The organism is Corynebacterium lactis RW2-5, from assembly GCF_001274895.1.
Lineage (GTDB): Bacteria > Actinomycetota > Actinomycetes > Mycobacteriales > Mycobacteriaceae > Corynebacterium > Corynebacterium lactis.
Genome location: NZ_CP006841.1, coordinates 57,672 through 173,014 on the forward strand (window position 1 = coordinate 57,672; position 115,343 = coordinate 173,014).

The following is a 115,343-nucleotide window of genomic DNA, read 5'->3' on the forward strand; positions in this document are numbered from 1 at the left end:
CCTCACCGGCTCGGTCGGTTTGCTTTCCGACGCAGCGGAATCGCTCGTCAACCTTGTCGCTGCCATTGTGGCGGTTATTGTCCTCAAGGTTATCGCGCGGCCCGCGGACCGCGACCACGAGTTTGGCCACTCCAAGGCGGAGTACTTCTCGGCGGGGCTCGAGGGCGCCATGATTTTCGTTGCGGCGGCCTACATTATTTACGTCTCCGTGGTGCGACTATTCAATCCGCAACCGATTGAGGAAATCGGCCTCGGTCTGCTGATTACCGTAGTCGCCTCCGCAATTAACGGGCTGGTGGCGCTGGTGCTCATCCGCGCCGGGCGGAAGCATAAATCGCTAGCGCTGGTCGCGGACGGCAAGCATCTGATGACGGATGTGTGGACTTCCGCGGGCGTGCTTGCGGGCGTGGCGCTGGTCGGGGTAACCGGATTGTGGTGGCTCGACCCGATCATCGCGCTGGCCGTGGCCGTGAACATTCTGATTACCGGACGACGCCTGGTGCTGGATGCCGGTGGTGGGCTGATGGACAAGGCCATGGAGGGCGAGGATCGCGACGAGGTCGACCGCATCTTGGACTCGCACAAGCAGCCCGGGCGCGTCGACGTTCACGAGGTCCGGACACGAGTGTCGGGGCATCGCCAGTTCATTGAGTTTCACGTGCTGGTGCCGGGGGAATGGACCGTCGAATACGGCCACGATGTGCTCAGTGCGATGGAGGACGACCTGCGTGAGCGCTTCCCCGGAGTGCACATTCACTCGCACCTGGAGCCGATTGAGGACGAGCGCGCCTACGGCGACGTTCACTTGTAGGTCGGCGGCGGCTCGTGCTGTGCTGGAGCGGCGGCAGTTCGCTTGGCACTTTAGCGCTGGCTAGTGACTGTAGCGCTCGCTCTCGGCTGTTCTACAGTCACGAACGAGCGCTAAAGTGCGGGAACGGCGCCAAGGGGCGGCGCCAATGTGAGCCGAATTCGCCAAAACGCCTGAAAGTGACGGCGATTACATTTTAAGATGTGCATATAAATTTACGCGCAGTCTGCACGGCCCGAGTCGGGGCACAGGCGAGACGCAGCGATGGAAGCGTCGAAAACACGTAAGGACCTGCACAGATGATTTCCGAAGTCTCCCCCAAAGCCAATAACACCCGCTTCTCCTCCAAGAGCCCGAAGCTCCCCGAGCCGAGCCCGCGCCAAGACGTGATTATCCCGGCCAACGACCGAGTCCTCCTGCGCGGCACCCTGTTCCGCCCGAAGGAAAACCCGGTGCAGACGCCGAAGGGAATCATTACCGTCCACAGCGGCACCGGCGTCCCCCAGGGCTTCTACCACCGTTTCGCGGAGACGGTCGCCGACAAGGGCTACGCCGTCATTACCTACGACTACCGCGGCATCGGCCAGTCCGGCATGAAGTCCGACAAGGATAACGAGGACATCCGCATGTCCGACTGGATCACCAAGGACATCCCGGGCGTCATCGAATGGGCAAAGGAGACCTTCCCGGAGGGCCCGCACTTCGCAGTCGGCCACGCCGTCGGTGGCCACGGCATCGCCTACGCCGGATCCGAGGGAACCTACGACGCCGCAGCGCTGATTAACTGCCGCGGTATGCGCATCACTAAGGTGCCGTCGCTGGTCGGTAAGCTCCGCGCGTTTTCCATCTTCAACATCATTGGCCCGGTCTGCGGTTTCCTGACCGGCCACATCCCGGCGTCGGCCTGGAAGCTGGCGACCGAGCCGCCGATCGGTGTCATGCGCCAGTGGGCACGCTGGGCTCGCAAGGACGGCTACTTCTTCGATGACTCGGAGTTCGACTTCCAGAATCGCTTCTCGCACGCGACTCAGCCGTTTTTGTCCATCCGCATTCCGGACGATTACTGGACCGAGGAGTCCTCTGCCGACCTGATCACTAACGTGCTGACGGCCGCTTCGGTCGTCGAAAAGCGACAGGCACAGCCAGCCCGCGGGAAGGGTGTCGGCTACGGCGGGTACTTCCGCGCGGGCCACGAGAAGGAGTGGGGCGAGTTGCTAGAGTGGTTCCACCAGCACCACGCCTAAAAATTGGAGGCCCGAATGGCGACAGCGCAGGTAGAGACGCCTTTCGGGACTCTCGGGGTCGCCGCCTCCGCGCGTGGGGTGGTGGAGGTCAGCCTCACCGGGGCCGTGCTTGACGACGACACCCCCGGCGCCGATTCCCCCGAAGCCGCCGCGATTGCACAGGAAGCGACCGCCCAGTTTGCGGAGTATTTCGCGGGGCAGCGCCGCGAGTTCGACCTCCCGCTGGATTGCCCGCTTTTCGGGGAGGACACGTTCCGCGCCCGGGCGCTGATGGCTCTGCGCGAGGTCGGCTACGGTCAGGCTGTGACGTACGGGGAGCTGGCCGCGATGGCCGGGTCGCCGCGGGCGGCGCGGGCCGCGGGAACGGCCTGTTCGACAAATCCTCTGGCCATCATCATTCCCTGCCACCGCGTTCTGCCGGCTGGCGGCGGCGTGGGATCGTTCGGTGCCTCGCTGGGCTCTTATGCCGGAGGGTGCGAGATGAAGCGCTGGCTGCTGTCGATTGAGGGCCGGCAGGACTAGGGCCAGCCAGCGCGGCCCGAACTAGCGCGACGCCTGGCGCATTGCCCAGTAGTAGGCACCGCCGTTGTAGTCAAAGCATTCCGAGGTTCCCGATGGCCAAGAATCCGCATTCTGGGTGCAGGTCCAGGTGGACTGGAATGGGCCCTTGAGGAACCATTCGTAGCCAGCGCCCGCTGCGTAAGGAGGGCTCGGCGGGCCCGAGGGCTGTTCGTTCTGGGGCGGAGTCTGGGTCCTTGTCGTTGGGATATCGGCTCCGGTGCTAGGTGCAGGTTGGATTGCTGTCTGAGTTCTGGTGATAGTTGAGGGTTCTACTGTGGTCGACGATGTGGGCCTGGAGCTTTCGGTGTTATCCGCGGCGTAGGAACTGTCGCTTGAGTTACGCTGGCCATTTGCTTCATTAGAGCTATTGCGGCCGAGCATGACACCTCCGAGCACTGCTAATGCCAGCAATGCGATGCCGAGAATGATGAGCGCGATGATGAGGGGCGTATTCCTCCGTGGCTGAGGCGGATATGGGGCGCCGTACCCGCCGTATCCGTTGCCATAGGGGCTCTGATTGTAGGAATTCTGATTCATCTCTCGGGTGTCCTCGCTTGAAAGCCAGGGGCAGCGGTCGAAGATGCGCGCTGTGCTGTCATGCTGTCACGCATGTCTTCATGCTGCCTTTATAATCCTGCATTCTTTGAATAGCATTTTGCCTGATAGTTTAGTGAATATCACATATTTTTTCGCTATGGTCGGGTAAATGACATCATTTACCGCCACAGAAAACTGTAGCGACTTCGCAGCCACCTTCGAGGCCGTACTGCGCTCCCGCCGCGCCACCCGAGTCTTCGACCCCACCCCGCTTGCCGACGCCGATGTGCGCCGCCTCCTGGAGCTTTCATTGGAGGCCCCGAGCGCATTCAACCTGCAGTCCAGGGCGATAGTGCGTATCGAAGATCCGGATGTGCGCAGCCAAGTATTTAAGGCATCCGGCGGCCAGACTCAGGTCGCCGAAGCCCCGCTGCTATTGGCATTCGTTGGGGAGCCGACGGGGTGGCGGCATAACATCGGACGCCTGGCGGATTTTAACCGCGCCAGTGGGCTGTGGGATGAGAAGATGGCCGCCGAGCGCGTGCAGAAGATGACGGATTTCCAGGAAAAACGTGCGGAATCGGGGCTGTCGCGGGAGTTCGCGATTCGCGACGCGATGATTGCGGCGTCGTTCGCAATGGTCGCGGCCAGTGCCTTCGGCTGGGCCTCCTCGCCGATGACGGGTTTCGATGAAGAAGCCGTCAAGGAGGCAATCGGCGCCGGAGGCACGGATGTCGTGGTGGCGCTGCTCCTGGCCGTCGGCAAGCCGGGGGAAAACCCGCCGCACCCGGGGCGGTTCCCGGTGGAGCAGCGGGTCTATACGGATCGCTACGAGGGGTAGCTACAGGGAGAGCGCGACCTCGACGGCCTGGCGGATGGCGCGCTTGGCGTCGAGCTCGGCGGCGACGTCGGCGCCACCGATGACGGTGACGTTGCGGTCCTTCGCCGACTCGCGGGCGGCATCGGGGTCCGGGTAGGATGCGCCGAAGCAGTCGAGGTTGGACTCCTGGCCGGTGCAGACGATCACGTTGTCTACGTCGATGACCTGCGGTTTGTCGTCGATGGTGATGTGTAGGCCGGCGTCGTCGATGCGCTCGTAGGTCACGCCGGTGTACTGCTTGACGCCGGCCTTGACCAGCTCGGCGCGGTGCACCCAGCCGGTGGTCTTGCCCAGGCCCTTGCCGATTCGGGAGGTCTTACGCTGCAGGAGGTGGACCTCGCGGTCGATCTCGAAGGCGGCGGCAGCACCGGAAGCATTGGTGTCGACCAGGCCCGCGCGGGCCTCGGCCGGGTCGCCGACGCCCCAGGCGTCGTTCCACGCCTCAATCGTCTGGTTCGGCTTGCGGGTCAAGTACTCGCACACGTCCACGCCGATGCCGCCCGCGCCGATGACGGCGACCTTGTCGCCCGCAATCTTCGTGCCGGAGAGCAGCTCATCGTAGCGGATGACCTTGTCGTGGTCGATGCCCTCGATCGTCGGGATGCGCGGCGTGACACCGGAGGCGACGACCACGTGGTCGAACTTGCCGGCCAGGTCGTCGACATCGGCCCGAGTGCCCAGGTGGATCGGGACCTCAAACACCTCCAGTCGGCGACCGAAGTACTTGAGAGTCTCCGCGTAGTCCTCCTTGCCAGGAATCTGCGCGGCCAGGTTGAACTGCCCGCCGATCTGGTCGGCGGCCTCGAAAATCTCCGGCTTATGCCCGCGCTCGGCGGCGGCCTCTGCGAATGCCAGGCCCGCCACGCCCGCTCCGATGACGGCAACGCGCTTGGCCGCACCGGCATCGACCGGGTGGGAGACCAGCTCAGTCTCGTAGACGGCCTTCGGGTTGACCAGGCACGTCGAGCGCTTGCCCGCAAAGGTGTGATCCAGGCACGCCTGGTTGCAGGCAATGCACGTGTTGATCTGGTCGGCACGCCCGTCGGACGCCTTGACCACAAAGTCGGGGTCGGCCAGAAGAGGCCTCGCCATGGAAATGAGGTCCGCGTTGCCCTCGGCCAGAATCTGCTCTGCGACCTCCGGGCGGTTGATGCGGTTCGAGGCCGTGACAGGGATGTCGACAAGCGAGCGGAGACGTCCGGTGAGCCCTGCGAAGGCGGCGCGCGGAACGGAGGTGACGATCGTCGGAATGCGGGCCTCGTGCCAGCCGATGCCGGTATTGAAGACGTTGACTCCGGCGTCGACCAGGCCGAGTGCGAGTTCGGACGTCTCGGACCAGGTCTGGCCGCCCTCGACGAGGTCGAGCAGGGAGATGCGGTACTGCAACAGGAAGTCGTCGCCGACCTCGGCGCGGATGCGGCGGACAATCTCCAGCGGCAGGCGCATGCGGGCGGCAGCGCTTCCGCCCCAATGGTCGGAGCGGTGGTTGGTACGCTCGGCGAGGAACTGGTTGAGCAGGTAGCCCTCGGAACCCATGATCTCGATGCCGTCGTAACCGGCACGCTTGGCCAGCTTCGCAGCGCGGACGTAGGCGGCAATCGTGCGCTTGACGTCCAGGCCGGTGAGGCGGTGCGCCTTAAACGGGCTGATGGGGGATTGCCCAGTGTCGGCTGAGCGCGCCAGGGGGCTGTAGCCGTAGCGCCCGGCGTGCAGCAGCTGCAGCACGATGTGGCTGCCGTGGGAGTGCACGGTGTCGGTGACACGGCGATGATTGTCGGCCATCCGCTTCGACACCATCATCGACCCGGCGGGCGTCAGCCAGCCCTCTACGTTCGGCGCGTATCCGCCGGTGACGATCAGGCCGACTCCGCCTTCGGCGCGGCGGCCCAGGTAGGCGGCTAGCTTCGGGATGTCGCGGGTGCGGTCCTCCAGGCCGGAGTGCATGGAGCCCATCACCACGCGGTTGCGCAGCGTAACCGGGCCAACGTCGAGCGACGAGAGCAGGTGCGGGAAATTCTTCTCCGGGGCGGGGTGAGACATGCTCCTTAGTATGTCTTTTCGCGGCCTGCGAAATGGGTGAATTCGCTAAAAAAGTGGCCCCCGATACCCCGTAGCGCTCACGGTAGTGCTAGCTCTACCGTGGCTGTATGCGTCGAGATAGTTTCCCGCTTTTACCACGTCAGATAGCAAAATCGCGTTCCCACGATGGCTTGCAAACAGGTAGCATGAACAGCGATTAGCCCCTATGAAACGCACCGCATTTTCCGGAAATGAGTTGATAAATGAAAACGGGCACCCGACATGAGGAATTGAAGATTCGCAGCTGGCTGAAGGGAGGCAGCCCGGCAGATCGGGCGCGGCACACTTTCATAGGCCTGTTTGGGTGGGCACTGAGCATCTACGCGGTGGTCTGTCTTATCTTCTCAGTCCTTCCGCCGGTGAGGCATCTGCTGGCTAAGGTTCGCTTTATTTTGGACTTCTTGCTCTATCCGATGCCGGAAACCTCCATCGCCTGGGCCGTGTTGCTCTTCCTCATCGCCGGTGGTGTATTTTCTCGCAAACGCCTGGCCTGGTGGATGGTCATGGCGCTATCGGCGCTGACCCTTACCAGCAACCTGCTCGCTCTACCTTCGAGTCTTGAGACAGCAAGGAACCTGCGTGATCTCAATCCGGATCAGATTTTGAATCCAGTTGACAAAGCCTATGCAGAGCTCTTCCACCTGGGGTGGGTGGTACCTCTGATAGTTGCGGGTATCATCATCCAGTTCATCGTCATCGGCATGATGTTTTGGGCCGGCCCGCTGTTTATCGCCAGGGTTCGCAAGAGTGCCGGGTGGCGCGCTGCAGGTGTTTATGCCATTGGCGCGAGCATCGCCACCTCCGCCGGCTGGACAATTGTCAGTATGTTCCCCGGAACGCTTCGCGGTGGTTCTCTGGAGGGGATGGACCGACTGTGGTGGACTATGAACGCAGTGGTGGGATTCTCCGTTCTGCCCTCGACGGGGTTTTCCGGCCGTCCGCCGGGGTGGGTCGCTACTCTCTTGGGGCTCTTCGGCGCTCTGGCCGTTATCGCCGCTGCTATCGCGCTGTTCAAGTCCGCATCGGACCGTAACTCGCTAACCGGCGACGACGAGACCGCCATCCGCGCTATGCTGGCCCGCTGGGGCGATGATGATTCCCTCGGCTACTTCGCCACCCGCCGTGACAAGTCCGTCGTCTACGCTCCCAGCGGCCGTGCCGCAATTACCTACCGCGTCCACGTCGGCGTGATGCTGGCCTCCGGTGACCCCGTCGGAGACCCAGAGCACTGGTCTGGTGCCATCGAGGAGTTCCTCCGCCGCGCCTACGAGTTCGGCTGGGCCCCGGGCGTGATGGGCGCATCCCAGCGCGGCGCCCGAGCCTATCGACGCCACGGCCTGACCGAGTTCCACCTTGGCGACGAGGCCGTGCTGGACACTTCCACTTATCGGATTTCGGGTCCGGACCGTAAGTCGATTCGTCAGGCGGTGCACCGTGCCCGCAAGGCAGGCGTCAAGGTGCGAATCCGGCGCCACAATGAGGTCGGCGAAGACGAGTTCAAGGCAATCGTTCGCGACGTGGACCGCTGGCGCGACACCACTGACGAGCGTGGCTTTTCCATGGCACTAGGTCGCCTCGGAGACCCGGCGGATAGCAATAACCTCCTGGTCGAGGCACTGGTAGGGCAGCAGCGCGTGGCCGTGCTCAGCTTCTCGCCGTGGGGGAAGACCGGCTACTCCCTGGATCTCATGCGCCGTGGCCCGAAGGCCCCCAACGGCACGGTCGAACTGATGGTCACCGAGGTGTGCCAGTCCGGCGAGGACCTGGGCATCGCCCGGATTTCGCTTAACTTCGCGATGTTCCGCACGGTCTTCGCCTCCGAGGATAAGCTCGGTGTCGGCCCGCTGCAGCGCAATTGGCGTCTGCTGCTGGTATTCCTGTCGAAGTTCTGGCAGATGGAGGCTCTCTACCGTACTAACGACCGCTACGGCCCCACGTGGGTCCCGCGCTACGCCTGCTTTGCGACGCCGCGCACGCTTCCCCGCATCGCCTTCGCCTCCGGTATCGCTGAAGGCTTCGTGAACGTGCCGAGGTTCCTCGGCGGCGATAGTCGCCGGCGCATTACCGGTATGGCTGACACCTCCAAGGGGGCGCTTGCGGCTTACGCCGCGGTGCCGGAAATTCTGGCCGGTATCAACCAGCGCCCGACCCGCCGTGTGCCCGAACAGACTGCCGTGCGCATCGCGTCCGCCACCGCAATGAAGGAGTCTGGACGCGACCCGTGGCCCGTCGGCATGCAGCCGAGTGTACGCTGCGCTGACATCGCGAAGCTGGCTGGGACATCGGCGGCGTCGGCAAGCGGAGCGGGCACAGGCGTGTCCGTGGCGGGCCGAGTGATGGCGAAGCGCGACTTCGGTGGCGTGGTATTCCTGCAGGTCCGCGACTTTAGCGGCGAGTGCCAAGTACTCGTGGAGCGCGAGCGCACGACCGAGTTTGACCGCATCAGCGACCTTGACCTAGCGGACCTGATTTACGTCGAGGGCGCGCCGGGCCACTCCAAGCGTGGGGAGCCATCGCTGCTGGCCACGTCCTGGCAGATCACGGCGAAGAGCCTGCACCCGCTGCCGGACAAGGTCGCAGGCCTGCGTGACCCGGAGACCCGCTCCCGCAACCGCCACGTGGACCTGGCAGTGGGCGAGGATTCCCGGAGGATTCTGCGGGCGCGCTCGGCAATCCTGCACTCGCTGCGCTCCAGTTTGGTGGGCGAGGGCTTCCTCGAGGTAGAGACCCCAATTCTGCAGCAAATCCACGGCGGTGCGAACGCGCGCCCGTTCACAACGCACATCAACGCCTACGACACGGACCTCTACCTGCGCATCGCGCCGGAGCTGTATCTGAAGCGTCTGATGTGTGGTGGCGTAGACCGGGTCTTCGAGCTGGGGCGAACCTTCCGCAACGAGGGCGTCGACGCCACTCACAACCCGGAGTTCACCATCTTGGAGGCCTACGCCGCCTACGGCGACTACACCTCCATGCGCAAGATGTGTCAGAAGATGATCCAGGACGCAGCAATCGCCGCCAACGGCGTGTGCGCGGTTCCGGGGCCGGACGGCGAGATGGTGGACATCTCCGGGGATTGGCCGGTCAAAACGCTGCACCAGGCCGTCACCGAAGCGATCCGCGCTAAGGACATGGACATCGAGGATCTGACCGGTTCCACCGACGTCGAGAGGCTCACTGAGCTGTGCGACGCGTTGGAAATCCCCTACCGCGCCGACTGGGATGCGGGCCAGGTGTCGCTAGAGATGTACGAGCATCTGGTTGAGGACCACACCAAGGAGCCGACCTTCTACACCGACTTCCCGCTGTCGGTGTCCCCGCTGACGCGCACCCACCGCACCGACGGCACCGTCACCGAGCGCTGGGATCTGGTCGCCTGGGGCGTCGAGCTGGGCACCGCCTACACTGAGCTGACCGACCCGCTCGACCAGCGTGCCCGCCTGGAGGAGCAGTCTTTCCTCGCAGCCGGCGGCGACCCGGAGGCAATGGAGGTCGACGAGGAATTTCTGAAGGCCCTCGAGTTCGGCATGCCGCCCACCGGCGGCCTGGGAATGGGTGTCGACCGCGTGGTCATGCTGATTACTGGCGCCACGATCCGCGAGTCTCTGCCCTTCCCGTTCGTTAAGGTGGGGCGGTAGAGGACAGATAGGAGTCGCGAGGATACGCATGGGTAAGAGACTGCACACATCGCCGACCGTTGTCTTCAGCGGTGGTGTCGGCGTACCCGGCCAGGCCTGGGACCGCGTGCGCGGAATGCTCGCGGAGTCCGGCATTGAGAGCACCGTCGCCGATCGCCCCGGCCTGTCCCACATCGACGACTGGAGCCTCGGTGACATGCCGACTCTCGCCTCTGAGACCGAGCGCATCGCCGGAGTTCTGCGGGGTGCGCGCGGGGCGGGATCTCTCGTGCTGGTCGTCCACTCCGCCGCAGGTTTCTTCGCCGAAGCGCTCGCCCTCACCGAGCCTTCGCTTGCCGACGCCGTCGTACTCGTCGACATCTCCACCACCGGCGATGCCCTCCCGGCGATCCCGGGGCTCGTCCTTCCCTCGCAGGTCCTGGGCCGGCTGACGCGCCCGGTCGCCGACAAAATTATTGCGCCGCGCGCGAGCTCGGGGAGGCCGAAGCACCCGCGCTGGGAGGCCCTGCTGACCGAGAACGCAGCTTTTCGCTACTGGGCCCACGACCTGGAGAAGCTCCGCGAGGAAGCGAGTGCCGGCACCGGTGCTGGTGCCAGTGCTGATGCCGGGCCCTCCGAGGCTGTGCCCGCTATTTCCAGCAGTGTTGTCACAGCGATCCCCAGCTTCCCGGCATGGTGGCCGGGGAAGCGGCGAGCGTCGGCACGCATGCGGCGGGCGGGGGAGCGGATCTTCCACCGGTGGGAGGAGTTCGGCCCCAGTCGGCACGTGGTGCTGGAGGAATGCGGGCACATGGTGATGAAGGAAAAGCCGGGGACCGTGTACGAAGAAATCCTGAGACTGGCCGAGACGAAGAGCGCAGGCAGCGCAGACAGTTCGGGAGGGGCTGGCGCATGAGCAAGTGGCGGGCCGCGGCCATGGTGACGGTCGGCGTGCTGTGCCTCGGCGGGCTGCTCGGGGCCGGAGGGTGCGCGACACTGAATGGGCCGTTTACCTCCGAGCACGCGAAGGAGCGAGCGGAGGGAAACCGCGACGCGTCGAACCCGCACCGCATCGAATATGGCACGGAAAGCCCACGGCAATACGGAGATCTTTTTCTTCCCAAGGTTGAGGCGAGGAAGGGCTCACTACCGCTTGTGGTATTCATCCACGGTGGCGGCTGGCTCCAGCATTCCACGGCGCTGTCCACCACGAAAATGGCCCGGGACCTCGCTGCGCAGGGAGTTGCCGTATGGAATATCGAGTATCGCGGATCTGATATCCACGCCAAGGACAAGGACGGCATCGGCGGATGGCCGATTACCTACGAGGACATCGCCAAGGCAATCGATTTCATTCCCGAACTCGCCGATAAGGTGCCCGCGAAACTAGACCTCGGGCGCGTATCCGTCGCAGGCGTCAGCGCTGGCGGCAACCTCGCCGCGTGGGCGTGCAGCCGACCCGAGTTCCCCGACGGCGCGCCGGGCGCCAACCCCGTCTTCACCGTGGACAAGTGCGTCGGCATCGCCGGAGTGTATGACATGACTCTCGCGTACGAACAGCACGACAAGTTTGTCGTGGGTCTGCTCGGTGGGTCTCCGAAGGAAGTGCCCGAACATTATTTCATGGCTTCGCCGGGACTAAATGTCGCCCCACGGGCGCAAATGACCATCTTGCATGGCAAGAACGACCGCACCGTAAGCATTGACGAGGCCACCTTTTACGCCCACACTGCCGAATCCCTAGGACAGCAGGTCCGCCTCATTCAACTTGACGACGCCAACCACGGGTCCTGGGGAAAAATTGAGGGGCCGCAGTGGAAGCGTGCGCGTTCGGCGATTTTGGAACAATTGAGCGTGAAACGGCATCGTTAGGTCGCTACAGTCGTGGGTATCTAACGGTCTACTCCCCAAGAGGAAGGTTTCCCCATGAACGCGCAGCAGCCAGCAGGTGAAAACAAGAAGGTCGCAGTTGTCACGGGGGCGTCCTCCGGCATCGGTGCCGCGACCGCAACCGCGCTGGCTGCGGCCGGGTTCCATGTCGTCCTGGGCGCTCGCCGCGTCGACAAGCTCGAGGCCGTGGCGGAGGAAATTCGAGGGGCGGGTGGCCAGGCGAGCGTCGTGAAGCTAGACGTCACCTCTGATGAGGATGTGGCGGCGCTGGCCGGTGCCTACCCGCGCGTGGATGTGCTGGTGAATAACGCCGGCGGCGCCAAAGGAATGGAATCGATTGAGGCCGCGGTTGAGGAGAAGTGGCGCTGGATGTACGAGGTCAACGTGCTGGGCACCCTCCGCGTGACCCGCGCGCTACTGCCCGCGCTGAAGGCCTCCGAGGGCATCGTGCTGACTGTCGGCTCGATTGCGGGCCGCCAGGTCTACACCGGCGGTGCCGGTTACAACGCGGCCAAGCACGCAGAGCGCGCCCTGGTGGAGGTCCTGCGCCAGGAAGTCGCAGCGGAGGGGGTCCGCGTCACCGAGATTGATCCGGGTCGTGTCCACACCGACTTCTCGCTCGTGCGTTTCGACGGCGACAAGGCCAAGGCCGCGTCCGTCTACGAGGGCGTGGAGTCACTGACCGCGGGCGACATCGCGGACATTATCGTCTTCGCGGCGACCCTGCCACACCGAGTCAACATCGACTTCCTGCAGGTCACGCCGATTGACCAGGTCGGCGGGGCTAAGCCAAAGAAGTAAGCGAAAAAGCAAGCAGGAGAGCAGACAATGGCGAATAAAAACCCCGACGCGCGAAAGAAGTTCGCACTTGTCACCGGAGGTAGCCGCGGCATCGGCCTGGCGGTGGCGAAGGACCTGGCCCGCGACCACCACGTCTTCGTGGGTGCAACCACGCCGGAGGCGGCTAGGGCCGCGGTCGAGCAATTGCCGTCGGCAAGCGCTTTTGTGGCGGACCTATCGGATGAGCGCGCGGTAGAGGCGGCGGTTGCAGGGCTACTCGCGGAACTTGACGAGCGAGGGGCGAGCGGTCTGGACGTGCTGGTGCACTCGGCGGGCGTGTACGTCGACGGGCGCGTGGAGGATGTTGCGCGACAAGACTGGTCGAGGATTCTCGAGGTCAACGTCGTGGCGGTGGCGGACCTCACGCGACGGCTGCTACCTGCGCTGCGGTCGGCGGGAGGCCGAGGAGACCGGGACGGTGCTGAGGGGCAGCCGGGAATGGGTGGCACCGTGGTATCGATTAACTCCGGCTCTGGCTTCAGATCCTCGCCTGGGACCTCGCCGTACGCGGCCTCGAAGTTCGCGCTGCGGGCATTTACCGATGCCCTGCGCGAGGAGGAACGCGGTACGGTTCGCGTCAGTTCCGTACACCCGGGGCGCGTCGACACCGACATGCAGGTGCAGTTGCAGAGCAATTGGCACTCGGGCGACGCGGACTGGACCTACGATGGCTCGAAGTTCGTCCGCGCGGGGTCCATCGCGGCGGCCGTGCGGCTGGTCGTCGACGCCGGGCCCGATGCCAGTGTCGACGAGGTCCAGGTCAGGCCTCGAATCTAGCTCTGCTGGGCGTCGAGGTTCAGGCGCTCGTGCATGGCCTTGACCTCGCGCGGGACGACCTTGCCGATCGCGTTGCGCGGCAGGGAGTTGACGAAGAATACGCGGTCCGGCACGGAGTGTTCAGCCAAGTTGTCGCGGACGTACTCCTGCAGCATCTTCTCGTTGAGGCCGGCGCCCTGCTTGGAATTCTCGCGGACAACGTAGAGGTAGAGGTCTGCGAAGATCTCGTCGTTCTCGTTGGAGCCGTGGCAGAAGACGTCGGCGATGCCCGGCACCGGACCGAGAATCTCCTCGACCTCGCGCGGGAAGATGTTCTCACCACCCTTGATCACCATGTCATCGGAGCGACCACAAATGTAGAGGTAGCCGTCCTGGTCGATACGACCCAGGTCACCGATCTGGAAGAGGCCGTCGACGGTGGTGAACTTGTCGGTTTCGCTGAGGTAGCCGATGAAGGACAACTCCTGGGCCGTGTGAATCAGGCCGACCTCGCCAGCGGGTAGTTCCTTGCCGTCCTCGCCAAGGATGCGCACCTTGGCGCCGATTGCTGGGCGGCCGGCGGAATCCGGGCGGGTGGCCAGGTCCGGGCCCGAGGCGATGGAGCACAAGCCAGCCTCGGTGGAGCCGTAGAAGTTACAGATGACCGGGCCGAAGCGGTGCGTCAGGGCGGAGACCAGCCAGCCAGGGATGGCGTTGCCGGAGGAAACGATGAAGCGGAACGGGCCAATCTTGCGGCTCGGCTGGTCATCCAGCACGTCCTTGATCTGGCGGAGGAAGAACGCCGCCGAAATCATGCCATTGACGCCGTACTTCTCGCACTGGTCGACGGCCTTCTGCGCGTCGAAGACTCTCATAGTAACCAGCGTTGCGCCGGTCACCAGCGCAATGATTACGTTTGCCCAGCCCCACGCGTGGAACATCGATGCCGACTGATGGATGACCATGTTCTTGCGCCACGGGATGCGGTCGGTGATGGCGCCCAGGGTGGCCGGGGTCTTCGGCTCGTTGCGCAGAACGCCTTTCGGGATGCCGGTGGTGCCGGAGGACATGATGATGATGCGACCCTGCTCGGGCTTCTTCTCAAACTCGGAGGAGGAGCTGCGTCCTTCCTTGATCAGGTCATCCATGAACAGGAAGTCCGCCGGGACCTTCGAGCGAGTATCCGGCTTGGTCACTGAGGTAATAACAATTTGGACGCCGGTCAGGTCCTCTGGCAGGCGATCGAGGAACTCGTCATCGACGAAGAGGAACTTGGCATCGTTCTGCTTGACGACGCCCTGAATCTGGCTCGGGCCGGAGCCGATGTTCATGAGCATGATTTCTGCGCCGATAAATGCCTTGATGGCCATCGGGAGGATAATGCCACGGCCGTTACGCGCGATTACGCCGAAGCTGCTCTTAGCGTTCATGCCGCGGTCCATCATGGCGCGGGCCAGGGACTGGGAATGCTCCAGCAGCTGGGTGTAAGTCAGCTCGCCTTCGTCATCGACGAGAGCCAGGCGATCTGGGTAGCGCATTGCGCCGAGCTTAATGAGTGCGGCGGCGGAGAACTTCAGGCGCAGAATCTGGTTAACGAACGGCAGAACCTGCTTTGGGGTCATGGACAGCGCGCCGGAGCGCAGTAGCGGAGGGACGGACTGGACGAGAGCCTTGAGCTGGAACGGCAGCGGCACACGAGGAGCCTTCATCTCTGCGGCCATAGGTGGTAATTCCTCCTGGGTTCGTTCGTGGTGAGCGATACTGGTGCGAAAAATGCAACTGCTGGCGTCCGTGCTTTCGTCCTGTCGCTTTAAGCCTTACGAACACCGGACTTTTGTAACATCTGTAACACCAGTAACGCTAGTGCGTTCTTGTAACGGTTGAACTCTAGCAAATCTTGATCCGGTTAGATATTTATGACCAAAAGTAATTGTCGCCGTGTGGTCAAGTGTGCGTTCTGGCCGCCCTGTTGGTGATCGCCATGCACTAATTCCTGTGGCATCTGGCATGTCAGACATTGGAGTTAGCCGTGTTTGGGGAATTTGGTAACGAAATAATAACACAATGGTTGTGTTTTGATTGCGAAAAATGGCGTGGTGAAGGGCTATTCCTTTTGTGAAGTTGCATTTTGATTGTGTCACTAGTCCGGGCGTGCAGCTTGGTGATTGCCCGTGGCAACGCTCGACACTGCCCCGAAAACCGGGGGATTCTGAGGTCGATTGGAAGCAGGAGGTGATCGCGTCGCAGGGATTAGGAATCCTCTGTGGGGCCTCTTGAAGGGCGTTGCGACAGCCCTGCTGTGACGAGCTGGGAAGGCCGATTTGGGTAGGGGGCGGGCACCTAAATCGGGGGTGTTGGCGCGAGCTGAAGGTTTTCGAGGCCTGCCTCGTCCTCGGGCGTGCAGGTGTTGAGCCAGCGCGCAATCGCGTCGCGCTCGGCGGGTGTTACCCAGAGGCTGTATTTCTTCTTCACTGAAACCTGCCGAGCGACGTACTGACAGCGAAAAGCCGAATTAGGAGGAATCCAAGTGGCGGCATCTCCGTCTCTTTTCTGTTGGTTAGCCGGACCATCGACCGCGAGAAGGTTAAGCGGGTCATTCGCGAACTCCTGGCGTTGCTCTGGTGTTAGCTGCTGGGCGCCTTTTTGCCAGGCATCGCTCAGTGCTACAACGTGGTCAATCTGGACCGCCGAAGAGGTTCTCTGTCCGCGCCTGAACTCTATGAGTGTGCCTGTGTACGGATCGCTCAACTGACCAGCGAGAACTACGCAATCTCGCGTATTCGGTTTGTATTCCTTATTAATAAGGTCGCGGCCGAGGATGTCATTGCGGGTATCGCAGCCGTTGTGGCCGAACTCTGCCACGACATCGTCGCTCCAGCGTTGGCCGAATTGCTCACGTTCATAACCGGTTTTGGGGGCGCGCCCCTTGATCGGTAGCTCCTCGAGGGCACCCCTGGCGGCGTCGGCAAGCGGGAGGGGGATCGGTGTAGCCTCGCTTGGCTGATCCGGCGCAGGGGCGGGTGCGGGCGGAAGTGTGGGAGGGGATGGTGGGGCGGAAGGCTGGCCGATGCTTGGGGTGGGGCTTGGGCTTAACGACGGTACTTGCCCGCCCTGTGGCATCGCCGAAGGGGAGCAGCCCGCGACCATCGTGCCGATGAGTAGACCTGCGAGGGTTGTGGCGGCCGAAGTGGTGTGGCGGGGCATGTGACTCACTTTATGGGCTTGTCCGGATTGGGGTGGTGTCAACTGAAAATATATCGAAAATTAGTGCGAGATAGGTGGGGGTAGTGGGACTACTGCAGGGTGAAAAGAATTTAAAAGTATAAGAAACGGTGCGTAGGGCTGAATTTTGCCTGCGCTGGGAGCTCGTGGGTATTTGCGTCGGGGGTGAAGAAGCCCGGCAGTCTACCTAGTTGCGTATTGCATTACGCCTAGGTGAAAGTGCATAGTTCTAATCAGTTAGAAATAGATAATTTGCATCACATTTGGGTAGCGCCGTGAGGTGCTGTACTCGGTTTGGTGCGAAATACCTAAGCACCTAAAGGGGATAACAGCCATGACCCTGAAAGATTCACCCATGACCACGCTTGCCCGCGGTCCCAAGCGAGAGGGCCTGTACAACCCGGCCCAGGAGCACGACGCCTGTGGTGTCGCCTTCGTCGCGGACATCCACGGTCGCCAGACGCGCGACATCGTGGAAAAGGGTATCCAGGCCCTGGTCAACCTGGACCACCGAGGCGCAGCAGGCGCGGAGAAGAACACCGGCGACGGCGCCGGCATTCTCATCCAGGTGCCCGACGCGTTTTACCGCGCCGAGTTGTCCAAGGAAGGCGTCATCCTCCCGCCGGCCGGCACCTACGCCACCGGTATTGCCTTCCTGCCGCAGGCCCGCATGGCCACCCTCGACGCGATCCGCGCCATCGAGGACATCTGCGCCGAGGAGGGCATCGAGATCCTGGCCTGGCGCGACGTGCCGGTCAACCCCGAGGAGCTCGGCTCCATGGCACGCGATGCCATGCCGGTGTTTCGGCAAATTTTCGTTACTGCAAAGAATCATGAAGGGCATCAGCTCTCCGGAATCGACCTGGATCGCAAAGTCTTCTACCTGCGCAAGCGCTGCGAGCGCGAACTCGGCAATCGCGGCGCCGGAGAGGGCTCGGGCAGTGACACCGTCTACTTCCCGTCGCTGTCCTCGCGCACCATCGTCTACAAGGGAATGCTGACCACCCCGCAGCTGTCGAATTTCTACCTCGACCTGCAGCGCGAAGAGGTTACCTCTGCGCTCGCCATCGTCCACTCCCGCTTTTCGACGAACACCTTCCCGTCCTGGCCACTGGCGCACCCGTACCGCTTCGTCGCTCACAACGGCGAAATCAACACTGTGCGCGGCAACGAAAACTGGATGCGTGCCCGCGAATCCCTGATTCGCTCCGGTGCCCTCGGAAATATCGACCGCGCCCTGCCGGTGTGCGACCCGAACGGCTCTGACACCGCGCGCTTCGACGAAGCACTGGAGTTGCTGCACCTGGGCGGTCGCAGTCTTCCTCACGCAGTCATGATGATGATTCCGCAGGCCTGGGAGCACGACGACACCCTGGATCCGAAGGTCCGCGCGTTCTACGAGTACCACGCCTGCCTGATGGAGCCGTGGGACGGTCCGGCCGCAGTGTGCTTCACCGACGGCAATGTCATCGGCGCCACCCTGGACCGCAACGGCCTGCGCCCGGGACGCATCTGGGTCACCGACGAGGGCCTGGTCGTCATGGCCTCCGAGGCCGGCGTTCTGGACATCGCACCGGAGCACGTTGTGCAGCGCACCCGTGTCCAACCCGGGCGCATGTTTCTGGTGGACATGGAGGCGGGCCGCATCGTCGAGGACAAGGAGATTAAGTCCACCCTCGCCGCTACCGGCCCGTACCAGGAATGGGTGGAGCAGAGGCTCGTCGATAAGGCGGACCTGCCCCAGAAGCGCTACCAGTACATGCCACACATCCGCGCGGTGCTGCGCCAGCGCGTCTTCGGCATAACGGAGGAAGACGTCGATCTCATCATCCGCCCGATGGCCCTGACTGGAGCCGAAGCAATCGGCTCGATGGGGTCGGACACCCCAATCGCGGCGCTATCTAACCGCCCACGCATGCTGTTCGACTACTTCTCCCAGCGTTTCGCGCAGGTGACCAACCCTCCGCTTGACTCCATCCGCGAGAAGTCCGTGACCAGTATGAATACTCTGCTGGGTGCGGAGATTAACATCCTGGAGCCTACTGCCGCGGCCGCTCGGCGCATCCGCCTGGAACACCCGATTCTGGATAACCACGACTTCGTCACCCTGTGCAAGGCCGGCGAGGACGAGCGCTTCTCCGAGTTCCACGCCGAAGTCATCTCAGGCCTGTACCCGGTCGCCCAGGGCGGCCGCGGCATGCGCAACGCCATCCGCCGCGTACGCCGCGAGGTCTCCGAGGCCATCGACCGCGGCGCTCGCCTAATCGTGCTGTCCGACCGCGAGTCCGACGAGCGCTTCGCACCAATTCCGTCTCTGCTGCTGACCTCTGCGGTCCACCACCACCTAGTGGAGGAGCGCACCCGTACCCGTGCTTCCCTCATCATCGAGGCCGGCGACGCCCGCGAGGTCCACCACATGGCCATGCTGCTCGGCTTCGGTGCAGATGCCATCAACCCGTACATGGCGTTTGAGACCATCGACGAGCTGCGCATGAAGAACCAGCTCGGCACCCTGACCCTCGACGAAGCCTGCTCTAACTACTGCAAGGCCGCCTGGGTGGGCGTGCTGAAGGTCATGTCTAAGGTGGGTATTGCCTCGCTGCAGTCCTACCGCGGCGCGCAGCTGGCGGACATCGTTGGCCTGTCCCAGGAGTTCCTGGATGAGTACTTCACCGGCACCGTTTCCCCGCTGGAGGGAGTCGGCCTGAACGACATCGCCAGCGACGTTGCCGCACGTCACCGCAGCGCCTTCCTACCGCGTCCCGAGGAGCAGGCGCACCGCGACCTGGATCTCGGCGGCGAGTACAAGTGGCGTCGGGAAGGCGAGTACCACCTATTCAATCCGGAGACCATCTACACGCTGCAGCACTCGACCCGCACCGGGCAGTACGCCGTGTTCCGCGACTACACCCGCAAGGTCGACGACCAGACCAAGCAGCTGGCGACCCTGCGCGGCATGCTGGAGTTCACCTCCGACCGCGAGCCAATCCCGGTTGACGAAGTCGAGCCGGTCTCGAGTATTGTCAAGCGCTTCTCGACGGGTGCGATGTCCTACGGCTCCATCTCCGCCGAGGCGCATGAGACTCTGGCGATTGCCATGAACCGCCTGGGCGCCATGTCCAACTCTGGCGAGGGCGGTGAGGACCCGGCCCGCTTCGACATGGAGCCCAACGGTGACTGGAAGCGTTCGGCTATCAAACAGGTTGCCTCGGGACGCTTCGGCGTGACCAGCCACTATCTGTCCAACTGCACGGATATCCAGATCAAGATGGCGCAGGGCGCGAAGCCCGGCGAGGGCGGCCAGCTGCCGCCGAACAAGGTCTACCCGTGGGTCGCGGAAGTCCGCGTCACCACCCCGGGCGTCGGCCTAATCTCGCCGCCGCCACACCACGACATCTACTCGATCGAGGACCTGGCGCAGCTGATCTACGACCTGAAGAACGCCAACCCGCGCGCCCGCATTCATGTCAAGCTAGTCTCCGAGCTGGGTGTCGGCACGGTCGCCGCCGGAGTGTCGAAGGCGCACGCCGACGTTGTGCTCATCTCCGGTCACGACGGCGGCACCGGCGCATCCCCGCTGACCTCGCTGAAGCACGCGGGAGGCCCTTGGGAGCTGGGACTTGCCGAGACCCAGCAGACCCTGATGCTCAATGGCCTGCGCGACCGCATTCGCGTTCAATGCGACGGTCAGCTCAAGACCGGTCGCGATGTTATGGTCGCCATGCTGCTGGGCGCCGAGGAGTACGGTTTCGCGACCGCGCCGCTGGTCGTCGAGGGCTGCGTCATGATGCGCGTATGCCACCTGGACACCTGCCCGGTCGGTATCGCCACGCAGAACCCGAAGCTGCGCGAGAAGTTCACTGGCCGCGCCGAACATGTGGTCAACTTCTTCACCTTCATCGCACAGGAGGTCCGCGAATACCTCGCCGAACTGGGCTTCCGATCCATCGATGAAGCCATCGGACGCGTCGAGTGCCTACGCCCGCGCACGGACCTCGACAGCCTGCCCCGCGCCGCCCGCCTGGACTTGTCCCGCTTCCTGCACGCCGCCGAGAGCCCCTTCTTCGAAGACCAGGATCCGCGCTGCACCAAGGAGCAGGACCACGGCCTGGCAGGCTCCATGGATGAGCGCCTTATTGCCGAGGCGGAAGCACTGCTTTCCGACGCCCGTGCCAAGCGGGATCTGACCCCTGTGACGGTCAACCACGCCATTACTAACGTGGACCGTTCCGTCGGCACGCGACTGGGGCACGAGGTGACGAAGGTGTCGGGTCGAGACGGCCTGCCCGCGGACTCGATTATCCTGAACTTCACCGGCTCGGCCGGAAACTCGGTGGGCGCGTTCCTGCCCGGCGGCGTGACCATCAACCTGGAAGGCGACGCCAACGATTTCGTCGGCAAGGGCCTGTGCGGGGGAAAGATTGTGGTCAAACCGTCGCGCTCGGCGCCGCCGACCGCGAATCTGGCGACCGACACCATTGCGGGTAACGTCTTGGGCTTCGGCGCTACCAGCGGCGAGATTTACGTCCGCGGTACCGTCGGCGAGCGCTTCTGCGTCCGTAACTCGGGCGCAACCGCGGTGGTCGAGGGCATCGGCAACCACGGCTGTGAGTACATGACCGGCGGCCGCGTGGTCGTGGCCGGCCCGGTGGGGCGCAACTTCGGCGCCGGCATGAGCGGCGGCATCGCCTACCTGCTGGACACCGAGGAAACCCGCGCGAACCTGAACACCGAGCTGATCGACGTCCTGCCGCTGGAGGCCGAGGATTCCGAGTGGCTGGAGCGCACCCTGGCGGTCCACCGCAAGGTCACCGGATCGAAGACCCACTACCCGGCGGGTCAGTTCATCAAGATTATGCCGCGCGACTACGCCCGCGTCTTGGACGTCATCGAGCGCGCGGAGACAGAAAACACTGACATCAACGTTGCAATCATGGAGGCAGTGAATAATGGCTGATCCGCAGGGTTTCATGAAGTATAAGCGCGAAGAGCCGCTGCACCGTCCGGTTCCGCTGCGCCTGATGGATTGGAAGGAAGTCTACGAGGAGGGCCGTGAGGGTCTCATCGAGGAACAGTCAGCGCGTTGCATGGATTGCGGCGTCCCCTTCTGCCACTCTGCCTGCCCGCTGGGCAACATCATCCCGGAGTGGAATGATTTGGTGCGCCAGGACCGCTGGCACGAGGCCTTCGAGCGCCTGCACGCGACCAACAACTTCCCGGAGTGGACAGGTCGTCTGTGCCCGGCCCCCTGTGAGGGCGGCTGCGTGCTTGGCATCAACGACGACGCCGTGACCATTAAGAACATCGAGCTGGCTATTGTTGAGCGCGGTTTCGACGAGGGCTGGGTGCAGCCAATCGTGCCGACCTTTGACACCGGCCAGCACGTCGCAGTCGTCGGCTCGGGCCCCGCAGGCTTGGCTGCCGCGCAGCAGTTGACCCGCGCCGGCCACGACGTCACCGTCTTCGAGCGCGACGACAAGATCGGCGGCCTGATGCGCTACGGCGTGCCGGATTACAAGATGGAGCAGCGCTTCCTTGACCGACGCCTGGAGCAGATGGAGATCGAGGGCACCGAGTTCCGCACCGGCATCTCTCCGACCGCCGCCGACCTGGCCGAGTTCGACGCCGTGGTTCTCGCCACCGGTGCTGCCATCCCGCGAGACCTCCCGGTCGACGGCCGTGACCTCGACGGTATCCACCAGGCCATGGAGTACCTGCCGGGTGCCAACCGTGTCGCCGCTGGTGAGCTCGATGTTGCACCTATCGATGCCAAGGGCAAGAAGGTCGTCGTCATCGGCGGTGGCGATACCGGCATCGATTGCTTCGGTACCGCGCTGCGCCAGGGAGCCGCGTCCGTAACGCAGTTCGACATCCGCCCGCGCGCCCCGAAGACCCGCGCTGCATCGACCCCGTGGCCGATGTACCCGCTGGTCTGGCGCGTGGCGACCGCCCACGAAGAGGGCGAGTACACCATCACCGGCTCCGAGCCGCCGGAGGCCACCGAGGCGCTCGGCCTGAACGCCCGCGTGACCGGCGAGGCCCTGGGCAAGCGCGTGTTCAACGTCAACACCGTCGCCTTCCACGGCTCCGAGGGCAAGGTCACCGGCCTATCCGCCAACGAGGTCGAGGTCATCGACGGCAAGCGTGTGCCCATGGAGGACACCGATTTCGAGCTCGACGCCGACCTGGTCCTCATTGCCCTGGGCTTCTCAGGTCCGGAGCGTGGCGGCCTGCCACATGAGTTGGGTATCCAATTCGACGATCGCGGTGTCATGATGCGTGACGACGAATACATGGCCCTGCGCACCGACCTCGAGGGCAACTTCGACGGCCCCGTCTTCGTGGCGGGCGACAACGGTCGTGGCGCCAGCCTGATTGTGTGGGCCATCGCCGAGGGACGTGCGTGTGCGGAGTCGGTCGACCGTTACCTGATGGGCGAGTCGAACCTGCCGCGCGCAGTCGAACCGAAGGACATGCCAATCGGCATGTAATGGGGAACTGAGCTGGCGTGATGCTAGCTCAATGAAATAACAAAGACTAGGTTGGGGCCCGCTTCATGGCTGTCGGGCTCCAACCTTTCCCTGTTTCAGCGGCATGATTGTGATTGGGCAGGAGTGAGGAGGACGGGGAATCTAGGCGAATTAATATTCAGTGGATGAATACCGGCAACAGAAACGCCATGCCTATGCCCCAGGTGACGTGCATTACGGATGCCGAGATTAGTCTGCTCGACCTTTTTACTTCCATTGTCGCGAATCCTCCGATGAGGAGGGCGGCGACGAAAAGAAGGGGGACCCCCATGGCCGCAGTGACTGCAATGTAGAGTGCCATTTGCGAGATGATTGCCATCGAAGGTGTCATACTTCGGTCAAATTCTCCCTGGGCGACGTCCCTGAAAAACATTTCCTCACCGATGCCGTTGACGACCAACGTGACGAGCGTCAGCCAGACCGTGCTGGTGCCCATGTTTGCGAGCAGTTCAGCAACGGGCGCTGCCAAAGCCGGGATGAAACGGACTCCCATCGCTCCAACGATGAACACGGCGACGAGACCGAGCCCCAGCGCCATGCCTCTGACCGACTCCTGCAGGTAGGTACCGAGAAAAGCGTCGCGGCGCCCTGCGAGCAGCCATGAAAAAAGCCATACCGCTGCCGTGAAAAACGTCGCCGCATAGAAACCGACCGAGCCGGCTCCCGAATTCGCTGCGACGAATAAGCCGATTGCCCCCAGAGCGGCAGGTAGAAGGACCCTGGAGGTAATTCGGCCCATCGCTGGTGCAGTGGAAGTGTTAGGGGCTGAAGATGGCATAAAACCAGTCTGGCATGAGGAGCAAACCTGTGGCCGAATTGGCAAAGGTATGTACGCTGGGGCTACATAGCGTATTTGGCAATCGCCAACGAGAGGACAAGTCCGTCATGGACACAGGCAACACCGCATCCACTCCACGTCTGGCCCTGGTCACCGGAGCTACCGGTTACGTCGGTGGAAACGTCACCCGAGAGTTAATTAATAAGGGGTGGGCCGTACGCACCTTGTCTCGTAGCCGTGACAAAGCCCTATCCATGGAGTGGGGTGACCACATCGTTGACGAGGGTGACACCGCCGGTGCCGGCCAGGTCGAAGTATTTGAAGGCGACGCATCGCGGCCCGAGGACCTCGATCAGGCTTTAAGGGGTATCGATGTGGCCTGGTATCTGGTGCATTCCATGTCCAGCGATGACGATTTCAAAGACACAGAGATTGCCATGGCTAAGGATTTCGCCGAGGCTGCAGAAAAAAACGAGGTGGGACGAATCGTCTACCTGGGCGGACTGCACCCCGACGGTGAGGAACTATCCGAGCACCTGGATTCCCGGGTGAAGGTTGGCGAGGTATTCCTCGACTCCGAAGTTCCCACGGCTGCTCTCCAGGCGGGTGTAGTGCTCGGTGCGGGGTCAATATCATTCGAGATGCTCAGGCATTTATCCGAGCGCCTTCCGGGTGCCATCGGGCCTAAGTGGATTCAGAACAGGATCACGCCTATTTCCGTCCGAGACGTGGTCTTCTACCTCACCGGTGCAGCAGACTTGCCCAAGGAGGTCAACCGTACCTTTGACATCGGAGGCCCAGTCACCCACAGGTACGCGGACATGATGAAGGAGTACGCGGCGACGCTTCGCCTCGGCCCGAGGGTGATTTTTTCTGCTCCCGTGGCTACACCCGAGCTCGCTTCGCACTGGATCTCTCTGGTCACACCCGTGGGAGCTCAGATTGCGAAGCCGCTAATCGGGAGTTTGATGCACGACACGGTGGTCAAGGAGCGTGACCTGGAGTCCTATATCGGCACCCCGGAGGGCGGTAATCAGTCCTTCAAGGAAGCTGTCCTGGCTGCTACGGAGCGCGTCGATACACGACGCTGGCTACGTACATTCGCGACGGTGGGAGCCGCGGTTGCCGCATGCGCGACAGTGGGCGGCATCCTAACCGATCCGAAGAATAAGGAGTACCGCCGTCTGGACCTGCCGTCGTGGCAGCCGCCGGCAGGGATTTTCCCGGTCGTCTGGACTGCGCTGTACGCCGATATTGCCGTGGTGAACTCACTAGTCCTGTCCGACAACCTGGAATCTGACGACGATGGGGACAGTAAGTGTTCCGCACGTAGCAACAGTGTGGCACTGGGAATCAACCTTCTGCTAAATGCCGGCTGGCCCGGGGTGTTCTTCCGTTCGAAGAAGAAGGGTGTGGCCACAGTGTGGTCTGGAGCTCTGGCTCTAAGCTCCGCTGACTTGGTACGCCGAGCATGGAAATCCGCCCCGCAACGCGGAGTCGTTCTGGCCCCCTACGCAGCGTGGACTTCCTTCGCCACGATTCTCAGCGGAGCAATTCGTAGGAGGAATAGGTAGAGGTGGCCACTCATGCTCCTGGTCTGAGGGGACCTACCGGGGCAGGTCGATACCTTCCCGGTAGAGCTTCCAGAACTCCTCTGCCTGAGAGCCCCAGGCAACGTTGACTCCGTCGGGTGCCATGCGGGTGGGCAGGGTTGCGGAGGAAACAGGAGTTGAAACGACGGCCCTGAGCAGTTGTTGCATTTCTCCGATGCCGAGAGTGTGCTTGGTTTCGCCGGCAAGCGTGTTTAGAAGAATCGTGAAATCGCTGATGGATTGAATGGTGCCGCGATTGTCGACAATTTCGCGCTGGCGAAAATAATCGAGGATGGCGCCGAGGATTTCCTGCTGACGGTTAATCCGGGCGAGGTCGCTGCCATCGGCGACCGTTTTGCGTGCGCGCAGCTGCTTGAGAACCTCAGCTCCTGTGAAATGGCGAACCATGGGGGTCGCAGATGGTTCGCTCGCGGCGGATTCGGGGCGTTTGCTATTACGGACAATGAGCCCGTTTTTGTCGGTGGGTAGGTCGACGCCGCCGAGCGCGTCGATGGTGTCGGTTGCACCAGAAAAGGTAATGGCGACGCTGTCATGGATAGAGATGCCAGAGGCCTCGGAGAGTGCAGTCGCTGCGCAGGACATCCCGGCTGCGGCGGGGCTGTCGGGGACCGTCCCCGAGTTGGTGTCGTCACCGGTGATTGAACCGTAGGCGAATGCTGCGTTGAGTTTGTCCATTTCACCGGCATGGCTGCCAGTGCATTTGGGCATTGTGACTTGGGAGTCCCGAGGGACGGAGACGATATCAATCCAGCGTGGGTTCTCACGGGTTCTGATGAGCATCATCACGTCGGAGCGCTGAGCTTCGAACTGGCTGCTCGAGCTATCGATGCCGAGGAGGAGGATAGTTCGAGGCTGATCAGCGCTAGTTTCGACATCGCTCAATTGGCTGACGGGGCGGATGTGCCACCACAGGGTAGCTGCGAGAACCATCACAATGATGAGGAGCACTGCGACAGCCGTGACGAATGCTGAAACTATGGGGTGCGAAAGTAGGAATGCTGACCATTTTTCGCGATTGGGTGTCTCGGAAGTGAGAAGATAACTCGGTTCGCGCGGAGCTGGTTTCTGCGGCCCGGAGGCGGTCGGGTTTTGTGCCACAGAGAAGACTTTAGCAACCCAAATATCGTTTTATTCAGCGGGTTTTCGAATTTCAATGGGATGTGTATGAGTGATATGAGTCACATAACCTCATGTGTTCTAAAAATTTAGCCCTCTTACCAGGTCAGAGAAAAATGGCAACCGCGTGGTGGAATTACGGTTACCTCACATGCGGTGCAGACGCCCATTGTTAAGAAGATATAACCACAATAACTTTGTGTCCATCAAAAGTATGTACGCCAGCGCAGCGGAAGAACATGCAGTGCTGTTAACACAACACCAGGGGCACCATTATGAAAGTTGGAGAATGGAAGCAGGCGCAGTGGGTTGCGCTTGACGTACTGGCGTGGCTAATTGCTCTGGCAGCAATGGTGGGCCTTATCAATGATGATATGGTGGCGCTGTCCAACATTTCGAGCACGAATTACATTATTATCGGCTTGGCGATACTGGTTATGGTGCTGTTGGGCATCTCACTCGGTGAGTACTCCTCCCCGCAGCGTGTCTGGCCGGGCAGCCGCACGGAGGATATCGTCCTGTTCATCCTCAACATGGCCGCATCCGTGACGGCTTCGGCGTTGACCATCATCCTGGTAACGAATCCGCCGATTGAATGGTTCATTCCGCTCGCCGCAGGTATCTGCGCGACCCTGTTCGGGATTCTGGCCCGCACGGTCGCACGCTGGATCGCGACCAACTTCAGGTCAAAACACCGCTGCGAGCGATTGGTAATTCTGGGTGCCGGTCGGCGTGCTAAGTACTTCATCAACAGCCTGACCGATGCCGGAACCTCTCGTGATAATCGATTCCAGGTTGTCGCGGTCGTTGATCCGGAGCAGGGGTCTGTCCACCGCTTCCACGGTCTGCGTGTCGTACGCGGAATTGAGCAGCTCGAGGATGTGGCTTCGCGTACCCGCGCCGAATCCGTCATCATTGCCACTGATGAGGCGCTGTCGACCGAGTATATCAACGTGCTCAACCACATCTGCGAGGAATCGCAGCTGCGTCTGCTGGTGCTGCCGCCGGTGGAGGAGTACTCCCGCCATCGCGGTGCCCGCACGACTTCCCAGGTTCGCGAAATCAACATTGCCGATCTGATTGGCCGCCAGCCGCTGAACCTGGACGAGACGAAGGTCTCCTCCTTCATCCGAGGCAAGAAGGTGCTGGTTACCGGCGCAGGTGGCTCCATTGGCTCCGAGATTTGCCGCCAGGTCCACCGCTTCGGCCCCTCCGAGCTGATCATGCTCGATCGCGATGAGGGCGGCCTGCACGCCACCCAGCTCTCGCTCACCGGCACAGCGCTTCTCGACGGCTCCGACACCGTCCTGGCCGATATCCGTGACGCGGAGACTCTGAACCAGATTTTCGCCGAGCGCCAGCCGGATATTGTGTATCACGCTGCGGCCCTGAAGCACCTGCCCCTTCTGGAGAGCTACCCGGCCGAGGCGGTCCAGACCAACGTCGTCGGCACGCAGAATGTCCTGAATGCTGCAGCAAGGGCAAATGTCTGCACCTTCATCAATATTTCCACTGATAAGGCGGCAAATCCGGCGTCGATTCTGGGCGAGTCGAAGCGCGCCGCGGAGCGCCTGACCGCGCATATGGGCAACGAGCACTCCGGCGTCTGGGCGTCGGTGCGCTTTGGAAACGTGTTTGGCTCCCGCGGCTCGGTAATTACCACCTTCCAGCGCCAGATCGAGGAGGGCGGCCCGGTGACGGTGACGCACCCGGAGGTCGAGCGCTACTTCATGACCATCCCCGAGGCCTCCCAGCTGGTGCTGCAGGCCACGGTCGTCGCGGAGTCCGGCGAGACGCTGGTGCTAGAGATGGGAAAGCCGGTGCGCATCGCCGACCTTGCCCGCAACCTGATTAAGCTTCACGACGCCGACGTGGACATCGTCTACACCGGTCTTCGCGAGGGCGAGAAAATCTCCGAGGACCTGGTCGACGATCGCGAGGAGGCAGCCGTCGGAGACCGACACCCGCTGATTACCGAGGTCCGCGTCGAGGCGGAGCCGCTCGACCCGTCGATTGATTTCTACACGCACGACCACCAGGGTGCGCGACGTTGGCTCGCGGAGCACGGCGGCTCGGAGCAGACCCACGCTGTGATGTCGGCAGCGGTCGGAGAGCAGAGCTAGTGGCAGCACCCGCATCGCCCGCTTCTTCGCAGGTAGGGCGACGTATCCGCACAGTTGCGACGATTTCGGCGGCCTCGGCGCTGGCCGCGGTCGTCGCTTTCGTGGTAAGTATCCTATCCGCGCGAGTGCTGGGGCCTTCCGGTCGAGGAGAGGTCGCGACGGTCCTCCAGTTCGCCTATGTGGTGGCTCCTTTCGTCGGATTCGGCGCAGACCGGCTGTTGCTGCGCCGCGATGACCGCGCCCACGGTCTGGTCCCTTCCGTATCAGCGATGGTGCTGGTCGCCGCCTTGGCCGCGCTGGTGGCGGGGCTCGTCTACGGCCCGTGGCTCGCGCTGACCGGCGTGGTCGCGCTGGTTACTGTGTCCTTCGCCATCGTCCGAGCGGTCGCGATCAGTCGCGGCAGGATTGCTTTCTTCGTCGCTTTCTTCGCCGCCTTCCAGGGCTCCGTGCTGCTGATTAGCCTGGCGCTGTACTTCCTCGGAGTGTCCGACTGGAGAGCCTGGGCCGCCGCCTATATCTTCCCGGCGCTGCCGCTTGCGGCGTGGGCTCTCGCTAAAGCGCGGGCGCTCACGGATGCGCGGGCCGGTGGTGTTATCGAGACTGCGCGCACGAACGCCCCGTTCATTGCATCGGGGTTGGGCACGCTGGCGGCCACCCGCCTCGATCGCGTCCTGCTGCCGGCACTGGCGTCGCCGGCTTCGCTCGGCCTGTACATCGTCGTGGCCACTGCCACGGAGCCGCTGTACTGGGTCGCGCAGTCGGTCGCCGATCAGCGAACCAGTGAAACGAGTGGGCAGGGCCGTACGCAGGTGTCGTCGGCAAGCGTGGGGAAGAGGCTCGCAGTGATTGCGGCCGCCTACGCGCTGCTCGGAGGCATCGGCGGCGCGGTGCTCTACGTGCTGATCGTGCCGGTGTTTGGGTCGGAGTTCGCGCCCGCGCGTGAGTTGGTGGCGCCGCTGGCGGTCGCGGCAGTTCTCCTGGGCTGCTACCGGCACCTATGCGGCGAGATCCTCGGCAGCGCAAACCCGCGCCGGATTGGCGTGGTGGAGCTAGCTGCAGTGGTCATCGCTGTGGTCTGCTACCCGATCGGAATTCTGCTTGCCGACGCCCTCGGCGCCGCCTGGGCCAGCGCTGTCGTGTACCTGCTGGCGGGGCTGGTTGCGGCAGGCGTGCTGCTGCGTGGTGCGTCGCGAGGCGGGGATAGCGGCGGTGTCAGTGGCAGCGATGGCGGCAGCGAAAAAGATACTTCTACCAGCGTCGAAGGGGCGTAGTTAGATTATGCGAAAGTCAATGCGTATCACCTACATTCACCAGCACTTTGTGCTGCCGGGCGAGCCGGGTGGGTCGCGTCCCTACGAGTTCGCGAGGCGGATGGCGGCCGACGGCCATCACGTGACCATGATCTGTGGCGGCCAGGCGCCGATGGATCGCGTCGTCGACGGCATTCACGTCCGCCGCCTGGCTATTCCGTATCGCAATGAGATGTCGACGCGGGAGCGCATCGGCAGCTTCGTGAGCTTCCTGGTGCGGGCCTCGGTGGTCGCCGCGCGGGTGCCTGCCGACGTCGTTTTCGCCTCGTCCACCCCGCTGACCGTGGCGGTGCCGGGCATCGTGGCTAAGTTCGTGCGCCGGGCGCCGCTGGTGTCCGAGATCCGTGACCTGTGGCCGGAGGTGCCCATCAAGCTGGGATATCTCAACAACCCGGTGGCGATATTCCTGGCGAAGACGCTGGAGAAGGCATTCTACGCGGCGTCCTCGCAGGTGGTGGCGCTGTCGCCATCGATGGGGCAGGGAGTCGCTGCAGTCGCACCGGGCAAGGACGTGACCGTGATTCCGAATGCGTCGGACTTTGAGCGTTTCGACGTGCCCGCCGACCAGCGCGCCGCCTTCCGCGCCGAGCAGGGCTGGGGCGATGACGTTGTCGCCGTGTACGCCGGCGGGTTCGGTATGTCCTACCAGCTGGAATGGATCGTCGACCTGGCAGAGCAGCTGCGCCGCGACGGTGTCGAGGGCGTGCGTTTCGTCCTGATTGGCCAGGGCAGCGACTCGGAGGCCCTGCACCGGCGGGCCCTGGATGCGGGGCTGGACGCGGATGCGATGTTCCTCGGGCGGCAGCCTAAGGAGGCGGTGGCGAAGTATGTTTCGGCCGCTGACGTGGCGCTATCCCCGCTGCGAGACGACCCCTGCCTGGAGGGCAACTCCCTGAACAAGGTATTCGACGCTATGGCCGCCTCCCGTCCGGTTGTGTTCAACCATGGCGGATGGCTGGAGGAGGCGGCCACCGAGCACGACTCGGGTTGGCGCCTGCCGCGCGATATCCCGGCCGCGGCCCGCAAGTTCGCCGAGATTGTCGCCGACCGCGATGCGCTGCGCGCCGCGGGCCAGCGCAATCGGGCGCTGGGCGAGAAGCGTTTTGCCCGCGACAGCCTGTACTCCCAGCTCATGGACGTGCTCAATAGTGCCGTTAGCGGCATTCGGAAGGAACAGAACTAATGACCTCATCTACCGTTGCACCTAGCACTGCCGCTCAGGACTCCACTCCAACAAGCGCTGATCAGAAGCGTATTTTCCTGTCTCTGGCGACCGTTACGAAGGCCGAGGAGGAGGCTGTCGTCCGCGCCCTGCACTCGGGTTGGGTGGCACCCCTCGGACCGGAGGTCGATGCCTTCGAGTCCGAGATTGCCGAGCGCTGCGGCGTAGCCCACGGGCTGGCGCTATCCTCTGGCACCGCGGGACTGCACTTGGCGCTTCTGGCGCTGGGAGTCGGCCGCGGAGATTTCGTGCCGGTATCCTCAATGACTTTCGCCGCGACCACGAATGCGATCTCCTACGTCGGCGCGACGCCTGTGTTTATCGATTCCACCGAGGACGGCAACATCGACCCGCAGCTGCTGGTCAGCACTGTTGAGGAGCTGCTGGCGGAGGGGCGTAGCGTGCCGGTCGTCGTGGTGGTGGACCTGTTCGGCCGCTGCGCCGACTACCCGGCCTTCGCCCCGCGCTTGGCCGAGCTCGGTGTCGCCATCGTCGAGGACGCCGCCGAAGCTCTGGGCGCCTCGGTCGACGGCAAACCCGCTGGTAGCTTCGGCCGCGCCGCCGCCCTGTCCTTCAACGGAAACAAGATTATGACCACATCCGGCGGCGGGATGCTGCTGTCCGACGACACCCGCCTGATTGGTCAGGCCCGCTACCTGTCCACGCAGGCCCGACAGCCCGTCGCCTGGTACGAGCACACCGATATCGGTTACAACTACCGCCTATCCAATCTGCTGGCGGCACTCGGGCGCGCGCAGCACGACCGCCTCGACACCATGATCGCCCGCCGTCGCGAGATCCGCGATGCCTACATAGAGTTGCTCGCTTCGCTTCCCGACGATGCCCCGGGCAAAGGAACGCGCCTGCTCTCCGACAGCGACGAACGCTTCACGGAGAACTGCTGGCTGACATCGATTGTGTTGCCACAAAAGGTTGTCGATGAGGGGGTCTTGACGCCGGACATCGTCATAGAGGCGCTGGGCAAGGCCAACATTGAGGCGCGCCACCTGTGGAAGCCGATGCACCTACAGCCGCTATACGAAGGTTCCCGCGCGGTGGTCAATGGCACTGCCGAGAATCTCTTTTCCCGAGGCATTACTCTGCCTAGTGGACCCGCACTGGATGACAATGATGTGGCGCGGGTGATAAGCGTTTTGAGGGAAGTACTGGGATGAAACAGGCCGTCGACAGATTTTCTATTGCTATCTCACGATTATCGCGATGGGAAATGGTCTTTTGGTGCGTAGTTGTCCTGTTTGTGTGGATTTCTGGGCTTTGGGTCACGCCTCTATTTAGTGCTCAGGCTGGTACCGTAGCACTCGCAGTCTTCTGCCTACGAGTTTTTGTCGGCCATGGTGCGAAGGCAATTACGCCGCTGGGCGTTTTTTCGCTCGTAACATTGTTGACTGCAGCGTTTCCTGCTTATGTGGCATGGGACGACGCGCGGATAACTACCGTCGCGCTCTCTTCGGCAATCGTCCTTACTCTCTTTTTCACAGTGGTAAGTGCGTTGTTTTCCTGGAATTTCGGGATTCTCAGCCCGGGCCGGGCAGTCGTGCCAGGGGCGCTTGTTTTTGCGGTACTCGGATTGGCACAATTTGCCGGTGCTTATTTGATTCACGGCTCCGGGTCTCTACCAAGCATCGTTGTTGAGAGCCTTGCGGTAGTGGGAATTCTGCTTATGGCCTTCGGCGCTTGGTGGCATCGTTCCGTGTGGTTTCTCTGGTTGTCTCTCCCGATTGTGGCCGTGTTGTCGGCAATCTATATCTTTCAGATTCACAGCGGACAGGGACGCCTTCGAATCGCTGCCTTGGGTCTGGGACTTCTGATTATGTTTTCAGTTCGCGTCCGCGGGCTGTGGGTGAAGTTGCTATCGATTCTCGCTGGACCAGTAGCACTTATGGTCTTTTCCGAGCTTCGAAAGGCGCATCAAGAACAGATTCATGCCGGGAATTCTGCAAACCGTACAGGATTAGAATCGCTGACTGATCCATTTGTCACCTTTGCGAATCTCATCGATTTACATGAGCAATCACGTTTCGATTTCCAAGGTGGGGCAAACCTACTAACCATTTTCGAAGACATTGCGCCTTCGGATTGGGAATTGCCTCGCGCTATTGGCTATGAGTTAGTGAAGTATTGGATGCCGGAGAAAGCCAAGCCCGGCTATGAATGGTTTTCTGTTGCAGCAAATGCAACCGGTGAATGGTACTGGATGTGGGGCGTTACGGGTGTCATTCTCGGAAGCCTCGTAACGGGTGCACTATTTGCTGCGTTGAATAGGGGCCTGGCCAAGGGTGTCAATAAAATGGCTGAAAAATGGTGGGCAGCTGCTCTCTTTATTTGTGCAGTGACATTTGCTGCTGGACTTAGCGACCTGGTTTGGGGAGGACTCCACATCTACTGGGCTCGTTCAATTCCACGAGTCGCAATGGAGTTTGCCACCGTGGGCCTTGTTGCGCTCGTGATGTTCCTGTGGAAGAAGGTCCGGAGCCAAGAAGTCGTTGAGTCTAACGAAGCGACCAGCATCGAGGATACCGAGGACGCAGAACCAATCACTGAGTCGGACGAGGCCGACGAGATTGGTGAGTCCAACGAGGCCAACGATCCCGAGCCCGTCGCGCAGCCGGAGCCTGCATCGGAACCCGAGCCCGCACCCGAGCCCACTCAGGAACCGGAATTCACTTCCGCACCACGCCCCGCACCGCAGAAGTCCCTCGAAGGTGCCGGTATCGCCATTGCAGCAGGAGCCGCGGTCGGCACCGTTGCGGCAATTGCGTTGGGAAGCAAGGCACGTCGGAAAGCGAAGCTCGACGAGCGGGCGGAGAAATGGCTGCGTGCCCTCTCCGGCGAGTAACCACCCGACAACCCGACCACAAATCACATGAAACACAGGGGAGATGACAATGTCGAAAGGCCTGCGCGCGCAACGCGCCATCAAACGAGGCGTGGACATCGCCGCGGCGACGGCGGGACTCGTCGCTCTATCGCCAGTGCTCGGCGCGACGGCGCTTGCGGTGCGCCTATCGATGGGCTCACCCATCCTCTTCCGCCAACAGCGCCCCGGCCTGGGCGGACAGCCCTTCGACATGCTGAAATTCCGCACCATGCTCCCGGTCGACCCCGCCCGCGGGCTTACCGACGACGCCTCCCGCCTCACTCGGGTCGGCGCCTTCTTGCGCTCGACAAGTCTCGATGAGCTGCCCGAACTAATTAACGTCCTGCGCGGCGATATGAGCCTGGTCGGTCCGCGCCCGCTGCTCATGGCCTACCTCGATCGCTACACGCCTCGGCAGGCGCGTCGCCACGAGGTTCGTCCTGGCATCACCGGGTTGGCGCAGGTATCGGGCCGCAACGGCCTGTCGTGGGAGGAGCGCTTCGAGCTCGACGTCCGCTACGTGGACAGCTGGTCCCTGCTTGCCGACGCCAAGATTCTCCTCGATACCGTGCTCGTGGTACTGAAGCGGGAGGGAATCAACGCCGAGGGCCAGGCGACCATGAGCGAATTTACCGGCTAGCGCAGGGACTTCTTCGGCTTTGCGGGAACACCCGCGACGAGGGTGTACGGCTCCGCGTCCTTATTTACTGCCGCTCCGGAGGCCACGTACGCGCCCTCCCCGACGGTGACGCCTGGGTTGATGACCGAATTCGCGCCGATAGTGGTGGCCTCGCCGAGCGTGACGAATCCAGAGATCGCGGCCAGCGGGAAAATGCTGACGAAATCATGTGCCACAGCGTCGTGCCCGACTTCCACGTTTACGTGAACTTGGCAGTGAGCACCGAGCTCAATGTGGCACGTAATCCGCGCACCGGGGCAGACGACCGTGCCTTCTCCGAGAGTGACTAACATGCCGATGGTGGTGTCCGGGTGGACGAGGGTGGCGGCGGAGAGGCCGGCCGCGTCGGCACGCTCGGCGATGAGGCGACGCACCGCGCCATTGCCGATGGCGATGACATACGAGGTGCCCTCGGGCAGAGAAGCGAAGGCATCGGAGCCGCCCAGATGATCTAGCCCGAAGCGGCGGCAAAGCTCCAGGTCGGGTTCGCCGTCGTCGATGAAACCGAGGATTTCCCACTGCTCTGGCAGCCCGTGGTCGACGGCGTAGGTGTTGATGTCGCGGATATGACTTGCGACTTCCCGGCCGAAACCTCCCGCGCCGACGATAACGATTTTCTGGGTTGCAGTGTTGTTAATCCACGGATTTGCCATGGGCGTAATTGTCCCATTGCGCGCGGTGGCAAGGCCAGGGCAAAGGCGCCGAAGAGACTTTTGGCTACACCTAGCGGAGTGGGGGGTGGGAGGTGGCTTGTGTGGCGATTGGACGGCTGGCGGGGACGGTCGCATCGTGCAAGATACAGCACTGGTTAACTGCGTTATTTAATCCGAACGGCTGGTTAAGATGATGGCATGGAAAGTTCGTTCGTTGCCTTCATTGATGAGTCGCGAGCATTCAGGCCGCAAGGGCAGAAGGTGTACATGGTCTGCGCGGCATTGGTGGAGGTTGAGCGAATTAGCGGTATTCGTGCAGATTTGGAGTCGCTACTGCTGCCGGGGCAGAAGAAGTTGCACTGGACCGATGAGAATATTAAGCGGAAGTTGGCCATCGCTAGGCAAATAGGCGAAATCGGCAATATGAACGCAATTGTGTCCCACTATGGCGACGAGTCGGGACAGGAGGAGCGATTCCGCCGTAAGTGCCTGGAGCAGATCTACTTTGAGCTAGAAGAGATGGGTATCTGCAGAGTAGTCATGGAAGGTCGATCTAAAAAGCAGGATGCGCAGGATCGGGCGCATATTGTTGCGTTGCAGCAGAAGGGGGTTGTTCCTAGCATCCGAATCGAGCACGAACGTGGCGGGGATGAACCTCTCTTGTGGATTCCTGATGCAGTTCTCGGCGCGCTAAATCTACGACACAAGGGGCAGCGTGAGTGTTGGGATCTGCTGGCGGAAAGCATTGTGCTGCAGAAGAAGACCCCGGAATCCCTCTAAAACTTCGTGTAAAAAGCGACAACCCCCAGATCCAGTCGTCCGGCTGGGGTTCTGAGGGTGTCTTCCAACCTGTCGTAACAGGCGGCGTTGACTGAATGCTAACACTTAAATCATTGTGTGTCACTAGGGTCATGTCCCGGCAGTCAATTTTCGTGAAAACTGCATGTCAAGGCTACTTCTGTGTCCTTGCTATTACACCCGGTTAGGTGCTTGATCACTTAAGTGAGATCGCGATCTTATACTTGTGGTCCAAAAAGTATTCAAACATTGGGGGCGTTAAGGGCCCTTAACAGCACTATAGAAAATATAGTTCTGCGATTCGGTTATTCTCGGTCTCGAACACAAAAACAAAGTTCACTGGCAGCATGAAACCTATAGTTTCGAGTTCGAGAGTGAGGTGAAACGAGATGCCTATGCTGGAGATTTCCATGCAGGGTATTGCCAATTTGGCAGACGTTGAGCGCCCCGCCGTGACGCAGTGGCGTCGCCGTTACCCAGTCGGCTCCTTGACCCCATTCCCGAGTCCTCTGGAAGAAGCTGGAAGAGACGCAGGCGCTGGCGGTGCGGCCATGCGTTTCGACGCCATCGAGGTAGCGAAGTGGCTGGTTGAGACTGAGCACGGAAACAACTCCGATGCTGTTGAGGATGCTCCTTTCTACAGCGACTTGTTCAGCGAAGCTGTCGAGGATCCTCAAGTATGGGCGGCACTTGTTGCACATGCCCGTAGCGGTGAGGACGTGACTCCGGAGACCGTTCGCGATGAACTGTTCTCGGAGCCGCTGGTGCCATCTGATGTTTTGGAAGGCGACCTAGAGCTGGCGGTGACCACTGCAAATACTCTGGCTGAAGCGGCTTTTTCGGCGACCAACGTACTTGCCGAGATTGCCCAGCGTCGTCGTTTGCGAACGTCGGAAGGCCTCATCGAGAACGTGGAGGCGCTACTTTCCACCATTGGCTCGGAGCTCGTCAAGGAACTGCACCGCGATAAGGAGACACGAGAAGTTCTCGCTTTTGGTCCAGGTGGCAGTGCGTGGGCGCAGCGTGCGGCAGAATCTCAAGAATCGGCACTAAGCCTTGGCTTTGAGCACGACGATTTCACCCCGGAGCTCTGTCTGAGCCTGGCGCGTGGAATCGAAGTTGTGGAAGCGACTGATGAATGGGATCCGTCGGCGGTCGCATTCTTTCAGTGGGCAAGTGCCAAGCAGGAGGATGCCCACGCGCTCTTCGACCAGATTGGGTACGTGCAATCCGGACTCGATTCGCGTGGCTGCGTTGTGGTTCTTGCTCCAGCTGAGCTCCTCATTGAATCCAACAACGCGGCAGTAAACCTGGAGCGCAGGAACTTCCTGTGGGGTTCGAAGAATAATCTGCATTCCTCCCTGCGGTACGCAGCGCTACTTCCGCACGGATGGGCGAAGAATCTTGGACAGCGCCAGCTTGCGCTATGGATTCTGCGTACGCGAGATCCAGAGAAGTTCGATTCTGATCTCGTCATCTTGGCAGATTATGCCTCCTTCGATTTCAGCGGTAGTTATCCCCGCCAGTTCGTGATGGATGTCTTGGCCGCAGTCAATGACGAGGTTTCTCCTCGCCAGCATGCGTTTTATAACTCGCTGGTGCTCACCGATGAGAACCTACGCTTGCGAAATTCGCTGCGTCCAATCCGTGAACGGGTGACTGCAGAGGAGGAAATCGCAACAATTGCCGAGCTGCGAATCCAGGCCGAAGCGGTGGGCGTCGACTTGTCACGGGTGCCGAATCTCCAGCAAGCGGGCAACCCCTACGAGATTCACCGCAGAAAGCTCCTTAGCTGGGCCGAGGCGACCAAGCAGCCGGCACCGTTGGTGAAGGTCATCAAGGGGTCGAAGCTGCAGGATCTGGATTCCAGAAACTCGGATGGAACCATCCCCATCATCGGCCGAAGTGAGCTGAGCGGAATCTCCCCATTAGGCACGCGGAAAGCGGACATTGTCGATATCAGCGTGAAGTTGCCGCGCTCGACCCTGACCGAGCCCGGTGACGTGGTGTGGATTTTCCTCAACAAACCCGTTGCGATTGTCGATGCGAAAGGTGGCTCGCTGGTTGAGGCACCCGCGCAGATTCTGCGTTGTATGAAGACCAGGGCTCGGAGCAAGACCCCTCTCGACGAGGTCGCGTCACCACATTTGTTGGCGGAGCAGCTGAGCCATGCGCAGACCAAGGACAAGAAGTCGTGGCAGGTGCCAGTTATCGGGCGGCGGGATGCGGAAGTCTTCGAGGCAGTGATGCGCGAGGTGGATGCACGAAAAGCAGAGTTGCTTGAGCAGCTCGAGAGCCTTTCCGCTTTCCGACGTGACTTCGCTACGTCGCTGGCCAGCGGCGGCATCCGGGCGGCACCGGGGTAGTTGCGGTTTGGGGACGATTCAGCAACTGAGCTAGACGGCTCAATCAGACAGCAAAATCTCAAAATTAAGGAAATGAAGTAATGGCAAGAAGGAAGAAGGAAGCGGTCAAGGTCCCTTCCACTACGGGCGAGATTAAGGACATGCTCTGGAAGTCCGCGGATAAGCTGCGCGGTTCCATGGATGCCTCGCAGTACAAGGACGTTGTGCTGGGCCTGGTGTTCCTGAAGTATGTGTCGGACTCTTTTGATGAACGTCAAAAAGAGATCCGCATTGAGCTTGAGGAGCAGGGCTTCGATGAGGACGTAATCCAGGAAGACCTGGAAGATATTGATTCCTACACCAGTGAGAATGTCTTCTGGGTTGATCCTGAGGCTCGGTGGGAATTTCTGACGGCTAACTCCAAGGGGCGAATGGGCGATGATGGCAAGGCTCAGTCGATTGGCAAGCTCATTGATGCCGCAATGCAGCATGTGATGCAGGACAATGAGGCACTGACGGGTACGCTTCCGATGATTTACGGTGCGGAGAATATTGACCAGCGCCGTTTGGGTGAGCTGGTTGACCTTTTCAGCTCGACCTATTTCGGCTCCACCAAGGAGAGGAAGGCTCGCGATCTTCTCGGCGAGGTTTACGAGTATTTCCTGGATAAGTTCGCGAAAGCTGAGGGCAAGAGGGGCGGAGAGTTCTATACTCCGCAGTCCGTGGTGCGAACCTTGGTGGAAATCTTGGAGCCCGCGGAGGGGCGCGTGTATGACCCTTGCTGTGGTTCGGGCGGCATGTTCGTGCAGGCGGAGAAGTTCCTGGAGGCTACGAAGCGCGACCGCAGCAACATTGCGATTTATGGCCAGGAGCTGAACGAGCGCACTTGGCGCATGGCCAAAATGAACCTCGCCATTCATGCTATTAGCGCGGCGGGCCTAGGCCAGCGTTGGGCCGATACCTTCGCGCGCGATATCCACGCGGGCACACAGATGGACTATGTGCTGGCGAACCCTCCGTTCAACATCAAGGATTGGGTGCGCAACGAAGAGGATACGCGCTGGAAGTACGGTGTGCCGCCGGTGCGTAATGCGAACTATGCGTGGATGCAGCACATTGTGTCCAAGCTGAGTGCTCATGGCTCCGCCGGCGTGGTGATGGCTAATGGCACCATGACCTCGCAGAGTTCGGGCGAGGGCGAGATTCGTAAGAACATGGTGGAAGATGACGTGGTCTCCTGCGTGCTGGCGCTGCCGGCGCAGCTCTTCCGCGGCACGGGTATTCCAGTGTGTGTCTGGTTCTTCGATAAGGACAAGTCCGCAGGCCAGAAGGGCAGTATTGACCGCCGTGGTGAGGTTTTGCTTATCGACGCCCGCCAGTTGGGCCACATGGTCGATCGTACGGAGCGGACTTTCTCCGACGAAGATATTCAGCGCATCGCCAATACTTTCCGCACGTGGCGCGGCCGCGAGTCGGCCGAGGGAGAGTACGAGGACGTTGCCGGTTTCTGTAAGTCCGCCACCATTGAGGAGATTCGCGAGGCGGGCTATGCGCTAACCCCTGGCCGCTACGTGGGGATGCCGGAGGCGGAAGAGGACGATGAACCAATCGACGAGAAGATCGCGCGTTTGACAAAGGAATTGACCGCTGCGCTGGATGAGTCCGCTCGCCTGGATGCGGTAGTGCGCGAGCAGCTGGGGAGGTTGAAGTGAGCTGGGAAACAGTAGAGCTTGGAAAAGTAACTTCTAAAATTGGTTCAGGCGTCACACCTCGTGGAGGAGCCTCCGTTTACATCAGCGAGGGAACGGCTCTGATTCGTTCTCAGAATATTTTGGACCTGGAATTTTCGGAGTCAGGACTTGCGTATATCTCCGATGAGCATGCTGCTTCAATGAAAAGTCACTGCGTTATTCCTGGAGATGTTTTGCTGAATATTACCGGTGATTCGACTGGCAGAGTCGTTATGTGGGATAGACAGTGCCCAGCGGTTGTTAATCAGCATGTCTCGATTATTCGTCCGAAGCCTGAACAAGTGAATAGTCGCTGGTTACAGTACTTTCTGGTGCAGGAATCGACTAAACGATATTTGCTTACTTTGGCGGCTTCTGGAGGGTCGCGTCCCGCTCTGACCAAAGGAATGTTGAGTGCCTTGCAGATTCCTTTGCCTCCGCTATCTCAGCAGGATGCTATAGCCGAGGTCCTCGGTGCCTTGGACGACAAAATCGCAGCGAATCAGAGAGTTCTGCAGTTGGCAAATGAGCTGATTCAGAACAAGGTGCTGAAAGCTTCTCTGGGCTCCGTTTTTGTTCCGCTCCGGGAGGTAACCACCTCGATTGTAAGAGGCGTTGCACCGAAATATTCTGAAGAGGGATGTTATGTCGTAAATCAAAAATGCATCCGGGATCAAAGTGTTTCTTTGACAGGAGCTCGACAACTATCCAATTTTCCTAGGAACGAGTCCAAAATCTTGAAGATTTCGGACGTCTTGGTGAACTCGACAGGAATGGGGACCCTTGGTCGCGCTGCACGTTGGACTAATCCCCTTGAGCATTGCACGGCTGACTCTCACGTATCCATCGTGCGATTCTCTGCTGACAAGGTGGATCCGGATTTCGCCGGTGCGTTGTTGGTGTCTAGGGAACCAATGATTGAGGATCTAGCCGAAGGTAGCACTGGACAAACTGAGTTGCGGCGTGACCTGCTGGGAAGTTTGGAATTGCCACTGCCCGATATAGAGATTCAGAGGAAAGTCGGAGACCTAATCCGGACTTTGGACGAATCAAACAACGCTCTCACCCAAGAAAACCAAGTCCTCGCCCGCACCCGCGATGAGCTATTGCCGCTACTCATGAATGGCAAGATCTCCGTCGCCGAGGCAAACGAAGCGGTTGAAGGAGTCGTCGGGAAGTAAGAGGAAGGAGACGGCGATGTATAGCGAAGACATGCTGGAGCAGCTAACCCTGGACAAGCTCGGCGAGAACGACTGGCAGCCGCTGGCCGGTGCGTCTGTCGCGCCGGGCTCTCGGGAGCGGGAAAGCTGGAAGGATATTGTCCTCCGCGGAACTCTCAATGAGAGCGTTCGCGCGCTGAATCCGGGTGTGCCGGAGGAATTCCTGCAGCAAGCGATTGGTGAACTGCTGACCCCGAAGTCGCAGGATCCCATCGCCGAAAACCTGCGCATCCACGAGATTTTGGTCAATGGCTACTCGGGAATCCAGTACAATGACCTCGACGGACAGCCAAAGAACCCAACAATCTACTTCCTCTCCGCGGACTGGAAAAAGAACGACTTCAAGGCGGTCAACCAAGTCACAATCCGGAATGTCGAATACGAGCGGCGTTTCGACGTCGTGTGCTACCTCAACGGTCTGCCGGTAGCGTTCTTCGAGCTGAAAAAGCCCGCCGGCAAATCCACGGCGGAGGAGGCATTCAATCAGCTGCAGACCTATGTTGCTGAGTTCCCGATGGCCTTCCGCTTCGCCAACGTTGTGGTGGCTAGCGACGGACTCGACGCAAAATACGGCACCCCCTTTACCCCGTATAACCACATGGCACCGTGGAATGTCGACGACGATGGTGTGCCGATCAAGATGGACGAGCCGGATGAGAATGGTCAGCAGCCGCTTGCCCTGGAAAACCTCATCTGGGGCGTATTCAACCCTGTGCGCTTCACCCAATTGCAGCGCGACTTCACCGCTTTTGATGACGCATCGACTGGCTTGGTTATGCGCATTGCGAAGCCGCACCAGTACTTCGCGGTGACCAAAGCCGTCGGCAAGACCATCGAAGCCGTGCGCACGGACGGCCGCGCGGGCGTTGTGTGGCACACGCAGGGCTCCGGCAAATCCATGGAAATGGAGATCTACACCGCCGCAGTGATGCGCCGCTCCGAACTAGAGAGCCCGACGATTGTGGTCATCAACGACCGCACCGAGCTCGATGGTCAGCTCTACAGCACCTTCCTGTCCAGTACGCTGTTGCCCGAGAAACCACAGCAGGTGGAGTCTCGGGAGGAGCTTCGTGCGGCGTTGGCGACGCGGACATCGGGAGGCATCTTCTTCACCACGCTGCAGAAGTTCGGGCTTACCAAGGAAGAGCGCGATGCGCACAAGTCGCATCCTGTTCTATCCGAGCGACGCAACATCATCGTGATTGCGGATGAGGCGCACCGATCTCACTACGGTTTCGGTGATATCAACGCCGACGGTTACGCCGCGCACCTGCGCTCGGCACTGCCGCACGCAACAATGATTGCCTTCACCGGTACGCCGATTGCGGAAGGGGACCGCGACACCCGCAAGGTCTTCGGTGACGAGATTGATACCTACGATCTGCAGCGTGCCGTCGACGATGGCGCCACCGTACCCGTCTACTTCGAGCCTCGCCTCATTCCGCTGGCGCGAGTTAAGGGAATTACCGACGAGTACATCGATGCCACCGCGGAAGAAGCCATGGAAGGTCTCAGCGAATCCGAGCGCGTCCGGATTCAGCGCACCACGGCGGCATTGGAAGCGATGTACGGCACGGACGATCGCCTGGACACCCTGGTCGACGATCTGCTGATGCGCTGGGACGACCGCCGCGAAGTGATGCAAGACTTCATCGGATGCCCAGGAAAAGCAATGGTGGTGACATCAACGCGCAGCATTGCGGCACGAATCTACGAGAAAATCATCGAGCGCCGACCGGATTGGCACAACGATGCTGACGACAAGGGCAAGATCAAGGTCGTCTACTCCGCGAACCCCTCCGATCCTCCGGAGATTAAGAAGCACATGCGCCGGCCAAGCGCAATTAAGGCTGTCAAAGAGCGGATGAAGAATCCGAATGATGAGCTGGAAATCATCATCGTCAAGGACATGATGCTCACCGGCTTCGATGCGCCTCCGCTGCACACTCTGTTCATTGACCGTCCGCTGCGTGGTGCGCTGCTGATGCAGACCCTCGCGCGCGTCAACCGCACCTTCCGCGGTAAAGAAGATGGCCTGCTCATCGCTTATGCGCCGCTTACCGATAACCTTCGTGCAGCACTTGCCGAATTCACTGTCGATGCGGAGAAGCAAGGCAAGAAGGTCATCGGCCAGCATGCCGATGAGACGCTCGAAATTGCCAAGGGATTTTTGACGCAGATTGATGCATTGGTGCAGGCAGACTGGAGAGAGAAGCTCGCTGCTGGCGACGTGCACGGTGCGATTGCAACTGCGGTGGGATACCTGCGTTCGCCGCGGACCGAAGGAAACGTAGACCCAGAAGACCCAATGGTACGCCCATTGGCGAAACGCTTCCGACAGTTAGCTGGTGCGTTGGCACGCGCCTGGGCGATTGCCGTGACCGCCGATGGAGCGGCGGATATTCGCGATGATGTGCGCTTCTACCTCGAGGTCCGTCAATGGCTAATCAAGATGGATGCTTCGGATCGCGCGAGCCGTGGCGAACCTATCTCGGATACCGCGCGGCGCGTGCTGGGACAGCTTGTTGTTGACTCTGCGGAGAGCAAGTCGGTGATCGACATCTACGCAGAGATTGGGCAGGATGTGCCGAACCTACAAGAGATCGCGGCCCAGGGGGTCGACGAAAAGAACCTCAAGTCCAATATTGAGTTGGCGATTGAGGCCCTGCGAACCAAACTGCAGCAAGGAATCCGCGATGCCACCGGCAACAACGAGGTGCGCAGCAGGCTCTTCTCTGAGCGCATCCGTGACGTGATGACGCGCTACACGAACCAGCAGTTGACGGCCGCAGAGGTGATCGCTGAGTTGGTGAAGCTGTCGAAGGAAGTTGTTGAAGAATCCAAGCGTGGTGAGAAGTTCACGCCAGCCCTGTCTAACGATGAGTTGACATTCTTCGACGTGATTTCCCAGAACGAGTCCGCAGTGGATGTATTGGGTGACGATGTTTTGGCGGAGATTGCACGCCAGCTAGTTGCAACTATGCGACGTGACACTCGCATTGACTGGACCGTGCGCGATGACGTCAAGGCTAAGCTGCGCCGGACGATCAAGCTGCTGCTGCGCAAGTACAAGTACCCACCGGACCGCCAAAAGGAAGCGACGCTGCGCGTGTATGAGCAGATGGAGAAGTTTGCGCCAAGGTATGCAGTGAGGGATGAGGGGTAAGGGATGCTTCGAGAGTTTTTGTATTTGGACGAATCGTTGGTCGATCAGTTTGTAAGCCAGATTGATTCTGGGTTAATCGAAAGTGAGGACGTAACGACTTCGAATTCCAAATCTAAAGGTGGAAAACTCGGCTTAGGTTCTGTTACGGGAAACATTGATGCAGACTCAACTAGTCAGAGTTCCTTTCAGCGTGCCATGACTCCGGAATCTAAATTCAATCACCTTTTCTCTCACTTGGATGCGACCATTGTGGATTTGGAGCATCCGCTTGGTTTCAGTGAAGTCGTGCCACGAAGCTTTATTGAGGTCGATTGCGAGATATCCATTCCGATGCTTGGAAAAGTCATCGCGCAGCCTGATGAGATAGCCGATATAGGAGAAATGCTCAGGATGTTTCCAGGGCATGACAATTCAGTTAATCAAGAGACGATTGACCAAATCAGGATGATAAGTAACCTCTCAGGAAAATCCATAGTTTGTATGGGGGAGGTAGACGAGGGGCTGCAGACTTATCTCTTCAAACTCGATCCAAAGTTTTTGAAACTAGATTTGAATGACATTGAGTGTGAAGCCTTTGTTCTTGGGAAGGTTGAGAAAAAATTTCCGGTGGGTCAACGCTATCCGTTGCTCAATGTCCCAGGGATGAACTTGTTGAACCGTAAAGCGAGACGCCGTATGGAAAAAGAACAATCGTACGAACAGCCACTGAATGAGGAGTCTGAAATCGAAGGTCCCGCGGCAGTGCTCAGGGTGCTGGCGATTTATCGCTGATTTTGTGCTCGAAACCTTCAGTTGGACGGACATCCATCGCGGGCAAGCCTCAGATACATTACAGCTAACTTCGGCTTGAATTCATTGAACGTGGCATTGATTGATAGTGGATGGAATTCGTGGCACCAATGGCGGTCGACTACTTCTAGAGACGGGCTTCGAAAATCAAAACCTGAACTTCCCTGGTAGGGGTTCTACCAGGGAAGGGGGTGTCCTTATGTTTTTGTCAAGTGTTTGCGCGATGTCGATGGGTACGGTCGCGGGGGTGGCTTTAAGGCACGCCTGGAACCCGGCCAGCGATGTGCTGATCGGTTTTGTCTTTTTAGACGTTAAGCAGCGACTGGGTGTGGTGGGATCTTGCGGAAGAACTCCTTGTTTTTCAGCCGCTTATTGCCTGATCGCGCGGGGAGTTCGCCTCTGATTGATGACCCTGATCGTCGTGTCACTGGTGCGATGCCCGCGTAAGCGGCTAGGTGGCCGGCGCTATGGAAGTCGTAAGCCGTCACCGATCGCAAGGAGGATCTGTTGCGGTCAAGATGGCCGACTCCAGGCATAGTCGATCCAAGACCTCGCAAAGAGGGAAAATCATCAAACATCCCCTCGACGTGCTTCAGCAATGGTGCCGCGCTGCTGTTTTAACGCCTTGATGTTTGCAGCTAACTGGGGAATGACGAGTTCGGCGGCATCGCTTCCAGGCACAATAACTGTTTGCGCTTTCAGTGCTGCACAAATCTCGTCTACCAGCGGGGTGGGGTTTTTGCGTGTGTGTTTGATCATCCAGTTGAGCACTCGTTGGTATCCGGCCCGCTTTAATCCCTGGGGTCCCTTGTAGTGGATCAGCATGTCCAGGATTAGGGTACGGGTTAGGGTGCTGCCAGCAAAGACTCGTTCCAGGCTGGGGTAGATCTGGGTGAGGACGCTGCTTCGCTAAATCCTGGGCTGGGGGTAGACCCCTGCCAGGGACGCCATTCGCTAAAGTATGGCGACCAATAGTCTGATGTTTCCCTCCAGGCATTCATTCTCGCTTTGTATGGTTCGTGATCTGTAAAAGCCCAGTTCGTGGGCGTCGGAAAGCGGAAAAAGACCACACAAAGTGAGAGTCAGGGCGTTTTACCACCAATACTCGGGGTATTGGAGGCCGCGGAGTTGGTTGGCGAGGATGCCCAGCACGACAATCATGATTGAGGATGCGAAGACGAAGCCGATGAAGCGGAAGTCGTTGGCGATTCCGGGGCCGTGTGGCATGAGTACCGTGACCATCGCGGTGGCGGTGGCCGGGGAGTGAGCCGCGCGTGCAAGAAGCATGAGAGCGAAGGCGACACCGGCAGCGGTCGCCGCTGCGATGATGGTCGAGCCGAGGAGATGCAGGATGGCGACTCCGGTCAAGCAGCCGATGAGGTGGCCAATGACTACATTGCGTGGTTGCGCCAAAGGCAGATTCGGGGCGCCGACGATAAGCGCCATGGCGGCACCTATAGGCGGAAGGAACAGCAGGTCGGAGACGGTTCTGGAGAGCAGGGCGAGAGTCATCAGCGGTAAACTCACGGCGACTGAAGCGGCGACAATATGGCGCAGCGGTGGGCGGGGAGGTGCTCCGCTGGCGATAAGGGGTCGCTTCGTAGACCGTGATTGTGACATGGCAAGCATATTAAGGCGGACTGACTGGTCTATTCAAAGTTTTAGAATATTTATGGGCGTAGAGGTTTCCTTGGGTGGGACTGTTTCGGGTTGTTCGGCTGTTGGTGGGTGCTGCCGAAGGGGCAACCTCAGTGAGAGTGCATTCAAGGGCTAGAGATCGGCAGTAAAACGCCTTTATTCTCAAATTTGTGACACTTTTTCGAGGTAGCAGATTTGACCACCAGGAGTTTTGGAAATTTCGGTGTCACAAATTTGAGAATACGGCCGTTCAGGAGAGCTTCTGGCGAGTCGGTGTGTTAGGGGTGAGGCCTATGAGGCCACAGGGGTGACGGGGCGACAGGCGGCGCCTGGGAGGCGACCGGGAGGCGCTACCACTCACCCCCCCAACCCCGACGCTCCTTGAAACCCCGACCGCAAACGCCCACCGCAACCCCGACCATTTCCACCCGGTATGACACACTAAAGGGCATGGAGCCTATCGATGTCGCAATCCAGGACGAGTCCATCCGTCTTGGGCAATTCCTCAAGCTGGCAAATCTCGTGGACACCGGCGGCCTCGCCAAGGAGCTGATTGCGGATGGCCTGGTCAGCGTCAACGGCGAGGCGGACACCCGCCGCGGCCGTCACTTGCACCCGGGCGATGTCGTTACCGTAAGCGTGCCCGGCACCGCCGCGATGTCGGCGCGCGTTGCCGCTCCTGGCACGGTCGAGGAGGACGACTTCTTCGATGAGGCCACCGCAGACGATGACTTTGATCCGGAAAAGTGGAGGAACCTGTAACTCATGCCCGCATTTCCCGCCGAATTTGGCATGCCCCTGCGCGTTGACCTGGTTTCTGCCGCGCCCCGCAAGACCGAGCGTTTCTACCGCGGCGTCCTAGGCTGGGCCTACCGCAACACTGCCCCGGTTCATGAGGATGCGCGCGAGGCCTCGCAGGGCCGTCGCGTGGCGATGCTCTCGGGCATGCCCGTGTCAGTTCTGCTCGAGTCCTCCGATGCCTCCGATTCTGCAGATGCCGAGAGCACCTTCACCAACCAGTGGCGTGTGAACTTCCACGTCGACTCCGCCGCCGGGGCCGTGGGAAAGGCCCGTGAACTGGGTGCAACCATCTACCAAGAGCCCACTCCGCTTGTCGACGGTTCCACGATGGCCGTCGTCGCTGACCCCGCCGGCGGCCTGATTGGTCTCCTGGAGCAACCGGGCGAGCAGGCCTTCATTGCCGCGGGCGAGCCCGGCACCCCGGTGTGGTTCGAGCTGGTCGCAGGCCCGGAGGATAACTTCGAAAAGGTCTGTGATTTCTACCGTGATTTCTTCGGTTGGGAGATTGCGGTGCGTAACAAGACGGAGCAGGGCACCTTCGCCGTCGCTATGGAGGACGGTGCACCCTTCGCGGGCCTCGTGGCCAGCGCCGTTGCTGCTCAGACCGACGCTGCGGACAAGAGCTTCGTCGGTTGGCTGGCGTACCTCGGCGTGGAGAACATCGACACGGCCGTTTCCAAGGCGCAGGAGCTCGGCGGCGAGGTTCTGGTCGCGCCGCAGGCCACCGAGTTCGGCCCGCTCGCCACGATCCAGGATCCGTGCGGCGCGGCAGTGGTGCTGTGCGAGGTACCGCTGCCGCCGGAGGAAGACGTCCGTGAGTCTGATCCGCTGGAGGGCATCGACCTTTCCCAGTTCCAGTAGGGCAGCGACGGCACCTTCGGTAATTTTTGCCAGCTTTTTGTAGGAAGTACGCAAGATTTTCGCGTTACTTCCTACAAAAAGCTGGCAAAAACTTTCCGGGCGGGCCAAAACCTTGCCGGACGCACCCCTCAGAGCGTCAGCTCCTACCCAGCCCAGCCTGTACCGCGTCCAGCTCCGCCCGCACGGCCTCGATGAACTGGGCGGTCGTGGCATCTCCGCCCAGGTCGGGCGTTGGCTTCTTAGCCGTCGCCGCATATACAGCCGCCCGGAGCCGCCGCGCCGAAGCGACCTCCGCCGGGTGCCCTAGGTGCTCCGCGCATAGCGCCGCCGAGAGCAGGTACGCCGCCGGGTTCGCAATGCCGAGCCCGGCAATATCCGGCGCTGAGCCGTGCACGGGCTCGAACACCGCGAACTCGTCGCCCACATTGGCTCCTGCCGCGAGCCCCAACCCGCCAATCAACCCGGCGCCGATGTCACTGAGAATGTCGCCGATCAAGTTCTCCGCAATGATGACATCGAAGCGCCCCGGGGAAGTCACCATGTGCATCGCCGCGACATCCGCATTGGAAAATTCGAACTTCACCTGCGGAAATTCCTCCGCCACAGCCTCCACCGCACCGCGAATCACCCGCGCCGACTCGCGCAGAACGTTCGGCTTGTCCGCCACCGTCACAGTCAGCACCGTGTCGCGGTCGGGGTTCGCCGCGTACCGCGTAACCGCCAACTCCGCCGCCGCGCGGGCAAGGCGTTGCCAACCAAAGGTCGTCGTCACGCGGAGGGAGACCGCGACTTCCCCTCGCTTGCCGACGGTGCGAGCGACCGTCGAATCCCCCTCGATGTCCGCCCACAGGTGGCGGTGAGGGGTGTCGGCGGGGGCGTCGGTAGGCGGGAGGAGGTAGTCGTGGCTGTAGAGGCCCTCGGTGTTTTCGCGGACGATTGTGAAGTCCGCGGCAGAGGTGGGTGAGGTGACAGGGCGGACATTGGCGAAGAGGTCCTTGCGCTGGCGCAGCTGCAGGATGGGGGAGCGATAGGTCAGGCCGGTGCCGCGCAGGTGGTCGGCGAGTTCGGCCTCGGCCTCGCGGGCGGGTTTCGACGTGATTGCCGCGAGCAGGCCGGCATCGCAGGTTTCGAGGGCACGCCAGGTGGCCTCCGGGACCGGGGCTCCGTGGGAGCACCACTGTGACCAGCCGATATCGGCCTCGACGAATTCCCAGTTGGGGAATGTCTCCGCGATGAGGCCACGGCTGGCGGCGGTGATTTCCGGGCCGATGCCGTCGCCGGGCATCAGCGCGATGCGCCGGTGCTGGCGCCCGGCTGGCGCTGTCGATGGCGACGCTGTGGGGTTCTGCTGGGGCTCCATGAGCCCTACCCTACGTGGAGGCCCGGATTCGCACGCGGGGTTTCGCAGGCCAAGGAATTACAACGCCGAGCTTGCAGCACATGGTGTGCAGCGCCCGTATTACTTAGCGAAGGTGACCGGAACCTCGGCGACGTCCTCGAAGCCCTCGGTGTGGTCGCCGAAGAGCTTCAGCACGCACTCCTGCTCGGAGCAGTTGACCTTCTCGCCGGTGGCGCCAGCGGCGAGGTCGAACTTGGCGGTGCCGTCAGTCTCGATCGGAGTGACGCCACCCGGCTTGTTGGTGATCCACTGCTGGGAGCGTGCGCCCTCGGTGCGGTCACCGGTGCAGTCTGGAACCGGGTTGCCCGGGGTCTTCTCGGCGGCGCAGATGCCCGCGTAGTAGCCGGACTCCGGATCCAGCCCGGAAACGGTGACGGTGATGGTGTCGCCGTCCTTGAGGTCGCTAACCGGGTCGGCGTCGATGGTGACCTTGCCGTCTTCGGCGTCCTTGTCCTTAGCGTCCTTATCCTCTGCGCCGGCAGCCTCGGCGACCTTGGAGGAGGCGGAGGAGGTCATCTCTGCGGCGCTCTGCTGGGCTTCCTGCGCATTGTCGGAGCCGCAGGCCGCGAGCAGCGGGAGCGCAGCAATGGCCGGAACGGCGACGATGCCGGCGCGGCGCATGAGACGGGAAGAACCGGAAGAGTGAGAAGTAGTCATGGAAACCATTCTGCCTTTCATTTGAGTAGTGCAGGTGCTATTTCGCGAAGGATACGGGCAAGTCGACCACGTCTTCAAAACCCTCGGAGTGGTCGCCGAAGAGCTTTAGCACGCATTCTTGCTTTGTGCAGTCCACGCTATCGCTGGTCGGAACTGCGTTGATTGAGAACTTCGCCGAGCCGTTTTCCCCCATGGGAACAGTGCCGCCGGACTTTTTGGTTATCCACTGCTGGGTGTTCGTGGTCGTGCGGTCGCCGGTGCAGTCGGGGACGGTGGCTTCGCCGGATTCAGCGGCGGCGCAGATGGCCGCGTAGTAGCCGAGGCCAGCGTTGAGGCCAGTGATGGAGACATTAATAGTGTCGCCCTCGGAGAGGTTCTCCACTGGCTCTGCCGTGACCTCGATTTTGCCGGTGTCCAGCGCGTTTTCGTCCCCGGTCGCGCTATCTGCGCCTGCTGCATTGCCTTCCCGGGTCTTGGAGCCCGTGCTTGAGGTGGCGGAGCTGGAATCGCTGGTTTCGCCGGCGGTGCTCTCATTTCCATTGCTGCAGGCGGTTAGAGTGCCCAGAGCAGTAAGGGCGATGACGGCCGGGACGGTCACAATTCGCCCGAGGCTGCCGATTCGCCTGAAGCGTTCCTGGTAAGAGGTGTTTGTCATGTGGGGGAGATTCCTTTCGCGAAGTACGCGTTAATCCCTGATTTAGCTTATGCTAACTTTGTACTTATGTGTAGCCTAAGAAGCAACAGGGTAGGCTAACTTAGGGCAATTTGGTAGGTTCTCTATACCAGTCCTTTTAGTGCGCATTTGTGCACGTCAACGCTTGTTGAACCCGATTTTGTAAAGAAGGAGACACATGCAGCACCGCCGCGGTCGCGCAGTCCTCTCGCTCGCAACCATCACCATTGCCGGACTTGCGGCATGCTCGCCAGCCGGGAATGGGGAAGCGTCGTCAAGCGAGAAAGGCGGTTCCGCGGGCAGCTCGGTGACTACCGTCGAGCGCGCGCCGCAGGTCGATGCCGCAGGACACGTCAGCGCGGACCTGCCCTCGGCTGACCCGGAGGTTCTGCTGGAAGCCCCCAAGCCGGCGCCGGATAAGGACTACCAGCGCATCCTGACCCTCGACCGTGCGGGCGCGCTCAGCCGCGTCGTGTACAGCCTCGGACTGGGAGACCGCCTGGTGGGCCGCGATATGGCCTCTGACTTCCCGGCCGTCGCCGATCTGCCGAACCTCACCCCGGGCGGCCACTCCATCAACGCCGAAGCCGTCATGAAGCTCAAGCCCGAGGTGGTCATCACCGACGGCACCATCGGCCCGAGCCGTGTCTTCGACACGCTGGAGAAGTCCGGTGTGAAGGTGATCCGCGTTGACTCCGAGCGCACCCCCGAAACCATCGATTCGCTTATCGACGATGTCACCGACGCCCTCGGCCTCAGCGAGCAGTCGGGGCAGGTCAAAGAACGCGTCGACGCTGACCTTGCTGAGGCGACCAAGTACGCGCAGGCCAAGGCCGACGGCCGCAAGATGATGGTGCTCTACGTCCGCGGCACCGGCGTCGCGATGATTGCCGGTCCGGAGTCCGGTGGGCGCTCGCTGATCACCCGCCTGGGCGGCGTCGATGCGGGTGAGGGCGTTGGAATCAACGGCTCCTTTACCCCGATTACCCCGGAGGCTCTCATCGCGGCGGCCCCGGAAACCATCATCGTTATGAAGGGAGGGCTCGAGTCCGTCGGTGGAGTCGACGGCCTCCTGGAGATCCCGGGCGTGGCGCAGACCCCGGCCGGGCAGAATAAGTCCATCCTCGACGTTCCGGACTCCCAGCTGCTGTCCTTCGGCAGCCAGACCCCGAAGGTCCTGCGCGCAATGGCCGACGCCCTATACGGAAAGAAGTAGCGGCAGTGCAGGAGACGACGAAGACGCGCGTGACCCAGGCTGGGGTCTTCCTTGGCCTGGGCGTTGCCCTGCTGCTCGCGATCGGCTGGTCGGCCTCGATTGGCCAGTTCGGCGCGACCATCGGGCAGTCGCTGCGCACCGCCGTCACCCTGTTGTTCACGGGTGGGCCCGGCGAAAACCCGAATCCAATTGAGACCGTGCTGTGGCAGGTACGCCTGCCGCGCCTGGCGCTGGCGGCCCTGGTCGGCTCGGGTCTGGCCCTGTCCGGCGTTGCCCTGCAGGCTGTGTTCGGCAACCCACTTGCCGAGCCCGGCCTCATCGGTGTTTCCTCCGGCGCTGCCGTAGGTGCTGCGGCCGCCACGGTGATGGGCACCGCGGCAGTATTCGGAGGCACCGGGGCTGGTGCCGCCGCATGGTTCAGCGGAGCCGCCGGAAGCTGGGCCGTCGCCATCGCGGCGTTTCTCGGCGGAGCGCTGGCCACGGCCGTCGTCGCTGCTAACGCCCACGGCGGGCGCGACATCGCCCGTATCATCCTCGTCGGTGTGGCCGTCAACTCTATCTGCGGTGGCATCGTGTCCTTCCTGACATATGTGGCCTCCACCTCTGCTCGCGATCGCATCGTGTTCTGGCAGATGGGCTCCTTCGCCAGCGCCGACTGGACCCAGGTCCTCATCATCGCGATTGTGACCGTGCCTGCCGTGGCCGCGATGTGGTTGATTTCCCGTCAGCTGGACATCTTGAGCCTCGGTGAGACCCAGGCCCGCCACCTCGGCGTCAACGTCGTCGCGCTGCGTCGTATCATCATCGGCGTGACCGCCCTGGTCGTAGCGGCGGGTGTGGCCTTCTCGGGAATCATCGTGTTCATCGGCCTCGTCGTCCCGCACGCAGCACGCCTCCTGCTCGGGCCCGGCCACCGCACGCTCATCCCGGCGTGCATCCTCGGCGGGGCTCTGGCTACCACGCTCGCGGACCTCGCCGCCCGCACGCTCATCACCGGCGCAGACCTGCCGCTCGGCATGCTGACCTCCATCGTCGGCGGTCCGCTGTTCTTCTGGTTGCTGCTGCGCTCAAAGAGGGCGGTGCACTAAACCCATGGTTCAGGAATCAGTCATGACTAAAGAAAAAGTCCGCTCCACCGCGGCAGTCCACGCCGACGCGCCCGATGCATCCTGCACTTCCGGCGCTGCTCTGCGCGCCCAGGGCCTCGGAATCCGGCTCGGTGGCGTCGACATCCTCCGCGGCATCGACATGCTCGCCGAGCCCGGCCAAGTCACCGCGCTCGTCGGCCCCAACGGTGCCGGAAAGTCCACGCTGCTGGCGGCGCTGTCGGGCGACCACAAGCCGTCGGCAGGCGAGGCCACGATCGGGCAGCACAACGTCGCAGACCTCAGCATCGCCGACCTTGCGCGGCACCGTGCCGTCCTGACCCAGCAGCAGCAACTCACCGTGCCCTTCACAGCCCGCGAGGTCATCGACTTCGGCCGCAGCCCCTGGGGCACCGCCGACAAGGCCCTCCTCGACGAGGTCATCGACGAGTGCGACGTCGCGCACCTTCTCGACCGCGTTGTGCCCACGCTCTCCGGCGGCGAGCGCGCCCGCGTCCACTGTGCCCGCGTCTTCTACCAGGACACCCCCGTAGTGCTTCTCGACGAACCGACCGCGGCCCTGGACCTCCACCATGCCGAGAAAATCATGGGCATGATGCGAGCCAGAGCGGCTGCGGGGAAGACGGTCGTCGTCGTTTTGCACGACCTGACTGCGGCGGCTGCCTACGCAGACCATGTGGTCGTGGTGGCTCGTGGGGGCGTCGTTAAGCAGGGCCCTCCCGCTCAGACCCTCGATGCGGAAACCGTCAGCCAAGTCTATGGAATCGGCGTAGAGGTCCTTACCGACTCCGCCGGTAACCCCGTGCTGGTGCCCAAGCGCGAATAAACGCTAAGCGTCAAAAACCAAATCAAAACAGAGAAGACTTAGTAGTAATCGACCAGATAAACCCCCTTTTTTTGATACAAAAGGAGCTAAAAATGACCCAGGAAAACATCAATGGAGCTACCGCTACTGCCGAGCCACGCCCTCTGGCTGCGCGCTTGAAGGAGGAAACTGCCGGGGCACACAGTGAGGCTGAAAACTCCGATTTCATGTCTCGACTTCTCGGCGGTGAGCTGGACAAGCAGGCCGCTATTGATCTGACCAGTCAGCTCTACTTCGTCTACGAGGCGCTTGAGCCCGCCCTGCGCGCAACTAGCGAATCCGCTCAGGTGGAGGCCGTGTACGATGCTCGCCTGGAGCGTCTTGATGCTCTCGCCTCTGACCTCGAATACATGATTGGTACCGACTGGCGGGAGTCCATCGAGCCGGTCGAGGCGACGAAGAACTACGCCGAGCGCCTGCGCTCCATCGAGGATTCCGGCGACGCTAACGCGGCGCTAGCGCACCACTATGTGCGCTATCTCGGCGATCTGTCCGGCGGGCAGGTTATCGCGAAGATGCTGGGCAAGCACTACGGCATTGGCGCGGAGGGCACCAACTTCTACAGTTTCGCTGAGATCGGCAAGATCAAGCCCTACCGCGACGCCTACCGCGCCCGCGTCTCCGACCTGGACGTTTCTCCGGAGGACAAGGATGCCATCGTCGAGGAGGCAAAGGTCGCGTTCCGACTCAACCGGGAGATTTTCGCGGAGCTGGGGTAGCGGCGCGGCTAGCGCGTCGCTATTTTACATCCCGAGGATGTCCTTCAACTCGGCCTTGATCTGGTTCAGGCGCTCGGTCGCCGCAGCGTGCGGAACCTCGCCAGCGCCGTTACCGTCGCCCTCGACCGGCAGCACAACTTCGAGGTAGCACTTAAGTTTTGGCTCCGTTCCAGAAGGGCGGGCGATAACGCGGTCATTGGCCTCAGTGAGAATTAGGATTCCGTCGGTAGGCGGAATGCGGTAGCTCTGGCCCTTCGGGTTGACCATGTCCAGGCCCTCATTCATGTCCTTGACCTCCGTGACCTTGGCGCCGGCCAACTCGGCAGGCGGGTTGGCGCGCAGGGTGGCCATGCCCTTGGTGATTAGGGAGCGGTCCTCCACACGGAAGGTCAGTGGCGTGGTCTGGTAGAGGCCGTGGGTGCGGGCGACATCGTCCAGTAGGTCCTGGATTCCGCGGCCCTGACCCTTCAGACGAGCCACCGCATCGGCGACGCGCACCGCAGCGGACACACCGTCCTTATCGCGGACAACCACGGGGTCGGAGCAGTAGCCGATGGCTTCCTCGTAGCCGAAGATGAGGCCGTCGACGCCTCCAATCCACTTGAAGCCGGTCAGCGTGGCACGGTAGTTCAGGCCGTGACCTGCGGCAATCTGGCCGAGCAGACGCGAGGACACGATAGAGTTGGACATCGTCGCGTCGAAGGTCTGGCTCTCATCGTTGGTGATGGTGGTGATTCCGCGATCTTGCGCATCCGCGCCGATAACCTCGCCCAGGAAAGCGCCGATGTCATCGCCGGAGAGCTGACGCCAGCCACCGTCAACACCCGCATCCGGGATCGCCACGGAGCAGCGGTCCGCATCCGGGTCGGCTGCGATAATTACGTCCGCCCCCTCGGCGCGAGCCAGTTCAAAGGCCAAATCCAGCGCGCCTGCCTCCTCCGGGTTCGGGAAGGATACGGTCGGGAAGTCCGGGTCCGGCTGGAACTGCTCCGCCACCACGTGCACATCATCGAAACCGGCAGCGTTCAGTGTGCGCAGAATCGTCTCGCCGCCGACGCCGTGCATCGGGGTAATCACGATCTTCGCCGCCTTCTTCTCTTCGCTTGACGACGTCGTCGCCAACGACGATGCGCGCTCGACATAGGCGTCGAGAAGCTCCGGACCAACCTGCTTCACGGACTCGAAATCGCGCGGCACCTCGTCGGCGGGCGGTGCGGCTGCGATGGCGGCGGCAATCTGCTTGTCGTGCGGTGCGATGATCTGGACGCCGCGGCGGGAATCCTCCGAGACAGCGCGGCCTCCCAGGTAGACCTTGTAGCCGTTATCCTTCGGTGGATTGTGGCTGGCAGTGACCATAATTCCGGCATCTGCATCCAGGTGGCGGACGGCGAAAGAGGTCACCGGGGTCGGCAACTGTGCAGGCAGTGCCAGGGCGGTGCCACCTGCGGCGGCCACGACAGCCGCGGCATCGCGGTGGAAGTCGGCCGATCCGTGGCGGGCATCACAGCCGATTACGACGGTGAAATCGTCGCCGACAATGTCCTTCAGGTGAGCCACCAGGCCAGCGGTCGCGCGGATGACGGTCGCCCGGTTCATACGGGACTGGCCGCCGGCGACGACACCGCGAAGGCCAGCGGTGCCGAATTCCAGTGGGCCGGCGAAACGGCTGCGCAGTTCCTCCGAGGCTGCGACGTCGCCCGCCCTAGCGGCGTCGGCAAGCGAGGTCAGCTCGGCGGCGGTGGCCTCGTCCGGATCGTGCGCAATCCAGTCGGAGATGGTGGTGAGGAGCTCTTCGGAGAGAATGTCGCTCATGGTAGCTCGCCTACTCTAGGCCTGCGAGGATGGCTGCGGAGGCAGAAAGGCCCAGGCGGGAGGCGCCGGCGGCGATCATTTCCTCGGCAGCCTCAGCGGTGCGAATGCCGCCGGAGGCTTTGACCCCAAGGCGGTCGCCGACGGTCTCACGCATCAGCTTTACAGCGTGAGCAGAGGCGCCACCTGCCGGGTGGAAGCCGGTGGAGGTCTTGACGAAGTCAGCGCCAGCAGCCTCGGAGGCCTTGGAAGCAGCGATGATTTCCTCGTCCGTGAGAGCGGCGGACTCGATGATGACCTTCAGGACCTTGCCTGGGATGGCGTCACGGACGGCCTGGATCTCGGCCTGGAGATCGTCGAAGCGGTGCTCCTTAGCGAAGGCGATGTTGATGACCATGTCGACCTCCTCGGCGCCGTCGGCGACGGCGCGAGCAGCCTCGGCGGCCTTGATCTCAGCCTTCACAGCGCCGGATGGGAAGCCGACGACGGTGGCGATGTGCAAGCCCTCCGGGACCTCGACGGGCAGCTGGGAAGGCGAGATGCAGATGGAGTAGGTGCCGAGCTCAGCGGCCTCTGCGATGAGAGCCTTGACATCTTCTGGAGTCGACTCTGGCTTCAGCAGGGTGTGGTCGATCATCTGGGCAACATCGGCGCGGGAAGTCATGGGAATAGGGTCCTTTCAGGGAAAAATGGAAAATCTAGTGAAACCTTGATGCTGGCGGCTGGTGGCCCCGGGCAAGTACCCAGGGCCGAGGAGCTTGGTGGCTAGTCGATACGATCGAGAATCGGCTTGTGCTCGGTTGTCGGGGCTGCATCGGAAATTTCGATGCCCGGGTTGATGGATTCGAGGGCGCGCTCGAACTTCTCCGGGGTCTCGGTGTGCAGGGTTAGCAGTTTCTGGCCCCTCGTGACCTTCTCGCCGATGCCAGCGTGGATCTCGATACCTGCGGTGAGTTGCACCGGGTCCTCCTTGCGGGCGCGGCCTGCACCCAGGCGCCAGGAGCCGACGCCGAGAGCCAGAGCATCCAGCTTGGTGAGGTAGCCATCGCGCTCTGCGACAACCTCGTGGGTGTGCGGCGCCACCGGCAGCGGGGCGTCCGGGTCGCCGCCCTGGGCGCGGACCATGCGCTTCCACACGTCGAGAGCGCGGCCGTCCTTCAGCCGCTCCTCAACATCGGCGTCGTGGATGCCGGACATCTCCAGCATCTTGCGGGCCAGCTCGCAGGTCAGCTCGACGACGTCTGCCGGGCCGTTACCGGAGAGCACATCGACGGTCTCGCGGATCTCCAGCGAGTTACCGATCGTGCGACCAAGCGGGGTGGACATGTCGGTCAGCAGGGCGCAGGTGCGGACACCGGCGTCATTGCCCAGGTCAACCATGGTGCGTGCGAGCTCGCGGGCAGCGTCAACGTCTTTCATGAACGCGCCGGAGCCAACCTTGACGTCCAGGACCAGGGAGTCCGCGCCAGCGGCGATTTTCTTGCTCATGATCGAGCTGGCGATCAGCGGCACACAGTCGACGGTGGAGGTGATGTCGCGCAGCGCGTAAATCTTCTTGTCCGCAGGGGCCAGGCCTGCGCCAGCTGCTGCAATAACGACGCCGACATCCTTCAGGATATCCATCATGCGGTCATTCGGAACATCCACGTTGAAGCCCGGGATTGCCTCCAGCTTGTCCAGGGTGCCGCCGGTGTGGCCGAGGCCGCGGCCGGAGAGCATCGGTACTGCCACGCCGTAGCTGGCGACCAGCGGGCCGAGCGGTAGCGATAGCTTGTCGCCAACACCGCCGGTGGAGTGCTTATCCGTGGTGACCTTACCCAGTGCGGAGAAGTCCATGGTGTCACCGGAATCAATCATTGCGCGGGTCCAGTCCACAATCTCGCGGCGGTTCATGCCGCGGATGAAGATGGACATGTTCAAAGCCGCCATCTGCTCGTCGCCAATTGCGCCGCGGGTGTAGGCGTCGACGACCCAGGCAATCTCTTCGGGGCTGAGCTCACCACCATCACGCTTGGTGCGAATGATGTCCACTACATCGAACTTTTCAGCCATTGCTCTTCGCTCCTTCAGTGAGTCACGGCGGGGTCCGGGCCCGTGAGTCGGGCTTCCTGCTTTGACCCCTTGATTAGGTCTTGTAAACCCTGATGACTCCGATTATCATGACTACTAGAACAAATGTCAATGGCAAGTTTTCCATTTGTACTCACATAAGTATTTTTGAAGATCCTACCCAGAGGGGAGATGGCAATGTCCCAGATCTCGGACGAAGAACTGCTGGCCATGGCCTTCGACATCACCAAAAACTCCTACGCCCCGTACTCCGGATTCCCCGTCGGAGCTGCACTTTTGCTTGACGACGGCACAGTCGTTACCGGCTGCAACGTCGAAAATGCCTCCTATGGCTTGACCATGTGCGCCGAGCGCAACGCCGTGTTCCGCATGGTTGCCGAGTACGGTCCAAACCACAAGATTGAGGCCTGCGCTATCGCGGGCCGTAAAGCCGCGCCCTGCCACCCCTGCGGTGCCTGCCGTCAGGTTCTCCACGAATTCGGGTGTAAGCGCGTCATCGTCGAATCGGAGCGCCCCGACTCCTCCGGTACTGAGGACAACGTCACTCTCGGTGCCCCCGAGAGCATTGACTTTGAAAAGATCCTTCCCTACGCCTTCGGTCCCGAAGACCTGTAAAGAAAGAGAACCCAAGCCATGGAAAGACTACAAGGCTTAATAGGCATCGTCCTGATCATTGGCTTTGCCATTGCCATCTCGAAGCACAAGAAATCCATTAACTGGCGCACCCTAGGTGTAGGCCTGCTCCTGCAGGCAGTGTTCGCGCTCGTCGTGCTGAAGTGGCAGCCCGGCTTTGAAGCGCTCAAGTCCGTTGCGGGCGCAATCGAGAAGATGATTGAGTTCACCAACGAGGGCACGTCATTCGTGTTCGGCGGCCTCTTCGACGGCACCGGTAAGAACTTCGTGTTCGTCCTCAATGTGTTGCCCGTCATCATTTTCCTTGGCGCAGTGCTAGGTGCCCTCTACTACCTGCGCGTCGTCCAGTACTTCGTCGAGTATGTCGGTACTGCCCTGAAGTTCATCATGGGTACCTCAAAGGTCGAGTCAGTCTTTGCCTCCACGGTTATCTTCCTCGGTCAGTCAGAGGCCCCGCTCGTCGTTAAGCCCTACATCCCGAAGCTGACCAAGTCGGAGCTCTTCGCATGCATGTCCGGCGGTTTTGCGTCGGTCGCGGGTTCAACCCTGATTGGTTACTCCCTGCTCGGTGCTCCGCTCGAGTACCTGCTGGCCGCGTCCGTGATGAACGCACCGGGCTCCCTGCTGATTGCTAAGACCTTCTGGCCGGAGACCGAGGAGTCGAACCTCGACGCATCTGTGAAGGATGTTCGTGACACTGAGTCGAAGAACGTCATCGATGCTCTTGGCTCCGGTGCCATGGCCGGTGGACGTATTGCCGTGGTTGTGGCCTGCCTGCTGATCGCCTTCATTGCCGTGATTGCCATGCTGTCTGCGATGCTCGGCGGAATCGGTGGTTGGTTCGGGCAGGACAATTGGTCGCTGGAGGGCCTGTTCGGCCTGATCTTCGCCCCGATTGCCTGGCTGATTGGTGTGCCGTGGGAGAACGCGGGCCTAATCGGTAGCTTCATCGGTGAAAAGACGATTCTGAACGAGTTCGTCGGCTACACCTCCTTCTCCGAGCATGTTGCGAACCTAGATCCGAAGTCCGTCATGCTGGCAACCTTCGCCTTGGCTGGTTTCGCGAACCTGTCCTCCATTGCAATTCAGATTGGTTCCTTCGGCGCGCTGTCGCCGGAGCGCCGCGGCGAGATCGCGAAGAACGGACCGCTGGCGCTTATTGCCGGTCTGTGCACCAACCTGCTTAACGCTGCGATAGTTGGTGTGATTGCGCTGTAGGTGCTGTCAGTCCCTGGTGTAGCTGGTTGCTGCCGGTTGCTGGCTGGTAGCTGCGGTAGCCGGTTGCTTTGCCGCTGCAGTTGCTAGCACTGGTTCCACAAGAATTGCCCGAGGTTATCCTCGGGCTTTTCGCGTTTTCGCAGCAGGTATGCGTGAGTGAAGCGGCTCGGGGCGGAAAGAATAGAAGATAGGGAGTGCATGGGGAGCTACGAGTAGCAATGCCATTTTTAGTGATTTTCGGGGTGTAAATGGCGTCCATTCTCAAGTTTGTGACACTTTTTCGCTTTTTTGCGGGAACTGACCTGGGCTTTTGTAAAATGAGCTGTCACAAATTTGAGAATAAGCGGCAGTTTGGGACCGAAATCCCCTTCAAACGGCATTCGCAGACAGGTTTCGGCATTGCCGGTCATCTTCCGATGTCTGCCAACAGGTCCGGCCCACTATTTCGTGCCGAGCAACCCGAAATGCCGCAGCACCAATCAGCGACTACTCGTCAGCACTCTTGCCCTCGGCACCCTCGCCCTCAGCCAACGACGCCTCCCGAATCCGGTGTGCCTGTTCCCGCAGGTTGCGATGTGTCTTGCCCTCGGCTGCGGCGGCGGTCGCATCGCGGGGTGGCAACTGGATAAATTCCTCTGCGGCTAGCCCTGCTTTCAGCTGTCGCACCCGCTCAATTTCAGCGTCGAGTTTGAATCCGAACAGGATCATGACGTTGACGGTCCACAGTGCCGTCATCACGGCAATGACGGCACCCATAGCTCCGTATGGATTCGCCGCAGCAAAATTGAACAGGTACCAGGACAGTCCTTTGACAACCAGCGCTGTCGACACGATAGTCAGGAAGGAGCCAGTGCTCAGCCAGCGGAAACGTCGCTGCTTAACGTTCGGTGTGAAGTAGTACAGCGAGCCCACCAGTGCCATTGACATCACGATTATGAACGGCCAGCGCAGCCATCCCCAGACGGTCAGACCGAAGTTAATTACGTCTCGTGTTGCCGACTCAATTCCCAGCGGCTTCGCAATCGGGTCCACAATCGAATTCACCAGTGGTCCGTTGACAATAATCGCAATGAGCAGCAACACTGTTCCGACCAGTAGAAGGAGCGTAATCGCGACCATGAACACGTGGTAGCGAATCAGGGTGCGCCCCTCCGAGATCCCATACACCGCGTTGGCCGTCCGTGAAAACGCGCGCGTATAGGCCGAAGACGAAATCAGCGCGAAGCCAATACCGATAATCAACGCGACCATACCGCCGGTCGAGGAGCCAATAATCGTGTCGATGACATCGCGCACGGAGCCCGCATATTCGGTGGGAATGTATTTTTCGACGAAGTCATTCGTCAGCGCCTGCAGGTCCTCTGTATACCCGGCCAGCACCAGCGTCGCAATGGAATAGATCGCCAGCAGCGCGGGAGCGCAGGTCAAAACGGTGTAGTACGTCAGCATGGACGCCGCGTCGAAGCCTAGCTCCAGCCAGAATTCGATGCTTGCTCGCTTCAGGGCGTAGCCCAGCCCGCGCCATCCGACCCAGGGCAGGCGCCTGGAATTGTAGGCGTATTCGGCGTCGGCGGATTCATCGACGTTGAGCGTGTGTCCGATCTGTTGTGCTGGCACGGCACTTCCTCTCCGCCTGGCGATTTTCCGACCCTCATATTAGCCGCTGCAATACTACTGGTCGTGTTGCGCTTGCCGACGCCGCCCTACGCCGCATTTATCGCCGAAGCCCCGCGAGCGTCAGTTCTCGCGGGGCTAATACCAGGCACGCACCCGGGGTACCTACCAGGTTGGATTAGGGCTTGCGTGCGCGCATACCCGCGGCCCAGGTGAGGTAGCCGCCGGTGAGATTGGCGGCCTTGATGCCGTAACCAGCCAGGATTGCTGCGGCGATGTGGCCGCGCAGGCCGACCTGGCAGTGGACGATGACGTCCTTGCCCTCGAGTTGCTGCCTGCCACCGTCGTTAAGCCAGTCGCGCAGCTCGTCGACGTCGACATTGATGGAGCCCGGGATGTCGCCGCGAGCGTATTCGCCAGCGGAGCGGACATCGATCAATACGGTGTTGTCGCGGGCGACCAAATCCTCCAGCTGATGCCACTGGACCAATTCCTCTCCGTTTAGAGCGTTGTCATCGACGAATCCGAGGAAGTTGATCGGGTCCTTCGCGGAGCCGAACTGCGGGGCGTATGCCAGCTCCAGGTCGGCGAGGTCGGAGCCTTTCAGACCTGCGCGCATAGCGGTCGCGATGACGTCGATGCGCTTATCCACACCGTTTTCGCCAACGGCCTGGGCGCCGAGGATGGCGTCGGTCTTGGCGTCGACGACCAGCTTCAGGTGTAGCTGAGTGGCGCCGGGGTAGTAACCGGCGTGGTTGACCGGGTGGACGTGGATGACGCGGATGTTCTTTCCGGCGGCGCGGGCGCGGCGCTCATTCCATCCCACGGAGCCCGCCGCCAGACCCAGCACGCCGACGATGGCGGTGCCGAGGGTCAGCTGCGCCTGGCAGTCGCGGCCGGTGATGATGTCTGCGACCATGCGGCCGTGGCGGTTCGCGGTCTGAGCCAGCGGGACCAGGGAGTCCTCGCCGGAGACGGCATCGACCTTCTCCGCGGCGTCGCCGAGGGCGAAGATCGCCGGGTTGGAGGTGCGCTGGGCGCGGTCGACCTTGATACCGCCGCGCTCGCCGACGGCCAGGCCCGCCGCCTTGGCCAGCTCGGACGCCGGGCGCACGCCGATGGCCGCCACCACAATGTCGGCATCGACGGTGACCGAGGAACCGTCGTCAAGCACGACCTCGAGGGAGGAGTCGGAGATCTTCTTGGTGTCGGCGCGGGTGAGAACCTTCACGCCGGCGGCCTCGAGGCGGTCCTGGACCAGGACGGCCATTTCCTCATCAAGCGGAGCGAGAATCTGCGGGGAGCGCTCCACGATGGTGGTGGCGATGCCCATCTTGTGCAGGTTCTCGGCGAGTTCCAGGCCGATGAAGCCACCGCCGATGATGGCAGCGGAGGCCACGCCGTCGGCGCGGACGGCCTCAGAGATAACGTCCACGTCCTCGACGGTGCGCAGAGTCAGTGCGCGCTCAATGCCAGGGATTGGCGGCAGGAACGGAGTCGCGCCGGGGGAGAGGACTAGGAAGTCGTAGTCTCGGGTGCGTTCTTCACCGGTGACCTCGTTACGGACGGTGACGTTCTTCGCGGCCGGGTCGATGGCGGTGACGCGGTGGGAGACGAAGACGTCCAGGTTCAGGCGGGCTTTCAGCGACGCAGGGGTCTGCAGTAGCAGGGCGTCGCGGGACTCGATGGTGCGGCTGACGTAGTAAGGCAGACCGCAGTTGGCGAAGGAGACGTTCTCGCTGGCTTCGAAGACGATGATCTCCATGTCTTCGTCGCGGCGACGCAGGCGAGCTGCGGTGGACATGCCTCCGGCGACGCCGCCGATGATGACAGTGGTGGTCATGGTGATGGGCTCCTAGAAGGATCGACTGAAGTTACTGTCTTGATACACCCACCAACATATACCCCTGGGGGTTTATTCCGGAAGGGGTAAGAATCTTTCCCAGCCCCAGTTATTCCACTCCCAGTCCCAGCAGGCGGCCCGCCGTGGAATCATCGATGACCAGGTGAGTTGCCAGCTTGGTCTTGAGCGCCACGTCGATGGCGCGTGCCTTCTTAGCGCCGCCGGCGATCAGCACTCGAGTGGGGATCCTACGCAGATCCGCCAGGCTGATGCCCACGGTGCGGGCATCGACCTCTGGGAGCGCTACGCCGCCGTCGTCCCGGTAGAAGCGGGAGCAGGCGTCGCCCACTGCGCGCGAGGTCAAAAGGTCCTTCTCCTCCTCGGACAGCTGACCCAGGTTCAGCGCCAGCGAATCCTCGTTGACCGCGCCGACCGTGAACACCGCGATGTCCACACCCCGGCCGAGCGCGAGGACGCTGGCGATGAAACGATCCTGCTCGACGATGCGCTTGGTCTCCACTGAGTCGAAAATCACCGGCAGGGGGAGCGTGCGGGCGTAGGCGTGAAAGGCGTGACAGAACGCGCCGATTGTGCGGATGTCGTTAGTTGACTTATCCGAGTGGCTCATTCCGCCCTTGAGCTGCACAATCTCGACGCCGGAGACGTCTTTCTGCTTCAGCTGCGTCGACACTGAATACATGGTCTTGCCCCAGGAGACGCCGACCATGGTGCCGTCAACGACCAGGTCGTCCAATAGTTCGGCGCCCACGCGGCCGAGCTCGCGGAGCAGGACCGAGTCGCCGCTGCGGGCGGGCTGCGCCAGGCGCACCTCACTCAGTCCGTAGGACTCGCGCATTCGCGAGCCAATCTCCGAAGCCTCCTCGCGCGGATCGTGAATCTCGATACTCACGTAGCCCTGCTCGCGGCCCCAGTTGAGCAACTTCGAGACCGTGGGGCGGGAAACCCCGAGCTCATCGGCCACCTTCGACTGTGTAAGCCCCTCGCCGTAGTACAGCTTCACGGCCGTTAGGGCTTGGATGTCGCGGCTGTCCATGCGACCTCCTCTGCCATGTGCGCCAATGGAGGAGCCCGGAAGGGGTGAAGCTGGTCTCCGAAGGCTCCTGCCCGAATCGGGAGTCGGGAAAAGGCGCTCTCAAGCAGTAATTTTACAACCAGTTTCCATAAATAAAAACAGAAACTTTACAAATGTGAGGGTAGTTACCAGATAATCACTCGGTCCTCGGGGGCGCGCCACATCCCGTCTCCCGGCTCGGTGCCAAATGCCGCGTGGAACTCCTCAATATTCGACGCAATCACGTTGCAGCGGAACTCCGCCGGCGAGTGCGGATCGATTGCCAGGTATTGGCGCTGCAGTTCCGGGCGAATCTTCGAGCGCCACACCAGGGCCCACTGCTCGAACATGCCACGGTAGGTCTCCGGGGTATCGGTTAGTCCCAGCTCGCTGCCGCGCTCAGCGAGGAAGCGTCGGAAAGCGACCACAGCGATACCCAGCCCGCCCAGGTCACCGATGTTTTCGCCGAGGGTGAACTCGCCGTTGACTCCGGGCAGGTCCTGGCTTGCCGACGCGCCCTCCGTTGCCTCAACTTCCGCAGCTTCGCGCAGAACCGTCGGCACCAGGCCGGAGTACTGGTCTACCAGGGCGGAGGTGAGCTTCTCGAAGGCGGTGCGGTCCTCATCTGTCCACCATTGGTTGAGGTTGCCGTGGCCGTCATACTGAGAGCCCTGGTCGTCGAAACCGTGGCCAATCTCGTGGCCGATGACCGCGCCAATCGCGCCGAAGTTCTCCGCAGGGGTCGCGTCCGGCGAGAAGAACGGCGGCTTCAAAATCGCGGCTGGGAAGGTGATGTCATTGACTACCGGGTTGTAGAAGGCATTGACGGTCTGCGGGGTCGCGTGCCACTCATCGCGGTCGGCTGGGCGGCCTAGCTTCGCTACCTCGCGGTTGTGCGCGAAAGCGCTGGCGGCGCGGACATCATCCATGAGTGTTTCGCCGAGCTTCATTGCCGAGTAGTCGCGCCAGGTGTCAGGATAGCCAATCTTGGCCTTGAACTGCGACAACTTCTCCAGGGCGCGTTCGCGGGTCGCGTCGGTCATCCACGGCAGAGCGCTAATGCGTTCACGATAGGCCGCCAGGAGGTAGTCGACCAGCTCGAGCATCTGTTCTTTGTACTCGGGCGGGAAGTGCTTTGCCACATACAGCTTGCCGACGTCATGTCCCACGGCGCTTTCCACAAATGCGACGGCGCGCTTCCAGCGGGCGCGCTGTTCCGTGGACCCCTGGAGAATTCGGCCGTAGAAGTTGAAGTTCTCGGCCGAGAAGTCGCTGGAGAGGTATGCCGCGCGCTGGTGCAAGATCAGCCACAGGGCCCACAGGCGCAGGTCCTCTAGTTTCGTGTCCTGCCAGACCTTTCCCAGGTGCTCGAAATAGGAGGGCATCATCGCGATGACGGTGTCAATCTTGTTTTCGTTGATTTCGTTGACGCCTGTGGCGGCGAGCCAGTCCGCGACCGGAAAACCAGCAGGTAGGTCCGCAATGGCGGTCTTGTTGTAGGTTTTCAACGCGTCGCGGGTGGATACAACATCCCAGTGTCCTGCGGCGAGTGACTTCTCTACGGTAAGGACCCGGGCCGCTGCATCGGACGCAGCATCAGTTACCACGCCATCGGCGTCCCCTTCTGCCTGGGGGGCGAGACCGAAAGGCTCTAGCAGGTTTGTCAGTGAGGGGTCGTCGGCAAGTAGGGAGAACATGGCGGCGACGTGATTTTCGTAGGCTGCGAGAGTATCGGCGTGGCCGGGCTCTCGGTAGTAGGCCTCATCGGGCAGGCCAAGTCCGGACTGCAGAAGGTAGAGGGCTGCCTCTTCGGAGGTGGAGTCCTTCTCCACCCAGTATCCGAGCGGGCCGCCAACGCCCAGGCGATCTAGGCGGCCGAGCGCGAGCGCGAGCTCGTGGGCGTCTTTAGCTGAGGTGAGAAGTTCGATGTCGCTGGCTAGTGGGGTTGCGCCGGCGGCATCGATTGCCTTCTCGTCCATGAAGGCGTTGTAGAGACGCGCCACTTTAGAGTCGGGTTCGGACTCTGCAGCGGTAGTAATAAGGTCCCGAACTGCTTCTTCGGAGTCGTCCCGGAGTTTGTGGAAGGCGCCGTCAATTGCGCGGTCAGCCGGGATGACATGCTGATCAATCCATGATCCGTTTATCGCTCGGTAGAGATCGTCCTGGGGGCGGGGAGCCGAGGATGGGCGAGAGGCGGAGAATGAGTCGCTGTGGTTAGTCATGTAGCCCAGTGTAGGCCTGCCTTAGTGAGTCGGTGAGAGCCCGACTTTCTAAGTCCAGGCGCCGAGTCGAGGTGACGATGTCTGATGGTGCTGAAGTGTCTGATGCGCTGTATTTTTGCTCGTGAATCCCCAAGGTGTGGATGCGAAATCGTTATACGAATGTTGCCAAAGAGATAAAAGAGGTAAGGTACGCCCCATGACAAAACTTCACCGCTTAGCCTTCACCGCGAGCCAAAAGCGCAGCATGTCTGCTGCTTTTGGTGTCATCGCGTGTGCTCCGCTACTGCTTGCGGGCGTAGCTGGAGCTACTCCAGCCCCGGCACAGGACATGCCGGAAAGCCCGTCGCTACCGACGGAAGTTATCTCCGACATCGCAAACAACGCTCAGGCAACCGAAACCTCAAACGCCAAGGAGCCCTCGAAGCCGTCTATTTCGACCCGGACGGGATTCCAGCGAGGCCCGGAGGGAATCGACGTGTCCAAGTGGCAGCGCCCGGGCGGTGCAGCCTTGAACTGGCAAAAGGTTGCGGCCTCGGGGCAGAAGTTCGCCTTCATCAAGGCAACGGATCCGACGGAAGGCGATAGCGCTTACTTCATTGAGGACTCCGTCGCTGCTGCAAAGGCCGGGCTGCTTATCGGCAGTTATCACAAGGCCCACCCGGATCAGTCCGCTACCGAGCAAGCCGATGCCTATGCCGCGCTGCTAGCCAAGCGTGACGCGGCAGCTCCGAATGCGAAGACCCTCCCGCCGGTGCTCGACATCGAGCTGGACAACGGTCTCAAGCCTGCAGCCCTGCAGGATTGGACGAAGCAGTTCCTCCAGCGCATCGAAGCCAAGACCGGCGAGACACCAATCATCTACACCTACCGTTCCTTCTGGAAGGTGCAGATGGGCAACTCCACGGACTTCACCAACTACCCGCTGTGGCTCGCTGCCTACCAGGACAACGCCCCGACCGACATCCCCGGCGGCTGGACCAGCATGCTGTTTTGGCAACGCTCCTCCACTGGCAAGGTCTCTGGCATCCCCACTCAAGTCGACCAGGACGTATTTAACGGCAGCGCCGAAGAGCTAACTGCGCTTGCCGATGCCCACTAGGGGACGCGCCACTAGAACTTGGTGCGCCCGGAGCGCCAGCCGATTAGGGCCGGGATGATGTCGTCGACATTCTCGACCACAATGAGCGCGTCGAGGAGTTCCGGGCGGATGAATCCGGCGTCCACCACGGTTTGGAGTAAATCCAGCAATGGCTGCCAGAACCCGTCCGGGCCAAGCAGCGCAACCGGCTTCGCGTGAATGCCCAGGTGCTGCTGGGTCCACACCTCGAAGAACTCCTCCAGGGTGCCCGCTCCGCCGGGCAGCGCGATGAAGGCATCGCCCAGCTCGTACATGCGGGACTTGCGCTCGGCCATGGTTCCGACAGTCTCCAGTCGAGTCAGCCCGCGATGTGAAATCTCTTTAGTGACCAGCACCTCCGGCATGACGCCGACGACATCGCCGCCGGCTGCTAGAGCCGTGTCGGCGATTGTGCCCATAAGTCCGATAGAGGCTCCGCCGTAGACCAACTCGACTCGGCTCCGGCCCAGTTCAGTGCCCAATTGCTCGGCGGTAACGCGCCACAAGTCGCGGTCACCGAAGCCTGAGCCGCAGAAAACCGTCGCTGATTTCAAGACGCGCTGCGGCTCGAGCTTCTGCGCGGCCCCAGCTGCCAGTCGTGCTTTCGCCTCCTCGCGCAGCTTCGGCAAAGTCGACTCCACCAGCATAGGAGCCAGTTTTCCCGTCGGCAGCCACGGATCAACCCAGCGTAGCTCCTCAATCTCCGCGCGGGGGCGCAGCGATGCCAGCTCCTGTGTGAATTGCCCGGCATATCGAACATGGTGGCCAATCACCCGGAAGCCCTCCTCGTTCGCAGCTGCAGCCTCTGCTATGCCCCAGGGAGTTAGTGACGAAGCGTCGATAGGCACCCCGAGCTCCTCGGCGAACTCGCGTGCAGCGGTGACCTCAGGGGCGGAGGTCGACTCGTGCGGCTCGAACTTGCCACCCGGCAGCATGAAAGTGTCGGTGCCTTGCTTGCGGACACACAAAACCCGCCCCAGCGGGTCGGTCACAACTACGGCTGCAACGACGATGGAGCGGGTTTGTGCGGAGCTCAATTGACTACTCTTCCTTAACAATCATCCGTCCGGGCTTGTACCAGCCCATCCGCGTCACGTCCTCATAGTCAATCTCGGCAACATCCGGCTTGACCTTGTCCTTGTTCGGGCGCGGGGAGAGCTTTTCTACAGAACCCCAATCACGAGCCCAATCATGGTTCAAATAGGTGGGCACTGCAACCGACTCGTTGATCGCATCGGAGAAGCCCAGCGGGCCACCGCCGACAGCGGACTGCCACATGTCCGCACCGACAACCTTCAGGCCACGGTCCGGGGTAATGCGGTACTCGGGGCGCTCAGCGACACCGGCGAAGTGATCGAACGGGCGCTGGCACGGGAACTGGAAAGCCACCGGCCAGTCAGGAATGGTTGGAGTCTCCGGCGGGATGACCTCCGACATTGGCTTTAGCTGCGCGATACGCGGCGGGGTCAGCGCCAACCACTGATCCTCAGAGACGTCAGTATCCTCCGCGACTAGGCGTACCGCTGTTGCGCCCTCCGGAATCTGATCCGTGGGGAAGCGCAGGTTACGCCATGTCGGAGCTGGTCCGACGTCAATCGGCTCGGCCTCGCCGAGGACCTCGAACGCGCCGTTCGCGCCGGGGCGTCCGTACTCGGCGACCAGCTTCTGGCCCGACTGCTTCACACCGTTGATGTCATGGTGGAAGATGCGTCCCGCGGCGGAGACGATAAGAAGCGGGTGCTGATCGTCAACCTGAGGGAGCTCGAACCACGAGGTTTCCAACATCGCGGTGCGCTGTACCTTATCCGAGTACGAGCCCAATACCGGTATTCTCTTCGGATCCAGACCGAAGGGCAGCTCGACGCGCGAGCCGTTGACACCGGCCTCGTTGCGGGTACCACCCGAGGTGCCGGCGTTGGAGCCGCCCTCGACCAGATTTGCGTCCGGGCCGCTGTCTTCCTCATTCGCGGTACTGGACTGGCTCTGATTGGTGTCCACTGCGTCCGCGGTCATCTCCTCCGGGACACCGTCTGGGGTGAATCCGGAGTCAGTGTCGCCTTGACGCAGGGAGTTCTCCAGCGGAGTACCGTCGACTGCCTTCAAGAAGCCCTCGTTCGCGTCGGGCTCCATCAGCACGTCGGAAGCCAAGTTACAGGTCTGGCCGGTCATCGAGCGGAGGTTCCCCAGTGCAATCGAGTACGCCGGGTACTGTCCAACCGCGGCCTTGGCAAGTGATGCCACGGCGAAGAAAGCCACCAGCAGGGTGACCACCGCAATTGGAGAGGCCGCCACAGCAGTAAATCGCCTATTACGTGGTGACGATTTCCGCTTGTTGTACTTTTCGCTGAACTCCTGGACGAAGCTCATCACGGCTCCAGCAGCGAGCGTCAGCAGAGCAAGCGCCAGGACAATGTCACCCGCCTGTATGCCCTTGAGCTGGATGGTCTTGTCATACCACGGCACACCGTAGGAGGAGACGTACCACCAACCGTTAATGCCCATCAGGCAGAACGCCAGGATGAAAATGAACCCGCCAGCAAAGAGCAGCTGGTTGCGACGGTTGCCTGCGACCCAGTGGCTAATTGCCATCGCGGCCAGCGCCGCCAGAGCCGACGCGATTCCTGCGTACACACCGAAGTGGTGAGTCCACTTGGTCGGTGTGAAGGTCAGGAAGAACATCGTGCCCAGGAACATGAACACAAGGCGTGCCGACGGCCCCGCCAACGCTCCCGGCACAGTTCGGTGACGTAGCAGAGCGGCAATTGTGATAGCCAACGAGGCCAGCGCCATGAGAACCGCGAAGCGACGGGTAAAGGAACCGTCGACGGACTGCAGAAGCAGCCAGTAGTAGCGGATGTACTCGTTGAACCAGGGCTCTGAAGGGCCGATGATTCCGCGAACGCGGATGGACTCCAGAACGGTTGCCAGTGTCTGATCGCCGAAAACTCCAACCAGGATGGCGGTACCCGCAGCCAGGAATGGCGCGACCTGCATCGTGGGAGCCTTCCAACCACCGCCGAGGGCCTTGTGGCGCTCCACGACGATACGCACCAGCATGGGCAGGCCCGCCAGCAGAGCGGCGACCGCCATGAGTCCAGTCGGGCCGGAGCCCAATGAGAGAGTGGCGATGATAACGCCGACAACAGCTGGCAGAAGGCGCCGAGTCAAGATAGCACGCTCAATAAATACCCAGGTCAGCAGGGAACCGAGGGCAATGACCGGTTCCGGGCGAAGGCCGTTGTTGTAAGGCAGCCAGAACGCCAGCAAAATACCCGCAGCCGACCAGTAGGCGACGCGACGCTGAGCGATGCCCTCGCCCAGGCGCGGGATGATCATCCGGGAGACCACGAACCAGACGAGCAAGGCGGAAATCAGCGCGGGCAGGCGCATCCAGACCGAGGATGTCGAAACCTTGACCATGAGCGCCAGCAGGTCGTAGTACGGGCTACCGAACGGAGATTCAGGCGAGCCGAACCAGCGGTAGTAATTGGCCATGTACCCGGAGTGATCGGATACGCGGGCCATTGTGAAAATATAACCGTCGTCGGAAGTGTTCGCACCGACGAAGTGCCAGATCAGCAGCACTGCGCCAACCAGAAGGTCCAGCGGCGTGGGCTTCAGGGCGCCACGCTTGAACAGCGGGGTGAACTTGGAGCCGTCAATGCGGTCAATCAGGCCGATGGCGACCAGCGAGGCCAACGTCAGCAGAAGGCCCAGGAACATAACAAGGTATTTCACTACCGTCGGATGCGAGGTGTAGCGAGAGTCGATGTTCATGTGGACGCTCAGCCCGTCCGCGACGGCCTTCGCTGCGTCGCCGTCGGCAGGCAAATCGGTGTAGAAGCCGGTGACCTGCGGGCGCACGTCTCTGCTGTCGGTCTTCGACAGCTCCTTGCCGTCCTTGTCCACCGCGCCGGGCACAGATGCGGTGGTCCCCTTCCAATCTGAACGAATCTCCAGCATCTTGCCCGAGTTGGCCTTTAGCTGTTCCGAGGTGATGCTCAGCAGGACGCCGTCTCGGAGGATTACATCGACGCTCGAATCAGTAGAGCGGATAAGCATGCCACGGGTAGTCGGCTTTTCGGCGGTCGGGGGAATCGTTGACAGCAGGGTGCTGCGCCCCTTCGGCAGCTCTTCGACCAGCGACAGCGGGATGTCGATGGATAGGTCCAGGGGTGCCTGGGCCATAAGCGGTGCGTCGACCGAATTCAGAGTCCCGCGCTGCGGCCAGGAAACAGATGACTGCGTGTTAACTACGGGGAGAAAGGGCGTAATGACGAAGCACAAAAAGCCCACGATGCCGGCGATAATCGCGGTCCAGCGAATCAGCGGTGTGGGCTTCGGGCCATCCATCGGAGGTCTTTCGACCAGGTCGATGGTTACGTCCGGAGAACCGTCGCGGGGTTTCTCCTTGATTTCCTGAGTATCGGCAGATTTGGCTGTCACAGAGGCAAATTCTACGGTACAAAACCATTTTGCCTGCCCTGCAACGCGGAAACTACTAGTAAATAATCACATCAGTAACAGAAATCACTCTATTGTCGTATGGCTACGACGAAGGGCCCGACTTGCTTCAGATTCCAATGCTTGTCGAAAACTGAGCGCGCAAACGACAAGTTCCGAAAGATCACATTCGGGTTATTCGGATAAATATCATCCGCGATGTCTAGCGTCAGTGGGCCGGCGTCCTTGCCGCCCACAGGCTTGGCCTCCCCGCGCAGCACGATTGCATCCGGCCCGCGCCACGGGGCGGCATCCATCGCGGCAATCAGCTGATCCGGGTCCTTAATCTTCGACCAGGCCTCCAGCGCCTCATTGCGGCGGTCGAACTCGCCTAGTGGGTTAGCGTAATGGCTGGTCAGAGCTTGGAAAGAATACCACGGGTAGAGCGCCTGGAAATTTTTCTCGTCCGACAGCACGACCGTCTCCGAGGGCACCAATCCGGCGTCGCGAAGCGTCCTGTCTACTTCCGCGTACCAGGTCCCCGAGTTCGGAGCGAAGCGATCCGCGCGCTCACCATTGCCGTCTGTATCCGTGTGGGCCAGGTCAATCGCGCCGTGGATCTTGTTCGGAATCGACTGCGCGTAACCGATACCCGCCAGCAGTAGCAGCGCCGCCATAACCGACGTAACCTTCCGGGCCACACGTGGCGAAGCCGCCTGGGGCCAGTACCTCTCCACGCCGTTGAGGCGGGCGTCGGCAAGCGCGAACACGCCCGCGGTCAGCAGCATGAAAGTAATCGGCGCGGCCAGGCGGAAGCCCAGCAGGGTCTGGCCGACCAGCGTGGCAATCATCGATGCGACTGTCCAGCCGTAGAGCACCAGTGTGGCAAGCCCCATCGCTCGCGCATCTGGCTCCGTCGCGCGGACCAGCAGCCAGATCACGCCGACGAAGCAGACTACGCCGATGACGCTCGCGGCGAACATTGGAAGATAGAGCTGGGCGCCGTCGGCAGGCAGATAATGTGTCGCGGTCGCACCCGAGCGAGGCTTACCGCTTAGCACCGCCCACACGTACGGACCCCACACGGTGGCCGCAATAACCATGGAGCCGACACCCATCACCGCCAGGCGCAGAACAGGCATCCATGAGCGTGCCGACGCCCACGCCACCAGGGCTAGGACAATCACAATCAGGGCGCCAACGCCGGTGTGGAGGGTGTAGAAGGTGGCCGAAATACCGAGGAAAACAATTACGCCAATCATGGCGGACCAGGCGCCCCCGAGGCCCCTCCAGGCCATGACCGACATGGCGGGAAGGCCCATCGCGACGGCCGCGGCATAGGGCTCATCGGCGACTGTGGCCAGGGCTACGGCCGTGGTGACCAGGGCAATTCCCGTGGCCACGGGGAGCGAACCGCCCAGGCGCTGCCAGACGGGGACGAGAATGCAGCCTGCGGCGGCCAGGGTCATCAGGGACCAGGGTTGGAAGACTTCCCAGCCGTCAATACCGAGTAGGTTTGCCAGGCGGCCGCCTAAGAAGAACCAGCCGGCCGGATAGTAGGAGGCGACGTCGATATAGGACATGTCGTGCAACCCGAACTCGGCAGTCATTCGGGTCAGGTACTCCGTGCGGAATTCCTGATCCACCGAAAGGCCGTCGAGCCAGAGTTTCGTGGACCCGAGTGGTATGCCAACCGCTGCGATGACCAGTGCCGCGGGGGAGAGATAGGACACCAAATAGGTCAGCCAGGTCAGCCACCGGGGCCGGTTGTCGGCGCCCTTGGTGGCGAAGAAGTACAGCAGAACCGTTGTAGCGACCAGGATGATCACGATTGCCGCCGTCGCGACCGCGCGGGTCAGCTGTGAGCCGCCGAACGCCGGTAGCGACAGTCGGTGCAGGACAAACCAGGCCGCCAGGGCGGAGGCAGCGCCGCCGAAAAGGGCCGCGACCAGGCCCAGCAGCCCGGCCTTGAGGGAGAGCTGATCGTCGTCGAAGATCTCGTAGCGATCATCATCGACGAAAAGGGGTTCCTGGTGCTTCGTGGCGTTCGTGTCCTGCTTGTCAGCCATGCTTTTAAGTGTTGCACAGTCTGAGCAGTTGTGACGGATGGGGCGCATGAGGCCCCAGGGTAGGGCCCTGAAGGCTCAGCCCTTAAATCGGCAGCTTCTTGAAGATCGGGCGCGGGATGTGCTTCAGAATCATCATCACGGCCTGGAATGCGGGCGGAGCCCACACCAGGGTCTTGCCCGCCTCAACGGACTTGACCGCCAGCTTGGCCACATCTTCCTTGTTCACAGTCAGCGGTGCCTCGTCGACATCCGCGGACATGCGGGTGCGGACCTGACCCGGGCGGATGACCAGGGTCTTCACGCCGTACTCTTCCAGGGCCTCGCCGAGGTTCAGGAAGAATCCATCCAGGCCGGCCTTCGTGGAGCCGTATACGAAGTTGGAGCGGCGCACGCGCTCACCCGCAACGGAGGACATGGCGATGAATTGGCCATGGCCCTGTGCCTTGAACTTCTGGCCCACCAGGACACCCATCGACATAGCGCCGGTGTAGTTGATGTTTGCTGCCAGGACCGCCTTGCGCTGGTTCTGCCAGAGCTCCTCGGCGTCGCCAAGCATGCCGAAGGCAACGATGCAGATGTCGACATCGCCGTTGGCAAAGGCCTTGTCAACGACCTCTGGGTGGGAGTCGAAGTCGGTGGCATCGAAGTCGAGGGTGACGACCTCGGAGGCGCCAGCGGCCTTCATCTTGGCCTCGGAGTCCTCGCGTAGCGGGTCGTTCGGTAGCGATGCGAGGATGACCTTCGCGGGGCCCTTCTTCAGGAACTCGGCGGTGATTGCCAGGCCGATCTCGCTGGTGCCACCGAGCAACAGAATGGACTGGGGAACGCCAACGGCGTTAATCATAAGAATTGATCCTTTCGACGGTTGCTCCGCGGCCAGGCCGCAGAGACCGGTTTCCGGTTAGCGTTAGTGCAACTCCAGGCGGCGGGACATGTCGGATGCGAAGACACCGTTCGGGTCGATTGCGTCGCGGGTGTCCAGCCAGCTCTGCATGCCCGGGTACATCTGGTGGAAGTTCGCAGCGGAAGTGCGGGATTCCTTTGCCAGGTACAGACGGCCGCCGAACTCCATGACGCGCTTGTCCAGGTCGTCCAGGAATTGACCCAGTCCGGCCTTGATCGGGAAGTCGACGCAGACGTTCCAGCCCGGCATCGGGTAGGACAGCGGTGCCTGGTTGCCCTCGCCGAAGAGCTTGAACACGTTCAGCGCGGAGTAGTGGCCGGAGCGCTGAATATCGCGGACGATCTCCTTGAACGGCTCGACTGCTTCGCGCGGGACCACGAACTGGTACTGCAGGAAGCCCTTCTTGCCGTAGCCACGGTTCCACTCGCCAATCAGGTCGAGCGGCTGATAGAACTGCGTGAGGTTCTGGATCTTGTTCTTGTAGGTGCCGGATTTTAGCCACCACAGCTCGCCGATGGCAATCATCGACAGCTTGTTCATGGTGAAGGACGGGAAGATATCCGGCACGGTCACCAGCTGCGGGGCGTTGAACTTCAGCGGGTCCTTCGCCAGCTTAGGGGCGAGCTCCTCCAGCTGTGCCAGCGTCGCCAGCGAACCGCGGGAGATGGCCGCGCGGCCGAGCTTCGGCTCCGGCGAGATCGCGTCGAACCAGGCAGAGGAATAGGTGAAGTTCTCCTCGGAGCCATCCGAGTGGAACTCGATGGTCTCGTCGAGGGTATGCGTCATGTCGCCATCGGCGATGAAGTACGCGGTCTCGGTCCGGGTCATCTTGATTCGGGCGCGGACGATGATGCCGGTCAGGCCCATGCCGCCGACGGTTGCCCAAAACAGCGAACCATCCGGGTCATCCTCCGAACCGTTCGGCTCCAGGTGCAGGATGCGGCCATCTGCGACCAGCAATTCCATGCTCAGCACGTGGTCGCCGAAGGAACCGGCCGAGTGGTGGTTCTTGCCGTGAATATCCGGGCCGATTGCGCCGCCGATGGTGACCTGCCGAGTGCCCGGCAGAACCGGAACCCACAGGCCGTAGGGCAGCGCGGCTTTCATCAGCTGGTCCAGCGTCACACCACCATCGACATCGACAATCGCTGTCTCCTGGTCGATTGAGTGGATGTGGTTTAGCTTCTGCATGTCGATGACCAGGCCGCCGGAGTTGACGGAGGGGTCACCGTAGGAGCGTCCCATACCGCGGGCGATGACGCCACGGCGCAGATGGTCAGGCTTGTCCGAGTTCTGATCTGCAACAGCCTTGACTGCGTTGACGATCTCTTCCAGGTCCGGCGTCGACAGTACCTGGGACTTAGCGGGGGCGGTACGACCCCAGCCTGTGAGGGTCCTGGCTTCTGTGTGTACGGCTCCGTAGGCACCGGTCGAAGCTTCGGTGCTGGCCTTGCCGTTGTTGTTTATGGACATCAACGCCAGGCTACCCCTTTGGGCTCCCGTCGTCGCCTAGAAACACCACCGCAAAACGGAAATTTTCATCACCATGTGGGCGTCGGGAAGCGCTTCTACCTGGGGGGTTTTGAACGACGACTAGATATCCATAATTCGACGGATTTCCTCCGGCAGCATTTCCTGCGAGGTGATTTGGGGGCCTTCGTAGACCTCGAGTGCGCGGTAAACCTTGGCGCGTTCCATACTGTCGAGCATAGGCAGCTCCTCGGCGAAGAGCATCACCATCTGGTTCGACAGCGGGGTGTTGGTGTACTCGGCCGCCATATTGATGGTCTCGCGCGGCTTCTTTTTGAAAAAGTCGAACATGCGATTCAGGTTACCCGGCCTACTTCGGGCTACCATCAACGTCATGACCGCAGCTTCCGCCGCATCTGCCCAGTCTCCCGTAGCTCCGACGCTCGCCATCGCCAGCGCGACCTCGCCCATTGTGGTGTGGCACGTGGAGCTCTCTCCGTCGCTCACCGGCGACCGCCTCTCGGGCGCGTGGCTCGTAGATCCGCTTGCCGACGATGCCGCCGACGTCCTCTCCAGACTGCTGCGGGATTGTTGCGTAGCGGTGCTGAGAGGCCCCGAAGACAGTGGCGACACCGATAACGAGACGGATTCGCAGCGCATGCTGCACAGTGCGATTGCGGACGCGAACGCCCAGGTGGTCGACCTCGCTGCAAGCGTGGCGGGCATCCGCGAGCACATCGCCGAGCTGAAGGCTGCGGTGAAAGAAGAGAAGGCCAAACCAGGCAAGGACAGGCTGACGGAGCCGCGCTTCCCACGAGTGGCTGACGTAGAGGTCATTGACTTCCCTCATGTCGGCGTGGAAGTCGCAGGGCCCGTATTGGGGCTCGCGCGTGGTGTGGAGAAGCTTATTGCCGAGTGGCAAGCGGTTGAGTCGCAGCGAATTCGCCGCAAGTACCTGCATGAACCCTGGGGGAAAGACGTGCGCCAATTGCCGCTGGTCGGCGGCTGAGAGAGCGCCTGAAAGTGCCGGCCTTCGGAGCAGAATTGGCCGCAACCGGGCACGCGCTCCGGGCATTGTAACCACTTTTTCCCATCGCGCCCAGCTTGTTTTTCCTGCGTACGCTTGTGGGCATGGCATCCAAGACCGATAACGTCATCGCCTTCCCAGGCGTGCGCGTGGCCGCAGAGCCGGCCACGCTGGTTATCGGTGCCGCTTTGGAGGCGGAGCCCCGCAGCGTTCATAGGGTCTTCGGCATTAACGATCAGTTGAGTCTCGGCGAGCTGTCCCGAGCGCTAGCCGTAATCTTCGGCTGGCGTGGCAATGTGCCGACTAAGTTCCAGGTCCTGGCGACACAGGTGGAGTCGCCGACGTCGCTCGGGGCGCAAGGTGCCCGCGGCGGTCGCGGTAGCCGTGGGAGCTCCAGTGGGCACGGATTGCCCGGTTCCCCCGTGGTGCGCGCGGTGCATGCCCGCGCTCCGCAATATCTAGATGTGCCCGATTCCACCACCATTGCTGAGGTGCTGCAGGTACCGGGCGATAAAATCCTGTGGCAGTGGGGTCTGTGGACCCATACCCTGCAGGTTCGCGAGGCTTTCGCCCGTGATGATGCCACGCCGGACGCCCTATGCATTGGCGGCAGCGGCACAGTTCACGCGCTCGGTGACCTCGATGGAGAAGACATCATCGATATCGCTGCCATCAACGAGGAGTTGACCGGCCGCGATTCCATCCAGACCACCCTTGCCGCCACGCGTGCCGACGTCGTCGACGTCATCGAACGCTCAGGGGTCTTCGAATTTGTCCCGCTTCTGCAAGCACTCGACTTGCATCGCACTGAACCGGCCGCGGTGGAACTGGGCGGGGCCGAGGGGGATGACGTCGTAAAGCGGCTGCGGGCCCTGCCACTAGAGGACGCGGAGGATGATCCGGCTGGGCACGACGCGGCGCTGGTAAACATGCTGTGTCTCGCAGCGCTGACCAGCGATGAGCTGCGACACGACGTGGCGGCACACGTGATGGAGTCGCTGGGGTGGGTCGGCGACGATGGCGCGCCGCTCAGCGGAGAAGACATTGAGCACCTGTGCCCGCGCAGCTGGGAGGAGATGTGTGGGCTGGGTCTTTGTGGGGAATACGCGCTTCCCCCGGTGGCTCGACTGGATTTGCTGCGGGAGACTCTGCGCCGCTGATGCGTGGCAAAGGAAGGTTTTTGCTGCGAGGTGGCATAGAATCTCACCCGTGCCAGCCAAAGAAAACACCAACGACGACCACTCGAGCGGGTTCATTGTAGAGGACTCCGCAGCAGCGCCGATGGCGACGGATGTCAAAGACGAGCACGGCCTGATGGTGCAGATGGTGCGATTCCTTATTTCAGGTGTCATCGCCGCGGTGGTGGACTTCGGTTCGACGCTGATCTTTAACTACGGTTTTGGGCTACCCCGCAACGAGGTATCCAAGCCGCTGGGCTGGGTGCTCGGAACGATTACGGCCTACATGATTAACCGCCGCTGGACCTTCAAAGCCGAAGCCTCGTGGAGGCGGACTGTGGCGGTAGCAATTCTGTACATCATTACGTTCGCGATTCAGACGCAGCTATTTAAGTACAGCCCGCTGCTTTTCGACGGTGTCTGGGGTTGGTCACGTTTTTGGACGGATACTGCTTCCTTCGTGGTGGCGCAGGGTGTTGCGACCGTAATTAACTTCATCATTCAGCGTGTGTTCATCTTCCGTGTGAAATAGCGCGATAACCTGGAAGGCGTGACTTTTTCTGCCTCGAACCAGGAACCAACTCAGGACACAAGCGTCAACTCCACCAGCGCCGCCACAGTTGTGAGCTCGGCGCAGGCGTTGGGTACGTCGGAAAGCATTAACCAGGCCAAGGAGGCAAGTGACAGCGATGCTCTGACTGTTCAGCGCGTTCTGTTCGCTCCTCCGGCGGACTGGGTGGACCCAGAGCTGTACTTCCGCATCGAGGGCGTGGGTGCTTACGATGGCTCGGTTCGCGCGACCCGTAACTCGATTACGCTCGGGCGGCACACGATTGTCCGCACCGACACCTACTTTGGTCGCTTCCGCGCCTCCTATTGGCAGCGCTGGACCTCGATTAAGGAGATTGAGATTCGCGCCCGCGTGGTTGGCTCCGCGCGAGTGCTGGCCTACACCGAAGATATCGGTGGCCACCTGCGCATGGAGGATTCTTGGGCCTCCGGTGGCTCCGATGCCGACGGCAACTGGACCGGTGAACACTCGCCGATGGCAGGCTCCGCGAACGAGGAGGTGCGCCTGACGGTTCCGCTCGACCGTTTCGCCGACGGCGGTGCGATTCACCTGCGCTTTGACACCGAGGACGCCGGCGCGAAGATTTCCGACGTCCGCTACGTCGTGCCGCGCTCCGCGATCAAGCGCGACCTGCCCACCGACCTGGTGATTTGCTCCTACAACCGCCCGGTGGACTGCGCGCGCACGGTTGCCACCCTGGCGCAGGACCTGCCGGCCCTGGAGCGTGTTCGCACCATCCGCGTCGTTGACCAGGGCGATCAGCACCCGGCCGACGAGGCTGACTTCGAGCTCGCGAAGGAAGTCCTGGGCGAGCGACTCAGCGTCGTCCACCAGCCGAACCTGGGTGGCGCCGGAGGGTTCTCGCGCGGCATGCGCGATGCCACCGCGGCGGGCGACTGCATGATTCTGCTTACCGACGACGACATCCGCCCCGAGCCCGAGACCACCCTGCGCCTATCCGCGCTGGCCGTGTGCGCCGAAAAGCCGATGCTGCTGGGCGCTCAGATGCTCTTCCTGTTCAACCCGACTAGCCTCTTCCGCACCGGTGAAACCTACGATTGGAAGGCGCTGACTGTTCGGGAGAACGACCCGAAGTTCGGTAAGGCCGACGTGGATGTCCGCAAGGCGCACCAGTTGCGTCGACTGGGCGTGGAGTACAACGCCTGGTGGACCTGCCTGGTGCCGAGCGAGGTTGTTAAGAAGATTGGCCTGGCGTTGCCGCTGTTCTTCCAATATGACGACATCGACTACGGCTTCCGCGCCGCCAAGGCCGGCTACCCGACCGACACGATCCCGGGTGCCGCCGTCTGGCACGCTGACTTCTACTGGAAGGACATCGAAAACGCCGCCCAGTACTTCGGCCTGCGCAACGCGCTCATCGCCGCCACCATGCACGGCGAGGTCTCCTCGAAGGACATGGTCAACGTCGCTTCCCGACGAATCCTCACTAACCTCGTGTCGATGCGCTACGGCCTGGCGTGGACCCAGATGGAGGCGGTCCGCGACCTATTGCGCGGCCCGGAGGTGCTGCGTAACGCCTCGCAGGGCGATTTCGCCCGTATCGGCGCCGGACGCGCGAAATTCCCGGAGACCAAGCTGCTGCCGCTGCACGAGATGCCCGGCGACCTGACTCCGGTGCGCCCGCCGTCACACGAGATCTCCAGCGAGAACAAGACCCTGGCCAAGCGCCTGGCATACACGCAGATGGGCAAGAAGCGCCCCGGCCCCGCAGCCGTGGCCTTCGAGGACTCCTTCTGGTGGCACCTGTCCACCTTCGACGACGTGTGGGTGACCGACGCCTCCCAGAACGGCGTGCGCCACCTGGTTCGCGACCTGGACAAGGAAAAGAAGATGCGTGCCGAGGTCGTCAGCCTCATGCGCGAGCTGTCCTCGCGCTGGGACGAGATTGCCGAGCAGTGGCGCCGCGCAGTACCGGAGCTGACCAGCCAGGAGAACTGGTCGAAGTTCTTCGAGGCTTAGTTCCGGTGGCTGGGGCGTAGCGGGTGCTGCGGCGTCCGGCCTTGCGGGTGGGCTGCGGGTTTGCGGCCTTGCGGCCGGTGCTGAGGTGTACCGCCGTAGCGGTATCTACCCCCGAGGTCGCGGCGGCGCCGCCAGGTGGGGATTATTCGTGTTTAATCCAATTCAAGGAATGACAGTGAAAAGAACGCGAACAATGCCCTGGAGCGCCGACCATGACCAACTCCGTGCCGCCGCGAGACAATCCGGCGGGAAATGCAGAAGATAAGACCCGTAAGCAACTCATCGCAATTATCGTGTTGCTGGTGCTCATTATTGCCATGGTCGGCACCTTTTTCTTTGTGAAGGTCTCCCGTGACCGCGCGACTGTGGCTGAGGGGCAGGGGACATCGTCGGCAAGCGGTAGCGGAAGCAGTGGGGGAGCTGCGGGCTCTGGCCCCGATGCGGCGGGGAACGCGGGCGCGGCGATTGAGGTCTACAAAAAGATTCTGGTCGCACCTCCCGCGCTGGACACGGAGGCGGGATCCGTGTCGCCGGGCAGTGAAACAAAATACGCATTGGTGCACCTTGATGCCGGATGCGTGCCCGAGCTGGTTGTAAATTACGGCCCGCATATCGAGGGCAGCGAAATCAACGCGATTGGTGTATTCGGCGTAGATGAAAACGACGAACAAGTTTCCTTTACCAAGAGCTATCTGGATGGCGTAGCCTCCGCCGGCGGTGCCCGCCGGGCCGTGCAGCGGGCAGTCAATCAGCCCGGAATGTACTACTTCCAGGCCGAGGCCATGCGTGGCAGCGTCGATGCCCTGGTGAAGAGGCAGGGAGGGGAATTGTTCGACGAGCCCGCCAATCCCGAGCCTGGGGAATTCACCCCATTTGAATGGATTCCGACCCAGCAATTGGATGTTGTCGAAGCGATTGCTGGCGGCACTGATTGTGCTCCTGGAGCTGGTGCCGAGGGAACGGCTTCTGGCAATTCTGTCGAAGCAGCTGGAGGACAAAGTCCAAAGCCTACCGCGGGCGCGAGTGTTCCCGTGCCCGCGCCCAGCGATTTCGAATCGCGCAGTGGAAGCGGAAGCTCCGGCGCTGAGGAAGAATCCAGCGGTGACGGAAGCAAGAAGACCACTTTTACGGGCACGGTGCGCATCTTCCAGACCGATGACGATCTGGTTGCCTACCAGGGGATTCGAAACCCGAACCCCGGGTCAAACACGGGACCTTACGTCATACTGATTCTCGACTCTCCGATGCAGGTGACGGCAAAAAAGTCGGGCAAGCAGGGACATTTTATAACTCGCTCAGCGAACATGCTTCTTTTAGATTCTGGTGCTGACGCTACCGGCACCGACGGTGAGCGCAAGACAGTCACGTACTCAGCCGACGAGTTGTATTGGCAATCGGACACGAGCCTCCCGATGGCCGAGCCACGAGTAAAGACCTGGTAAACGGGCAGAAAGCCCAGACTGTCGAGTTATCCACAGCCCGTCACGAAACCTAAAACCATCCACAGGAGCCGGACAAACGAGGCGCTCCGGCCAAAAGTCCGGATGGATGTAGGGCATAAATAGGGACACAATCTCCGCTGCGACCAGCCGAGCCGGTGCAGCAACAAGCACGCCCCCCCCGGGGGGCGAAGTTCCGAAAGGTCCCTGCCTCACCATGCCAGCCTGGAAAACCGACAACGACGGCCTCATCCGCTCTGTAAACCAGACCACGAGGACGCATCCATGCGAGTGCGTGGTGGCGTCGGCAAGCAGGGTTGATCTGCGTGAACCAGTGGAAACCGCGCCGACGGGCAGACGAGCCAGCGACAGTGACTTGATTCGGCTGGCCCACGGTGTGTACCTCCGGGTGTGCGAGTGGAATGAGAAATCGGTCGCGGAACGGTACCTTTCTCAGGCCAAAGCACTGGTCAAGCCTGGTTCGTCGACAATTATCACCGGCGAGGCGGCGGCCGCATTGCACGGACTGCCATTGCTGCTTCGCGGCGCCACTATCCCTCTCGCCAACTCCGGCCTGCGGGTGAAGTCGAACCCGCGGGTGCGACGTGTCAGAAATAACATCCTGACCAGCGATATCGTGGAACTCGAGGGACGGCGCGTCACTGATGTGCCGAAGACCGTCATCGATATTTGCCGGAACGCAAGCTCCGAAAATGGTCTGATTGCCGCGGATGCTGCCGTGCGCGGTTGGTGCACACCCACCGAACTCCGCGACACCCTCGCCGCCTACCCGCACTCGCCTGGTAATAGGCGTGCCCGTGCGATCATCGCCATGGCGACCGACCGCTCTGAGTCGATTGGGGAGTCGCTCACTAAGGGTTGTGTCCTCGACTCGGGGATAGCCTCGCTTTACGACGGTCCTTGCATCCTCTTGCAGCAAGTCGATTTCCACGATGAACAGGGGTTTATCGGGCGGGTCGACTTTTACATTCCGGAATTGAATCTCGTAATTGAATTCGACGGTGCGATGAAGTATTCCGTGGGCTCCGTGAAAGCGACGGAGGAGACTCTGCTGCGTGAACAGGCGCGGGAGAAGAGGCTAAAGAATTTGCACCTTGACGTGCTGCGCCTCTGCTGGGCCGACGTGCTGAATGGTCGCTGCGTGGGGTTCCTGCAGAAGGTGGCCGCGCGTCAGAGGGAGCGCATTCGTGCAGGTGGTTTGGTGTTTTCTTCAGATTTTGGGAGGTTCCGGGAGGCGCCGTTGTCGTTCAAGGAGCGCCAGCTTCGTGAGAAGCGCGTCCTCGCGCGACGGGAGCGAGCGTGTCGGGGTGGGAGTGAAGTTGGGTGATGTTGGGGTGAGGTGGTGCGGTGGGGAAGTTGGGTTTTGCGGGCCAGTTTTCCACTTGTTGGCGCGCTACTGGGTTACTTTAACCACTTGTTGGCGCGGGATCATGTTGATGTTGCGCTATAGCACGCACACAACATGATCCCGCGCCAACAAGTGGCGATGGTGGTGGAAAATGCGCCAATACCGCGCCAACAAGTGGTGTAAAGGAAGCGCACCACCTACACCGGCGCACCTGCACCAGCGCCACCAGCACACCTACACCAACGCCAGCTACCCCTTCGGGTCGAAACGCTCGAAATTCTCCGCGCGGCCCTGGCGCAGGAGCTTGAACCAACGGTAGAAACCGCGCACGTCCTTGCGCTGCACCAGGAAGAACCAGCCAAAACGCAGGAATTCCTGAGGCAGCAGCTTTCGCATGCCCGGCTGACTCATCAGGTAGCCGCGGTTGCGGTACGTGAAGTAGCGCTTGAAGTCGTCCGCCGGGTATTGGGTGTGCATTTTGCCTCCGAGGATCGGCAAGAATTCGCCGGATCCGGAAGGGTGCAGGTAGGCCGTTGTCAAGCAGGTGCCGAAGCGCAGCCCCGAGCGGGCGAGCCTGCGGTGGAACTCGACCTCATCACCGCGGATGAACAGGCGGTAGTCGGGCACGCCAATCTTTTCCAGCGACTTCGCGCTGAACAGGGCGCCATTGAACAGGGACGCGATGCCGGGCAGGAAATCGTGGTTGGAGTCGATGGTTTCGAGGCCCTCCGGCAGCGAGTGCCCGGTCGCGACCTTCTGATCGCCGAAGTTGGTGAACCACAGCTCGCCGGAATTGTCCCTGACCAGCGGAAGCTTCGGGTTCACACCGTCTTCAAACAGCTCTTCGCGCATGCGGCGCCACACCAGGCCTCGGCGCAGCGGGAACGCCAGGCGGGTCGGCGCTTTGATGTCGCACACAATCGGCGAGACGGCGTCCAGCTCGTGGCGGCGCGCGCAGTCGAGCAGCGAGTCCAACACGTGGGCGTCCTCGGGGCGTCCATCGTCGTCGGCGCACCAAATCCAGTCGGCGCCGAGAGTCAGCGCGGTGAGCATGCCCAGCGCGAATCCGCCGGCACCGCCGAGGTTCGTCTTCGAGCCGATGTAACGTACCTCGACGCCAGCGGCAGCCCCGGCGGTCTCAGCGACCTCGCGCACCCGCGGGTCGTCGCCGTTGTCCACGACAACCAGCCACTTCGGCGCCCTGGTCTGCCCCGTGACAATCGGCAGCGAGTGGCGAAGATCCTCAACGCGGTTGTGCGTCACCACAATCGCGGCGACCACGGGCCTATCCTTTTGCGACTTTCCGGCCGAATTATCGCTTGTTTGGCTCACTTCGTTCTCCATTGAGGCATTCTCCGTTGAGGACTTTTTTGGCATTGTGCCTTCACTCACCCATCTTTCCACGCCCGTCCACCGGCTTGCCGACAGCCCGCCAGCAACATCCCAGCACCCCGAAAGCTCAGTTATCGCCGCTGCGCCAGTACCTTTCGTACCTTGTCGGCGGCCTCTTTGCCTTCGTAGGCTTCGACAACTTCGTCGACGAGGCCGGCTTGGCGCACGGTACCGTGGTCAATCCATAGTGCGGTGTCGCAGAGTTGCGCCAGGAATTCGTTTGAGTGCGACGCGAACACCAGCAGGCCGGAGCGTTCGACGAGTTCGGTCAGTTTCACGCGGGCTTTTGCCATGAAGGCTGCGTCGACGGCGCCGATGCCTTCGTCGAGAAGCAGAATCTCGGGCTCGATGGAGGTGACCACGCCGAGGGCGAGACGCACGCGCATACCGGTTGAGTAGGTGCGCAGGGGCATGTGCAGGTAGTCGCCGAGTTCGGTGAAGTCGGCGATTTCGTCGAGCTTGTCCTTCATCTGCTTGCGCGTCTGGCCGAGGAAGAGGCCGCGGATGATGATGTTCTCCATGCCGGAGATTTCCGGGTCCATGCCGACGCCCAGGTCGAACACCGGAGCCACGCGCCCGCGCACGTCGGCGGCGCCGCGGGTTGGCTCGTAGATTCCGGAGAGCAGGCGCAGCAGCGTGGACTTGCCGGCGCCGTTGTGCCCGACCAGGCCGACGCGGTCGCCCTCGCGCAGATGGATGTTGATCTCCTTGAGCGCCTCTACGACCACCACGTTCGAATCATTGCGGCCAATCGCGCCGCCAGCCGCGCCCAGGAATGCCTTCTTCATCGAGCGCGATTTCGCGTCGAAGATGGGGAAGTCAACGCACGCGTTTTGTGTGTCAATGCTGACCATATCTTTTCCCTTTAAGTCCTTTTCTTAGCTTGCCGACGGTCGCCTTGTTACCCGTCGACCTCGTGCTTTCTAGACCCAGTAGCTGACTCGGGAGCGCCAGAGCTTCATAGCTCCGAGGGCGAGGAGCAGCCCGGCGGCGGTGCAGCCGATTACGATCCACCAGTGGTAGGCGGCGACGGCCTCGCCGGTCAAGGGCGCGCGGATGATTTCCAGGTAGTGGAACAGCGGGTTAATCTCGGCGATCTTGGCTCGCTCGGCGACGGCGCCGCCCTGCTCCTCAAGAGTCTTGGTGGTCCAGACAATCGGGGTCATGTAGAACACCAGCTGGATTAGCGAATCCAGCAGCGGCGCGACATCGCGGTAGCGCGTGGCGACGATACCGAAGAACATGGTCACCCACACCCCGTTGACGACCAGCAGCGCGAGCGCGGGGACGGCCAGGAAGAAGTTCCAGCCGAGCTCCGGGCGGAACACGATGACCAGGATTAGCCAGATCACCATGTTGTGCGCGAAGAACAGCAGCTGCCGCCAGACCAGGCGGTAGACGTGGACACTCAGCGCGCTGGGCAGCTGTTTAATCAGTCCCTCGTTTTCGATGAAGACCGTCGAGCCCTCCTTGATGCAGCCTGAGATGAAACCCCAGACAATCAGGCCCACTGTGACGTGGGGTAGGAAGAACGCCAACTCCTGCTGGAACAGCAGGGAGTAGAGCAAGCCGAGCGCCAGGGCCATCGCGCCGGTGGCGATGGTGATCCACAGCGGTCCGAGCGTGGAGCGGCGGTAGCGTTGCTTGATGTCCTGCCAGCCGAGCTGCAGCCAGAGTTCGCGCTGGCCGAAGCCCCGGACGAGGTCGGCCCAGGCCGCCTTGACTGTGCGGGAGTGGGACTCCAGAGCCTGAGCCTGCCCACCGGCGTCAATCATGCGGGAGATGTCACTGCGGAGTTCCTCTTCGCTGCGCAGGGAGCTAGCGCTATCTGCTGCGCCGGCTGCCATGGAGTGCGGGGTGTCATCGTTAGTCACGTCTCCAAACTACCCGCTGGTGCGGATCGAACCGCGGATTGAACGATGGCATGGGCTGATTGCGTCAATCTCTGTCTATCTTCGCTGTACCACTGGGTATGGTTTTGGCGGGAGCGTCTGGCTAGAATTACTTGCGATTAGTTACCCGGAAACGCTGTGAGTCAACGAGATAACCGGAAGGGTGTTTATGGCCTTCGACGTGCCTACGACCAGGGGCGCTTACACGTCGCTGTCTGATGGGTGGACCTATCTCAATGCAGGTCAGCGTGCGCAGGTGCCAGAGCGAGTCATCTCGGCGATGACCTCGTCTTTCCGCAACGCGCCGAAGTCGCTTGCTGGTGAGACCGGCGGCGGTGCGCATGGGCAGTCCCGCCGTTCTGGCGCCTCCGCTGCGGAGGAGTTGGCGCTTAGCGCGCGCCGGGCTTTCGCGGATATTACGGAAGGCCCTGTCGCCGGCGTGGTCTTGGGTTCCTCGCGTGAGGTGCTCATCGATCAGCTCTGCGCGGCCATGAGCCGTCGCCTCAGCCTGGGTACGAATCTTGTGATTTCCCGGATTGGGTCGCAGGTGGTTCACGCCCCGCTGCGCCGAGCTGCCAATCTCTATGGCGCTCGCGTGCGGGTCGCTGAGGCCGATCTCGCCAGCGGTTCGCTGCCCGCGTGGCAGTTCGACGAGATTGTCGATGCCCACACGCGCCTTGTCGTGGTCCCCGCCGCCGATCCGTACGCGGGCACCGTCGCTCCAATCGCCGAGATTTCCCGCCGCGTCCACGCTATGTCCCCAGCTTGGGTGCTTGTCGACGCCACGGACCTGGCTGCCTACCGCCATGTTTCCATGAGCGAGATGGGCGCCGACATTGTGCTTGTCGACGCATCGGTATGGGGCGGGCCCGAAGTGTCGGCCCTGGTGTTTAGGGATCCGTCGATGTTCGCCCGTCTGGCGTCGCTGAACTTCGACCACAATGTCCGTGGCGTGGGGCGCCTCGAGGTCAGCCCGGTGTCGCCGGCGCTTTTGGGCGGCGTATCCGAGTCGGTGCACCATCTGGCATCGCTGGACACCCGCGCCCGAGGATCTCGGAGGCACCGCATCGAAACTGCGATGCCCCAGGTCGCGGAGTACCTTTCGGACCTGACGGAACGCCTGGTCGCCGGGCTGTCGAATCTGCCACGTGTCTACATCATCGGCTTCGATGAGGAAAACGCGAGCGAGTCGGTTGCCTCCAGGAGGGACTACATTCCGCGGGTGAGCTTCCTTGTCGATGGCGTGCCCGCGGAGACAGTGGTCGGCAGGCTGCTGGCCAACGGGCTTGTCACCAGCGTCGTCGATGTCGCGCAGTCTCCGCTGCTGGAGGCCATGGGCGTCGGCGAGTCCGAAGGCGCCGTGGGAGTGGGGCTGCAGCCCTTCAACACTCCGCATGACGTGGACCAGCTGGTGCGCGCCGTCGCCTCGCTCGGCTAGGGCACCGTTAGTCCACGGTCAGGACAACCTTGCCGCTGACCTCACCGCCTGCGAGCATGTCGTGGGCCTTGGCCGTTTCCTCGATGCTCATGGTCGTGTGGATCTGGGGCGTGATGGTGCCGTCGGCAAGCATCGGCCAGATGGTGTCTTCGGTGGCCGCGACGATGCGCGCCTTGTCGGCCAGGTCGCGGTAGCGCAGGCCGGTGGCGGTGATTGAACCGCGCTTGGACAGCAGACGGCCGATGTTCAGCTCGCCCTTGACGCCTCCCTGCATGCCGATGATGACGATGTGGCCGTCCTTGGCAAGAGCCTTGACGTTGCGGTCAAGGTACTTTGCTCCCATGATGTCCAGAATGACGTCGGCGCCGCCATGGGAGGTGAGAACTTCCTCGAAGTTCTCTTCCTTGTAATTAATAAGGATGTCGGCGCCGAGCTTGGCGCAGAAGTCCAGCTTCTCCTGGCTGCCCGCGGTGACGGCGACGGTAGCGCCGAGCTGCTTGGCCATCTGGATTGCGAAGGTACCGATGCCGCCCGCGCCGCCGTGGACGAGGAGGGTATCGCCCTCGGAGAGGCCCGCGACCATTACGACGTTGGAGAACACCGTGCAGGCGACCTCGACGATGGAAGCGGCCTCGGTGAAGGAGTAACCCTCAGGAAGGGGCAGAACCTGCCCGGCGGGGACCGCGACCTTCTCGGCGAAGCCACCGCCGGAGAGCAAGCAACAGACCTCGTCGCCGACCTTCCAGCCGAGGGCATCGCCCTTGACCTCTTCAATTACGCCGGCGCACTCGAGACCGAGGATGTCCGTGGTGCCGGGCGGGGGCGGGTAGTGGCCAGCGGCCTGGAGGAGGTCAGCGCGGTTGAGGCCTGCGGCCTTCACCGACACGAGAACCTCGCCGTCATTGAGGGCCGGTTCGGTGGCGTCGGTCCACTCGAGTGAGCGCGGGTTGGAAAGATCCGTCTGGATGATTGCCTTCATAGCCATCAAAGGTAACGCAAAAAGGCCGAAAATCGGGCTGTTTTCCGCAGAGGTGGATTTTCCGGTTATGATGGTGAAATTGGAAGTATGGCAGAGCGGCCGAATGCACTGGTCTTGAAAACCAGCGAGGGTCACACCTCCGGGGGTTCAAATCCCCCTGCTTCCGCTGTTGAGAGCCCTCGGTAGTTTTTCTACCGGGGGTTTTCTTGCTTTCAGGGTGCTTGGACACCCGTAATGGGGTAGCCGGAGAGGTAACTTCTCATGGCCAAAAAGGGGTGGTCGGGACTGAAGTGTAAGTCGGCTGGCTAGTTTTTAGGTGATGTGTACGCAAGTTGCAGAAGGGTTTAACCTATTGAAAAACCGCTGCTTGTCAGGGTGTCGACGAGCTGAAAAAATATGAGAATCAAATAGAAATATATGTTACTAGCGTGACTGGTGTGATTATGTTGGAGAGGTGTAACGCTGGGAAAAGGGGCTTTCAACAGGGGATATGGGGAACAATTGAACGACTAGAAGTGTGGCGGAAAGTCTAAAAATCAGATTAAATTTGGGCGATGAATTCCCCCGGGTGGCGCTGTGGCAGTGCTTGTCGACGTGGGATTGAGCAAACACGAATCCAATCTTTAAGGAGCAAAAGGTTATGAACGTCAGCCGAAGCAAGTTCCGCATCGCCGCTGCCACCCTCACCTTCGGCCTCGCTTTCGCGGGAGTTACCACCCCGGCTATGGCTCAGGAAGTGCCCAATATTGGGAACAAAGTGACTGAAGCTCTGGGGGAGCTCCTGCCGGGTGGTTCCAATACCGCGACTCACCAATGGAGCAAATCGAACGTCACCCGCACCGTGCTGGTCAATGGCAAGGCTGGCGCCGTGGCAAAGCCGGGTGACACCTTGACCTTCGAGCTGGTCTACACGGACAACAACATCTGGGGGTCCAGGAGCTACATCCAGCGTGTCACTGACTTCAAGCCGGAGGGTCTGAAGTATGTCCCGAACTCCGCAACCTACAAGGTTGGTGACCAGGACTGGGCCGACAAGAACACTTCCGACAAATGGTTCCGCCTGAACAAAGGCGCAGTCGAGTTCGTTTCCGGCAACATCTTCCGGGCGTTCGGGAGTCCGACAATCAGCAAGGTTGCCTTCAAGTGGGAATACGAGGTCACCGAGGATATCCAGGACGGCACCTTCGACACTGGCACCGAGATTCACTTCAACCCGTTCGACAAGGTTGAGACTCTCGACAAAATGGGGCCGAAGCTGACCATCAAGCGCGAAGCTAAGCCGATTCTGCCGGGCCTTCCGGAACTGCCGGGTGCTGGTAGCGGCGGCTCTTGGGGTTCCCCGAACCTGAACTCGCCGGGGCTGCCCTCTCCGAACCTCGGTGGCGGCTCCTCCGCTGGATCGCCGAACCTTGGCTCCGGTGCGGCATCCCTGCTCAAGGCCTTTGGTAACTAGAAAACTTCAGAGGATAGGTACACATTATGCGTAAGAATTTCGCAAGGGGCGCCGCAGCGGCTGCTCTTTCCGCCGGTCTGACCCTCGGCCTGGCTTCCCCGGCTTTGGCCCAGTCCCCGGGCTTGCCCTCCTTCAATTCCCCGGGCTTCAACTCCCCGGGCCTGACCCTCCCAAAGTCCACGGCTGAGAAGAAGAAGCTGGGCTACATCGGTGGTCCCGCTTGGTCCGCTGATATCTATTCCCAAGTTATTCGTGGCGCAGAGGTGCGCCCGGGCGGCTACGTCACCGTCCGCGTTGAGGCAGTCGGCGTCAACGGTGAGGGCAAGCTGCGTGAGATCGGCCACGTTATTCCGGCTGGCTTCGAGCTTGTCAGCGTTACCCGCCAGTCTAGCGACAATATCTTCGGTAAGGGCATCTACACCCTGAAGGAGGATGAGTACACCAATAACGTCAACGACCGCGGTAACCGCGAGGTGCGCCTGAACTGGACCGAGGGCGGCTTTCTGGGGCTGTTCAAGGACAACCCGACTGTCAGCACCTCCAAATCCGTCGCCGTTGACTTCACCTACAAGGCTCCGGCCCGCGAGGCTGAATACGATCACGGCGGCGTCGCCTACCTCGGTGCTGTGATTAACCCGAGCGGCTACTGGCCGACCGGTGGTCAGGCAATCAAGGTCTCCAAATCTGCTTCCTGGTGGCCTTTCTAAGATTCGCCAGTATTCGGTGTCTCTTGAATTGAATTAGTTTTAAAAGGTCAGCCGCTGCTATGGCAATGGCTGACCTTTTTGATACTTTTGGAATTAGTACAGCTGCTCGTAACGGTCACTCGACGGTGGCGACCTATAGATAGTGGAAGCTTTCCGACGCTGTCGGTTACGCACTGGACCCCCATACGATCAGCATGAAGTCTCGTGTGGAAAACGATGAGGAAAAGGTCGATTTATGTCTCCGAATCAGGGCAGTGGCCCCAATAGCGGTTCTAGCGGATATAACAGCGCCTCAAACTCCAGTGACTCCTACGGCGAGTGGGGAACGGATCCGAACGGCACCTGGGGGCAGACATCGGCGTCTGGTGGTGAGCAGGCGTGGAGCTCCATGGAGACAAATCCCTGGGAGCAGGCCAACAACGGCAATTACGGCAATAACGGGGTGGCCAACCCCACCTCCGCCGGTCCTGGTACTGGCGCCTCCGCCGGTGCTGGGCAACAGTACACGCAGGGGTATCCACAGCCGTATGGACAGCCGGCCGCGGTCGCCAGCAATGGTGGCAACGGCGGAAACGGAGGCGGCAATGCACTGACCGTCGCCGTAATCATCCTGGCAATTATCGCCGTTCTCATGCTGGTCGGTGGATTGTCCTACTTCTACTTCACCGGAAATAACGGCACTAGCAACAATGCGGCGCCTGTGAGTGCCTCCTCGACGATGAAGAAGCAGGAGTCGTCGGCAAGCACGGTGACATCGACCACGGAGCAGCGGCGAGCGGAGGACTTCTCGGCACCGTCGTCATGGAAAGAATGCTCGGGGTCGGGAGAACCGGGAGACCTCAATCTGGTCTACGCGCAGGACGTGGGCGGCAACGTCACCACCTGCAGCTTCGCCACGAATGTGCGCAACGCGTTCGTAGAGTACTACCAGTCGACTCAGAAGCTCAGCGGAACGGTCAAGGCCACCAGCCCTGCGACCGGAAAAACATACACTATGACCTGCAACGACAATGGTGACTACGTCACTTGCACGGGTGGTACGAACGCCACTGTGCATATCGTCTAGCTCGAGGGGTGCATGTGGATACGGGCAGCGCAACCACTGAACACGGCCTGATTCGTCAGCACGGCGAACGGCCCCGGCGGAGCGGGGGAGCGGCGAGGCGCGCTGTCGCCGCGGCAGCGCTGTTGGGCGTCTGCGCGCTTGGCATTTCGGGCTGCACGATTGACAAGGGCAAACTGACCGGCTCGGATAGCTCAAGCGCCACAGCGACCCAAGACTCTCTTCCCAAGCCAACGCCCGGCAGCGAGCCGACCACTGGCGACGCGGTAGCCGTGCCCGGTGACGGAGCGCTCCCGGCCGCGCTCATTCACGCGGTCGCTGACATCGAGGCGCAGTACGGAGGCCAGGTCGGTATCGCGCTGGCAAACCCTAGCGTTGGCGGAGGCTCGGCCGACCCCGCGACCGCCGGCGCCCTCCAGGTAGGCCCCGCATGGTCGACCTCCAAAGTGCCGATCGCCGTGGCGGTTGCTCGCAACAGCGGCGTAACGCAGGATATGACCGCGGCGATTACCGCCTCCGACAACGCCGCAGCCGAGGTGATGTGGGCCTCACTCGGCGACCCGGCCAGCGCTGGTGCCGCCGCGACGCAGGTGCTCCGCGATGGCGGCGACTCCGTCACCAATGTCGAGACCACCAAGGTCCGCCCCGAGTTTTCCTCGTTCGGCCAGACGCAGTGGGCCCTGGAGAATCAGGCCGCGTTCGGCGCGAACCTGCAGTGCATTCCCGGTGGTCAGCAGGTCGCCGACCTCATGGGGCAGATCGTCGGCGGGCAGGCCTACGGCCTCGGCACCATCACCGGCGCGCATTTCAAGGGCGGCTGGGGCCCCGACGAGACCGGCTCCTACCTCACTCGCCAATTCGGCTTCATCCCCGGCGATAAACCCGGCTCCTTCGTGGGCGTGGCTATCGCCGCCAAGCCCGCCGATGGCACCTACGATACCGGCCAGGCCATGCTCACAGCTCTCGCGGCAGTGCTTGCCGACGGCACTGGACGTGGCGGGACCTGCTAGCTGTCCAGGCCCAGCGCCTGCAGCAGCTGAGTCGCCTCAGCGTCCGTCGTGATGGTGATGCGCCCGCCTTCGCCTGCGAAACAGCGGATTAGAATGTCACGCTGGGCGAGGTAGGCACCGAGGTCCGAGGTCGTGGCCACCGTGGCGTCGGCAAGCAGTGGGGAGAGGTCGGCGACGCGGGACTCATCGATCCAGACGAAGTTGGCCTGCGAACCGGGCAGGACGGTGTCGCGGCCGGTGGCGGTATTGATGGCGGTGGTGACGCGAACGCGCTGGTCGCGGACCTCCTTGATGCGGACGGCGAGCTCCTCCTGCGCATCCAGTGACGCAATCGCCGCAGCTTGGGCGACCGAGTTCACGGAGAAGGGAATAGCGACCTTATTGACGGCCTCTACCAGGCGCTGCGCGCCGAACATGTACCCCACGCGCAGACCCGCGAGCCCGTAGACCTTTGAGAACGTGCGTAGCCCGACCAGGTTCGGGTACATGTGCACGAGCACGTCGGCGAGGGGAGTGGTGGCGCGAGTGTCCTCATCAATCAGCTCAATATAGGCCTCATCCAGCGCGACGACGACCTGCGGTGGCACGGCGGCCATGAACTCCTCAAAAGCCTCGCGGGTGATGGTCGTGCCAGTCGGGTTATTGGGATTGCAAACGAAAATCAGGCGAGTGCGTTCACTGACCGCCGCAGCCAGGCCCCTTAGGTCATTGCGGCCCTCCGCGTTAAGGGCAACCGGCATGGGGATCGCCCCGGCGATGCGCGAGAGAATTGGGTAAGCCTCGAAACTGCGCCACGGGAACACGACCTCATCATCGGCCTCGCACGTAGCCTGCACTAGCTGCAGGCACAGGGCTGAAGAGCCACAGCCGACGGCCACCTGCTCCATCGGCAGCCCAAGGCTTTGGCCAATTCGAGTGCGCAGAGCCACTGCGCCCATATCCGGGTACCGGTTCGGGCTCGATGGCGCAGCGGCCAGGACATCCGCGATGGCCTTTGATACCGACGGCAGCGGGGGTTGTGACATCTCGTTAGAAGCAATCTTCAGCGCCCCTGCAGCCGCCTTGCCCGGGACATAGGCAGGAATATGCCCCAGGTCCGGGCGAATGTGCGGCTGGGCGGGGTTTTGATCGTTGCTCATAGCAGTAACTCTAGAGCATGGCCCGGATTGAGCGGACAAAGATATCTCCGCGCGCTGTGGGTGCATGGGGTCGATTTGGCGTTAAGTACGGGGCGTTTTGCTTTTCATTTGGAAGTGTCTGTAGGATTGGCCCCGGTTATTTAGTCCGCTGGACTGAATGCCGGTGGTTTTGGAGGCGTGCCAGAGCGGCCGAATGGGGCTCCCTGCTAAGGAGTTGTCTCGTAAGGGACCGCAGGTTCAAATCCTGTCGCCTCCGCCACGCGCCCGTAGCTCAACGGATAGAGCATCTGACTACGGATCAGAAGGTTAGGGGTTCGAATCCCTTCGGGCGCACAAGTTTTAAGACCCGCACCAAGAAAGGTGTGGGTCTTTCACGTGTTGTGGGGTATCCGCCGATGGGGGTAATGAAAATCGTTATCACTGCCCTTAGAGAGTAAATAGTGCCTGATCAGGGCGTTTGGTGCGCGGATGCGTTAATAAGCAAACAAAGAGGTTCCCCAGGGTGGCGAATCTGGATTTCTGGATATTGTGGTTAACCTTTCCTAAAAGTCTCTTACTTCTTAACTATGAAGGGCTCATTAATGGAAAACCGCAGTCGCGCCCGCAGCTTCGTGGGTGCTCGCAAATGCCGTGTCGCAGTGCTTGCCGGATTGTCCCTAATAGCGGGCGCTAGCCTTGTCGCTTGTGGCAATGGCCAGGATGTCGCCGGCGGTGCGGACTACCCAGAGCGCATTGTTCTGGCTGACCGCGACAGCAAGGACAACTACCACCCGGCCTCCGGGTACGGTCAGACCGGTATTAGCCCCGTCTACGATGGCCTCCTCCGACCGGCGCCCACCGAGGGCCCCGACACGATTCCTGAGCTCAAGCCTGCGCTTGCCGACGGCTCCCCGGTCGCCACCGATAACTCCAAAACCTGGACGGTCAAGCTACGCGACGGGGTGACTTTCTCCGACGGGTCGGACTTCGATGCGGAGGATGTCAAGGCCACCTACGACGTGGCCCGTGATGTGAAGAAGGGCTCGAAGGTCTCCTTCCGCTACGACATTATCGACGACGTTGAGGTCATCGATAAGCACACAGTGAAATTCCATCTGACCGCACCATACAGCGGTTTCGAGTCGCGACTGACCTTGGCGATTGCGCCGAGTGAAGTTGTCGGCAAGGACAACGTGGCGGACAATCCGCTGGCGGAGATGCCAGTCGGTACCGGACCGTACGTGATGGAGTCCAATACGGGCAACGAGATTCGCTTCAAGGCTCGCGAGGACTACTGGGCCGGCACCCCCGAGGTCAAGGATATGGTCGTGTCGCTGGTCTCCGACGACAACGCGCGTGCGCAGCGCGTCGCCAGCGGCGAGCTCTCGGGCGCTGCGGTCCCGCCTGCGTTGGCAAAGAGCTTCGAAAACCGCGATGATGTCGAAGTAGTCGCGGCCAAGACCGCAGACTGGCGCGGCGTTTCCTTCCCGGACGTGCCCTTCCTGAAGGACGCCGCAGTGCGCAAGGCCATAAACTTGGCGGTTGACCGCCAGGCTATGGTCGACGGGCCACTCTCCGGCTACGGCACCCCAATCTCCAACATCCTGTCCTCCATTTACGGCGATGCCTACAACGCCAAGGCCGACTTCGACTACAACGTCGCCGAGGCCGAGAAGATGCTCGACGAGGCCGGCTGGAAGAAGGGCCCCGACGGCATCCGCGCCAAAGACGGCGAGAAGGCATCCGTAACCCTGTACTACGCCGGTGACGACACCCTGCGCCGCGACATGGCCATCGAGTTCTCCGCCCAGATGAAGAAGATTGGCGTGGACTTCCACACTGAGGCCTCGACCTGGGATGAGATCACCCCGCGCCTCGGCGAGGCAGCGGCGCTGCTCGGCGGCGGTTCCTCCCCGTATGACCCGGACCTGATGGCCTACAACGAGCTGCACAGCCGCGGCGAGAACACTTCCGAGTACTCCAACCCAGGCGATTACAGCTCGCCGGAGCTGGATCGTGCCCTGGAGCAGGCCCGCGTCGAGCAGGATCCGGCCAAGCGTGCCGAGCTCTACCGGAAGGTTCAGAAACTGCACGCCGAGAACCCGTCGGCGGTGTTCCTGGCCAATATCAACCACGTCTACCTGCAACACCCGAATAAGTGGAACAAGGGCCCGCTAATCCTGGAGCCTCACATCCACGGCGCCACCTGGGGTCCCTGGTGGGATCTTCGTTCCTGGAAGCGCTAGTCACGAGACTGCGCTTCTCCCCAGGGCTTCCTCCCCGGTGCCAACCGACGCTTAAAAAACTTCTCTCACAAGCGAGTCTATGAGTAATAATTCCGCTACCGCGATGCCGCCGTCTCGTATGACACGGCGGCATCGCCGTGTCCGCTTCATCCACAACCGAGACAACTTGGCCGGCCTGCCCCGCATGATTGCGATGCGCCTGGTGGCGATCGCAGTGCTGACCATCTTCGTCTCCTTCGTCATGTTCGCCCTAGCAGCAATCTCTCCTTTTAACCCCTTGGCGCACTACATTGGCACGGACTTTTCTGCGCTGAGCCCCGCGGAGCGCGAGGCACTTACGGCCAGCCTCGGCATGGATCGTCCCTTTTACGTGCAGTGGCTGGACTGGTTCGGCGGTCTCCTCTCGGGAGATCTCGGCTATTCCCGCACGTACTCCCGACCGGTGTCGGACGTGTTGGCGCAACGCCTTCCCTGGACAATTCTCCTGTCGCTGTCCGGCATCGCTCTGACTGTTGTGCTGGCCATTGTTCTCGGGGTGCTTGCCGGTCGACGCCCAGGAAGCCTGCTCGATCGCTTTTGCATCGGGCTGTCTGTATTCCTGGGTGCTACTCCGTCCTTTGTCTATGCCCTGGCTGTGCTCATGGTCTTCGCCGTCATCATGCAGGTGATTCCCTCCGGCGGCGCCGCCCCGATTGGAATGGACCCCAGCTTTACGACGATTGGACCGTTCCTCATCGGGCCCGCCATCGTTTTGGCGATCACGCAGCTGCCGTGGCCTCTGCTCGCGGTGCGACAGGCGACGGCGGAAGCGCAGTCGTCGGCAGCCGTTGCCGCCGCATTTGAGAGGGGAGTGCCGAGCAGGATTGTCGTCGGCAAGCACATTGTGCCGATGAGCCTGATGCCGGTGGTGACACTGGTTGGCGGGCGACTGTCGGAGCTGGTCGTAGGCGCGGTGATTGTGGAGGCCGTGTTCTCATGGCCGGGCATTGCCGAGGCGACCGTCGAGGCCGCCAAGGCGGTGGACTTCCCGCTGCTGGCGATTACGACTGTGCTAACAACGCTGCTGGTCATGGGTGGTTCGCTGATCGCGGATATCACCTACACGCTGCTGGATCCGAGGGTGAGCGATGTCTAAGACGATGAAGAAGGGAACCTTTACCTGGAAGTGGCGCTATCTTCCGCTGGCTGTAGTGGTGGCATACGCGCTGGTAGTGCCGTTGATCTGGCCGACGCCGAGTGCCGACTTTTCCCGCGCGTTGCAGGCGCCGAACGGCCAGTTCATCGGCGGTACGGATCACTACGGATTCGACCTGTGGACCCGCACGGCGCTGGGGCTGCGAGTGTCGCTGTTTATCGGTCTTGTCTCCGCCCTGTGTGCGACGGCAATCGGCCTGGCGGTGGGGCTGACCGCCGCGGTGCGAGGCGGCTGGGCCGACCGCGTGCTGATGCGCATGACTGACGCAGTCAACTCGATTCCGCACCTGATTCTCTCGGTGGTGATTGTCGCCCTGTTCCGCGGGTCAATCCCAGCGCTGGTGATCTCGATTGCGATTACGCACTGGTCGCAGGTGGCCCGCATTGTGCGCTCCACGGTGCTCGCAGCGCGCGAGTCCGAGTATGTCGCAGCGTCCTACGGGGCGGGGGCCGATTCTGGGTGGGTCTTACGCAAACACCTTTTCCCCGTTGCAGTGGGGCAGGCTGTGGTGTCGATTGTGATGCTGACCCCGCACGCGGTGTGGCACGAGTCGGCGCTGTCCTTCCTCGGACTTGGACTGCAGCCCGACTTCCCCTCGCTGGGCACGCTCATGGACCAGGCAAGCAGCGACATTATGACCGGCGCGTGGTGGGTTCTGGTGGTGCCGGGCACCGCGCTACTGGCGGCGACGCTGTCTCTGGTTGCGTTGATTCCAAAGCACCTGATGGGAGGCACCCGCAGCGAGGGTGGGGCGGACGTTGAGATTGCCGGAGATCACGCCGCAGGTGGCTCTGCCGGTGAACGTGTCGGACTTGCCCGATCTGCCGGACGTTCCGGGTCTGTCGAGACTTCGGCCCTGTCCCTGCCTGAGGACTTCCCCTCCGGCACCTATGGTGTGCAAAGCCTCTCGGTAACGATTGCCTCTGAGACCTCGCGGGTCGATGCCGTTGTCGGCGCGACACTGCGCCTCGAGCCCGGGAAAATCCACGGACTCATTGGCGGCTCCGGCTCCGGCAAGTCCACCCTCGGGCGGACGCTGTGTGGGCAGGTGCCCGCGGGCTCCACAGTCTCCGGCGGTATTGTTCTCGGCGGCGATCCCACGCCCGCCAGCGAGGTCATCAGCGCAGGCCAGGGCGGTAAGAGTCCCGGCGGGGAGATTGCCCTGATTCCGCAGGCGCCGGCGTCCTCATTTACGCCCGTGCGGCGCGTCGGCAAGCAAATTCAGGAGATCATCGACGCCTCCGGGGGCAAGACAACCGCAAGCGTGGAGGAGCTGCTGACCCGCGCGAACCTCGGCCCGGAGATTGCGGACTACTTCCCGCACCAGCTCTCCGGCGGCATGGCGCAGCGGGCGGCGATTGCGGCGGCGCTTGCGACCGGGCGTCCCGTGCTGGTCGCCGACGAGCCGACCTCCGCGCTCGACCCCGACCTCACCGCGAGCGTGTTGGAACTGCTGCGCTCGCTTGCCGACGCCGGTTATGCAGTCCTGCTGATTAGTCACGATGTCGAGGACCTGCGTGCCTCCGCGGTGTGTGACGACCTCAGCGTGATGCGGCGCGGCGTGATTGTGGAAAACGGTCCAGCCTGGCAAGTACTTTCCGGCCCGCGCGACGACTACACGCGCGCGCTGCTAGCCGCCCTGCCTAGCGGCGGCATGACACTGACCGCAGGATACGAGAGGGGATAGCCGTGAAGTTGGACGACGATAATGCTTTACGACCGGGAGCGCTGCGTGCTGAGGGACTAGCACATTCCTTTTCCGGGCGAGAGGTCCTCTCTGGTACGGATATAGAGGTGCGGCTGGGCGAAATCGTGGGTCTGCGTGGCCCTTCCGGCGTCGGTAAATCGACCCTCGGGCGTGCGCTAGCTGGGCGTTTTAGGCCCGATGCCGGTGCGGTGACCATCGGTGGGCGGCGCCCGGAGGCCGCGGAAATCGCCTATGTCGGGCAGGCGCCTCGCGATGCCAGCAACCCCACGTGGACACTTGAGCGCATCATCGCCGAGCCACTCGCGATTGCGGCGAAGCGTGGCGGTGGCGCTGGCCTAGGTGAGGGTGCTGGCGCGGTGCTCGGCGTGGGTCGAGGGGAGGCCTCCCAGGTCATCCGCGAGGCCGCTTCCGCCGTGCTGCTTGACGACGACCTGCTCTCCCGACGTCCCGGTGAAGTCTCCGACGGGCAGCTGCAGCGTGCAGTCCTGGCGCGGGGAATCGTGCAACGGCCTGCATTTTTCGTGTGCGACGAGCCCACATCGATGCTGGATCCGATTACAACGGCGGCAATCATCGCTGCGCTGCGGGGCGTAGTCGCCGAGGACGGGGCTGGGGTGCTCCTCATCTCGCACGATGTGCGGCTGCTACGCGCCGTTGCGACTAGGGGATACGTTCTGAGAGACGGTCGCGCTATCGCTGACGAGGAGGTAGCGAAAAGTTGCCCCTAGACGAGATCGCAGTCCTAGGCGTTAGGCACTAGGCGTTAGGCAGATGGACGGTTTGTCTAAATACCGCTGTTTAGCTGGGCATTTGTTCATGTTCTGGCTCTGGGTGTAAAGTTCTTATTCGTTGCAGCGGCCACTGCTTACAGGGTCGCGAACAACGGAGAATGCGCCCGTAGCTCAACGGATAGAGCATCTGACTACGGATCAGAAGGTTAGGGGTTCGAATCCCTTCGGGCGCACAATGCAAGACCCGCACCTTTCGGTGCGGGTCTTTTTTGTGTTCGTCGTCATGGCAAGTTGCCATGAAGTGGTGCGGAGTGTTCGTGTTTTTGGTCTGGCTGTAGCGGCCGTAGAGGAAAACCGGCCCAAAAGGCCTAAACTGTTGCACCATGATTCGTACCGAGTCCATTCTTGACCTGGCAACCGTCGCCCGCGGGCAGTCCCACGCAGAGGCCCTGAAGGGTTCTATCGACCTCGCACAGACAGCGGAAAATGTCGGCTACCAGCGCATTTGGTATGCTGAGCACCACAATATGAACTCCATCGCCTCGTCGGCCCCGGCAGTCCTCATTGCGGCAGTGGGCGCGCACACCGAGCGCATCAAGCTAGGCTCCGGAGGCGTCATGCTGCCCAATCACGCGCCGCTGACGGTCGCCGAGCAGTTCGGCACATTGGCAAACCTGTATCCGGGCCGCATCGAGCTGGGCCTCGGCCGCGCGCCGGGTACCGACCAGACCACCATGCGTGCACTGCGCCGCGATCACCGCGCTGCCGACACCTTTCCTCAGGACGTGCAGGAGCTGCAGGGATACCTGTCGGACGAGACCCGCATCCCCGGCATCAACGCAATCCCCGGGCGAGGCACCCACGTGCCGCTCTACATCCTCGGGTCCTCGCTCTTTGGCGCACAGTTAGCGGCGGCACTGGGTCTGCCGTACGCCTTCGCCTCACACTTCGCGCCCGACGCCATGCTGGAGGCCATCGCCGCCTACCGGGAGCAGTTCCGCCCCTCCGAGCAGCTGGATTCCCCGCGCGCCTTCGCAACCTTGAACGTCATCGCCGCCGAAACCGAGGAGGATGCGAAGCGCCAGCACTTTCAGACCCGCCGCAACCTGGTCAAACGCTTCCTGGGGCGTGGCGCGGGTCCCGGCGAGGGGCGCCGCCTAACCGACGATGAGGCCGAGATGCTCATGGACACGCCCCAGGGGCGACACGTTCAGAACATGTTCCGTCACACCGCGGTCGGCACGGTCGCCCAGGTCCGCAGCCAGATTGCGGAGTTCGGCGAGTTCTCCACCGCCGACGAGCTGATTGTCGCCCATCAGAGCCCGAGCGTCGCCGAGCGCCTGCGTTCTGTGGAGCTCACCGCCGAGGCCGCCGGCCTGTCCTAATGCCGGCCCGCTACCGCACCGCCGAAATCGGCAGGCCCGTCTCTTGCGCCAGCGCTGTAATCTCGTCGGTGGTGCGCCTGGCCAGGTAGCTCTCAAGTTCCTCGCGCCCGGTCGCGCCCGTCGCCTGGCTGAGCGCCTTGGCAAAGTGCGGCTCCAGCGCCGCCACCGCCACGTATCCGTCGGCCGTCCCATAAATGCCGTAGGTCCAATGTCCTCCGCCGAGCAGCCCTCCCGTCGAGGTCAGCCCGTATCGCACGGGCAGCGCCCCGGCCTCGCCCGCCTGCTTGAGGCCGACTCGGATGTGCGCCCCCGCTCCCTCTCCTTCGCCTCGCTTTACGACGCCCCTCCCTCCCCTGCGCACCAACGCCGCCAGAGTAGCGGTGACGGCGTGTTCTGCCCCGAGGATGTCGCCGAGTAGCACCGGCGGCATCGCCGGCGGTGCGAGGGTGCCGGCCTGTGCTTGGTAAGTCAGGTCGTGGCCCGGCGTCTCTGGGGAGTCCACGTCACCGACGATGTCGATGTGAATCAGGCCCGGGAATCGCTCGGCGAGGTTGCCCAGCCCCATTCGCTCTAGCGCGGAGGGGCGAAAGGAGGTGATGGCGACATCGGCGCCTGTCAGCAGTTCCTCCGCCGCGTCCTTGCCTTGCTGTGACTTCAGGTCCAGCTGGACCACCTCGTGGCCCGAGCACATGGTCGCGTACCAGTCGCGGGCGTAGTGGGCGAAGTCATCTCCGCTGGGTGGCTCTACCTTGGTGACCTCGGCGCCCAGCTGGCTGAGGCGCTGGGCCGCCAGGGGGCCGGGGAGGTTCAGCGCGAAGTTGACGACGCTCACGCCAATGAGAGCGCCACTCAGCCCGTCGTTAAGCGTGTCTTTCGGTGCGAGCCCCTGCTCGAAACTTTCAGTGCGGAACATAGTCCCACATTAGAAAATTTCTACTTGCCCCCCGACGTTTTCGGCCAAACGGAGCTGCTGAATCCACTGGCCCTCGCCAATGCGCAGGCGGAATACCGGGCGCGATGCGGGGCGGGCCTCGTAGCGCTCCCGGGAGCGGTGCCCCATCTGAGCTAGATCGATGGCGGTGCCGGAGCTCGCCAACTGCTCGCGGGCTGCGGTGAGGTGGGCGATGACATCGTCAAGCGCGGTGAGGACTGGCGTGGTGTTGTTCTCGCACCAGGACATGACCATCTCGGGGGCTGCGGCGGCGACGCGGGTGCCGTCGCGGAAAGACCCCGCGGCCAGGGAGATCGCCAGCGCACCGCCCGCGTCCCCCGCGGTGGCGACGGCGTACGCCGCCAGGTGTGGGACGTGGGAGACGCGTGCGACGGCATCATCATGGCGGGCCGAGGTCGCGGGAATCAGCTGGCTGCCAAGCGCCGCCCCGAGCGCCGCGACCTGCGCGAACACCTCCAGCCAGCGCCCCGGCACCGCTTTGCCGGCGGCACCGTATTCGTCGGCGAGGTCGTAGGCGAGCACCCAAGGTGCGCCGTCGAAAAGCCCCTCGACCGTGGCGTCCCAGCCGGCTTGCGCCGACCCGGCCATCGGGTGCGCGCCGACAAATCGCTCGCTCATCCCGCGCGCCGCGACCTCCTCGGCCACGGCCCCCTTCACTGAAACGACATCCGTGATTCCACAGGTAGGGGCGTGCTCGGCGATGGCATCGAGCATCCGGCCGACCACCGTCATCGGGGTGCCAATCACAATCAGCGCACCATTTTCCTCTGCCCGGGTCAGTGCCGCGGCAAGATCCGTGGTCGCATCAAAGCCCTCGGCGCGGGCGGCCTCCACCGTGGGCTCTGAGCGATTCCAACCGAAGCACTCCACCCCGGCGGCCCGAAGATCGCGCATCATCGATCCGCCGATCAGTCCCATTCCGAGCACGCACACCGGCGGCACAGGCAGGTGTGCGGATGGGCGCGCGGCGGATGCTGCAGCCGAATTGTCGAAGGAGGGGGAGTTGTCGATGCTCACGTGACAAGCATGACACACTTTCGGCTAGCGTTGGTGTCTATGAGCACGAGCTTTTCTGGGGATTATGCCCCCGATGAGGACCGCTCCTACGCGGTCGCCATTTTCATGGGCGAGGACGGCTGGCACGTCCGCGACCTGGGCGAAGATGCCCTCGATTCGCTTGCCGATGCCGCGGACGCCCTGCGCAACCTCCGCGCCGAGCGCGCGGCATTTGGCGTCCTGAACGTCGACGACGACTACTTTATTATCTTCCGGCCCGGCATGGGTTCGCTGCGGGTGTTGCTTTCTGACGCCACCGCCGCCGTCACTGACGACATTGCGGCCGAGGTGTTCGACGAACTGGATCTGGACATCCCAGACCTGGACGAGGACGAGCTCGAGGACGTCGACGCCTGGGCCGAGGGCGACATGGATATCCTCGCCGACCTGGGGGTATCCGAGGAGTCGCTGACCGTCATCTGTGACGATCAGTCCCTGTGGGCCTCGGAGCAGGTTCATGCCATCGCCTCCGAGCTTGGCTGTGAGGAGGAGCTCGCGGAGGTCACTGGTGTCGATGTGGACATCGACGCCGATGACGACGAAGACTTTGATGACTAACTCCGGGCAAGCGGACTCCCCGGCACCTGCCGAGCACGCACAGCCCCAGTGTGCCCCGGCCGTGCGCGCCCTGCCGCGCCGCCGCCAGGACGAGCTCGACGAGCAGTGGATGCGTCTGGCGCTCGCCGAAGCCGACAAGACCGCGCCGGGCGATGTCCCGGTGGGCGCCGTCGTCATCGGCCCCGACGGGAACGTAGTAGGCCGTGGCTCGAATCGTCGGGAAGCGGATGGGGACCCCATGGGCCACGCCGAGGTCATCGCGATTGCACAGGCCGCGCGGGTGGTGGGCGACGGCTGGAGGCTGGAGGACTGTACCCTCGTGGTCACGCTCGAGCCCTGCGTAATGTGCGCTGGCGCATGCGTGATGGCGCGCGTGGGCCGCGTGGTCTTCGGCGCGTGGTCGCCCAAGACGGGCGCGTGCGGCTCCATCGCCGACGTCATCCGCGATCCCGCCCACGCCTTTACTCCGCAGGTCCGCGGGGGAGTGCTTGCCGACGAATGCTCGATCCCGCTGCGGGCCTTCTTTGAATCTCAGCGCTAGGTTGCAGGGTGGGCCGCGGGGGCGGCGCTGACCGGTGGGCCGGCGTCGGCGGTGTCGTTCTCATTAAGTTTGGGTCACGATTGATGCTGATTTAATGCCTTTGAACCCTCACGCGCGTACCGTTGGTGTAGAACGGTCCTTAAATATTTGAGGAGGCTTATCATGAGCGAATTCCAGAACAAGGCTGAAGAGCTCGGCGGCAAGGTCAAGGAGACGGCTGGCGAGGCTACCGGTAACGAAAACCTGAAGAACGAGGGCAAGGGCGACCAGGCTGCTGCCAAGATTAAGCAGGGCGCTGAGGACCTGAAGAATAAGGCCACTGAGGCGCTGGGCAAGATTACCGGCGAGTAAGGCTGAGCGCCCGATAGGGTTCTCGAAAATCCGACTCTTACCTGCTGGTTTGGTGCAGTCCGTGCTTGCAGGTAACGTTTTTTAGCGGTGGCGTGTCCGAGCGGCCGAAGGTGAAGCACTCGAAATGCTTTGTGCGGTAAACCCGTACCGGGGGTTCAAATCCCTCCGCCACCGCCAATAAACCCCTGGCGGGTTCCTTGCTTCCAAGGAATCTGCTGGGGGTTTCTTGTGTCTGGGGGGTGTCTGGGGCTGGGAGCTTAAGGTTTGATCCTTCCACTTCACGACACGCCATCGCCGTTGTGACAGTGCATGCCGTGGCATAACGTCGGCAGGCTGTCACGATGTCGGCAGTCCGGCGTAATGTCGGCCGGCCCGATGTAGCGCAATTGACTTGTTGGCGCGATATTCACTTGTTGCTGCGCTATAGCGCACACACAACATGATCCCGCCGCAACAAGTGGCAGCGGGAGCCAATAAGTGACCAATCCTGCGCCAACAAGTGACGTGGCAGTCTCGCTCACCAAGTCGCATCAGTAACAGCAATAACATTGGCCCCATTGCTAACATTTATGTGAGAAGTCCGCTACTCTTACAAAAGTATTTTCATAATCTGCGTTAGCGCAGGTTTATTCGACTGATTTTTTCAACGTTAGGGAAACTCGACATGGCTAAGGTCCTGTTCAAACTCGGCAGGTTCTCCTACCTGCACAAATGGACGGTGATCATCGCCTGGCTCCTCATTCTTGCGGGCCTTGGCGGTTCGGTCGCAGCATTCCAAAAGGGGTTCATCGACCAGTTCTCGATCCCCGGTATGCCCTCAGCGAACGCATCGCACGTCATTGAGGATAAGTTCCCCGACGTTCCCAATCCGATTCGCGAACAGCGCGTTTACGTCGTGTTTGAGGCGCCCGAGGGGCAGCTACTCTCCGACCCACTGAACAAGGCGGCCGCTTCCCTCGTTATCGACGGCATTAAAAACAACATCGACCAGATTGCCGATGACCTGCAGCTGGTCAACCCGGTCGATCTTGACGGGCAGATGCGCGAGGTCGTCAAGTCCCGCGGCATGGAGGCCGGGTTACCCAAGGACGTCGCCGAGGCGGACGCGGAGGCCCTGCGCACAATCTCCGACGATGGCCGCTTTGGCATCTCCACCTTCGTATTCGACGCCAAGATGCCACAGGATATTAGGCCGGAGAATATGCAGGCGCTTCTCGACGCCATGCAGGCCGGCCGTGATGCAGGCTTGAAGGTGGAAGCGTCCGGCCCTGGTATGCAGCCAGCCATCGAGGTGGCCCCGACCTCGGAGATTATCGGCGTCTCCGTCGCTTTCGTGGTTCTCGTTGTGACCTTCGGATCTGTGGTGGCATCCTTCCTGCCTATCATCACGGCGATTGTGGGCATCATTATTGGTGTGTTGGGCGTGGTTCTGATGACCGCGTTCACGGACGTCAACTCCATCACCCCGGTGCTGGCTGTCATGTTCGGTCTGGCCGTCGGTATTGACTACGCGCTGTTTATTCTCTCGCGTTACCGCGCTGAGCTCTCCCGAGGGATGACCAAGCCCGACGCCGTCGGCATGGCCACCGGTACCGCGGGCTCAGCGGTGGTCTTCGCGGGCTTGACGGTTATCGTGGCACTTGCGGCGCTGACCGTCGCGAAGGTGCCGTTCATGTCCCTGATGGGTATCTCCGCCGCCATCACCGTGGGGTTCACCGTCTTGGTGTCGCTCACACTGCTTCCGGCGATTATGTCCCTGCTTGGGGATAAGGTCTTCGCCGTCCGCATCCCGGGCATCGCGGGCAATCCCACGAAGAAGGGGCGCACCTCGCTGCTGGGAGAGAAGACGCTCGGCCGTCGTTGGGTGACCCTGATCCACAAGGTTCCGGGCCTTTTCCTTGCCGGCTGCATCGTGCTGCTGTGCGCGCTGGCCTACCCGGCGATGAACCTGAACCTCGCGCTTCCCTCGGACTCCACGCAGCCGAAGGAGAGCACCAACCGCAAGGCGATCGCGATGATCGAGGAAGGTTTCGGCGCCGGCCGAAACTCGCAGCTCATCATCATCGCCGACTCGGACAACGTCAATCCTGACGCTCCGGTGCTCAAGCCCTTGATTGATACTTTGCGCCACTCCAGCCCCGAGATGAGTGAAGTGGACGCGGCCCGTAAGGCGTCGTATAGCTACGCGGTGGATCAGTTCAAGTCCAACGTTGGTGTCGAGCACATCCAGATGATCGGCCTGAATAAGGACGGCACCTCGGTGAAGATGATCATGACACCGAAGTCCGGCCCCCTCGATCCCGCGACCAAGCAGCTGATGAACGCGGTGCGTGATCAGCAAAAGCAGATTGAGCGCGACACCGGCCTCTACACCGGCGTGACCGGCCTCGTTCCGATCGAAATCGACATCACTGACCGACTTTCCGGCGCGATGCCGCTGTACCTGGGTGTGGTCGTTGGCCTCGCGGTGATTCTGTTGCTGATGATTTTCCGCTCCATCATGGTTCCGCTGACCGCAGGCATGGGCTTCCTGCTCTCGGTCGGTGCGGCATTCGGTGTGACCGTGATGATTTTCCAGAACGGTCTTTGGGGAATTATCGGAACCCCGGGCCCCCTGGTCAGCTTCGTGCCGATCTTCCTCATCGGCGTGACCTTCGGCCTAGCCATGGACTACCAGGTGTTCCTGGTCTCCCGCATGCGTGAGCACTTCACGCACAGCAAGGGCAAGGCGACCCCGGGCTCGCGTTACTCCGCAGTCGAGGAGTCCGTCATCGAGGGCTTTTCGCTGGGTGCGCGCGTCGTTACCGCCGCCGCAATCATCATGATCTCCGTGTTTGCGGCCTTCGCAGGTCAGCCCCTGCAGACCGTGAAGGTGTTCGGTTTCGCTCTCGGTGCCGCCGTGCTTTTCGACGCTTTCGTCATCCGCATGACCTTCATCCCGGCGTCGATGTTCCTGCTGGGTCGGGCGACCTGGTGGATGCCCAGGTGGCTGGATAAGATTCTGCCGTCTGTGGACGTTGAGGGCGCGGCGCTCGAGGAGGTCTCCGACGAGCTCGTGGAGAAGGGCCGCCGTGAGCGTGCCGCCGCAGCCGCGGAGGCAACGACAGGTGCGGCCGAGAATAAGGCGAAGGAATCGACCAACACCACCGAGACGACCGAGCCGCCGGAATTGCCACAGGCCGAGCAGCTGCCGAAGGACTCGGAAGCCACAGAAACTGTGGCAACTGCGGTGTCAGAAAAAGCATCTGACAGGGGTGATTCAGAAACGCCTGCACCGACTTCGAAGCCTGCCGTGGCCACTGCTGAGGCCCAAGAGAATGCACAGCGCGCGCAGCAACGTCGGGAGATTCAGATTCGACCGGATAACCGCCCGGTGCGTCGCAAGAAGCTGACGGTCGCGGATCTCGCACGACGCGAGGGAACGGATCTCGAGCCGCCGCGCCACCGCCGCGCCATCTGGGACCCCAGCGCCAACGAAACGCCCCGCAAGGGCGATGGCTCCGGCACCGCAGAGTAACCTCTAGTCGGTACTTTTATCCTCTATTCTCACAATCCCTTCAGAAGCAGGAGCGTGCATGTCGGAGTCCAAGACCGTTGGGTTTGACGTCGTAAAGCAAATTGAAGGAGCGCGCGGGCGGGCGGGTGTCATCCACACCCCGCACGGCGACATTGCGACGCCGGCGTTCACCCCGGTTGCGACGAAGGCGACCGTGAAGACCCTCACGCCCGAGCAGATTCGCGACACCGGCGCGCAGGCGATCCTGTCGAATGCCTATCACCTTTACCTGCAGCCCGGCGAGGATATTGTCGATGAGGCGGGCGGCGTGGCGGCCTTTGAGAACTGGCGCGGGCCGACCTACACCGACTCCGGCGGGTTCCAGGTTCTGAGCCTCGGCGCAGGTTTCAAGAAAACCCTGGCCATGGACGTATCTGGTTTGCAGAAGGACGACATCGTCGCCGATGGTAAGGAGCGCAACGCCTTCGTCGACGAGGACGGCGTGACCTTCCGCTCCCATATCGACGGCTCGGAGCACCGCTTTACGCCCGAGGTGTCCATGCGCATCCAGCATGCCCTCGGTGCGGATATTCTGATGGCCTTCGACGAGCTGACCACGCTAATGAACACCCGCGCCTACCAGGAGTCTTCCGTCGAGCGCACCCACCGCTGGGCGCGCCGCTGCCTTCAGGCGCACAATGAGCTCACGGACGCGCGTGGCCAGGTCGATGGTCACGCTGATTCGCTTGCCGACGGCCAACTCCCACTCCAGCAGCTCTTCGGTGTCGTACAGGGAGCCCAGTACGAGGACCTGCGGCGCAAGGCCGCGCGCGGCCTGGTAGAGCTGTCGCGGGAATTCGAGGACGCCGGCAAGCTCGGCTTCCACGGATTCGGCATCGGTGGAGCAATCGAGAAGCACAACCTCGGCCTGATTTGCGGCTGGGTCAACGACGAGCTTCCCGACGACCGCGCCCGCCACCTGCTGGGCATTTCCGAGCCGGATGACATCTTTGCCGCCGTAGAGGCGGGCGCGGATACCTTCGACTGTGTCGCCCCGACTCGCCTAGCACGCCGTGGCGGTGTGTACACCCTGGATGGTCGCATGACCTTGACGAATGCGCGTTTTAAGCGCGACTTCCGCCCGGTTGATGCCGAGGTGGATTCGTACACTTCGCTGAACTACTCCCGGGCGTACCTGCACCACCTGCTCAAAGCCAAGGAATACCTGGCAGGCACACTTTGCACCATCCACAATCTGTACTTCATGGTGCACCTGGTGGATAACATCCGCGCTGCGATTCTGGAGGACCGGTTCTACGAGTACCGCGACGAGTTCCTCGGCCGCTACTACGCCAACGGTGGTCGCGCGGTGGGGAATTAGAGCGGCTTGGTGGGCCGGCGGGCTCTCCTCCACGTTTTGACACCGCACGCGCTGGCATAACGCCGGCGGGATGCCACGGAGTGACGGGTTGGAAGGCCTGTCGGCCCGGCAGAAACGGGGCGCAACGGGGCACAACGTCGCCGATAGCCCTGCCACCTGATGCGCGTCGCGCCGCGCGCCTGCATGATGGACAACATGATTACTGTTGAACGCCTCAGTAAGAAATACGGCTCCAAACTCGCCGTCGACGACCTGTCTTTCACGGTCCCCGACGGCGTGGTGACGGGCTTCCTCGGGCCCAACGGCTCCGGCAAGTCCACGACGATGCGCTGCATCCTGGGGCTGGACGCGCCGACTACTGGCCGCGCCCTGTTCACCGGCACCGACGTTACTGGTGCTGCCTACACCAGCCAGCCGTTCGCACAGTTGCCCAATAAGCCCAGCGTGGCCGGTGCAATCCTGGACTCGACCTGGCATAACAAGGCCCGCTCGGGGCGCAACCACCTCCGCGCCCTGGCCCGCGGCGCCGGGATTCCAGACACCCGCGTCGAGGAGTGCCTGGAGCAGGTCGGCATGACCGATGCCGCCAAGGACAAGATCGGCGGCTACTCGCTGGGCATGAAGCAGCGCCTGGGAGTCGCCGCGGCGCTGCTCGGCGACCCGCAGCACCTGATTCTCGACGAACCCGTTAACGGCCTCGACCCGGAGGGCGTGTCCTGGATGCGCACCACCATCAAGTCGCTGGCGGCCCAGGGCCGCGCTGTGCTTGTCTCTTCGCATTTGCTCTCGGAGATGCAGCTGACCGCCGACCGCCTGGTCGTCATCGGCCGCGGCCGCATGATCGGCGAGTACACGATGGACGAATTCCTCGCCGACGGCACCGTAGTCGAAGCGGAGGTCCCAGATCCCGCCCGACTACTCGCCGCGTTGGGGCCGCGGGGCCGTGGGGCGGACGTCGGCAAGCAAGGGGTTGTGCGTATCCCGCTTGCCGACGGTGCGGACGAGGCCACCCTGCGTGGTGAGATTGCGGCGGCGGCGCTGCGTGAGGGCCTGTTAGTCACTCGCTTGGAGACGAAGCGAGAGAACCTGGAGGCTCGGTTCCTGGCTGCCACCGCGGACGCGCAAGAGTATAGGACAGCCGGGGTAGATCAGGCTGACGGTTCGGACGCCGACTCGGGTGCTCAGTAGAGGGATTGGAGGACAGACAATGGCAAGTTTTACAAGCGCACTGCGCTCTGAGTGGACGAAGCTGGCGAGCCTGCGCAGCACCTGGATCTATGCGATGTTGCTGAGTGGATCGATGTTCGGCCCGGTTATCTTGATGGGGATGCTAGCCGATTCGGGGACGATGCTCGATTGGACGATGCTGACAATCGGCACGATGATTTTCGCGATGATCGCAATCGCATTCGCGGGGGCAACGCTGGCTGGGGAGTACAACGATCAGATGCACGCACACGCGTTCCTGACGCAGGATCGACGGAGTTTGTGGTTGGTTGCGCGTGGACTGCTGACCGTTGTTTTTCTTGCTCTATGCTGGGTGTTTGGCGTAGGTGTTGCTTATTTGGCGACAGCCATTTCACCAAGGGTGTCCTTTATCGGTGGTTCCTTTGATGACTTCATTAGTGCGATACTGAACTTTGGTGTGTTTTCCGTGATTGCGATGTCGCTGGGCGTGCTGACGCGCTCGCGAGTCGCGGCGGTGGCGGTACCACTGGTGTGGCTGCTGGTTGTGGAAAAGTTGCTTGTACTGGCGACATCAGCGACCGCGTTTGCGCTGCCGTTTTGGCTGGCTGCACCGGGGGAACGAATTTCGCAGCTAGCTCCCCAGCTTGTCAGCGGCGTTGCCGACCCGGAGGCTCCCGGGATTGGGTACAACCCCGATACCTCGCAGCCGGTGTGGTTTAACGCGATTGTGCTGGTGGCCTGGGTCGTGGTGGCTATCGCCGCGGCGCATTTCGTGAACGCCAAGCGCGACGTGAAGTAGGCGGCAACGTGAAATAGCCGCAAATCCAAGTAATCAAAGTGCCCGCCTGACTGCGTGGAACAGGAGGCGGGCGGAAGGCGGCGTCGTAAAGCGTGCTGACGTGGCGCCTAAACGCGGTCATTCTCAAATTTGTGACAGTTTTTTGAGGTAGCAAACTTGACCACCTGGTGTTTTGGAAAAACAAGTGTCACAAAGTTGAGAATAATGGTCTTCATGGCGGGTTTTGGACGCCGTCGCTGTTACGGGTGGGGCTGGAGGGGCTGAGGCTAGTTGTAGTAGCCCTCGCGGCGCTTGACCCACGCGATGACGGCGTAGGTGACCGGCATGACCACGAACTCCACGGCGGTCTTCCAGAAAAATCCGACGATGACGTAGTTGACGAAGGTGCCCCAGGAGTCGATGCCAATGGCAGTCGCGGCGATGGAGCAGAAGATTAACGTGTCGACGAACTCGCCAACCACGGTCGAACCCATCAGGCGAGCCCACAGGGCCTTTTCGCCGGTGCGCTTCTTGATTGCGTTGAGGGACCAGGCGTTCAGCAGCTGGCCGACAACGTAGCCGGCGAGGCCTGCGAGCACCAGCTGGGGGACGGTGCCGAGGACGGTTTCGAAGGCCGCCTGGTTTTCGTACCAGGGCGCGGCCGGGAGTTTGATGGCGATGAAGAAGCAGGCCATGGCACCTGCGAGGACGGCGAAACCAGTCCAGACGGTGCGGCGGGTGGCCTTGTAGCCGTAGCACTCGGAAAGCACGTCACCGATGACGTAGCTCAAGGGGAACAGGAAAAACGCGCCGTCGGTGGCCAGGCCGAAGATTTCCACGCCCTTCGTGGCAGTGATGTTGGAGACAATCAGCACGCCGATGAACAGCGCCATGAACGTCGGGTACAGGGACCGCTGGGTTGGGATGTGGCGCGGGGTGGGGGCGCTCTGCTTGCCGACGCTTTGCGCGGCGGTGCCGTGCGGGTCGGTGGCGGTTGCTGCAGGAACAGGTGCGGTGTGTGCGGGCGCGTGCGGGGCGGCTGCAGCGGCCGACCCGGCGTTGCCCGGCCCAGACTTGGGCAGGTTCTCGTTATTAGTCACGGGTGGGATATTACCGGGCTGCGCGGTTATTACACTGTCGGTATGAGCCTGCCCGCTGTGCCCGACGTGCCCGCTGCCCCCACCGGTCGTTACGCCCCCTCGCCGACCGGACGGCTGCACCTGGGCAACCTACGCACCGCGGTCCTCGCGTGGGCGCACGCGCGGGCCCACGGTGGCCGCTTCATCGTGCGTATCGAGGACATTGACCGCCAGCGCTCCCGTCCCGAGTATGAGGCGCAGCAGCTCGCGGATCTCGAA

General features: G+C 61.9%; 92 protein-coding genes and 5 tRNA genes (2 of these 97 cut by a window edge). 62 read left to right on the forward strand and 35 right to left on the reverse strand.

Translation table 11 applies throughout. The annotated features are described in order from the left end of the window. The 3 genes from CLAC_RS00235 to CLAC_RS00245 all read left to right on the forward strand — a co-directional run. Window positions 1-811, forward strand: partial view of a cation diffusion facilitator family transporter gene (locus tag CLAC_RS00235; RefSeq protein ID WP_053411207.1) — the 3' portion only. It extends 80 nt beyond the left edge of the window; only the last 811 of its 891 coding nucleotides appear in the window; its start codon lies beyond the left edge, outside the window; it ends in the stop codon at window positions 809-811. A 296-nt stretch (window positions 812-1,107) separates the two neighbouring features. Then, a complete protein-coding gene (locus tag CLAC_RS00240; protein ID WP_053411208.1) occupies window positions 1,108-2,052 on the forward strand; it encodes an alpha/beta hydrolase family protein in 945 nt (314 codons plus the stop codon). A 15-nt stretch (window positions 2,053-2,067) separates the two neighbouring features. Next, on the forward strand, window positions 2,068-2,574 hold the full coding sequence (locus tag CLAC_RS00245; RefSeq protein ID WP_053411209.1) for a methylated-DNA--[protein]-cysteine S-methyltransferase: 507 nt from the start codon (window positions 2,068-2,070) through the stop codon (window positions 2,572-2,574). Window positions 2,575-2,595: 21 nt separating this feature from the next. On the opposite strand, the gene CLAC_RS12545 is transcribed toward CLAC_RS00245, so the two are convergent. Next, window positions 2,596-3,150, reverse strand: coding sequence for a hypothetical protein (locus CLAC_RS12545; protein WP_156324719.1), 555 nt, complete (start codon window positions 3,148-3,150; stop codon window positions 2,596-2,598). A gap of 169 nt (window positions 3,151-3,319) precedes the next feature. On the opposite strand from CLAC_RS12545, the gene CLAC_RS00250 reads away from it, so the two are divergent. Continuing rightward, window positions 3,320-3,991: a nitroreductase family protein gene (locus CLAC_RS00250; RefSeq protein WP_053411210.1), complete on the forward strand. Its 672-nt coding sequence runs from the start codon at window positions 3,320-3,322 to the stop codon at window positions 3,989-3,991. On the opposite strand, the gene CLAC_RS00255 is transcribed toward CLAC_RS00250, so the two are convergent. Further along, complete coding sequence (locus CLAC_RS00255; RefSeq protein WP_053411211.1) at window positions 3,992-6,070, reverse strand: NADPH-dependent 2,4-dienoyl-CoA reductase; 2,079 nt, start codon at window positions 6,068-6,070, stop codon at window positions 3,992-3,994. A 242-nt stretch (window positions 6,071-6,312) separates the two neighbouring features. On the opposite strand from CLAC_RS00255, the gene lysX reads away from it, so the two are divergent. From lysX to CLAC_RS00280, 5 genes are read left to right on the forward strand one after another with little or no spacing between them, the layout of a single operon-like run. After that, window positions 6,313-9,747 (forward strand): bifunctional lysylphosphatidylglycerol synthetase/lysine--tRNA ligase LysX, encoded by a 3,435-nt coding sequence (gene lysX, locus CLAC_RS00260; RefSeq protein WP_082312922.1) that lies wholly within the window; start codon window positions 6,313-6,315, stop codon window positions 9,745-9,747. A 28-nt stretch (window positions 9,748-9,775) separates the two neighbouring features. Then, entirely contained in the window at window positions 9,776-10,642 is an 867-nt protein-coding gene (locus tag CLAC_RS00265; protein WP_053411212.1) for an alpha/beta fold hydrolase, read from the forward strand. Next, window positions 10,639-11,598, forward strand: coding sequence for an alpha/beta hydrolase (locus tag CLAC_RS00270; RefSeq protein WP_053411213.1), 960 nt, complete (start codon window positions 10,639-10,641; stop codon window positions 11,596-11,598). The genes CLAC_RS00265 and CLAC_RS00270 overlap by 4 nt, the downstream gene beginning before the upstream one ends. Window positions 11,599-11,652: 54 nt before the next feature. After that, window positions 11,653-12,417, forward strand: coding sequence for an SDR family NAD(P)-dependent oxidoreductase (locus CLAC_RS00275; protein ID WP_053411214.1), 765 nt, complete (start codon window positions 11,653-11,655; stop codon window positions 12,415-12,417). 27 nt (window positions 12,418-12,444) lie between these two features. Then, window positions 12,445-13,233, forward strand: a complete 789-nt coding sequence (locus CLAC_RS00280) for an SDR family oxidoreductase (protein ID WP_053411215.1) — start codon at window positions 12,445-12,447, stop codon at window positions 13,231-13,233. Here CLAC_RS00280 and CLAC_RS00285 read toward each other — a convergent pair. Continuing rightward, the gene (locus tag CLAC_RS00285) at window positions 13,230-14,933 is read right to left on the reverse strand and encodes an AMP-binding protein (protein ID WP_053411216.1); all 1,704 of its coding nucleotides are present in this window, start codon (window positions 14,931-14,933) and stop codon (window positions 13,230-13,232) included. The genes CLAC_RS00280 and CLAC_RS00285 overlap by 4 nt on opposite strands. Before the next feature lie 619 nt (window positions 14,934-15,552). Further along, the gene (locus CLAC_RS00290) at window positions 15,553-16,416 is read right to left on the reverse strand and encodes an HNH endonuclease family protein (protein WP_053411217.1); all 864 of its coding nucleotides are present in this window, start codon (window positions 16,414-16,416) and stop codon (window positions 15,553-15,555) included. A 352-nt stretch (window positions 16,417-16,768) separates the two neighbouring features. Here CLAC_RS00290 and gltB point away from each other — a divergent pair, with 352 nt between their 5' ends. Beyond that, window positions 16,769-21,391: a glutamate synthase large subunit gene (gene gltB / locus CLAC_RS00295; RefSeq protein ID WP_245621902.1), complete on the forward strand. Its 4,623-nt coding sequence runs from the start codon at window positions 16,769-16,771 to the stop codon at window positions 21,389-21,391. Beyond that, on the forward strand, window positions 21,384-22,925 hold the full coding sequence (locus CLAC_RS00300; protein WP_053411219.1) for a glutamate synthase subunit beta: 1,542 nt from the start codon (window positions 21,384-21,386) through the stop codon (window positions 22,923-22,925). The genes gltB and CLAC_RS00300 overlap by 8 nt, the downstream gene beginning before the upstream one ends. Window positions 22,926-23,082: 157 nt before the next feature. On the opposite strand, the gene CLAC_RS00305 is transcribed toward CLAC_RS00300, so the two are convergent. Next, window positions 23,083-23,742 (reverse strand): CPBP family intramembrane glutamic endopeptidase, encoded by a 660-nt coding sequence (locus CLAC_RS00305; protein ID WP_082312926.1) that lies wholly within the window; start codon window positions 23,740-23,742, stop codon window positions 23,083-23,085. Between the two features lie 29 nt (window positions 23,743-23,771). On the opposite strand from CLAC_RS00305, the gene CLAC_RS00310 reads away from it, so the two are divergent. Next, on the forward strand, window positions 23,772-25,316 hold the full coding sequence (locus CLAC_RS00310; RefSeq protein ID WP_245621903.1) for a tryptophan-rich sensory protein: 1,545 nt from the start codon (window positions 23,772-23,774) through the stop codon (window positions 25,314-25,316). Window positions 25,317-25,349: 33 nt separating this feature from the next. On the opposite strand, the gene CLAC_RS00315 is transcribed toward CLAC_RS00310, so the two are convergent. Then, window positions 25,350-26,453, reverse strand: coding sequence for an LCP family protein (locus CLAC_RS00315; RefSeq protein WP_156324720.1), 1,104 nt, complete (start codon window positions 26,451-26,453; stop codon window positions 25,350-25,352). A 293-nt stretch (window positions 26,454-26,746) separates the two neighbouring features. Between CLAC_RS00315 and CLAC_RS00320 the strand changes: the two genes are divergently transcribed. The 6 genes from CLAC_RS00320 to CLAC_RS00345 are packed head-to-tail and all read left to right on the forward strand — an operon-like array spanning window position 26,747 to window position 34,644. Then, the gene (locus CLAC_RS00320; RefSeq protein WP_053411223.1) at window positions 26,747-28,594 is read left to right on the forward strand and encodes a nucleoside-diphosphate sugar epimerase/dehydratase; all 1,848 of its coding nucleotides are present in this window, start codon (window positions 26,747-26,749) and stop codon (window positions 28,592-28,594) included. Next, the gene (locus CLAC_RS00325) at window positions 28,594-29,865 is read left to right on the forward strand and encodes a lipopolysaccharide biosynthesis protein (protein ID WP_082312927.1); all 1,272 of its coding nucleotides are present in this window, start codon (window positions 28,594-28,596) and stop codon (window positions 29,863-29,865) included. The genes CLAC_RS00320 and CLAC_RS00325 overlap by 1 nt, the downstream gene beginning before the upstream one ends. 7 nt (window positions 29,866-29,872) lie before the next feature. After that, on the forward strand, window positions 29,873-31,087 hold the full coding sequence (locus tag CLAC_RS00330; protein ID WP_245621904.1) for a glycosyltransferase family 4 protein: 1,215 nt from the start codon (window positions 29,873-29,875) through the stop codon (window positions 31,085-31,087). After that, entirely contained in the window at window positions 31,087-32,301 is a 1,215-nt protein-coding gene (locus tag CLAC_RS00335; RefSeq protein ID WP_053411224.1) for a DegT/DnrJ/EryC1/StrS family aminotransferase, read from the forward strand. The genes CLAC_RS00330 and CLAC_RS00335 overlap by 1 nt, the downstream gene beginning before the upstream one ends. Continuing rightward, the gene (locus CLAC_RS00340; protein ID WP_053411225.1) at window positions 32,298-33,983 is read left to right on the forward strand and encodes a hypothetical protein; all 1,686 of its coding nucleotides are present in this window, start codon (window positions 32,298-32,300) and stop codon (window positions 33,981-33,983) included. The genes CLAC_RS00335 and CLAC_RS00340 overlap by 4 nt, the downstream gene beginning before the upstream one ends. A gap of 49 nt (window positions 33,984-34,032) precedes the next feature. Further along, window positions 34,033-34,644 carry a sugar transferase gene (locus tag CLAC_RS00345; protein ID WP_053411226.1) on the forward strand — a complete coding sequence of 204 codons (612 nt, stop codon included), beginning with the start codon at window positions 34,033-34,035 and terminating at the stop codon, window positions 34,642-34,644. Here the strand turns inward: CLAC_RS00345 and CLAC_RS00350 are convergent. After that, complete coding sequence (locus CLAC_RS00350; protein WP_053411227.1) at window positions 34,641-35,336, reverse strand: NeuD/PglB/VioB family sugar acetyltransferase; 696 nt, start codon at window positions 35,334-35,336, stop codon at window positions 34,641-34,643. The genes CLAC_RS00345 and CLAC_RS00350 overlap by 4 nt on opposite strands. Before the next feature lie 198 nt (window positions 35,337-35,534). On the opposite strand from CLAC_RS00350, the gene CLAC_RS00355 reads away from it, so the two are divergent. The 6 genes from CLAC_RS00355 (at window position 35,535) to CLAC_RS00380 (ending at window position 45,366) form a co-directional block, all read left to right on the forward strand. Next, window positions 35,535-36,116 carry a hypothetical protein gene (locus CLAC_RS00355; protein WP_053411228.1) on the forward strand — a complete coding sequence of 194 codons (582 nt, stop codon included), beginning with the start codon at window positions 35,535-35,537 and terminating at the stop codon, window positions 36,114-36,116. Window positions 36,117-36,529: 413 nt separating this feature from the next. Next, window positions 36,530-38,500 carry a hypothetical protein gene (locus CLAC_RS00360; protein WP_053411229.1) on the forward strand — a complete coding sequence of 657 codons (1,971 nt, stop codon included), beginning with the start codon at window positions 36,530-36,532 and terminating at the stop codon, window positions 38,498-38,500. Window positions 38,501-38,580: 80 nt separating this feature from the next. Next, window positions 38,581-40,191, forward strand: a complete 1,611-nt coding sequence (locus tag CLAC_RS00365) for a class I SAM-dependent DNA methyltransferase (protein WP_053411230.1) — start codon at window positions 38,581-38,583, stop codon at window positions 40,189-40,191. Further along, a complete protein-coding gene (locus CLAC_RS12165) occupies window positions 40,188-41,390 on the forward strand; it encodes a restriction endonuclease subunit S (RefSeq protein ID WP_082312929.1) in 1,203 nt (400 codons plus the stop codon). Before CLAC_RS00365 ends, CLAC_RS12165 begins: the two co-directional genes overlap by 4 nt. A gap of 16 nt (window positions 41,391-41,406) precedes the next feature. Further along, on the forward strand, window positions 41,407-44,595 hold the full coding sequence (locus CLAC_RS00375; RefSeq protein WP_053411232.1) for a type I restriction endonuclease subunit R: 3,189 nt from the start codon (window positions 41,407-41,409) through the stop codon (window positions 44,593-44,595). A gap of 3 nt (window positions 44,596-44,598) precedes the next feature. Beyond that, window positions 44,599-45,366 carry a DUF6414 family protein gene (locus CLAC_RS00380; RefSeq protein ID WP_053411233.1) on the forward strand — a complete coding sequence of 256 codons (768 nt, stop codon included), beginning with the start codon at window positions 44,599-44,601 and terminating at the stop codon, window positions 45,364-45,366. Between the two features lie 329 nt (window positions 45,367-45,695). On the opposite strand, the gene CLAC_RS12880 is transcribed toward CLAC_RS00380, so the two are convergent. From CLAC_RS12880 to CLAC_RS00385, 3 genes are all read right to left on the reverse strand, one after another. Further along, window positions 45,696-45,962, reverse strand: coding sequence for a transposase (locus tag CLAC_RS12880; RefSeq protein ID WP_342669459.1), 267 nt, complete (start codon window positions 45,960-45,962; stop codon window positions 45,696-45,698). Then, entirely contained in the window at window positions 45,955-46,209 is a 255-nt protein-coding gene (locus CLAC_RS12885) for a hypothetical protein (protein ID WP_245621905.1), read from the reverse strand. Before CLAC_RS12885 ends, CLAC_RS12880 begins: the two co-directional genes overlap by 8 nt. Window positions 46,210-46,476: 267 nt before the next feature. After that, complete coding sequence (locus CLAC_RS00385) at window positions 46,477-47,004, reverse strand: HPP family protein (RefSeq protein WP_245621906.1); 528 nt, start codon at window positions 47,002-47,004, stop codon at window positions 46,477-46,479. 468 nt (window positions 47,005-47,472) lie between these two features. Between CLAC_RS00385 and CLAC_RS00390 the strand changes: the two genes are divergently transcribed. Continuing rightward, window positions 47,473-47,784 carry an RNA-binding S4 domain-containing protein gene (locus CLAC_RS00390; protein WP_053411235.1) on the forward strand — a complete coding sequence of 104 codons (312 nt, stop codon included), beginning with the start codon at window positions 47,473-47,475 and terminating at the stop codon, window positions 47,782-47,784. Window positions 47,785-47,787: 3 nt separating this feature from the next. Further along, the gene (locus tag CLAC_RS00395) at window positions 47,788-48,684 is read left to right on the forward strand and encodes a VOC family protein (protein ID WP_053411236.1); all 897 of its coding nucleotides are present in this window, start codon (window positions 47,788-47,790) and stop codon (window positions 48,682-48,684) included. A gap of 136 nt (window positions 48,685-48,820) precedes the next feature. Here the strand turns inward: CLAC_RS00395 and CLAC_RS00400 are convergent, their stop codons facing one another. The 3 genes from CLAC_RS00400 to CLAC_RS00410 all read right to left on the reverse strand — a co-directional run bounded on the left by CLAC_RS00400 (window position 48,821) and on the right by CLAC_RS00410 (window position 51,395). Next, window positions 48,821-50,044: an isocitrate/isopropylmalate family dehydrogenase gene (locus CLAC_RS00400; RefSeq protein ID WP_053411237.1), complete on the reverse strand. Its 1,224-nt coding sequence runs from the start codon at window positions 50,042-50,044 to the stop codon at window positions 48,821-48,823. Between the two features lie 99 nt (window positions 50,045-50,143). Continuing rightward, a complete protein-coding gene (locus CLAC_RS00405) occupies window positions 50,144-50,740 on the reverse strand; it encodes a neocarzinostatin apoprotein domain-containing protein (RefSeq protein WP_082313446.1) in 597 nt (198 codons plus the stop codon). 37 nt (window positions 50,741-50,777) lie between these two features. Next, complete coding sequence (locus tag CLAC_RS00410; RefSeq protein WP_053411238.1) at window positions 50,778-51,395, reverse strand: neocarzinostatin apoprotein domain-containing protein; 618 nt, start codon at window positions 51,393-51,395, stop codon at window positions 50,778-50,780. Between the two features lie 196 nt (window positions 51,396-51,591). Here CLAC_RS00410 and CLAC_RS00415 point away from each other — a divergent pair, with 196 nt between their 5' ends. The 4 genes from CLAC_RS00415 to CLAC_RS00430 all read left to right on the forward strand — a co-directional run bounded on the left by CLAC_RS00415 (window position 51,592) and on the right by CLAC_RS00430 (window position 55,319). Further along, window positions 51,592-52,629: a heme/hemin ABC transporter substrate-binding protein gene (locus CLAC_RS00415; RefSeq protein WP_053411239.1), complete on the forward strand. Its 1,038-nt coding sequence runs from the start codon at window positions 51,592-51,594 to the stop codon at window positions 52,627-52,629. A gap of 5 nt (window positions 52,630-52,634) precedes the next feature. Further along, the gene (locus tag CLAC_RS00420; RefSeq protein ID WP_053411240.1) at window positions 52,635-53,717 is read left to right on the forward strand and encodes a FecCD family ABC transporter permease; all 1,083 of its coding nucleotides are present in this window, start codon (window positions 52,635-52,637) and stop codon (window positions 53,715-53,717) included. 22 nt (window positions 53,718-53,739) lie between these two features. After that, on the forward strand, window positions 53,740-54,561 hold the full coding sequence (locus tag CLAC_RS00425; RefSeq protein ID WP_082313448.1) for a heme ABC transporter ATP-binding protein: 822 nt from the start codon (window positions 53,740-53,742) through the stop codon (window positions 54,559-54,561). A 92-nt stretch (window positions 54,562-54,653) separates the two neighbouring features. Next, window positions 54,654-55,319: a biliverdin-producing heme oxygenase gene (locus tag CLAC_RS00430; protein WP_053411241.1), complete on the forward strand. Its 666-nt coding sequence runs from the start codon at window positions 54,654-54,656 to the stop codon at window positions 55,317-55,319. 24 nt (window positions 55,320-55,343) lie between these two features. Here the strand turns inward: CLAC_RS00430 and CLAC_RS00435 are convergent, their stop codons facing one another. The 3 genes from CLAC_RS00435 to CLAC_RS00445 form a co-directional block, all read right to left on the reverse strand. Further along, window positions 55,344-57,131 carry a phospho-sugar mutase gene (locus CLAC_RS00435; RefSeq protein WP_245621907.1) on the reverse strand — a complete coding sequence of 596 codons (1,788 nt, stop codon included), beginning with the start codon at window positions 57,129-57,131 and terminating at the stop codon, window positions 55,344-55,346. A 10-nt stretch (window positions 57,132-57,141) separates the two neighbouring features. Further along, entirely contained in the window at window positions 57,142-57,792 is a 651-nt protein-coding gene (deoC, locus tag CLAC_RS00440; protein ID WP_053411242.1) for a deoxyribose-phosphate aldolase, read from the reverse strand. A 101-nt stretch (window positions 57,793-57,893) separates the two neighbouring features. Next, window positions 57,894-59,180 carry a thymidine phosphorylase gene (locus CLAC_RS00445; protein WP_053411243.1) on the reverse strand — a complete coding sequence of 429 codons (1,287 nt, stop codon included), beginning with the start codon at window positions 59,178-59,180 and terminating at the stop codon, window positions 57,894-57,896. A gap of 195 nt (window positions 59,181-59,375) precedes the next feature. Between CLAC_RS00445 and CLAC_RS00450 the strand changes: the two genes are divergently transcribed. After that, on the forward strand, window positions 59,376-59,813 hold the full coding sequence (locus tag CLAC_RS00450) for a cytidine deaminase (RefSeq protein WP_211255361.1): 438 nt from the start codon (window positions 59,376-59,378) through the stop codon (window positions 59,811-59,813). Window positions 59,814-59,831: 18 nt separating this feature from the next. Continuing rightward, window positions 59,832-61,049 carry a NupC/NupG family nucleoside CNT transporter gene (locus CLAC_RS00455; protein ID WP_053411245.1) on the forward strand — a complete coding sequence of 406 codons (1,218 nt, stop codon included), beginning with the start codon at window positions 59,832-59,834 and terminating at the stop codon, window positions 61,047-61,049. Window positions 61,050-61,276: 227 nt separating this feature from the next. Here the strand turns inward: CLAC_RS00455 and CLAC_RS12550 are convergent, their stop codons facing one another. The 5 genes from CLAC_RS12550 to CLAC_RS00475 form a co-directional block, all read right to left on the reverse strand. After that, on the reverse strand, window positions 61,277-61,459 hold the full coding sequence (locus CLAC_RS12550) for a hypothetical protein (RefSeq protein ID WP_156324722.1): 183 nt from the start codon (window positions 61,457-61,459) through the stop codon (window positions 61,277-61,279). Window positions 61,460-61,535: 76 nt separating this feature from the next. Next, complete coding sequence (locus tag CLAC_RS00460; RefSeq protein WP_082312933.1) at window positions 61,536-62,666, reverse strand: YihY/virulence factor BrkB family protein; 1,131 nt, start codon at window positions 62,664-62,666, stop codon at window positions 61,536-61,538. A 175-nt stretch (window positions 62,667-62,841) separates the two neighbouring features. Beyond that, a complete protein-coding gene (locus CLAC_RS00465; RefSeq protein WP_053411246.1) occupies window positions 62,842-64,506 on the reverse strand; it encodes an FAD-dependent oxidoreductase in 1,665 nt (554 codons plus the stop codon). 109 nt (window positions 64,507-64,615) lie between these two features. Then, on the reverse strand, window positions 64,616-65,560 hold the full coding sequence (locus CLAC_RS00470) for a sugar-binding transcriptional regulator (protein ID WP_053411247.1): 945 nt from the start codon (window positions 65,558-65,560) through the stop codon (window positions 64,616-64,618). Between the two features lie 164 nt (window positions 65,561-65,724). After that, entirely contained in the window at window positions 65,725-67,800 is a 2,076-nt protein-coding gene (locus CLAC_RS00475) for a M13 family metallopeptidase (RefSeq protein WP_082312935.1), read from the reverse strand. Window positions 67,801-67,996: 196 nt separating this feature from the next. Between CLAC_RS00475 and CLAC_RS00480 the strand changes: the two genes are divergently transcribed. Then, window positions 67,997-68,899: a glycoside hydrolase family 25 protein gene (locus CLAC_RS00480; RefSeq protein WP_053411248.1), complete on the forward strand. Its 903-nt coding sequence runs from the start codon at window positions 67,997-67,999 to the stop codon at window positions 68,897-68,899. An 11-nt stretch (window positions 68,900-68,910) separates the two neighbouring features. On the opposite strand, the gene CLAC_RS00485 is transcribed toward CLAC_RS00480, so the two are convergent. The 6 genes from CLAC_RS00485 to CLAC_RS00510 all read right to left on the reverse strand — a co-directional run bounded on the left by CLAC_RS00485 (window position 68,911) and on the right by CLAC_RS00510 (window position 78,154). Continuing rightward, a complete protein-coding gene (locus CLAC_RS00485; protein WP_053411249.1) occupies window positions 68,911-69,954 on the reverse strand; it encodes a TIGR00730 family Rossman fold protein in 1,044 nt (347 codons plus the stop codon). Between the two features lie 4 nt (window positions 69,955-69,958). Continuing rightward, window positions 69,959-73,363, reverse strand: coding sequence for an arabinosyltransferase domain-containing protein (locus CLAC_RS00490; RefSeq protein WP_053411250.1), 3,405 nt, complete (start codon window positions 73,361-73,363; stop codon window positions 69,959-69,961). An 89-nt stretch (window positions 73,364-73,452) separates the two neighbouring features. Then, on the reverse strand, window positions 73,453-75,429 hold the full coding sequence (locus tag CLAC_RS00495) for a galactan 5-O-arabinofuranosyltransferase (RefSeq protein ID WP_053411251.1): 1,977 nt from the start codon (window positions 75,427-75,429) through the stop codon (window positions 73,453-73,455). Between the two features lie 82 nt (window positions 75,430-75,511). Next, window positions 75,512-76,273, reverse strand: coding sequence for a decaprenylphospho-beta-D-erythro-pentofuranosid-2-ulose 2-reductase (gene dprE2, locus CLAC_RS00500; RefSeq protein WP_053411252.1), 762 nt, complete (start codon window positions 76,271-76,273; stop codon window positions 75,512-75,514). Window positions 76,274-76,336: 63 nt separating this feature from the next. Further along, window positions 76,337-77,806, reverse strand: a complete 1,470-nt coding sequence (dprE1, locus tag CLAC_RS00505; RefSeq protein WP_053411253.1) for a decaprenylphosphoryl-beta-D-ribose oxidase — start codon at window positions 77,804-77,806, stop codon at window positions 76,337-76,339. Between the two features lie 120 nt (window positions 77,807-77,926). After that, complete coding sequence (locus CLAC_RS00510; RefSeq protein ID WP_053411254.1) at window positions 77,927-78,154, reverse strand: hypothetical protein; 228 nt, start codon at window positions 78,152-78,154, stop codon at window positions 77,927-77,929. 43 nt (window positions 78,155-78,197) lie between these two features. Here CLAC_RS00510 and CLAC_RS00515 point away from each other — a divergent pair, with 43 nt between their 5' ends. The 6 genes from CLAC_RS00515 (at window position 78,198) to CLAC_RS00540 (ending at window position 85,346) form a co-directional block, all read left to right on the forward strand. Beyond that, window positions 78,198-78,812 carry a hypothetical protein gene (locus CLAC_RS00515; protein WP_245621908.1) on the forward strand — a complete coding sequence of 205 codons (615 nt, stop codon included), beginning with the start codon at window positions 78,198-78,200 and terminating at the stop codon, window positions 78,810-78,812. A gap of 122 nt (window positions 78,813-78,934) precedes the next feature. Then, window positions 78,935-79,990 carry a hypothetical protein gene (locus CLAC_RS00520; protein ID WP_053411256.1) on the forward strand — a complete coding sequence of 352 codons (1,056 nt, stop codon included), beginning with the start codon at window positions 78,935-78,937 and terminating at the stop codon, window positions 79,988-79,990. 49 nt (window positions 79,991-80,039) lie between these two features. Further along, complete coding sequence (locus CLAC_RS00525; RefSeq protein ID WP_245621909.1) at window positions 80,040-80,540, forward strand: GtrA family protein; 501 nt, start codon at window positions 80,040-80,042, stop codon at window positions 80,538-80,540. Between the two features lie 18 nt (window positions 80,541-80,558). Further along, a complete protein-coding gene (locus tag CLAC_RS00530; protein WP_245621910.1) occupies window positions 80,559-82,559 on the forward strand; it encodes a glycosyltransferase in 2,001 nt (666 codons plus the stop codon). Window positions 82,560-82,771: 212 nt separating this feature from the next. Continuing rightward, window positions 82,772-84,001, forward strand: a complete 1,230-nt coding sequence (locus CLAC_RS00535) for a hypothetical protein (protein ID WP_053411257.1) — start codon at window positions 82,772-82,774, stop codon at window positions 83,999-84,001. A 214-nt stretch (window positions 84,002-84,215) separates the two neighbouring features. Then, window positions 84,216-85,346 carry a PDDEXK family nuclease gene (locus tag CLAC_RS00540; protein WP_053411258.1) on the forward strand — a complete coding sequence of 377 codons (1,131 nt, stop codon included), beginning with the start codon at window positions 84,216-84,218 and terminating at the stop codon, window positions 85,344-85,346. Between the two features lie 270 nt (window positions 85,347-85,616). On the opposite strand, the gene CLAC_RS00545 is transcribed toward CLAC_RS00540, so the two are convergent. From CLAC_RS00545 to wzm, 3 genes are all read right to left on the reverse strand, one after another. After that, window positions 85,617-86,711, reverse strand: a complete 1,095-nt coding sequence (locus CLAC_RS00545) for a glycosyltransferase (protein ID WP_053413144.1) — start codon at window positions 86,709-86,711, stop codon at window positions 85,617-85,619. Window positions 86,712-86,830: 119 nt separating this feature from the next. Then, window positions 86,831-87,613, reverse strand: a complete 783-nt coding sequence (wzt, locus tag CLAC_RS00550) for a galactan export ABC transporter ATP-binding subunit Wzt/RfbE (RefSeq protein ID WP_053411259.1) — start codon at window positions 87,611-87,613, stop codon at window positions 86,831-86,833. Between the two features lie 69 nt (window positions 87,614-87,682). Continuing rightward, entirely contained in the window at window positions 87,683-88,606 is a 924-nt protein-coding gene (gene wzm, locus CLAC_RS00555) for a galactan export ABC transporter permease subunit Wzm/RfbD (protein WP_156324861.1), read from the reverse strand. A gap of 214 nt (window positions 88,607-88,820) precedes the next feature. On the opposite strand from wzm, the gene CLAC_RS00560 reads away from it, so the two are divergent. Further along, the gene (locus tag CLAC_RS00560; protein WP_053411261.1) at window positions 88,821-90,089 is read left to right on the forward strand and encodes an aminotransferase class V-fold PLP-dependent enzyme; all 1,269 of its coding nucleotides are present in this window, start codon (window positions 88,821-88,823) and stop codon (window positions 90,087-90,089) included. 7 nt (window positions 90,090-90,096) lie between these two features. Here the strand turns inward: CLAC_RS00560 and CLAC_RS00565 are convergent, their stop codons facing one another. Continuing rightward, the gene (locus tag CLAC_RS00565; RefSeq protein ID WP_053413145.1) at window positions 90,097-91,068 is read right to left on the reverse strand and encodes an NAD(P)H-quinone oxidoreductase; all 972 of its coding nucleotides are present in this window, start codon (window positions 91,066-91,068) and stop codon (window positions 90,097-90,099) included. An 81-nt stretch (window positions 91,069-91,149) separates the two neighbouring features. On the opposite strand from CLAC_RS00565, the gene CLAC_RS00570 reads away from it, so the two are divergent. From CLAC_RS00570 to CLAC_RS00590, 5 genes are all read left to right on the forward strand, one after another. Then, window positions 91,150-91,234, forward strand: a tRNA-Ser gene (locus tag CLAC_RS00570). A 474-nt stretch (window positions 91,235-91,708) separates the two neighbouring features. Beyond that, a complete protein-coding gene (locus tag CLAC_RS00575) occupies window positions 91,709-92,521 on the forward strand; it encodes a DUF4179 domain-containing protein (RefSeq protein ID WP_053411262.1) in 813 nt (270 codons plus the stop codon). Between the two features lie 26 nt (window positions 92,522-92,547). Further along, window positions 92,548-93,228, forward strand: coding sequence for a hypothetical protein (locus CLAC_RS00580; protein WP_053411263.1), 681 nt, complete (start codon window positions 92,548-92,550; stop codon window positions 93,226-93,228). 235 nt (window positions 93,229-93,463) lie between these two features. Continuing rightward, window positions 93,464-94,294, forward strand: a complete 831-nt coding sequence (locus CLAC_RS00585; RefSeq protein ID WP_053411264.1) for a hypothetical protein — start codon at window positions 93,464-93,466, stop codon at window positions 94,292-94,294. A 14-nt stretch (window positions 94,295-94,308) separates the two neighbouring features. Further along, window positions 94,309-95,301, forward strand: coding sequence for a serine hydrolase (locus CLAC_RS00590; protein ID WP_156324723.1), 993 nt, complete (start codon window positions 94,309-94,311; stop codon window positions 95,299-95,301). On the opposite strand, the gene CLAC_RS00595 is transcribed toward CLAC_RS00590, so the two are convergent. After that, window positions 95,298-96,440 (reverse strand): histidinol-phosphate transaminase, encoded by a 1,143-nt coding sequence (locus tag CLAC_RS00595; RefSeq protein ID WP_053411265.1) that lies wholly within the window; start codon window positions 96,438-96,440, stop codon window positions 95,298-95,300. The genes CLAC_RS00590 and CLAC_RS00595 overlap by 4 nt on opposite strands. Window positions 96,441-96,611: 171 nt before the next feature. Here CLAC_RS00595 and CLAC_RS00600 point away from each other — a divergent pair. The 8 genes from CLAC_RS00600 (at window position 96,612) to CLAC_RS00635 (ending at window position 103,684) form a co-directional block, all read left to right on the forward strand. Next, a tRNA-Ser gene (locus CLAC_RS00600) sits at window positions 96,612-96,699 on the forward strand. Window position 96,700: 1 nt separating this feature from the next. Next, window positions 96,701-96,773 (forward strand) — tRNA-Arg (locus CLAC_RS00605). Window positions 96,774-97,021: 248 nt separating this feature from the next. Then, complete coding sequence (locus CLAC_RS00610; RefSeq protein ID WP_053411266.1) at window positions 97,022-98,665, forward strand: ABC transporter substrate-binding protein; 1,644 nt, start codon at window positions 97,022-97,024, stop codon at window positions 98,663-98,665. A 184-nt stretch (window positions 98,666-98,849) separates the two neighbouring features. Next, window positions 98,850-99,800, forward strand: a complete 951-nt coding sequence (locus CLAC_RS00615; RefSeq protein WP_053413147.1) for an ABC transporter permease subunit — start codon at window positions 98,850-98,852, stop codon at window positions 99,798-99,800. Next, a complete protein-coding gene (locus CLAC_RS00620) occupies window positions 99,793-101,547 on the forward strand; it encodes an ATP-binding cassette domain-containing protein (RefSeq protein WP_053411267.1) in 1,755 nt (584 codons plus the stop codon). The genes CLAC_RS00615 and CLAC_RS00620 overlap by 8 nt, the downstream gene beginning before the upstream one ends. An 8-nt stretch (window positions 101,548-101,555) precedes the next feature. After that, the gene (locus tag CLAC_RS00625) at window positions 101,556-102,296 is read left to right on the forward strand and encodes an ABC transporter ATP-binding protein (protein WP_082313454.1); all 741 of its coding nucleotides are present in this window, start codon (window positions 101,556-101,558) and stop codon (window positions 102,294-102,296) included. A gap of 163 nt (window positions 102,297-102,459) precedes the next feature. After that, window positions 102,460-102,532: transfer RNA gene (locus CLAC_RS00630), tRNA-Arg, on the forward strand. 150 nt (window positions 102,533-102,682) lie between these two features. Next, complete coding sequence (locus CLAC_RS00635; protein WP_053411269.1) at window positions 102,683-103,684, forward strand: LLM class flavin-dependent oxidoreductase; 1,002 nt, start codon at window positions 102,683-102,685, stop codon at window positions 103,682-103,684. Window positions 103,685-103,694: 10 nt separating this feature from the next. Here the strand turns inward: CLAC_RS00635 and CLAC_RS00640 are convergent, their stop codons facing one another. Then, the gene (locus CLAC_RS00640) at window positions 103,695-104,597 is read right to left on the reverse strand and encodes a CoA transferase (protein ID WP_082312937.1); all 903 of its coding nucleotides are present in this window, start codon (window positions 104,595-104,597) and stop codon (window positions 103,695-103,697) included. Window positions 104,598-104,606: 9 nt separating this feature from the next. Then, a complete protein-coding gene (locus tag CLAC_RS00645; protein ID WP_245621912.1) occupies window positions 104,607-105,653 on the reverse strand; it encodes a prephenate dehydrogenase in 1,047 nt (348 codons plus the stop codon). 39 nt (window positions 105,654-105,692) lie between these two features. On the opposite strand from CLAC_RS00645, the gene CLAC_RS00650 reads away from it, so the two are divergent. From CLAC_RS00650 to CLAC_RS00685, 8 genes are all read left to right on the forward strand, one after another. Further along, on the forward strand, window positions 105,693-106,250 hold the full coding sequence (locus CLAC_RS00650; protein ID WP_053411270.1) for a tRNA adenosine deaminase-associated protein: 558 nt from the start codon (window positions 105,693-105,695) through the stop codon (window positions 106,248-106,250). After that, the gene (locus CLAC_RS00655; protein ID WP_082312939.1) at window positions 106,225-106,791 is read left to right on the forward strand and encodes a nucleoside deaminase; all 567 of its coding nucleotides are present in this window, start codon (window positions 106,225-106,227) and stop codon (window positions 106,789-106,791) included. Before CLAC_RS00650 ends, CLAC_RS00655 begins: the two co-directional genes overlap by 26 nt. Window positions 106,792-106,953: 162 nt before the next feature. Further along, on the forward strand, window positions 106,954-107,142 hold the full coding sequence (locus tag CLAC_RS00660) for a CsbD family protein (protein WP_053411271.1): 189 nt from the start codon (window positions 106,954-106,956) through the stop codon (window positions 107,140-107,142). Window positions 107,143-107,228: 86 nt separating this feature from the next. Next, window positions 107,229-107,319 (forward strand) — tRNA-Ser (locus tag CLAC_RS00665). 487 nt (window positions 107,320-107,806) lie between these two features. After that, window positions 107,807-110,659: an MMPL family transporter gene (locus CLAC_RS00670; RefSeq protein ID WP_053411272.1), complete on the forward strand. Its 2,853-nt coding sequence runs from the start codon at window positions 107,807-107,809 to the stop codon at window positions 110,657-110,659. Between the two features lie 58 nt (window positions 110,660-110,717). Continuing rightward, window positions 110,718-112,019 (forward strand): tRNA guanosine(34) transglycosylase Tgt, encoded by a 1,302-nt coding sequence (tgt, locus tag CLAC_RS00675; protein WP_053411273.1) that lies wholly within the window; start codon window positions 110,718-110,720, stop codon window positions 112,017-112,019. A 195-nt stretch (window positions 112,020-112,214) separates the two neighbouring features. Next, window positions 112,215-113,207, forward strand: a complete 993-nt coding sequence (locus CLAC_RS00680; RefSeq protein ID WP_053413151.1) for an ABC transporter ATP-binding protein — start codon at window positions 112,215-112,217, stop codon at window positions 113,205-113,207. Window positions 113,208-113,226: 19 nt separating this feature from the next. Then, on the forward strand, window positions 113,227-114,006 hold the full coding sequence (locus CLAC_RS00685) for an ABC transporter permease (protein WP_053411274.1): 780 nt from the start codon (window positions 113,227-113,229) through the stop codon (window positions 114,004-114,006). A 266-nt stretch (window positions 114,007-114,272) separates the two neighbouring features. Here the strand turns inward: CLAC_RS00685 and CLAC_RS00690 are convergent, their stop codons facing one another. Beyond that, entirely contained in the window at window positions 114,273-115,085 is an 813-nt protein-coding gene (locus CLAC_RS00690; protein ID WP_053411275.1) for a queuosine precursor transporter, read from the reverse strand. Between the two features lie 42 nt (window positions 115,086-115,127). Here CLAC_RS00690 and gluQRS point away from each other — a divergent pair, with 42 nt between their 5' ends. Beyond that, a protein-coding gene (gene gluQRS / locus CLAC_RS00695; protein WP_053411276.1) for a tRNA glutamyl-Q(34) synthetase GluQRS crosses the window boundary here: on the forward strand, window positions 115,128-115,343 show its beginning. 744 nt of this gene lie beyond the right edge of the window; only the first 216 of its 960 coding nucleotides appear in the window; its start codon is at window positions 115,128-115,130; its stop codon lies beyond the right edge, outside the window.

Bases quoted from the DNA above. Each gene is read 5' to 3' on its own strand.
- CLAC_RS00240 (WP_053411208.1), top strand. From the start codon at position 1,108: ATGATTTCCGAAGTCTCCCCCAAAGCCAATAACACCCGCTTCTCCTCC.
- CLAC_RS00245 (WP_053411209.1), top strand. From the start codon at position 2,068: ATGGCGACAGCGCAGGTAGAGACGCCTTTCGGGACTCTCGGGGTCGCC.
- CLAC_RS12545 (WP_156324719.1), bottom strand. From the start codon at position 3,150: ATGAATCAGAATTCCTACAATCAGAGCCCCTATGGCAACGGATACGGC.
- CLAC_RS00250 (WP_053411210.1), top strand. From the start codon at position 3,320: ATGACATCATTTACCGCCACAGAAAACTGTAGCGACTTCGCAGCCACC.
- CLAC_RS00255 (WP_053411211.1), bottom strand. From the start codon at position 6,070: ATGTCTCACCCCGCCCCGGAGAAGAATTTCCCGCACCTGCTCTCGTCG.
- lysX (WP_082312922.1), top strand. From the start codon at position 6,313: ATGAAAACGGGCACCCGACATGAGGAATTGAAGATTCGCAGCTGGCTG.
- CLAC_RS00265 (WP_053411212.1), top strand. From the start codon at position 9,776: ATGGGTAAGAGACTGCACACATCGCCGACCGTTGTCTTCAGCGGTGGT.
- CLAC_RS00270 (WP_053411213.1), top strand. From the start codon at position 10,639: ATGAGCAAGTGGCGGGCCGCGGCCATGGTGACGGTCGGCGTGCTGTGC.
- CLAC_RS00275 (WP_053411214.1), top strand. From the start codon at position 11,653: ATGAACGCGCAGCAGCCAGCAGGTGAAAACAAGAAGGTCGCAGTTGTC.
- CLAC_RS00280 (WP_053411215.1), top strand. From the start codon at position 12,445: ATGGCGAATAAAAACCCCGACGCGCGAAAGAAGTTCGCACTTGTCACC.
- CLAC_RS00285 (WP_053411216.1), bottom strand. From the start codon at position 14,933: ATGGCCGCAGAGATGAAGGCTCCTCGTGTGCCGCTGCCGTTCCAGCTC.
- CLAC_RS00290 (WP_053411217.1), bottom strand. From the start codon at position 16,416: ATGCCCCGCCACACCACTTCGGCCGCCACAACCCTCGCAGGTCTACTC.
- gltB (WP_245621902.1), top strand. From the start codon at position 16,769: ATGACCCTGAAAGATTCACCCATGACCACGCTTGCCCGCGGTCCCAAG.
- CLAC_RS00300 (WP_053411219.1), top strand. From the start codon at position 21,384: ATGGCTGATCCGCAGGGTTTCATGAAGTATAAGCGCGAAGAGCCGCTG.
- CLAC_RS00305 (WP_082312926.1), bottom strand. From the start codon at position 23,742: ATGCCATCTTCAGCCCCTAACACTTCCACTGCACCAGCGATGGGCCGA.
- CLAC_RS00320 (WP_053411223.1), top strand. From the start codon at position 26,747: ATGAAAGTTGGAGAATGGAAGCAGGCGCAGTGGGTTGCGCTTGACGTA.
- CLAC_RS00330 (WP_245621904.1), top strand. From the start codon at position 29,873: ATGCGAAAGTCAATGCGTATCACCTACATTCACCAGCACTTTGTGCTG.
- CLAC_RS00335 (WP_053411224.1), top strand. From the start codon at position 31,087: ATGACCTCATCTACCGTTGCACCTAGCACTGCCGCTCAGGACTCCACT.
- CLAC_RS00340 (WP_053411225.1), top strand. From the start codon at position 32,298: ATGAAACAGGCCGTCGACAGATTTTCTATTGCTATCTCACGATTATCG.
- CLAC_RS00345 (WP_053411226.1), top strand. From the start codon at position 34,033: ATGTCGAAAGGCCTGCGCGCGCAACGCGCCATCAAACGAGGCGTGGAC.
- CLAC_RS00350 (WP_053411227.1), bottom strand. From the start codon at position 35,336: ATGGCAAATCCGTGGATTAACAACACTGCAACCCAGAAAATCGTTATC.
- CLAC_RS00355 (WP_053411228.1), top strand. From the start codon at position 35,535: ATGGAAAGTTCGTTCGTTGCCTTCATTGATGAGTCGCGAGCATTCAGG.
- CLAC_RS00360 (WP_053411229.1), top strand. From the start codon at position 36,530: ATGCTGGAGATTTCCATGCAGGGTATTGCCAATTTGGCAGACGTTGAG.
- CLAC_RS00365 (WP_053411230.1), top strand. From the start codon at position 38,581: ATGGCAAGAAGGAAGAAGGAAGCGGTCAAGGTCCCTTCCACTACGGGC.
- CLAC_RS00375 (WP_053411232.1), top strand. From the start codon at position 41,407: ATGTATAGCGAAGACATGCTGGAGCAGCTAACCCTGGACAAGCTCGGC.
- CLAC_RS00380 (WP_053411233.1), top strand. From the start codon at position 44,599: ATGCTTCGAGAGTTTTTGTATTTGGACGAATCGTTGGTCGATCAGTTT.
- CLAC_RS12880 (WP_342669459.1), bottom strand. From the start codon at position 45,962: ATGTTTGATGATTTTCCCTCTTTGCGAGGTCTTGGATCGACTATGCCT.
- CLAC_RS12885 (WP_245621905.1), bottom strand. From the start codon at position 46,209: ATGCTGATCCACTACAAGGGACCCCAGGGATTAAAGCGGGCCGGATAC.
- CLAC_RS00385 (WP_245621906.1), bottom strand. From the start codon at position 47,004: ATGTCACAATCACGGTCTACGAAGCGACCCCTTATCGCCAGCGGAGCA.
- CLAC_RS00390 (WP_053411235.1), top strand. From the start codon at position 47,473: ATGGAGCCTATCGATGTCGCAATCCAGGACGAGTCCATCCGTCTTGGG.
- CLAC_RS00395 (WP_053411236.1), top strand. From the start codon at position 47,788: ATGCCCGCATTTCCCGCCGAATTTGGCATGCCCCTGCGCGTTGACCTG.
- CLAC_RS00400 (WP_053411237.1), bottom strand. From the start codon at position 50,044: ATGGAGCCCCAGCAGAACCCCACAGCGTCGCCATCGACAGCGCCAGCC.
- CLAC_RS00405 (WP_082313446.1), bottom strand. From the start codon at position 50,740: ATGACTACTTCTCACTCTTCCGGTTCTTCCCGTCTCATGCGCCGCGCC.
- CLAC_RS00410 (WP_053411238.1), bottom strand. From the start codon at position 51,395: ATGACAAACACCTCTTACCAGGAACGCTTCAGGCGAATCGGCAGCCTC.
- CLAC_RS00415 (WP_053411239.1), top strand. From the start codon at position 51,592: ATGCAGCACCGCCGCGGTCGCGCAGTCCTCTCGCTCGCAACCATCACC.
- CLAC_RS00425 (WP_082313448.1), top strand. From the start codon at position 53,740: ATGACTAAAGAAAAAGTCCGCTCCACCGCGGCAGTCCACGCCGACGCG.
- CLAC_RS00430 (WP_053411241.1), top strand. From the start codon at position 54,654: ATGACCCAGGAAAACATCAATGGAGCTACCGCTACTGCCGAGCCACGC.
- CLAC_RS00435 (WP_245621907.1), bottom strand. From the start codon at position 57,131: ATGAGCGACATTCTCTCCGAAGAGCTCCTCACCACCATCTCCGACTGG.
- deoC (WP_053411242.1), bottom strand. From the start codon at position 57,792: ATGACTTCCCGCGCCGATGTTGCCCAGATGATCGACCACACCCTGCTG.
- CLAC_RS00445 (WP_053411243.1), bottom strand. From the start codon at position 59,180: ATGGCTGAAAAGTTCGATGTAGTGGACATCATTCGCACCAAGCGTGAT.
- CLAC_RS00450 (WP_211255361.1), top strand. From the start codon at position 59,376: ATGTCCCAGATCTCGGACGAAGAACTGCTGGCCATGGCCTTCGACATC.
- CLAC_RS00455 (WP_053411245.1), top strand. From the start codon at position 59,832: ATGGAAAGACTACAAGGCTTAATAGGCATCGTCCTGATCATTGGCTTT.
- CLAC_RS12550 (WP_156324722.1), bottom strand. From the start codon at position 61,459: ATGACCGGCAATGCCGAAACCTGTCTGCGAATGCCGTTTGAAGGGGAT.
- CLAC_RS00465 (WP_053411246.1), bottom strand. From the start codon at position 64,506: ATGACCACCACTGTCATCATCGGCGGCGTCGCCGGAGGCATGTCCACC.
- CLAC_RS00470 (WP_053411247.1), bottom strand. From the start codon at position 65,560: ATGGACAGCCGCGACATCCAAGCCCTAACGGCCGTGAAGCTGTACTAC.
- CLAC_RS00475 (WP_082312935.1), bottom strand. From the start codon at position 67,800: ATGACTAACCACAGCGACTCATTCTCCGCCTCTCGCCCATCCTCGGCT.
- CLAC_RS00480 (WP_053411248.1), top strand. From the start codon at position 67,997: ATGACAAAACTTCACCGCTTAGCCTTCACCGCGAGCCAAAAGCGCAGC.
- CLAC_RS00495 (WP_053411251.1), bottom strand. From the start codon at position 75,429: ATGGCTGACAAGCAGGACACGAACGCCACGAAGCACCAGGAACCCCTT.
- dprE2 (WP_053411252.1), bottom strand. From the start codon at position 76,273: ATGATTAACGCCGTTGGCGTTCCCCAGTCCATTCTGTTGCTCGGTGGC.
- dprE1 (WP_053411253.1), bottom strand. From the start codon at position 77,806: ATGTCCATAAACAACAACGGCAAGGCCAGCACCGAAGCTTCGACCGGT.
- CLAC_RS00510 (WP_053411254.1), bottom strand. From the start codon at position 78,154: ATGTTCGACTTTTTCAAAAAGAAGCCGCGCGAGACCATCAATATGGCG.
- CLAC_RS00515 (WP_245621908.1), top strand. From the start codon at position 78,198: ATGACCGCAGCTTCCGCCGCATCTGCCCAGTCTCCCGTAGCTCCGACG.
- CLAC_RS00520 (WP_053411256.1), top strand. From the start codon at position 78,935: ATGGCATCCAAGACCGATAACGTCATCGCCTTCCCAGGCGTGCGCGTG.
- CLAC_RS00535 (WP_053411257.1), top strand. From the start codon at position 82,772: ATGACCAACTCCGTGCCGCCGCGAGACAATCCGGCGGGAAATGCAGAA.
- CLAC_RS00540 (WP_053411258.1), top strand. From the start codon at position 84,216: ATGCCAGCCTGGAAAACCGACAACGACGGCCTCATCCGCTCTGTAAAC.
- CLAC_RS00545 (WP_053413144.1), bottom strand. From the start codon at position 86,711: ATGGAGAACGAAGTGAGCCAAACAAGCGATAATTCGGCCGGAAAGTCG.
- wzt (WP_053411259.1), bottom strand. From the start codon at position 87,613: ATGGTCAGCATTGACACACAAAACGCGTGCGTTGACTTCCCCATCTTC.
- wzm (WP_156324861.1), bottom strand. From the start codon at position 88,606: ATGGCAGCCGGCGCAGCAGATAGCGCTAGCTCCCTGCGCAGCGAAGAG.
- CLAC_RS00560 (WP_053411261.1), top strand. From the start codon at position 88,821: ATGGCCTTCGACGTGCCTACGACCAGGGGCGCTTACACGTCGCTGTCT.
- CLAC_RS00565 (WP_053413145.1), bottom strand. From the start codon at position 91,068: ATGAAGGCAATCATCCAGACGGATCTTTCCAACCCGCGCTCACTCGAG.
- CLAC_RS00575 (WP_053411262.1), top strand. From the start codon at position 91,709: ATGAACGTCAGCCGAAGCAAGTTCCGCATCGCCGCTGCCACCCTCACC.
- CLAC_RS00580 (WP_053411263.1), top strand. From the start codon at position 92,548: ATGCGTAAGAATTTCGCAAGGGGCGCCGCAGCGGCTGCTCTTTCCGCC.
- CLAC_RS00585 (WP_053411264.1), top strand. From the start codon at position 93,464: ATGTCTCCGAATCAGGGCAGTGGCCCCAATAGCGGTTCTAGCGGATAT.
- CLAC_RS00595 (WP_053411265.1), bottom strand. From the start codon at position 96,440: ATGAGCAACGATCAAAACCCCGCCCAGCCGCACATTCGCCCGGACCTG.
- CLAC_RS00610 (WP_053411266.1), top strand. From the start codon at position 97,022: ATGGAAAACCGCAGTCGCGCCCGCAGCTTCGTGGGTGCTCGCAAATGC.
- CLAC_RS00615 (WP_053413147.1), top strand. From the start codon at position 98,850: ATGATTGCGATGCGCCTGGTGGCGATCGCAGTGCTGACCATCTTCGTC.
- CLAC_RS00620 (WP_053411267.1), top strand. From the start codon at position 99,793: ATGTCTAAGACGATGAAGAAGGGAACCTTTACCTGGAAGTGGCGCTAT.
- CLAC_RS00635 (WP_053411269.1), top strand. From the start codon at position 102,683: ATGATTCGTACCGAGTCCATTCTTGACCTGGCAACCGTCGCCCGCGGG.
- CLAC_RS00640 (WP_082312937.1), bottom strand. From the start codon at position 104,597: ATGTTCCGCACTGAAAGTTTCGAGCAGGGGCTCGCACCGAAAGACACG.
- CLAC_RS00650 (WP_053411270.1), top strand. From the start codon at position 105,693: ATGAGCACGAGCTTTTCTGGGGATTATGCCCCCGATGAGGACCGCTCC.
- CLAC_RS00655 (WP_082312939.1), top strand. From the start codon at position 106,225: ATGACGACGAAGACTTTGATGACTAACTCCGGGCAAGCGGACTCCCCG.
- CLAC_RS00660 (WP_053411271.1), top strand. From the start codon at position 106,954: ATGAGCGAATTCCAGAACAAGGCTGAAGAGCTCGGCGGCAAGGTCAAG.
- CLAC_RS00670 (WP_053411272.1), top strand. From the start codon at position 107,807: ATGGCTAAGGTCCTGTTCAAACTCGGCAGGTTCTCCTACCTGCACAAA.
- tgt (WP_053411273.1), top strand. From the start codon at position 110,718: ATGTCGGAGTCCAAGACCGTTGGGTTTGACGTCGTAAAGCAAATTGAA.
- CLAC_RS00680 (WP_053413151.1), top strand. From the start codon at position 112,215: ATGATTACTGTTGAACGCCTCAGTAAGAAATACGGCTCCAAACTCGCC.
- CLAC_RS00685 (WP_053411274.1), top strand. From the start codon at position 113,227: ATGGCAAGTTTTACAAGCGCACTGCGCTCTGAGTGGACGAAGCTGGCG.